This window comes from Bacteroides sp. OF03-11BH (genome assembly GCF_003604005.1).
Classification (GTDB): domain Bacteria; phylum Bacteroidota; class Bacteroidia; order Bacteroidales; family Bacteroidaceae; genus Bacteroides; species Bacteroides ovatus.
Map to the genome: position 1 here is coordinate 115,343 of NZ_QTMW01000005.1, position 115,031 is coordinate 230,373.

The 115,031-nt window shown below is 39.9% G+C and carries 120 protein-coding genes, 5 tRNA genes and 1 pseudogene (2 of these 126 running past the window's edge); 89 read left to right on the plus strand and 37 right to left on the minus strand.

Features of this window, described 5'->3' with window-relative positions; translation table 11 throughout:
* The 5 genes from DXA54_RS05410 to DXA54_RS05430 form a co-directional block, all read left to right on the plus strand.
* Window positions 1–708, plus strand: partial view of an AAA family ATPase gene (locus DXA54_RS05410; RefSeq protein ID WP_004323659.1) — the 3' portion only. Its footprint begins 366 nt before the window's first position; the window shows 708 of its 1,074 coding nt (coding positions 367–1,074); its start codon lies off the left edge, out of view; the stop codon is at window positions 706–708.
* Between the two features lie 163 nt (window positions 709–871).
* Complete coding sequence (locus DXA54_RS05415; protein WP_005944329.1) at window positions 872–1,837, plus strand: toprim domain-containing protein; 966 nt, start codon at window positions 872–874, stop codon at window positions 1,835–1,837.
* 147 nt (window positions 1,838–1,984) lie between these two features.
* Window positions 1,985–2,368: a MobC family plasmid mobilization relaxosome protein gene (locus DXA54_RS05420; RefSeq protein WP_004310825.1), complete on the plus strand. Its 384-nt coding sequence runs from the start codon at window positions 1,985–1,987 to the stop codon at window positions 2,366–2,368.
* Complete coding sequence (locus DXA54_RS05425) at window positions 2,334–3,254, plus strand: relaxase/mobilization nuclease domain-containing protein (protein WP_008642636.1); 921 nt, start codon at window positions 2,334–2,336, stop codon at window positions 3,252–3,254. The genes DXA54_RS05420 and DXA54_RS05425 overlap by 35 nt, the downstream gene beginning before the upstream one ends.
* A gap of 4 nt (window positions 3,255–3,258) precedes the next feature.
* The gene (locus DXA54_RS05430; RefSeq protein WP_005944331.1) at window positions 3,259–3,978 is read left to right on the plus strand and encodes a hypothetical protein; all 720 of its coding nucleotides are present in this window, start codon (window positions 3,259–3,261) and stop codon (window positions 3,976–3,978) included.
* A gap of 52 nt (window positions 3,979–4,030) precedes the next feature.
* Here DXA54_RS05430 and DXA54_RS05435 read toward each other — a convergent pair whose 3' ends face one another.
* From DXA54_RS05435 to DXA54_RS05525, 18 genes are all read right to left on the minus strand, one after another.
* Window positions 4,031–4,363: a helix-turn-helix domain-containing protein gene (locus tag DXA54_RS05435; RefSeq protein WP_004323655.1), complete on the minus strand. Its 333-nt coding sequence runs from the start codon at window positions 4,361–4,363 to the stop codon at window positions 4,031–4,033.
* A 129-nt stretch (window positions 4,364–4,492) separates the two neighbouring features.
* Window positions 4,493–4,912, minus strand: coding sequence for a hypothetical protein (locus DXA54_RS05440; protein ID WP_004323654.1), 420 nt, complete (start codon window positions 4,910–4,912; stop codon window positions 4,493–4,495).
* Window positions 4,866–5,105 carry a hypothetical protein gene (locus DXA54_RS05445; protein ID WP_080720260.1) on the minus strand — a complete coding sequence of 80 codons (240 nt, stop codon included), beginning with the start codon at window positions 5,103–5,105 and terminating at the stop codon, window positions 4,866–4,868. The genes DXA54_RS05440 and DXA54_RS05445 overlap by 47 nt, the downstream gene beginning before the upstream one ends.
* Before the next feature lie 98 nt (window positions 5,106–5,203).
* Window positions 5,204–5,494, minus strand: coding sequence for a hypothetical protein (locus DXA54_RS05450; protein ID WP_004323652.1), 291 nt, complete (start codon window positions 5,492–5,494; stop codon window positions 5,204–5,206).
* A gap of 14 nt (window positions 5,495–5,508) precedes the next feature.
* Window positions 5,509–5,931: a SecDF P1 head subdomain-containing protein gene (locus tag DXA54_RS05455; RefSeq protein ID WP_005944333.1), complete on the minus strand. Its 423-nt coding sequence runs from the start codon at window positions 5,929–5,931 to the stop codon at window positions 5,509–5,511.
* 16 nt (window positions 5,932–5,947) lie between these two features.
* Window positions 5,948–6,361 carry a hypothetical protein gene (locus tag DXA54_RS05460; protein WP_005944336.1) on the minus strand — a complete coding sequence of 138 codons (414 nt, stop codon included), beginning with the start codon at window positions 6,359–6,361 and terminating at the stop codon, window positions 5,948–5,950.
* Between the two features lie 30 nt (window positions 6,362–6,391).
* Window positions 6,392–6,823 carry a GNAT family N-acetyltransferase gene (locus DXA54_RS05465; protein ID WP_005944338.1) on the minus strand — a complete coding sequence of 144 codons (432 nt, stop codon included), beginning with the start codon at window positions 6,821–6,823 and terminating at the stop codon, window positions 6,392–6,394.
* 100 nt (window positions 6,824–6,923) lie between these two features.
* A complete protein-coding gene (locus DXA54_RS05470; RefSeq protein ID WP_005944341.1) occupies window positions 6,924–7,487 on the minus strand; it encodes a Crp/Fnr family transcriptional regulator in 564 nt (187 codons plus the stop codon).
* Between the two features lie 9 nt (window positions 7,488–7,496).
* A complete protein-coding gene (locus DXA54_RS05475) occupies window positions 7,497–8,069 on the minus strand; it encodes a Crp/Fnr family transcriptional regulator (RefSeq protein WP_005944344.1) in 573 nt (190 codons plus the stop codon).
* Window positions 8,070–8,302: 233 nt separating this feature from the next.
* Window positions 8,303–9,457: a YhcG family protein gene (locus DXA54_RS05480; protein ID WP_005944347.1), complete on the minus strand. Its 1,155-nt coding sequence runs from the start codon at window positions 9,455–9,457 to the stop codon at window positions 8,303–8,305.
* Between the two features lie 25 nt (window positions 9,458–9,482).
* Complete coding sequence (locus tag DXA54_RS05485) at window positions 9,483–10,706, minus strand: site-specific integrase (protein ID WP_005944350.1); 1,224 nt, start codon at window positions 10,704–10,706, stop codon at window positions 9,483–9,485.
* 731 nt (window positions 10,707–11,437) lie between these two features.
* Window positions 11,438–11,749, minus strand: a complete 312-nt coding sequence (locus tag DXA54_RS05490; RefSeq protein WP_120079081.1) for a hypothetical protein — start codon at window positions 11,747–11,749, stop codon at window positions 11,438–11,440.
* 237 nt (window positions 11,750–11,986) lie between these two features.
* Entirely contained in the window at window positions 11,987–12,541 is a 555-nt protein-coding gene (locus DXA54_RS05500) for a hypothetical protein (RefSeq protein ID WP_120079083.1), read from the minus strand.
* A gap of 361 nt (window positions 12,542–12,902) precedes the next feature.
* Window positions 12,903–13,865, minus strand: coding sequence for a hypothetical protein (locus DXA54_RS05505; protein ID WP_120079084.1), 963 nt, complete (start codon window positions 13,863–13,865; stop codon window positions 12,903–12,905).
* Between the two features lie 51 nt (window positions 13,866–13,916).
* Window positions 13,917–14,384, minus strand: a complete 468-nt coding sequence (locus tag DXA54_RS05510) for a hypothetical protein (protein ID WP_120079085.1) — start codon at window positions 14,382–14,384, stop codon at window positions 13,917–13,919.
* Window positions 14,381–14,701 carry a helix-turn-helix domain-containing protein gene (locus DXA54_RS05515; RefSeq protein ID WP_120079107.1) on the minus strand — a complete coding sequence of 107 codons (321 nt, stop codon included), beginning with the start codon at window positions 14,699–14,701 and terminating at the stop codon, window positions 14,381–14,383. The genes DXA54_RS05510 and DXA54_RS05515 overlap by 4 nt, the downstream gene beginning before the upstream one ends.
* A 169-nt stretch (window positions 14,702–14,870) precedes the next feature.
* Window positions 14,871–15,749: a hypothetical protein gene (locus DXA54_RS05520; RefSeq protein WP_120079086.1), complete on the minus strand. Its 879-nt coding sequence runs from the start codon at window positions 15,747–15,749 to the stop codon at window positions 14,871–14,873.
* Between the two features lie 31 nt (window positions 15,750–15,780).
* Window positions 15,781–17,175, minus strand: coding sequence for a site-specific integrase (locus tag DXA54_RS05525; protein ID WP_120079087.1), 1,395 nt, complete (start codon window positions 17,173–17,175; stop codon window positions 15,781–15,783).
* 333 nt (window positions 17,176–17,508) lie between these two features.
* Between DXA54_RS05525 and DXA54_RS05530 the strand changes: the two genes are divergently transcribed.
* Window positions 17,509–18,024, plus strand: coding sequence for a DUF6125 family protein (locus tag DXA54_RS05530; RefSeq protein ID WP_198139047.1), 516 nt, complete (start codon window positions 17,509–17,511; stop codon window positions 18,022–18,024).
* Here DXA54_RS05530 and DXA54_RS05535 read toward each other — a convergent pair.
* Entirely contained in the window at window positions 18,016–19,188 is a 1,173-nt protein-coding gene (locus tag DXA54_RS05535; protein WP_008646361.1) for an immunoglobulin-like domain-containing protein, read from the minus strand. The two genes, DXA54_RS05530 and DXA54_RS05535, sit on opposite strands and share 9 nt — an antisense overlap.
* Before the next feature lie 279 nt (window positions 19,189–19,467).
* Here DXA54_RS05535 and DXA54_RS05540 point away from each other — a divergent pair, with 279 nt between their 5' ends.
* Entirely contained in the window at window positions 19,468–19,812 is a 345-nt protein-coding gene (locus tag DXA54_RS05540) for a hypothetical protein (RefSeq protein ID WP_008015740.1), read from the plus strand.
* A 372-nt stretch (window positions 19,813–20,184) separates the two neighbouring features.
* On the opposite strand, the gene DXA54_RS05545 is transcribed toward DXA54_RS05540, so the two are convergent.
* On the minus strand, window positions 20,185–22,293 hold the full coding sequence (locus DXA54_RS05545; RefSeq protein WP_008646360.1) for a BT4734/BF3469 family protein: 2,109 nt from the start codon (window positions 22,291–22,293) through the stop codon (window positions 20,185–20,187).
* Between the two features lie 1,024 nt (window positions 22,294–23,317).
* Between DXA54_RS05545 and DXA54_RS05550 the strand changes: the two genes are divergently transcribed.
* The 15 genes from DXA54_RS05550 (at window position 23,318) to mobV (ending at window position 38,359) form a co-directional block, all read left to right on the plus strand.
* Window positions 23,318–24,196, plus strand: a complete 879-nt coding sequence (locus DXA54_RS05550; RefSeq protein WP_008646354.1) for a M48 family metallopeptidase — start codon at window positions 23,318–23,320, stop codon at window positions 24,194–24,196.
* A gap of 12 nt (window positions 24,197–24,208) precedes the next feature.
* Window positions 24,209–24,466, plus strand: a complete 258-nt coding sequence (locus DXA54_RS05555; protein ID WP_004302378.1) for a hypothetical protein — start codon at window positions 24,209–24,211, stop codon at window positions 24,464–24,466.
* A 10-nt stretch (window positions 24,467–24,476) separates the two neighbouring features.
* Complete coding sequence (locus DXA54_RS05560) at window positions 24,477–24,983, plus strand: zinc ribbon domain-containing protein (RefSeq protein ID WP_004302377.1); 507 nt, start codon at window positions 24,477–24,479, stop codon at window positions 24,981–24,983.
* Window positions 24,984–25,111: 128 nt separating this feature from the next.
* A complete protein-coding gene (locus tag DXA54_RS05565; RefSeq protein WP_120079088.1) occupies window positions 25,112–27,247 on the plus strand; it encodes a tetratricopeptide repeat protein in 2,136 nt (711 codons plus the stop codon).
* Between the two features lie 250 nt (window positions 27,248–27,497).
* The gene (locus tag DXA54_RS05570; RefSeq protein WP_004323776.1) at window positions 27,498–28,637 is read left to right on the plus strand and encodes a toll/interleukin-1 receptor domain-containing protein; all 1,140 of its coding nucleotides are present in this window, start codon (window positions 27,498–27,500) and stop codon (window positions 28,635–28,637) included.
* A 245-nt stretch (window positions 28,638–28,882) separates the two neighbouring features.
* Window positions 28,883–29,563: an energy transducer TonB gene (locus DXA54_RS05575; RefSeq protein ID WP_008646348.1), complete on the plus strand. Its 681-nt coding sequence runs from the start codon at window positions 28,883–28,885 to the stop codon at window positions 29,561–29,563.
* A 107-nt stretch (window positions 29,564–29,670) separates the two neighbouring features.
* Entirely contained in the window at window positions 29,671–30,294 is a 624-nt protein-coding gene (locus DXA54_RS05580; protein WP_008646346.1) for a hypothetical protein, read from the plus strand.
* 43 nt (window positions 30,295–30,337) lie between these two features.
* Window positions 30,338–30,901: a cob(I)yrinic acid a,c-diamide adenosyltransferase gene (locus tag DXA54_RS05585; protein WP_004302366.1), complete on the plus strand. Its 564-nt coding sequence runs from the start codon at window positions 30,338–30,340 to the stop codon at window positions 30,899–30,901.
* Between the two features lie 73 nt (window positions 30,902–30,974).
* On the plus strand, window positions 30,975–31,196 hold the full coding sequence (locus DXA54_RS05590; RefSeq protein WP_002558131.1) for a DUF2795 domain-containing protein: 222 nt from the start codon (window positions 30,975–30,977) through the stop codon (window positions 31,194–31,196).
* A gap of 231 nt (window positions 31,197–31,427) precedes the next feature.
* Window positions 31,428–32,786: a tyrosine-type recombinase/integrase gene (locus DXA54_RS05595; protein WP_005682099.1), complete on the plus strand. Its 1,359-nt coding sequence runs from the start codon at window positions 31,428–31,430 to the stop codon at window positions 32,784–32,786.
* Between the two features lie 34 nt (window positions 32,787–32,820).
* A complete protein-coding gene (locus DXA54_RS05600) occupies window positions 32,821–33,492 on the plus strand; it encodes a hypothetical protein (RefSeq protein ID WP_032837953.1) in 672 nt (223 codons plus the stop codon).
* Between the two features lie 228 nt (window positions 33,493–33,720).
* A complete protein-coding gene (locus DXA54_RS05605; RefSeq protein WP_005682097.1) occupies window positions 33,721–34,050 on the plus strand; it encodes a DNA-binding protein in 330 nt (109 codons plus the stop codon).
* A complete protein-coding gene (locus DXA54_RS05610) occupies window positions 34,043–35,548 on the plus strand; it encodes a DUF3987 domain-containing protein (protein ID WP_005682096.1) in 1,506 nt (501 codons plus the stop codon). Before DXA54_RS05605 ends, DXA54_RS05610 begins: the two co-directional genes overlap by 8 nt.
* Window positions 35,541–36,659, plus strand: coding sequence for a DUF6371 domain-containing protein (locus DXA54_RS05615; protein ID WP_005682094.1), 1,119 nt, complete (start codon window positions 35,541–35,543; stop codon window positions 36,657–36,659). The genes DXA54_RS05610 and DXA54_RS05615 overlap by 8 nt, the downstream gene beginning before the upstream one ends.
* A gap of 149 nt (window positions 36,660–36,808) precedes the next feature.
* The gene (mobV, locus tag DXA54_RS05620) at window positions 36,809–38,359 is read left to right on the plus strand and encodes a MobV family relaxase (RefSeq protein ID WP_005682092.1); all 1,551 of its coding nucleotides are present in this window, start codon (window positions 36,809–36,811) and stop codon (window positions 38,357–38,359) included.
* Window positions 38,360–38,456: 97 nt separating this feature from the next.
* On the opposite strand, the pseudogene DXA54_RS28780 reads toward mobV, so the two are convergent.
* Window positions 38,457–39,170: pseudogene (locus tag DXA54_RS28780) on the minus strand (restriction endonuclease subunit S); the annotation flags it as partial.
* Between the two features lie 45 nt (window positions 39,171–39,215).
* On the opposite strand from DXA54_RS28780, the gene xerA reads away from it, so the two are divergent.
* Entirely contained in the window at window positions 39,216–40,208 is a 993-nt protein-coding gene (xerA, locus tag DXA54_RS05630) for a site-specific tyrosine recombinase/integron integrase (RefSeq protein ID WP_005682088.1), read from the plus strand.
* Between the two features lie 57 nt (window positions 40,209–40,265).
* Window positions 40,266–40,868, plus strand: coding sequence for a restriction endonuclease subunit S (locus DXA54_RS05635; protein WP_005682087.1), 603 nt, complete (start codon window positions 40,266–40,268; stop codon window positions 40,866–40,868).
* On the opposite strand, the gene DXA54_RS05640 is transcribed toward DXA54_RS05635, so the two are convergent.
* The 6 genes from DXA54_RS05640 to DXA54_RS05665 are packed head-to-tail and all read right to left on the minus strand — an operon-like array spanning window position 40,792 to window position 48,729.
* The gene (locus DXA54_RS05640) at window positions 40,792–42,075 is read right to left on the minus strand and encodes a restriction endonuclease subunit S (RefSeq protein WP_005682086.1); all 1,284 of its coding nucleotides are present in this window, start codon (window positions 42,073–42,075) and stop codon (window positions 40,792–40,794) included. The genes DXA54_RS05635 and DXA54_RS05640 overlap by 77 nt on opposite strands.
* Complete coding sequence (locus DXA54_RS05645) at window positions 42,076–42,486, minus strand: hypothetical protein (RefSeq protein ID WP_005682085.1); 411 nt, start codon at window positions 42,484–42,486, stop codon at window positions 42,076–42,078.
* Window positions 42,483–43,631 (minus strand): YhcG family protein, encoded by a 1,149-nt coding sequence (locus DXA54_RS05650; RefSeq protein WP_005682084.1) that lies wholly within the window; start codon window positions 43,629–43,631, stop codon window positions 42,483–42,485. The genes DXA54_RS05645 and DXA54_RS05650 overlap by 4 nt, the downstream gene beginning before the upstream one ends.
* Complete coding sequence (locus DXA54_RS05655; protein WP_005682083.1) at window positions 43,624–45,285, minus strand: class I SAM-dependent DNA methyltransferase; 1,662 nt, start codon at window positions 45,283–45,285, stop codon at window positions 43,624–43,626. The genes DXA54_RS05650 and DXA54_RS05655 overlap by 8 nt, the downstream gene beginning before the upstream one ends.
* Before the next feature lie 5 nt (window positions 45,286–45,290).
* Window positions 45,291–48,524, minus strand: coding sequence for a type I restriction endonuclease subunit R (locus DXA54_RS05660; RefSeq protein ID WP_005682082.1), 3,234 nt, complete (start codon window positions 48,522–48,524; stop codon window positions 45,291–45,293).
* Between the two features lies 1 nt (window position 48,525).
* Window positions 48,526–48,729: a helix-turn-helix domain-containing protein gene (locus DXA54_RS05665; protein ID WP_005682081.1), complete on the minus strand. Its 204-nt coding sequence runs from the start codon at window positions 48,727–48,729 to the stop codon at window positions 48,526–48,528.
* 188 nt (window positions 48,730–48,917) lie between these two features.
* Here DXA54_RS05665 and DXA54_RS05670 point away from each other — a divergent pair, with 188 nt between their 5' ends.
* Together DXA54_RS05670 and DXA54_RS05675 are read left to right on the plus strand one after the other, a co-directional pair.
* A complete protein-coding gene (locus DXA54_RS05670; protein WP_005682080.1) occupies window positions 48,918–50,321 on the plus strand; it encodes a metallophosphoesterase family protein in 1,404 nt (467 codons plus the stop codon).
* Between the two features lie 9 nt (window positions 50,322–50,330).
* Window positions 50,331–52,646, plus strand: coding sequence for an ATP-binding protein (locus tag DXA54_RS05675; protein WP_005682079.1), 2,316 nt, complete (start codon window positions 50,331–50,333; stop codon window positions 52,644–52,646).
* A gap of 378 nt (window positions 52,647–53,024) precedes the next feature.
* On the opposite strand, the gene DXA54_RS05680 is transcribed toward DXA54_RS05675, so the two are convergent.
* From DXA54_RS05680 to DXA54_RS05690, 3 genes are read right to left on the minus strand one after another with little or no spacing between them, the layout of a single operon-like run.
* On the minus strand, window positions 53,025–54,212 hold the full coding sequence (locus DXA54_RS05680) for a porin (RefSeq protein WP_004296387.1): 1,188 nt from the start codon (window positions 54,210–54,212) through the stop codon (window positions 53,025–53,027).
* A gap of 15 nt (window positions 54,213–54,227) precedes the next feature.
* A complete protein-coding gene (gene ansB / locus DXA54_RS05685; protein ID WP_120079089.1) occupies window positions 54,228–55,286 on the minus strand; it encodes an L-asparaginase 2 in 1,059 nt (352 codons plus the stop codon).
* Window positions 55,287–55,320: 34 nt separating this feature from the next.
* Window positions 55,321–56,631 carry an anaerobic C4-dicarboxylate transporter family protein gene (locus DXA54_RS05690; protein ID WP_004302365.1) on the minus strand — a complete coding sequence of 437 codons (1,311 nt, stop codon included), beginning with the start codon at window positions 56,629–56,631 and terminating at the stop codon, window positions 55,321–55,323.
* 178 nt (window positions 56,632–56,809) lie between these two features.
* On the opposite strand from DXA54_RS05690, the gene DXA54_RS05695 reads away from it, so the two are divergent.
* Window positions 56,810–58,243 (plus strand): aspartate ammonia-lyase, encoded by a 1,434-nt coding sequence (locus DXA54_RS05695; protein WP_120079090.1) that lies wholly within the window; start codon window positions 56,810–56,812, stop codon window positions 58,241–58,243.
* A gap of 1,122 nt (window positions 58,244–59,365) precedes the next feature.
* On the opposite strand, the gene DXA54_RS28170 is transcribed toward DXA54_RS05695, so the two are convergent.
* Window positions 59,366–59,656 carry a hypothetical protein gene (locus DXA54_RS28170; RefSeq protein ID WP_032852397.1) on the minus strand — a complete coding sequence of 97 codons (291 nt, stop codon included), beginning with the start codon at window positions 59,654–59,656 and terminating at the stop codon, window positions 59,366–59,368.
* A gap of 53 nt (window positions 59,657–59,709) precedes the next feature.
* Here DXA54_RS28170 and DXA54_RS05705 point away from each other — a divergent pair, with 53 nt between their 5' ends.
* The 5 genes from DXA54_RS05705 to DXA54_RS05725 all read left to right on the plus strand — a co-directional run bounded on the left by DXA54_RS05705 (window position 59,710) and on the right by DXA54_RS05725 (window position 65,902).
* Window positions 59,710–60,141 carry a hypothetical protein gene (locus DXA54_RS05705; RefSeq protein ID WP_004310904.1) on the plus strand — a complete coding sequence of 144 codons (432 nt, stop codon included), beginning with the start codon at window positions 59,710–59,712 and terminating at the stop codon, window positions 60,139–60,141.
* 200 nt (window positions 60,142–60,341) lie between these two features.
* On the plus strand, window positions 60,342–60,917 hold the full coding sequence (locus tag DXA54_RS05710; protein ID WP_099145743.1) for a porin family protein: 576 nt from the start codon (window positions 60,342–60,344) through the stop codon (window positions 60,915–60,917).
* Between the two features lie 192 nt (window positions 60,918–61,109).
* A complete protein-coding gene (gene priA / locus DXA54_RS05715; protein ID WP_004296377.1) occupies window positions 61,110–63,566 on the plus strand; it encodes a primosomal protein N' in 2,457 nt (818 codons plus the stop codon).
* 51 nt (window positions 63,567–63,617) lie between these two features.
* Window positions 63,618–65,414, plus strand: a complete 1,797-nt coding sequence (locus DXA54_RS05720; protein ID WP_120079091.1) for a DUF4091 domain-containing protein — start codon at window positions 63,618–63,620, stop codon at window positions 65,412–65,414.
* Between the two features lie 17 nt (window positions 65,415–65,431).
* Window positions 65,432–65,902 (plus strand): low molecular weight protein-tyrosine-phosphatase, encoded by a 471-nt coding sequence (locus tag DXA54_RS05725; RefSeq protein ID WP_004296375.1) that lies wholly within the window; start codon window positions 65,432–65,434, stop codon window positions 65,900–65,902.
* Here the strand turns inward: DXA54_RS05725 and DXA54_RS05730 are convergent.
* On the minus strand, window positions 65,877–67,949 hold the full coding sequence (locus tag DXA54_RS05730; protein ID WP_004296374.1) for an HD family phosphohydrolase: 2,073 nt from the start codon (window positions 67,947–67,949) through the stop codon (window positions 65,877–65,879). The two genes, DXA54_RS05725 and DXA54_RS05730, sit on opposite strands and share 26 nt — an antisense overlap.
* Before the next feature lie 94 nt (window positions 67,950–68,043).
* On the opposite strand from DXA54_RS05730, the gene gltX reads away from it, so the two are divergent.
* Both gltX and DXA54_RS05740 read left to right on the plus strand, forming a co-directional pair.
* On the plus strand, window positions 68,044–69,561 hold the full coding sequence (gene gltX, locus DXA54_RS05735) for a glutamate--tRNA ligase (RefSeq protein ID WP_120079092.1): 1,518 nt from the start codon (window positions 68,044–68,046) through the stop codon (window positions 69,559–69,561).
* 13 nt (window positions 69,562–69,574) lie between these two features.
* Window positions 69,575–70,798 carry a 3-deoxy-D-manno-octulosonic acid transferase gene (locus DXA54_RS05740; protein WP_008646335.1) on the plus strand — a complete coding sequence of 408 codons (1,224 nt, stop codon included), beginning with the start codon at window positions 69,575–69,577 and terminating at the stop codon, window positions 70,796–70,798.
* Window positions 70,799–71,072: 274 nt separating this feature from the next.
* Here DXA54_RS05740 and DXA54_RS05750 read toward each other — a convergent pair whose 3' ends face one another.
* From DXA54_RS05750 to DXA54_RS05765, 4 genes are all read right to left on the minus strand, one after another.
* Window positions 71,073–72,707: a TlpA family protein disulfide reductase gene (locus tag DXA54_RS05750; RefSeq protein ID WP_162864666.1), complete on the minus strand. Its 1,635-nt coding sequence runs from the start codon at window positions 72,705–72,707 to the stop codon at window positions 71,073–71,075.
* Complete coding sequence (locus tag DXA54_RS05755) at window positions 72,704–73,915, minus strand: peroxiredoxin family protein (RefSeq protein ID WP_120079093.1); 1,212 nt, start codon at window positions 73,913–73,915, stop codon at window positions 72,704–72,706. Before DXA54_RS05755 ends, DXA54_RS05750 begins: the two co-directional genes overlap by 4 nt.
* Window positions 73,916–74,198: 283 nt before the next feature.
* The gene (locus tag DXA54_RS05760) at window positions 74,199–74,714 is read right to left on the minus strand and encodes a gamma carbonic anhydrase family protein (protein ID WP_004307560.1); all 516 of its coding nucleotides are present in this window, start codon (window positions 74,712–74,714) and stop codon (window positions 74,199–74,201) included.
* 148 nt (window positions 74,715–74,862) lie between these two features.
* Window positions 74,863–76,644 (minus strand): aminopeptidase P family protein, encoded by a 1,782-nt coding sequence (locus DXA54_RS05765; protein WP_120079094.1) that lies wholly within the window; start codon window positions 76,642–76,644, stop codon window positions 74,863–74,865.
* Between the two features lie 188 nt (window positions 76,645–76,832).
* Between DXA54_RS05765 and rpsU the strand changes: the two genes are divergently transcribed.
* From rpsU to DXA54_RS06035, 53 genes are all read left to right on the plus strand, one after another.
* The gene (rpsU, locus tag DXA54_RS05775; RefSeq protein ID WP_002558090.1) at window positions 76,833–77,024 is read left to right on the plus strand and encodes a 30S ribosomal protein S21; all 192 of its coding nucleotides are present in this window, start codon (window positions 76,833–76,835) and stop codon (window positions 77,022–77,024) included.
* 73 nt (window positions 77,025–77,097) lie between these two features.
* Entirely contained in the window at window positions 77,098–77,979 is an 882-nt protein-coding gene (gene xerC, locus DXA54_RS05780; RefSeq protein ID WP_004307555.1) for a tyrosine recombinase XerC, read from the plus strand.
* 16 nt (window positions 77,980–77,995) lie between these two features.
* Entirely contained in the window at window positions 77,996–78,295 is a 300-nt protein-coding gene (gene hpf, locus DXA54_RS05785) for a ribosome hibernation-promoting factor, HPF/YfiA family (RefSeq protein WP_004296365.1), read from the plus strand.
* Window positions 78,296–78,392: 97 nt separating this feature from the next.
* Window positions 78,393–78,466, plus strand: a tRNA-Thr gene (locus DXA54_RS05790).
* An 85-nt stretch (window positions 78,467–78,551) separates the two neighbouring features.
* Window positions 78,552–78,634: transfer RNA gene (locus tag DXA54_RS05795), tRNA-Tyr, on the plus strand.
* Between the two features lie 28 nt (window positions 78,635–78,662).
* Window positions 78,663–78,735 (plus strand) — tRNA-Gly (locus DXA54_RS05800).
* 10 nt (window positions 78,736–78,745) lie between these two features.
* Window positions 78,746–78,817, plus strand: a tRNA-Thr gene (locus tag DXA54_RS05805).
* A 51-nt stretch (window positions 78,818–78,868) separates the two neighbouring features.
* Complete coding sequence (tuf, locus tag DXA54_RS05810) at window positions 78,869–80,053, plus strand: elongation factor Tu (RefSeq protein WP_004296364.1); 1,185 nt, start codon at window positions 78,869–78,871, stop codon at window positions 80,051–80,053.
* 52 nt (window positions 80,054–80,105) lie between these two features.
* A tRNA-Trp gene (locus DXA54_RS05815) sits at window positions 80,106–80,178 on the plus strand.
* 14 nt (window positions 80,179–80,192) lie between these two features.
* Window positions 80,193–80,384, plus strand: coding sequence for a preprotein translocase subunit SecE (secE, locus tag DXA54_RS05820; protein WP_004296363.1), 192 nt, complete (start codon window positions 80,193–80,195; stop codon window positions 80,382–80,384).
* Window positions 80,385–80,400: 16 nt separating this feature from the next.
* Window positions 80,401–80,943: a transcription termination/antitermination protein NusG gene (nusG, locus tag DXA54_RS05825; RefSeq protein WP_004296362.1), complete on the plus strand. Its 543-nt coding sequence runs from the start codon at window positions 80,401–80,403 to the stop codon at window positions 80,941–80,943.
* A gap of 61 nt (window positions 80,944–81,004) precedes the next feature.
* Window positions 81,005–81,448 carry a 50S ribosomal protein L11 gene (gene rplK / locus DXA54_RS05830; RefSeq protein ID WP_004296361.1) on the plus strand — a complete coding sequence of 148 codons (444 nt, stop codon included), beginning with the start codon at window positions 81,005–81,007 and terminating at the stop codon, window positions 81,446–81,448.
* Between the two features lie 15 nt (window positions 81,449–81,463).
* Window positions 81,464–82,162 (plus strand): 50S ribosomal protein L1, encoded by a 699-nt coding sequence (rplA, locus tag DXA54_RS05835; protein WP_004296360.1) that lies wholly within the window; start codon window positions 81,464–81,466, stop codon window positions 82,160–82,162.
* A gap of 15 nt (window positions 82,163–82,177) precedes the next feature.
* Complete coding sequence (rplJ, locus tag DXA54_RS05840; RefSeq protein WP_004296359.1) at window positions 82,178–82,699, plus strand: 50S ribosomal protein L10; 522 nt, start codon at window positions 82,178–82,180, stop codon at window positions 82,697–82,699.
* A 90-nt stretch (window positions 82,700–82,789) separates the two neighbouring features.
* Window positions 82,790–83,164 carry a 50S ribosomal protein L7/L12 gene (gene rplL / locus DXA54_RS05845; protein ID WP_004296358.1) on the plus strand — a complete coding sequence of 125 codons (375 nt, stop codon included), beginning with the start codon at window positions 82,790–82,792 and terminating at the stop codon, window positions 83,162–83,164.
* A 104-nt stretch (window positions 83,165–83,268) separates the two neighbouring features.
* Complete coding sequence (rpoB, locus tag DXA54_RS05850; RefSeq protein WP_004296357.1) at window positions 83,269–87,081, plus strand: DNA-directed RNA polymerase subunit beta; 3,813 nt, start codon at window positions 83,269–83,271, stop codon at window positions 87,079–87,081.
* Between the two features lie 104 nt (window positions 87,082–87,185).
* Window positions 87,186–91,469, plus strand: coding sequence for a DNA-directed RNA polymerase subunit beta' (rpoC, locus tag DXA54_RS05855; RefSeq protein ID WP_008997825.1), 4,284 nt, complete (start codon window positions 87,186–87,188; stop codon window positions 91,467–91,469).
* A 146-nt stretch (window positions 91,470–91,615) separates the two neighbouring features.
* Complete coding sequence (locus DXA54_RS05860; protein WP_004296354.1) at window positions 91,616–91,924, plus strand: DUF3467 domain-containing protein; 309 nt, start codon at window positions 91,616–91,618, stop codon at window positions 91,922–91,924.
* Window positions 91,925–92,060: 136 nt separating this feature from the next.
* Window positions 92,061–92,471, plus strand: a complete 411-nt coding sequence (gene rpsL, locus DXA54_RS05865; RefSeq protein ID WP_002558078.1) for a 30S ribosomal protein S12 — start codon at window positions 92,061–92,063, stop codon at window positions 92,469–92,471.
* Window positions 92,472–92,614: 143 nt separating this feature from the next.
* Window positions 92,615–93,091 (plus strand): 30S ribosomal protein S7, encoded by a 477-nt coding sequence (rpsG, locus tag DXA54_RS05870; protein WP_004296352.1) that lies wholly within the window; start codon window positions 92,615–92,617, stop codon window positions 93,089–93,091.
* Between the two features lie 45 nt (window positions 93,092–93,136).
* Complete coding sequence (fusA, locus tag DXA54_RS05875; RefSeq protein ID WP_008646328.1) at window positions 93,137–95,254, plus strand: elongation factor G; 2,118 nt, start codon at window positions 93,137–93,139, stop codon at window positions 95,252–95,254.
* A gap of 82 nt (window positions 95,255–95,336) precedes the next feature.
* On the plus strand, window positions 95,337–95,642 hold the full coding sequence (gene rpsJ / locus DXA54_RS05880; protein ID WP_002558075.1) for a 30S ribosomal protein S10: 306 nt from the start codon (window positions 95,337–95,339) through the stop codon (window positions 95,640–95,642).
* 18 nt (window positions 95,643–95,660) lie between these two features.
* On the plus strand, window positions 95,661–96,278 hold the full coding sequence (gene rplC / locus DXA54_RS05885; RefSeq protein WP_004296349.1) for a 50S ribosomal protein L3: 618 nt from the start codon (window positions 95,661–95,663) through the stop codon (window positions 96,276–96,278).
* Window positions 96,278–96,904: a 50S ribosomal protein L4 gene (rplD, locus tag DXA54_RS05890; RefSeq protein WP_004296348.1), complete on the plus strand. Its 627-nt coding sequence runs from the start codon at window positions 96,278–96,280 to the stop codon at window positions 96,902–96,904. The genes rplC and rplD overlap by 1 nt, the downstream gene beginning before the upstream one ends.
* A 16-nt stretch (window positions 96,905–96,920) precedes the next feature.
* Complete coding sequence (gene rplW / locus DXA54_RS05895) at window positions 96,921–97,211, plus strand: 50S ribosomal protein L23 (RefSeq protein WP_004296347.1); 291 nt, start codon at window positions 96,921–96,923, stop codon at window positions 97,209–97,211.
* Between the two features lie 5 nt (window positions 97,212–97,216).
* Window positions 97,217–98,041 (plus strand): 50S ribosomal protein L2, encoded by an 825-nt coding sequence (gene rplB, locus DXA54_RS05900; RefSeq protein WP_004296346.1) that lies wholly within the window; start codon window positions 97,217–97,219, stop codon window positions 98,039–98,041.
* Between the two features lie 20 nt (window positions 98,042–98,061).
* Window positions 98,062–98,331 (plus strand): 30S ribosomal protein S19, encoded by a 270-nt coding sequence (gene rpsS / locus DXA54_RS05905; RefSeq protein ID WP_004296345.1) that lies wholly within the window; start codon window positions 98,062–98,064, stop codon window positions 98,329–98,331.
* 36 nt (window positions 98,332–98,367) lie between these two features.
* On the plus strand, window positions 98,368–98,778 hold the full coding sequence (rplV, locus tag DXA54_RS05910; RefSeq protein ID WP_004296344.1) for a 50S ribosomal protein L22: 411 nt from the start codon (window positions 98,368–98,370) through the stop codon (window positions 98,776–98,778).
* A 5-nt stretch (window positions 98,779–98,783) separates the two neighbouring features.
* Complete coding sequence (gene rpsC / locus DXA54_RS05915; RefSeq protein WP_004296343.1) at window positions 98,784–99,515, plus strand: 30S ribosomal protein S3; 732 nt, start codon at window positions 98,784–98,786, stop codon at window positions 99,513–99,515.
* Between the two features lie 23 nt (window positions 99,516–99,538).
* Entirely contained in the window at window positions 99,539–99,973 is a 435-nt protein-coding gene (gene rplP / locus DXA54_RS05920) for a 50S ribosomal protein L16 (protein ID WP_004291234.1), read from the plus strand.
* A gap of 5 nt (window positions 99,974–99,978) precedes the next feature.
* Window positions 99,979–100,176, plus strand: a complete 198-nt coding sequence (rpmC, locus tag DXA54_RS05925; protein ID WP_004296342.1) for a 50S ribosomal protein L29 — start codon at window positions 99,979–99,981, stop codon at window positions 100,174–100,176.
* The gene (rpsQ, locus tag DXA54_RS05930) at window positions 100,173–100,442 is read left to right on the plus strand and encodes a 30S ribosomal protein S17 (protein WP_120079095.1); all 270 of its coding nucleotides are present in this window, start codon (window positions 100,173–100,175) and stop codon (window positions 100,440–100,442) included. Before rpmC ends, rpsQ begins: the two co-directional genes overlap by 4 nt.
* A 2-nt stretch (window positions 100,443–100,444) precedes the next feature.
* A complete protein-coding gene (gene rplN / locus DXA54_RS05935) occupies window positions 100,445–100,810 on the plus strand; it encodes a 50S ribosomal protein L14 (RefSeq protein ID WP_004296340.1) in 366 nt (121 codons plus the stop codon).
* Between the two features lie 19 nt (window positions 100,811–100,829).
* Window positions 100,830–101,150 carry a 50S ribosomal protein L24 gene (rplX, locus tag DXA54_RS05940; protein WP_004296339.1) on the plus strand — a complete coding sequence of 107 codons (321 nt, stop codon included), beginning with the start codon at window positions 100,830–100,832 and terminating at the stop codon, window positions 101,148–101,150.
* Complete coding sequence (gene rplE, locus DXA54_RS05945; protein ID WP_004296338.1) at window positions 101,150–101,707, plus strand: 50S ribosomal protein L5; 558 nt, start codon at window positions 101,150–101,152, stop codon at window positions 101,705–101,707. The genes rplX and rplE overlap by 1 nt, the downstream gene beginning before the upstream one ends.
* Window positions 101,708–101,712: 5 nt before the next feature.
* Window positions 101,713–102,012, plus strand: a complete 300-nt coding sequence (gene rpsN, locus DXA54_RS05950; RefSeq protein ID WP_004296337.1) for a 30S ribosomal protein S14 — start codon at window positions 101,713–101,715, stop codon at window positions 102,010–102,012.
* 52 nt (window positions 102,013–102,064) lie between these two features.
* Window positions 102,065–102,460, plus strand: a complete 396-nt coding sequence (rpsH, locus tag DXA54_RS05955; RefSeq protein ID WP_004296336.1) for a 30S ribosomal protein S8 — start codon at window positions 102,065–102,067, stop codon at window positions 102,458–102,460.
* Between the two features lie 15 nt (window positions 102,461–102,475).
* Window positions 102,476–103,045: a 50S ribosomal protein L6 gene (gene rplF, locus DXA54_RS05960; protein ID WP_004296335.1), complete on the plus strand. Its 570-nt coding sequence runs from the start codon at window positions 102,476–102,478 to the stop codon at window positions 103,043–103,045.
* A 21-nt stretch (window positions 103,046–103,066) separates the two neighbouring features.
* Window positions 103,067–103,411: a 50S ribosomal protein L18 gene (gene rplR, locus DXA54_RS05965; RefSeq protein ID WP_004296334.1), complete on the plus strand. Its 345-nt coding sequence runs from the start codon at window positions 103,067–103,069 to the stop codon at window positions 103,409–103,411.
* Between the two features lie 5 nt (window positions 103,412–103,416).
* Window positions 103,417–103,935, plus strand: a complete 519-nt coding sequence (gene rpsE / locus DXA54_RS05970) for a 30S ribosomal protein S5 (RefSeq protein ID WP_004296333.1) — start codon at window positions 103,417–103,419, stop codon at window positions 103,933–103,935.
* A gap of 9 nt (window positions 103,936–103,944) precedes the next feature.
* Window positions 103,945–104,121 (plus strand): 50S ribosomal protein L30, encoded by a 177-nt coding sequence (gene rpmD / locus DXA54_RS05975; RefSeq protein WP_004296332.1) that lies wholly within the window; start codon window positions 103,945–103,947, stop codon window positions 104,119–104,121.
* A gap of 32 nt (window positions 104,122–104,153) precedes the next feature.
* Window positions 104,154–104,600, plus strand: coding sequence for a 50S ribosomal protein L15 (gene rplO, locus DXA54_RS05980; RefSeq protein ID WP_004296331.1), 447 nt, complete (start codon window positions 104,154–104,156; stop codon window positions 104,598–104,600).
* Between the two features lie 4 nt (window positions 104,601–104,604).
* Window positions 104,605–105,945: a preprotein translocase subunit SecY gene (gene secY / locus DXA54_RS05985; protein WP_004296330.1), complete on the plus strand. Its 1,341-nt coding sequence runs from the start codon at window positions 104,605–104,607 to the stop codon at window positions 105,943–105,945.
* 15 nt (window positions 105,946–105,960) lie between these two features.
* Window positions 105,961–106,758: a type I methionyl aminopeptidase gene (map, locus tag DXA54_RS05990; RefSeq protein ID WP_004296329.1), complete on the plus strand. Its 798-nt coding sequence runs from the start codon at window positions 105,961–105,963 to the stop codon at window positions 106,756–106,758.
* 1 nt (window position 106,759) lies between these two features.
* A complete protein-coding gene (infA, locus tag DXA54_RS05995; protein ID WP_002558052.1) occupies window positions 106,760–106,978 on the plus strand; it encodes a translation initiation factor IF-1 in 219 nt (72 codons plus the stop codon).
* Window positions 106,979–106,986: 8 nt separating this feature from the next.
* On the plus strand, window positions 106,987–107,103 hold the full coding sequence (gene ykgO, locus DXA54_RS06000; protein WP_002558051.1) for a type B 50S ribosomal protein L36: 117 nt from the start codon (window positions 106,987–106,989) through the stop codon (window positions 107,101–107,103).
* Window positions 107,104–107,136: 33 nt separating this feature from the next.
* Window positions 107,137–107,517 carry a 30S ribosomal protein S13 gene (rpsM, locus tag DXA54_RS06005; protein WP_004296328.1) on the plus strand — a complete coding sequence of 127 codons (381 nt, stop codon included), beginning with the start codon at window positions 107,137–107,139 and terminating at the stop codon, window positions 107,515–107,517.
* An 11-nt stretch (window positions 107,518–107,528) separates the two neighbouring features.
* On the plus strand, window positions 107,529–107,918 hold the full coding sequence (gene rpsK, locus DXA54_RS06010; protein WP_004296327.1) for a 30S ribosomal protein S11: 390 nt from the start codon (window positions 107,529–107,531) through the stop codon (window positions 107,916–107,918).
* A 118-nt stretch (window positions 107,919–108,036) separates the two neighbouring features.
* A complete protein-coding gene (gene rpsD, locus DXA54_RS06015; RefSeq protein ID WP_004296326.1) occupies window positions 108,037–108,642 on the plus strand; it encodes a 30S ribosomal protein S4 in 606 nt (201 codons plus the stop codon).
* Window positions 108,643–108,653: 11 nt separating this feature from the next.
* On the plus strand, window positions 108,654–109,646 hold the full coding sequence (locus tag DXA54_RS06020; protein WP_004296325.1) for a DNA-directed RNA polymerase subunit alpha: 993 nt from the start codon (window positions 108,654–108,656) through the stop codon (window positions 109,644–109,646).
* Window positions 109,647–109,649: 3 nt separating this feature from the next.
* Window positions 109,650–110,153: a 50S ribosomal protein L17 gene (rplQ, locus tag DXA54_RS06025; RefSeq protein WP_004307527.1), complete on the plus strand. Its 504-nt coding sequence runs from the start codon at window positions 109,650–109,652 to the stop codon at window positions 110,151–110,153.
* Window positions 110,154–110,300: 147 nt separating this feature from the next.
* On the plus strand, window positions 110,301–110,696 hold the full coding sequence (locus DXA54_RS06030; RefSeq protein ID WP_004296323.1) for a hypothetical protein: 396 nt from the start codon (window positions 110,301–110,303) through the stop codon (window positions 110,694–110,696).
* A 112-nt stretch (window positions 110,697–110,808) separates the two neighbouring features.
* Window positions 110,809–111,351 carry a hypothetical protein gene (locus DXA54_RS06035; RefSeq protein WP_120079096.1) on the plus strand — a complete coding sequence of 181 codons (543 nt, stop codon included), beginning with the start codon at window positions 110,809–110,811 and terminating at the stop codon, window positions 111,349–111,351.
* Between the two features lie 151 nt (window positions 111,352–111,502).
* On the opposite strand, the gene DXA54_RS06040 is transcribed toward DXA54_RS06035, so the two are convergent.
* A complete protein-coding gene (locus DXA54_RS06040; RefSeq protein ID WP_008646315.1) occupies window positions 111,503–113,317 on the minus strand; it encodes a MutS family DNA mismatch repair protein in 1,815 nt (604 codons plus the stop codon).
* Between the two features lie 318 nt (window positions 113,318–113,635).
* Between DXA54_RS06040 and DXA54_RS06045 the strand changes: the two genes are divergently transcribed.
* Together DXA54_RS06045 and DXA54_RS06050 are read left to right on the plus strand one after the other, a co-directional pair.
* The gene (locus DXA54_RS06045; RefSeq protein ID WP_004307524.1) at window positions 113,636–114,280 is read left to right on the plus strand and encodes a DUF6563 family protein; all 645 of its coding nucleotides are present in this window, start codon (window positions 113,636–113,638) and stop codon (window positions 114,278–114,280) included.
* 377 nt (window positions 114,281–114,657) lie between these two features.
* Window positions 114,658–115,031, plus strand: the 5' portion of a protein-coding gene (locus DXA54_RS06050; protein ID WP_120079097.1) for a urocanate hydratase. 1,624 nt of this gene lie beyond the right edge of the window; the window shows 374 of its 1,998 coding nt (coding positions 1–374); the start codon lies at window positions 114,658–114,660; its stop codon lies off the right edge, out of view.

Consider the following 115,031-nt stretch of genomic DNA (forward strand, 5'->3'; position numbering starts at 1 on the left):
CCTACCGACAAGGACAGGGACGATTTTGTTTTCATCGTGCTAAGGGAGCAGACACCCGATAAGCGGAAACAGATTATCGGTTATATGCTTGAAAATATGCCCGATGTGGGGTTGCTCATCATTGACGGAATCCGTGACTTGATGTATGACATCAACAGCCCCAGCGAATCGACTGACCTAATCAACCTCTTGATGCGCTGGTCAAGCGGATATAACCTGCATATCCATACCGTACTGCATTTGAACAAGGGGGATGACAACACAAGGGGGCATATCGGTACGGAACTGAACAATAAGGCTGAAACCGTCCTGCAAATTACCAAAAGTACGCAGGACGGCAACATAAGCGAGGTAAAGGCGATGCACATACGTGACCGGGAGTTTGACCCGTTCGCATTCCGTATCAACGACAGCGCATTGCCCGAAGCCGTGGACGGTTATGTATTCAAGCAACCCAGCCAAGACAGGGGCTTTCCACTGGCAGAACTGACGGAGCAACAGCACAGGACAGCTTTGGAAAACGGTTTTGGCAAACAGGTCATATATGGTTACGAGAATGTCCTAAAGACCTTGAAACAGGGTTATGCAAGTATCGGCTACAAGCGTGGACGCAATATCCATGTGGATTTGAACAAGTTCCTTGTGAACAAGCGCATGATTGTGAAAGAGGGCAAGGGCTACCGCTATAATCCCGATTTCCATTATTAAAAGTCAGTTTGGTTTAGTCCGGGTGTATATATAAGAGGAACGGACTTACTATTTCCCTGTATCGGAACAGGCAGGTTTAGTATGGTACGGGTATATATATAACGGACTAAACAGGACTGGCGCACTTTTCAACTATTTTTTAATCCCCAAAAAAGAAAATGTTATGAACATCGAAGATGTGAAACAAATACCCATCGCAGACTATCTGCATAGTTTAGGTTACTCTCCTGTCAAGCAGCAGGGTAACGGCTTATGGTACAAATCACCGTTAAGGGAGGAACACGAACCGTCTTTCAAGGTGAACACTGACCGCAACCTTTGGTATGACTTTGGCGCAGGCAAGGGCGGCAACATCATCGCACTGGCAAAGGAACTCTATTGCTCCGACAGCCTGCCATACCTGTTAAACCGGATAGCGGAACAGACACCGCACGTCCGCCCGGTCAGTTTTTCTTTTCCCCAGCGTAGGACAGAACCGAGTTTCCAACATTTGGAAGTCCGTGACTTGACCCATCCGGCATTGCTCCGTTACTTGGAGGGACGGGGTATCAATATCGAACTGGCAAAAAGAGAATGTAAGGAACTCCATTTTACCAATAACGGCAGACCGTTCTTTGCTATCGGTTTCCCGAACATAGCAGGAGGTTACGAGGTTCGCAATTCCTTTTTCAAAGGCTGCATCGCCCCGAAAGACATCACCCATATACGGCAGCAGGGAGAGCCGAGAGAGAAGTGTTTGGTATTCGAGGGTTTTATGGACTATCTTTCTTTCCTCACGCTCCGGATGAAGAACTGCCCGACCATGCCCGACCTTGACAGGCAGGATTATGTCATACTCAACTCTACTGTCAATGTGCCGAAAGCTATTGACGTGCTGTACCCGTATGAACGCATCCACTGTATGCTTGACAATGACAAGGCAGGATATGAAGCGACACGGGCTATCGAATTGGAATACTCCTACCGTGTGCGTGACTTCTCGGGCAATTACAGGGGGTATTCGGACTTGAACGATTACCTGTGCGGCAGGAAGCAGGAACAGAAGAACAGCACCAGCCAAGCGCAGGAGATAAAGCAGGAAACCGGACAACGTGCCGCCCCAAGACAGAAAAGGGGCAGGGGCATTTAGTCCGGCAGGATTACCAGCGACAGGCGGTTTAATTTGGAGAGCAAGGTTATGTTTCGGTAAACCGAAACTACCTTGCTTTGCTTGACAGCAAAGAAAATTTCTCCCGTTGGTCGCAATTTTTAAGATACCATTTAAATGTAAAAACCTATGACGAATATAAAGGATAAGCCGGGGGGACGTCCGGCAAAGAAACGGATAGAGAAGCAGCAACGGGTAGTCAGCACGAAGCTGACCGAGTTGCAGTATTATGCCATCAGGAAGCGAGCCGGGGAAGCCGGGTTGCGTGTCAGTGAGTATGTCCGGCAGGCGGTTGTTTCGGCAGAGGTCATACCCCGGCTGAATAGGCAGGATGCGGACACCATCCGCAAGCTGGCAGGGGAAGCCAACAACATCAACCAACTGGCGCACCGAGCGAATGCCGGAGGTTTCGCACTGGTGGCGGTGGAACTGGTGAAACTCAAAAACAGGATTGTCGAAATTATAAATCAGTTGTCGGATGATTGGAAAAATAAAAAAGGGAAGCGGGTTTAAGGGCTGTGTGAACTATGTGCTTGGTAAGGAGCAGGCGGTTTTGCTTCATGCGGACGGGGTTCTGACTGAAAGCCGGGGCGATATAATCCGCAGCTTCTGTATGCAGACCGGGATGAATCCCGATTTGAAGAAGCCTGTCGGACATATTGCGTTAAGTTATTCGGCAGTGGATGCACCCAAATTGACAGACGAGAAGATGGTACAGCTTGCGCAGGAGTATATGCGTGAAATGAAAATCACCGATACGCAGTATATCATCGTGCGCCATCAAGACCGGGAACACCCACATGTGCATATCGTGTTCAACCGCATAGACAACAACGGCAAGACCATTTCGGACAGGAACGATATGTACCGTAACGAGCAGGTATGCAAGAAGCTGAAAACCAAACACGGGCTTTATTTTGCTGGTGGAAAAGAACAGGTAAAGCAGCACCGCTTGAAAGAGCCGGACAAGTCGAAATACGAGATTTACACGGCTGTAAAGAACGAAATCGGGAAGTTCAAGAACTGGCGGCAGTTACAGGAGCGGTTAGCGGAAAAGGGTATTACTGTCCGGTTCAAGTACAAGGGGCAGACGGGCGAGATACAGGGCGTTTCCTTTTCCAAAGGCGAATACACGTTCAAGGGTTCGGAGATAGACCGCAATTTTAGTTTCTCCAAACTGGATAAATGTTTCGGGGATGCAGGACTGAATACGGTCGGAAATCAACGGCAGACAGCTTTTACACCCGTTCGGGAGCCATTGCCGACACAGGGAAAGACTGACAGTCCGTTGATAACTGGCTCACTCGGTCTGTTCACCGCTTCATCACCCCCTGCGGATGAAGAACCAAACTTGAATTTAAGAAAGAAGAAGAAAAAGAAAAAACAACTTAATTTGTAAACACATGGAGAAAAATTTGATTTTAGAGGGGCTTCTCTCAATGGTTACTGAATTGAAAGAGAAGCAGGAAGCACAGGTAACGCCAGCCAGTCGGGAGGAAACTCTTGAAAGACTGAACGCAATCGAACAGGCATTGTCGGAATTGCACAGTAACCCGGCTGTTCCCGAAAAGGATTTGCAGGCTATCCGAAGCCAGCTTGACGAGATAAGGAATAGGATGCAAGGTCAGCAGAAACATATCGAGGACACCAAGAAAATAGTATTGGAAACCTACCGTTGTTTCAAGGTAATGCTTGATGCTTTGGGCTCTTGCAAGACGGATAAAGAGGAAGCTATACCCTTACCGCTCTATCAACGGATTTGCAACAAGGTCGCTTCTTGGATTCGTCCGGGATTGTTCCTTTTTTCGGCAGTGCTGGTTATCTGTTCCGTTTCCATATTCTTGAATATCCGTTTGGCTGAACGTATGCAGCAGTTACAGGACAACGATATGAAATACCGCTATTTGCTGATGCAAGGACAGGCAGACGGGGAAACTTTTGATATACTGGAAAACAAGTTCAAATGGCAACGGGATAACGGCTTTATCCGAAGTCTGACCGATTCAGTGATGGATTTTGAATACCGCATCCAAAAGCAGGCGGAAGCACTGGAACGTGCAAGGCTGTTGAACGAGCAAGCCGAACAGCTAAAGAAAGAAGCTGATAAGCTGGGTAAGCCATAAACGGGGAAAGCCGGGATGGATGAAGCACATTCACCGTTCCGGCTTTTCAGATTCACTTCTTTTTCTTCGTACAGTGTTCTTTCTCGAACTGGCGTAGCGTGGTGACGCTGAACCTTTCCTTGATGAACTCCCGGACATCGGAAGCCTTGTAATACACTTTTCCGCTGATAGTGAAGTATGGCAACGCACCGATAGCCCGGTAGCGTTGCAGGGTTTTGATGCTTACTTTGAACAGCAGGCACAAGTCTTGATTATCCAATAGGTTATCATCTTCGGGCAGTACCCTGTCTGCATTGCGTAGTACCCGTACATCTTTGCAGAGTTCTTCCAGTTTGGCATACAGCTTCTGCATCCATCCACCAAATTCGTCATTGTCTATATACATAATTGCTTCATTTTTCAGATTATACATTTTGTTTGTCAATCGATTGATGAAGCAAAGTTCTAAAAACGGATACAAAGAAATTACAGGAGAACTAATGGAGTCCCCTATAAATAAATCATAAGTTGCTGATTATCTATATCCTTTCTTATCATGTTCATTTTTGATTAGGTTTGCCAGTCCATTAAGAAATTCGGTGAGTTTGCCCGGCTTCCGTTTTATCACGTCCTCATGTTTTTGGTGGCAGTCGCTTATCTTAATGTTAAACAACCATTCAAAACCTTTGGATAAGTCCACTAAATAGGCAGGTTTACCGTTCTGATAAACGATGTCTTTGGAGAGGAATAAGCCGCTTACCACTTCCATGATATTGATAAGGGTTGTTTTGTCGGCGAGGTAGAGAGGGGAAAGGGGCTGTTTATTGATGCGTTGCTGTAGTTGTTCCGGGTATTTGATGCGCCATTCAATAAGGCGTATTTCAGTGTTCAAAAGTCCTATCGCTTCATCAATTAAATGCAAATAGGGCATTTTTTTCTTGCTCAAACCGTACACGATACGATTTAAGACGGTGTAAACCAAAGGAAAAATAGCGAAGTAAAATACTGTAATCCTGTTCGTTGATACCAAAATCGGCTACATGCGTAGCCAATTCCTCAATAGCTTCTGTAAACTCCGATGCAGAAACTTTACGTTGTGAATATTCCGACAATAAGCGGAAAAATCGCTGTTCTAAAATTAGATTCATGTATGTATTCATATAAAAAATAAGCCTTAGCGAGACTTAGGAAAAGGCTTATTTCAATTCATAATATTGTAATCCGCAAGTTGTTGTTTTGGGGGAATTTAGAAAAATAGTTTATAGCAAAGTAATCCCAATAAAAATAGCACTAAAAGGCATATTGTAAGAAATATATATATCCTAAACATATATATTTGGTCTGATTGCTCCTTTTCTATGGTTTTTTTACGGATTTCTTCTATCTTTTCAATGGAAACATTGGATAAATCAGCATTTTTACCTTTGCCTACAAGATATTTGTGATGTTCTTTCATCCTGTCTCTATTCAACTTGCGAAGCTCACGGTTCTCTTTGTCCCGTTGTAGCATATCATTTATGCAACCTAATGTTCCCATTTTCCAGTTAACATTTAATTTCCAAACCTTGATATATCAATTTCTTTTTGTAGTTCCCTAAAGATACGTTCCAAATCATATCCATGCGGATTGGAAATTTGGAAACATCCGCTTTCTATGGGGCTATTAACCTGAGGAGCAGTTATCACCGTGTCATTGAAAACGAAAGCGATGTACTTTCCTACACTCTTTGTTGTGGCTTCTCTCCATATAGGCAATTTATCTTGGAGGAAGACACCGGTAATGACCGAGTGTCCAAAAGCATCAGTTTCCAAACGTAAAGAATCGAAATCCATAACAGTAAGGAAAGGTGTTTGTGAAAGGCTGTCTGTAGTCTGTGATGTTACGTAGTACCAGCCGTTTGTCCGGTGAAAGGATTTTGTCTGCATACAAGCTGTCATTAGTAGGCAGAAAAAGAGAATTGTTGAAATCTTCATATCCGCTATTTTTAGGTTAATACATCTTCTCCAACGTCCACACCATCTTATTGGGATTATAGGCTTCCATTACGAGATGTGTTCCTGTGTATTCCATCACTGTCCACGGACCTGCTATGTTGTCGAACGTGATGATTTTTCCATTTACTTGATAAGTAAAATCTGTGTTCCACATATATCCGTCTTCTTCGTTCGTCCTTGTATAAATGCCTTCTGATTCGTTAGTAAACTGAAGAATGGATTGTTTTGTGTAGTCTATCTCATCTTCGATATTGTACACGGTCATTTGCGCTTGCCAAGTAGTTTGCTTCAGGGCTTCGGGGGTGAAGACAGAAGTAGGGGCATCATCGTTACTACAATTTGTCAGACATAACATGGCGCAAATAATGAATGTGGAAAGCACCATACATAAAGTAATTTTCTTTTTCATCTTATCTCTATTTTAAGTGATTGACAATAATTATATATTTCTCTTCATAGGGATACTAACAATACCTTTATTAATCTCTTTTTTACCCACTTTTTTGAAGCCTAAAGATGTATAAAAAGTTTCTGCATAGGTTGAAGAATTAACTGTTATATAAGTAAAATTACAATTGCTCATCATATAGTCAAATAACGATTTTCCTATTCCTTGCCGATGATAGTGTGGCAAGACAAAGAAGAGGGATATATGTTGCCTTTCCCGATGTACACCGATTATTCCTATCAATAAATGATTGTCAAAAGCCCCATATATGTCAAGCGTATTCATCAACGATGTGTCATACACGAAACTTTTAAAGGTTTCAATCCCTTCTTCCGTAAAATCGTTAATGCCACACTCTATACATACTTGATAGGATAAGTTTATAGCATTTTTATATTCTTCTTTCATTAATTTCCGTATCATACTAATAGTTTTTAATCAATGTGTGCAAAGTAATGAAAGGTGGAGGAAAAAGGTCTTGACAATTATCAAGACCCCAATATAACAATTGTTAAAAGGTGAGTTATATCTCTAACTTGCGGCGTATGCGGCTAATGGTTTCCGGTGTAACCCCTAAGAATGAAGCGATGCTTTTCAAAGGAACTACTTCTTTCAAGTTAGGACAACGTTCCATCAAGTTCCTGTATCGTATTTCAGGCGTACAATATGAATCAAGTAATCGTTCATATACCATTTCAAATAGACTCTCTGCCACATGCCTTCCGAATCGTTGAGTTTTCATATCCGTTTCCCAATATTCAATAATGTCATGACGGGATATTTCATATACAGAACACTCTGTTATGGCTTGAATATTTACTAACGATAAGCCACTTCTCATTAAAGAAGAATAGTCACATACAAACTCGTTGGTGAAAGCGTATCCAACAATGTGTTCTTCACCCTCTCCATCAATATATGTATATTGGAATGTACCGTTTTCTACCCATTCGGCAAAACGTGATATTTCATTCTGACGAATAAAGAAATCTTTTTTGTGGTATATACGTTGCTTCCCTTTTTCATGAAATAAATCTTTTACGAGGGAATAGTCTAAATTGTCGAGGTATGAATTAAAATCTTTCATTGTCGTAAGCTATTTATTCAGTCCACGGCGTATGCGACTGATTGTTTCCGGTGTGACTTGCAAGAAAGAGGCAATCTCCTTTAACGTAATGTACTCTTGAATATCGGGGCATCTATTCAATAAGTCAAGATACAGTTCTGCCGTAGTCTTGCAGTACATATCTATTAATCTATGATACATTAATAAGTATGATTGTTCAATAAGAGTACATTTTACTTGCATGGTTTCTACATTTGTGGCAAAGAATTCCTCTACTTTTAAATAGGGTATATAACAAATCTTTGTATCGCAAACGGCTTCAATTGTTACTAATGACGGTTGATTAGGCTCTATAAGTGTGCATAAACTTCCTGTAAACTCTCCGGAGAAAGTATATCCTACTATATGTATATTCCCTTTTTCATCCACACGAGTATATCTCAATAAGCCGTGTTCGATATAAGCTCCCCGATGATTCACTTTGCCTTGAATAGTGAATTGTTCACCCTTTTTGAGTTCGATATAAGTACCATGTTCCAAAATGAACTGCTTTAGCTGTTCTAATTTCGAATGGTTGGCATATTGTGAGTTAAAATCTTCCATACTATAAACTAATTGCAATTAAAATATAGAATAACCTCGTGAGTTGTTCTCTTAAAAAGGGAAAATAGATTCCTGACTTTATCAAAACATCTTCTCTTTTTTTTAATCTACTTTATTGTGAGTTTAGTTTGTGCTTTTGTATATATATCCAAAACGTACCAAACTAACTTTTGTAGCCTGCAAAATATATGTGCTGGCGAAAGAAGAAACAATCTTTTTTCTTTTCGCCAATTTTAAAGTTTGTAACTCTCATAGTTTGAGGAAGAAATGAATACTTTTATTTCTTCTTCTGTTGGAAGTTCTATCCTATACTTTTGCACAAAAATATTTGGGTCTAACCCGGCAGTGGCATACTTAACCAAGGTATCTCCCTTTTCGGTGCAGAGCAAAATGCCGATAGGTGGGTTATCATCCGGCTGCATCACTTCCGCTTTAAAATAGTTCAGATACATATTTAGTTGCGAAGCGTACTCATGGCGGAACTTATCTATCTTCAATTCTACAATAACATGGCATTTCAAAATGCGGTGATAGAACACAAGGTCGGCAAAGAAATAATCCTCGTCTATCAAGATACGTTTTTGCCGGGCTTCAAAACAGAAGCCATGTCCCATTTCTAACAGGAAGTGTTGCAGGTTGTCAAGAATGGCTTGTTCCAAATCAGTTTCTGTCACCAATGCACGTTCATTCAACTCTAAGAACTCCAAAGTAACAGGGGTGTTGATAACATCTTTAGGTTGTAATAAGGTTGCTTGTTGCTGGACTAAAGCGGAGAGGGCTTCTTTGTTTTTGGATAGTCCGCTACGTTCGTAATATAAAGATGCGATTTGTCGCTCCAACTCCTTTACAGACCAGCAGCCACGAATGGTTTCCATTTCATAGAAAGCACGTTTTACCGGGTTCTCAATTCCCGATATAGTGTTTAAATGGGTGGAAGATAATCTATTGAATAATCTATCAGCCGGAATCATCCATGTTTCGGTTTGTGGGTATTCTGTTGATAGTTTCCAAACTCCATTTTCAGATTCGGCGGTCACCAACCGCCGAATTGGTTCAGTGAATTCGGCGGTCAATGACTGCCGAATTTGAATTTGTGATGCAATGTATTGTGTAACAGGTTCTTTTAGTTGTGGATAAACAAGGTACAACCGTCTAAATTCCCTGAATCTACGTTCATTCAGACCTTTTGTTTTCAGTCGTTGTTCCAGCTTCTTCAACAGTTGTTCACCGTAGGCGGCACGGTCTTCTCCGTTCTGCTCAAATTCTACAATATAGCAACCCATAAGCCAGTTACGGGAAGTAAGGGCAAGGTTTACAGCATGTGCGGCTTGTGCCTGCAACGTGTTCTGTATCGTGCTGATATGTTTTACTAATGCTTCAAAGTTCATAGTTACAAAGATAAGTCTTTTATGGTTAAAACTTTAGTTCGGGCAAGCTGTTTATTGCTTCCTCTTTCAATTTATCCACCGCACGGGTGTACTTCTCCGTATGCTTCAATCCGCTATGCCCTAAAAGGCTGGCTACGGTTTTGATATTTGCCCCATTGTTCAGAATGTTCACGGCAAACGAATGCCGGGCACAATGCCAGCTTATATGTTTGTCTATCCCGGCTCTCTTTACCCAACGCTTTACTGATTTACAGCAACTTTCGTAAGTAGGTAAATCGAATATCAAACAGTTTTTATCTGCCGGGGCTTCACCAATGATAGACAATAGACCATCATTCAGGGGAATAACCACACCACTACTGGCAGAATGTCCCTTTGTCTTGCTTTGTTCAAATTTCAATAACCGATTAGCGTAATCCACATTCTTATAGGTAAGGTCTTTTACATCACAGAAACGCAAACCACTGTATAAACAGAAGATAAAAGCCCGTCTGACATTCGGGTTCTCGTTGTCATAATGGCAAGCCGCCAACTTTTGTATTTCTTCGGGAGAAAGAACATCTTTTCGAAGCATTTGGCTATCCACTTTACAGGTAACACTTTTACATGGGTCTTTCAACATTACATCGTGGTCAATCGCATATCGAATAACTTTCTTGAAACGCTGGTAAATGCTTTTAGCACCTTCACCCACACTTCGGGATTGCAAATAGGCTACAAACTGCTCCATCATTTCTTTGGTGATAAGTTCCGGTTTGATACTAAACTCATTCATGGGGTATTGCTCTTTTAAGAAGTCCTTAAAACGGCTAAGCGCAATTTGTACCATGCGAATATCTTTCTTGGTATAACTGTTGATATAGGCTTGGAAATAGTCTAAGAAATTGACCGTTCTATCTTTTTTCAACCGATAGCCCAACATACTTTCTTTAAATTCCTGCTCACGCTCCGCACGTATCTTTGTGGCAAGCTCCAATGTTTCTTTGTTCTGCTGGCGTTCCGCAGGGGTACGGGGCTTATCTATCAGATACAGACTAAGGTTTTCTTTTCGCCTGTTATGCTTTACTGCAAACTTGGGCTTACCTTGCATCTTTCCACTATCATAGTACACTTGATTGCCGTTTTCATCTAATACGGGCTTTTCCTCTCTACCTAAATAATACTCTAAGTAAAGGCTGATTCTACCATCCGAGAGCTTATTTTGCTCTAACTTGGGGTTTTCTTTCGTTTTATTTTCTAACTTTGCCATTGTTTAGAGGTTTTATCCCGATTTAGGTACCATAACCGGGTGATTACGCTAAATAGTTGATTTTCTTTTGTTTTCCAATATTGCAAAGGTACAAAAGAAAATGATATTTCAAAGTGTACTAAAAGTGTACTGAATAACGGAAAATGGGCAAAATATGGCAAAAATAGAGAAAATAGGAAATATTCAAATAGTTGATAATAAGGAAGATAAATTCTTTTATTTTCCTATGATTTCTATGGCTTGTACCGGGTCTGGGTACTAATAAACCTTCATAAATAGCTAATTAAGAGGCTTTTATGAAGGTTTTTTCTTTTTCTGCTGAAACATTACTGAAACTTTTATGAGAAATAGCTGTTTGGAAGTATTTGGGGATCTATGTGAGTGAATTAAAGTACAAAATAAAAGTTGTCCTATTATGGTTGGCTGTTTAATACTTTTTGAGCTATAATATATTGGCATTTTAGCGACTTTCTCTATTTTGGTGACACATTGTATTGCTCATATATAAAATGGTCTAAAATAAGAGAAGGGGGAGTAATATAAAGGGGAGGGGGGGAGATCAGGGCGTTCTAAATATAGCAGGTAAATTGCAAATTTTATTTTTTTTCTGATTTTCAATCTGAACTAAGATATGTTCTCTACTACTAGCTTTGTTTCAGAATCTTTAGTTATAAAAAACCCTTCCTAATAGGTCATATACTAGGAAGAGTCTTTGTTATTTAAACATTTTCTTAGTTCATTTTCTTATTTATTTCATGTAGATTATTAGATATGTTGCATAACACAATTAACACTCCCCATGTTACAATAGAGGAAATTAAAATACCGAAAGCTAATGCAGTATCTTCATAAACAAAAGCAATAAATATCATAACACCTGCTATCAAAGTCAAGTAAGCAATAATAGCTAGAACGTTTTCTGCGTTTGTTGATTCTTTATTGCCACCTTTTGCTTTTTCTATTTCTTCTTTTATGCAATTAGGACAATAGCTAGGAGAATCATCTGAAAGTTCGCATCCACATTTAAGACATTTCTTACTCATGATACTTCGTCTTTGTTTTAATTTTCCAATTTATCTTGGTATAAAGTGATATAAAGAAGAATCCTATTAAGCACATTGATGCTATTTCTGCTATTTGGGATATAAATGGTGAAATATTTGTAATTAGACAAATAATCGCCATAACTGCTTTTAATAAGCACCCTACAAATGCTATTAAAGATGCTGTTTTGAAACTTGTTATTTTCATTTTATTTAATTATTAATTTATTTATAGAATTATTTCCATTTATCAAGATTTCCTTTCTGTGTTTCCTTCTCAAATAAACGATAGGCTTTCCTAGCTTTTTCTGCTGCACCTTTTTTGATTTTGTAGTCATAATACCCATCAGTAGTATATATTCTAACAGCAGTCATTATATGGTTCTTAAAAACAGATAAATCACCTAATAGTAATATACGAAGTCCCCATAAGTCCATTCCTAATGCTCCTACTGTTCCTTCTCCTCTTCCCGATGCATAGTCTGATACTGTAAATTCATGTGTATTATCTTCTTCATCAAGAAATACCACCTTGGAATTTACACTTACTAATCGCGCATCTGCTGTTAGCCATTTCATCAATATCATGTTTAAGCCATTTTCACGACCAAAACATATTGCAATATTTTTTCCTGTTTGAGTACCGATAAATGCTTCTGATGAAATCTTTTCATAAGACGTATATACTACTTTTTCTTTAGTGAATTTATCAGTCTTGTTTACTGAAATTTTTTGAGCTTGAATACTGGTGCTAAACATCAGTAATAATAGAAATAAAGAATGTTTTTCCATAACTGTTCTTTTTATTGTTAAACATAAAGTGAATAAAAGCAATACTCCCCCCACGTCTAAACATAAAAAAGCGTGAGTTGTACATTATTTGCTTTAAGAGGTACTGGCATACCCATTGATACAAATAAGCACCACCCACGCTATAGCGTAGGCGTTTTGTGTGCCTATTGTCCTTGTATCAATTTTGAAAAGTGCCAGTTTTCTTAAAGCAAGTCCAATAGCAAAACGCTATATTTCCATAAATAGTAATTCAACACGACTGTTGTATACGATGCAAAAATATGAAAAGTTTTTGATAAAAGAATAAATATACTAGATATAGTTATATATTTAATATATAATATAATAAAATGTGACCTGCCTATGTTCTTGAGTGGAATAAATTATTTGAAATTAATTCAGATAAATCCCACTCGCTTATTTCTGATTCGTTAAGTTTAGATATAATACTACTTATCTGCCTTTTTCTTGCCTTTTTATCACTTTCAGATAATACTGTATAAGTGTCTATTCTCTTATACAGTTTCTTTTTAATTTCTTTTATCGAATATCCTTGGTTTATGTAGTATTCAACACATTCTAACATTAAAATGTTAGCAGTTGAAATATCTTTCTTTTTTAGAGGTGGTTCTATAGTTCTTAATGGATTTAATCTCTGATATTGAATTAACAAATTCTCATTTAAAGTTTTTGTCCATTTGGGATTAACAAGGTCGGCTAATTTAATAGCTTTGCCTTTATTAAGTGCCAAATGAGGTTTTGTATAATGTACTTCCCATTTGAGATAATATAAGGAAGGATTCCAGCCCTCTTTTTTTATAATCTCTTTCATGGATAGTTCTTGTTTGTGTATAATGTTTTTTCCTGCATCATACATTTTGAGTTTTACATATTTGTCTTTCCACCATCTAAAACTGCCTTTATCTTTGGGCTTTTCCTCAAAAATAAGTTTTTCTTGAGATCTTTCTCTATGATGCTGGATATACTCGCTTGGCTTAGTTGGTACTTCAAATATGATTCCATATTCAAATGCATTAACAGTTGCATCCCAGAAATTGTGATTGAGTATATTATTTAAGTACTTGATGGCTTCATTAAAAGATTTATTACAAAAAATGAAATTATGACCTTGAAAGAAATATGGAATACTTCCTTTAATCCTCACTAGAGAAAGTTGTTGATTTATCCATACTTCTAAATGTGTACATCCTTTTAAGACGTATTTTTTCCAACCTGAATTATAAGTTGCTTCGAGTTGTAAGTGTGCAAAATTAATTGTAACTTTGTTCTCAAAGTGTTTGGTTATATCTATATAATCAATCATTTTAATATCTTAAGAGAGTGGAGGCTGTGAAGCTTCCACTCTTTGTTTCTTTTAAATGGTTGTTGATAGATATTCCATAACCTCGTATAAACTAGTAATCATTCCTGTAAAATAATAGATACGAATAGATTGCCAATCATCAGAAGTGTACAGTATAACCAAATCTCCTAAATCTGATTCTTTTGTAATTTTACCTTCATTATTGCTAATACCAATACTTCCATATCCAATAAAAAGGGGATATTCATTTATGCTCCATATTTGAGTTCTTATTTTGTATGGTGCATTTTGTTTTAGAGGTGATTCTTCGTTTTTTGTAAAACAGCCTAGCATTTGTCCTGCGACTGGATGCAGAAGGTTTCGACCTTTTCTTGCGATCTTAGAAAGTTCTTCCTTGCTAATAGTTAATGTCTTAGGAAGATTTTTCATTCCTGAATGCCAAAGGTAGCTAGTTTTAGTTCCCTCTTTTTTAACATAAGTGGCTTCTTGGAGGATGCATTTAATAAATTGAACATTCATACAATCCCTCCTTTCTGATCTCTGGCGCAGATATAATGCTGTTCCATGAATTTTTCTAGGTCGGATCTCTTAACATAGATTTTCCTACCAAATTGACTGAAAGGAATCCTTCTTTCATCTCGATAGGTTTGCCATGTCTTAGGGCTGACTTTTAAGAGCTTTCTCGCTTCTGTAGAATCAATCCATTGGTTGCCGACTTCATCTTGTTTCTTTTCTTTAATATAGTCTTTTAGCTCTATTAAAGTCGTGGTGACATTTTCCCATATCTCTTGTGGTAAAATGACCATTGTGAATGATGGTTCATTGTATTTAATCATGAGTAAGAATATAAACATCCCGAACAGAGCGTACTGTCTTTGTTTTATTTCCTTGTTGCAAAAGTATTGCATTATAATACAATGTAAACCTGAAAAATAGTGTCTTTATTTAGGTTTTATATTACCATGAAAACCTAATTTTATAACCTACTGAATATTAATAAATAGTTTAAACTTTAGAAAGAAAACTATTAGCTTGCTTTAGTTTAGATTTTATATATTGATATTTCTCTTGTGGTGTTTTGTCTTTAAAATATGGCTTTAAAACATTAAAATATACGAGTAAGTCAACTATAAAGCATGATTTTTCAGTATTAGCCCATGTATCATTGTATTCTTGTTTGATTTTAGGATTGAAATGGTCATCTTCATTGTTCAATATGTTATTCATAAAATCGATCTCATGTAAGAGTTTGGCTAATTTTTTTATCTCGATAGCAATTTCTCTTTCATTATCGGCATCCAACAATTCATAAGTTTCAATCATCTTTTTCTCAACTTCCACAAGCATATCTATTTCATTATCTTCTATAATATTTTTTTCTTCATTCCATTTAAGTTCACTACAATACAAATCTTTATTTTCTCGAAATAACTTTTTTAGTATTTGGTCAGATATATAATAGTTGTATTCTTTGTTTTTAGACTCTATTGTTGGATAACGTTTGGTTTTAATACTAACATTTTCTTCTCTAAAATATTTAGCTATGCGGATTGTGTTAAGTCTATTTTTGCTTTCTTTATAAGTTTTTCTATCTAATGCTTTAACTTCATTTCTCAATATTGTGTCTCTTTTATCAAAATCTTGTATTTCTGTTAAGAAAAGGTATAAATCTTCGAAAATGACGACGTTGTACTTTTGAGCTAAGGTCTTTATATACTCAATACCTATTTTATCTTGCAATTCTTTTATGTAGTATTCAATTGTTGTTTTACCTATATCTGTGGTTGGAAAGAATTGCTTCATCTCGTTTTTAATAAGTGTTAATAAGTTCAGACTTTGCATATTCTTTGCAATGATATAATTTTCTAAATATTTTGTTCTCATATTTTATTGTGTTTAAAAAGGATAATAATTTTTATCTCTTGATTTGCTTGATGAGGCTATTTATTTCTTCGGAACTCATATTGTTAAGTAGCTTAATTAGCTCGTCTTTTGAAGAATACTCTTCTTTCTGAAAAATGTGTTGTAATGCTCTATCGTTTTCAGCCGTATCAAAGCCTCCCATATACCCTTCTGTAATTTTCACTGAAGAATGAGCTAATAGGTCTTTCAGTTTAGCATTATCAGTTCCTCTTTGTTTAGCTACTTTAGCAAATGAATGTCGACTAATGTGAAAGGATAGTTTCTTTTCAATCTCTGCCATCTTTGCAAGTCTCTTTAAATATTTATTGATCAGTGCATTTTTTGATGAAATTTGATTGAATAACTTAATTTTTAGCTCTGTAGGTAACGTATCCTTTTCTTCCTGGCTAATGGCTTTTGCATAAGGTTCAGAAGCATCTAACAAAGGAAAGATATAATCTGTCGTTTTTACTTCTTCTTGGTAATAATAGGAAAGTATATTTTTAGCCTGTTCTACTAATACTAAATCTCTATCTTTATGGTTTTTCCCCATTTGATAGCGAAGTCTGCCATCGCTAGTGATATTACACCATCGTAATTGAATAAAATCTCCTGCTCGTATACCTGCACAATAGAATGAGAAAAGAAAATAATTTCTGCAATGCCATAATAAAGTCCCTGCCTCTAAGTCGAGATTTATTATTTTTTCGATTTCAGCCTCATCTAATTTGTCTTTTGTAGTATTTACTCCTTTGTATGAGTATGATAAAAAAGGATTCTTTTCAGGTTTCATAAGTCCTTCCACCTCAATAGCTCTTTTTACTAATGTTTTAAATATATTGAAGTTGACTTGTATAGTATTTGGATGAAGTTTTTTTTCGTGTTCTCTCTCATTATGCAAAGTGTGCATGTAGGCTTCAAACTTGGAAAGAAAAGCAGGAGTAAGTTCTGCAAAAGTTAGATCCTTTGCTTTTTTGCTTTTTAGAAATGATTCTAATTTGTTACAGAAGCCGTTATATTTTTTCCAATTTCTGTAACTTCCTGCATCGTATATCTCTTTTGTTCGTTGTTTAGCATATTGAAGGAATGATGACGTTCTTTCTCCTGCTATCATTTCAGCAGCAATTTTTTCAGTAGTTGCTAATCCATCTTCTTTTAATTCCTGATAGGTTTTCCTTGCTTTTTCTAGTTCTTGAGCTAAGGTTTCATTCCAAGCTTCATAGTTTGGTTCTCTTTGCCTTATCCAATTTCCCTGTTTGGCATCCTTGTTAAAGTCTGTTTTTCTACTGACTGAAATAGAGGTTTTAATTCTTTTATGCTTTTTGTTTTGGGTGATACGCAATAAGACTGCATAGGTCTTATTTTTGCTAGCTCTGTTATTGAGCTCAAAATTGAATGTTACTGCCATATCTATATCATTTTAATATCTTGATAACAAAGATACTAAAATACTGTAACTACTGAAACTTTTACTGAAACTTTTTGGTGCTATTATTATATTTAATTATATTTGTTACTCATATAAAGAATGGCAAATGATTGATTAATAGGTAGTTTAACTTTAATAGAGTATAATTAGATGAAATTTAAGTAGTTCGGGTCTGGGTACTGAAGCGGAGAAAGTAGAAATACTCTCTCCGTTTTTCTTTTCTACTCCTCGTAAATTGTTGGTCATACCGAAATTCGGATCAATATAAAATCAAAGCGGGATAAAAAATAAGGTAAAATGTAATATTAAGAAATGATGATTGATAAACTGGATTTATTATCAAAAGATGAACTAAAGGAACTGGTCAGAATATACGCAAGAAACATCTATGCACTTGATGGAGTATGGTTTCAATCCGTAGAAGGAAAGAACGGTATGGATGAAGCTATGTTGCACGATGAAAATGCATGGAGAAAATTCACCCGTACGGAAGCCCGGAGAATCAAGAAATTTCTGGAACTTCCTGAACAGGCAGGACTCGAAGGACTGGAGAAAGCATTAGCGATCAGATTTTCTGCATTGTCGAATCCTTCGGTAAGCCTTTTCAAGGAAGGAGATTCTCTTATATATCGTATCAATGAGTGCAGGGTGCAGACTGCCCGAAAGAATAAAGGCATGCCGTTTCATCCTTGTGCGTCGCCTGGTTTTACCGAGCATGATGGATTTGCACGCGTCATAGACGAAAGAATTGTTACTGAAATGATTAGCTGTTATCCGAATGTTACTGATCCGGAGTGTGCTTGTTGTTGGAAATTCACATTAAGGTAGTAATTCAAATTCTCCATAAGCCACTTTGGTGCCTCTGTTGAATGATTTGTAGATACGGTATTTCCCTGGATGGTTGGGGGATTCTGATGTATAGAGTTTAATTGTCTGTTGGTGACTGGGGTGCTCCGGTGGGAAAATCCACAGTATATCATTAACAACAGGGTCGGTCGGCAATGTTTCCCATTGCCGTTTACTTTTGTTATAGTAAGCAAGGCTGTACTTTTCTCCGCACTCGTATTCATCGTGGGAGTGGTTGGTGATGGTTATTTTTACTTCTGTAGTTGATAGCGGATAATGGTCGTGTTCTGTTTCTATAGAAAGCGAAGCGGGACTTATGTTCTCTCCAGTCGGAATGTCACGGGGAATAGGTCGCAATATGACGGAGTTCGTTTGCGATGATTGGTTGGTTTTCTTAGGTAACACTGTATAAAGCCCTTGTTCGTCTTTTATTATCTCATATTTTCCCGATTCCAGCCACGTATTCCAATCCTTAAAAAGGCCGGTGATAAATAGGTATAAATCTTCGGAAATATATATTTCTGTACCTGACTTTAAGTCGCATGCCAACTGACCATTTACGACAGACAGATGTTTCTGGGCTCTTTGTAAGGCTTTCAAATAGACAACCTGATTAAATGCGTAATCTTTATTGAAACCTCGTCCCGTGAATAAATCTATTGCAGCATACGACATCGTCCCTCTTGTCTTCAGGAAAGTAGTGTCGGTTATAGACGTCTTGTATCTATTAGCTTCTTCCCACATCTTTCTTTTTTCCTGTTCTCTGAATTTCTGCACAATCTCGCTCACTTTATCTTGTTCGCTTGTTTCTCTGTGAGATTTTAGGCTGTCATTATCTTGTAATTCGTCATAAAGAGGTAAAGCAAAAAAAGTATTATTGTCCTTTTCAAACTGTTCTATGATACATGGGATAATTTTCTTACCCATAGCTTTTAGCTCTTTGAATTGGGGTAAAATGGTGTAAGCACGGGTACTTGAACTTAATTGTGCTTTGGGATTGTTGTGTATTTCTTTTTCCCAGGCATTAAATAAACTGTCAAATTTGGCTATATCCTCTGTTGTCAAAATATCACCTTTTTCTGTATTCTGTTTAATACATCCTGTAGTGATAAAGATAAATGGCAGAATAAAGAAAAGTGTTCTCATCGTTTTAATTATTAATCGGTTTTGTAATAGGTTTGCATAAGGGTATGTCAAGCTTTTGATCTGTTTCCTGCAAATATAGAAATAATATTTCTAAACCGATAAACTGGATGCTGCTGTTTTTTTACCGGATAAGAAAATGTTTATTCGTTTTTCGATGTGATACTAGCTGCCCTTTGATAAATAATGTGAAAAAACAGTTTTTAGCCTCATTATCGAATTAACTTTCACCCATTTGTGAGGTCTAACATACATAACTTATTTAATATGAGAATTAAAATGATGAGAAAGCAAATTTTAAGTTTAGCAGTTGCGTTATTGATTGGCTCAACTGTATGTATGGCTCAAAATCGTCAGAATGGAAAGGCTGATAGAGAGAAACGTATGGAACAGATTGTTGCCGATCTGGGCTTGAATGAAAAGCAGGCCAAAGATTTCAAAGCTGCAATGAAAGAAATGAGACCTGCGAAAAATAAATCGAATGAAAGACCTACGCGGGAAGAAATGCAAAAGAAAAGGCAGGAAATAGATGCTAAAATAAAAAGCATTCTGACCGATGAACAATATAAGAAATACCAGGATATGCGTAAGAAGGATAACGCGAAGAAAAAGAAAAAAGCAAAATAAGTACTATTCGTTTAATCTAAACCTGTCAAACGGAGAATCGTAAAAGATAATCTGTTATGACGCTATACTTATTTTTGGTTCTTTCATAAATAATTTATTTAATCTACATGACCATTTTCGTTCTACTAAAGTTGAATGCAGGCTCCATTTAAATGAGTCTATTTTTTCAATTTGAGTAGAACGAAAATTTGTTAGACGATGTTTCGTCTTATATTTATACTCCCTCCACTAAAGTTTTTTTTCATGCTTTTATCTTTCAATCTTTCACCTTCTGCTGAAACTCCCTGTCTATGGTAGTTGTACGTTGGTGATAGATGTAAAATGATCTGTCACTGATCTGTCATCTTTCACTGGATATTTTTTATTGCAAACTTATCCTCTTCCCGGCTTGATTCGTATTACTTTGTAGAAATTACCGCGTTTCGTATGCAAAGAAGGTATTTTGTTCTTTTGTAATATTCTTCCGAACTGGACAATACTGCAGATAGATACATGAATCTTGCTGTCATGTTGTAGTTGTTGCAGTATTTCAATGGCAAGGAGTTGCTCGCATTCTTCTCCTTCTTTTGCTCCCCGGAAATATTCGTGAAACAACTGCTCAGCAACCGGCATGACTTGAAATTCTTGATTATTCTCCGTCATGACATTTTCATCTTCCGTGTTGAACCAATATCGTTCTCCTCTATATAAGTCGTGCATGGCTTGTGTATAAAGCTGCTCATAATCGATGGGGGAGCAATCGATGGGGCCGGTCACATTAATTACGATATAGCGTCGGCTGCCGGAAGTATCAGTCAGTAGGTCCTTGTGATTGCTTGTCCCAATGAAAGATGCGTATCGGCGCATCTCTTGAGTAGCGGTGCCATGCGGACGTCGGACGTTGACAACCGGTTTTTGAAGAATATGTTTCAGAAATGCCTGCTGGCTCACTCGGTTCTGGTCAAATTCATCCATATTGATGAGTGCGAACCTATTTAGAGACAGTTCGGCATCCCGCTTATTGCTGAAATCAATGCGGTCGGTATAATAAGCCTGTAATTCAGGTGGAAGCAGACTTCGGCAAAAAGTGGATTTTCGGTATGCCTGTGGACCGACCAGTAACGGTACAGTACAATTGGCGTATTTCCGGTCTGTCTGACGCCAGTGGGCTACCATATTCAGAAACCAGCGGTAAAACAAGTCAGGCCAGTGGGTATTGTTGCAAGGAACCCGGGTTGCCAGTTCCCGAATCCGGTCACGCCCGTCCCAACGGATGTCCAACCCGAAAAGGAAATCTTCAATAGGATTAAAAATAGGGATACGGTCGGAGTCCAGATACCGGACGACGTCTCTGTCCCATAGGTTAAGCCCTTCCAGGCGTGCGTTCATTGCGATGCTGTTCCGTATGCGGTTACTGATGGGGCGGAAACAGAAACAAAACGTGTTTCGTTCGCGGTATTCCGTAACTGTCGTCATCGTATTGTAGCGAAATTCATATCGGCGTTGCATGAATTCTTCCGTCCGAAATTCCAGTTCCTGTTCTGCTGATAAGGGAGATTTCTTTCCGAAACCTTTTTCGCACGTATATACATTCTGTATGGTTTGCCGGATCAGGAATTCTTTGTTCTTTGTATAGAAATGAGCGGTAGACCAACGGATCGTCTCTTCTTCCGGTATTCCTGCCTGAAAACAGTTCTTCGCTACCTGAACCAGCAAAGGTTTCAGGTCTTCATCGGAATGAATATGGATTCTTGGCTGTAATTCGCTTAGTGATTGATATGTCTTGTATAAAGCAGCTTCGAAGAGAGCGGATAATGTGTCGAAACTGTCATATCCCGGAATCAACCGTTTGAATGGAGATGCTTCTGTTTGCACAGCTTCCTTGTAAGTTGTTTCCGAAGGCATTTCCAATGGCTGCCGCATATAAATCACGGTAGATTCAGGGTTGTAATAAAGTTCCGGGTCATAAGTCTGTCGGCAGAACTGTTCCAGGGCAGGATTCTTCAGTTCGATAGCATAGGAAAGGGCGGGCTGGTATAGACTGACCGCTTTTCTGTAGGCATTTGCCTGAAATATTTCCGCTTCTTCCCGTTTTTGAGGAAGTGACTTGTCGGGACGTGTGAATCGTATCCATATTTTCACGGAATGTCCTCCGGAACCCATAAAGGCTGCGAATGTATGTGAAAGTTCGGCCGCTTCCTGCTTCACCCGGTTTACTTCCATCCGGTTGGCGAGATGATTCACTTCTATTTGTATAATGCCGTTATATCCGGTCATTTGTATACCATTGACTGTTTTACGAAAAGTGGCAGCCGGGACAACTTTGACCAATTTCTTGACGTCGTCCAGTTTGCTGTCCGGTGATGCGTAACGGATGCTCGTGCGTAGGTTGCTGACTGGCTGGGCTTTCGTTTCATGCTTCATCGTTTCTATTTGTATGTTTATGTCCAACGTTCGCATGGTTGTCGTTTCTCCGTTGTCCCGCATCAAAGTAAGTTTCATGATAGATGTGTTTTTGTTTATGTCTCTTTATTTAAAAGGCGAGTAAAGGTATGTTTTATTATTGGACTCTCCAAATATATCATCTTCTCTTTGTTGGACCTTCTTATGTACTGTCTCTTACATTGGCTATTAATAGAAAAGTTCCTTTCTTCCCTATGCAAAGTTTCTTTCGTCTAATAGAGAAGTTTCTTTTGGCTGTTTGCAATCTATAAATGAAAGCTTTGATTATATAAATGCAAGTTCCGTTTTTATAAATGAAACTTTCATTTATAAAAACGGAACTTGCATTTATAGTTTGAATCAGGTGAGGAATAAGTTTTCTATTAATGAAAAGGAAGTTTATATTTAATGAAAAGGAACTTATCTATTAATAGTTCAGGAAAGAAATAGCTGTTCCTTTGAATGTGATAAGTGGTGAAAGATGAAAGATTGGGTGATAGATTGAAAAAGAACTGTCAATGGTTTGAAAGTACGATGAACAAAAGGATTTGTGACTTTCGGTGAAAGATGAAAGATATAAATAATATATTTATAATGAATGCTATCTTTTTGTTGTTGTGATTTGCAAAATAAAAAATGTCATGATAGACATGTTTTTCGCATCAATAGTTCTGTTTTTGGTCTGTTTAGACATGATTGGGGCTTTTGTAATTTTTTCTTGCTATATTATTCGTTATATTTGAGACTTGTAATGATGATGCGGTGAACTAGAATATGGAGAATATGTTTGTCCAGGTCTCTGAAATCGCCAATGAAAGGACTGCACAAGGACAACATTTTAGCAGCATGATATTTGTATCTGTTAAAAGCTAATACTGATTATCGTGCTGCTTTCTTATTTTATCAGATAAATGAAGAATTTATTCGCATAATTCTTTTTATGTTTCCGGTTTATTGTATATCAGGATTTTAACCTGTGGTGCTTACGAGGAGTTTGTTGCGTATACCAGTGATATGAAAAGACTGAACTTGATATGTTTTGTAATGAAGGTCATAAAAACAATAGATATTAATATTGATAACCATGATTAAAGCAACAGATTTTATTCATCCTGAGGATGCAGCTGCATTGAGGCAGTTGGAAAGTATTCCCGGATTCCCGACCCTAGTGAAAAAGTTAATGTCAATGGGATTGGAACAACTGCAATATGGCGTTAATATGGCATCTGCAATTCGTTTATCACCGAGTCAATTGCCGAAACTGTATAATCGTCTGCCACCGATTTGTAAAAAGTTGGGTATTGAGCAACCGGAGTTCTATCTCTCTATGGATCCTAATCCTAACGCATGGACCTTTGGCGATACAAAGATTTTTATAACGATCACTTCCGGTTTGGTTGATATGATGACCGAAGAGGAGTTGGATGCAGTGATTGCCCATGAATGCGGGCATATCCTTTGTCATCATGTCTTGTATCATTCTATAGCTCATTATGTGATGGATGGTCTGGATTCGCTGGGCGTTTTGGGGAGTTTGGGAGCTCCTCTTCAATATGCGATTTTGTATTGGGAACGTAAAAGTGAGTTGTCCTGTGACAGAGCTGCCAGTATTGTGACTACTCCGGCCATAGTGGCAAGCACGATGGCTCGTCTATCCGGAGGTCCGACTTCTATAACAAAGAATATCGATATGGAGGAGTGGGCTAAACAGGCAGACCAATATGAGGCTATCCGTAATGACGGATTATGGAATAAGACATTGCAGGTAGCGGCAATAATGAATCAGAATCATCCGTTCTCGGCTGTGCGGGTTAAGGAAATCTTGAAATGGGGAAAAAGTTCTCAATATAAGACTATAGTAGATTATCTTTCGGCAGAAAAATCAGGCAAGGTATGCTCGAATTGCAAACAACCGATAGTGGATGGCTGGACCTATTGCAAACATTGTGGAAATAAACTTTAAATATAATAGCTTATGTTTTTTAATGAACAAGGAATGTTGAATTTAGACGAGGCGGTCATGAACCAGCCCACATTCAAGAAGATTATGGAAGATGGTATAGTTACTGAACAGGAGATCAAGGAACAGTCTGAAAGAATTGTTTCTATATTGAAGTCTATGGAAAAGAACTATACGGAAGAGCAACAGCGTGAAATTAAAGAATTGCTTGTTGAAGCCGGTGTGTTATTTACAACGAGCCAATATCATGCATTACAGTCATTACACTTTTAAAAATAGAATTATGGGAACATTTGCAACAAAAAAGATACTTCAGGGCAATCCTTCTTTGATTCCTGTTATTGCTGAACAAATAAAAACAGAATTTGCGGCCGAGCAGTTTGAGGTACAAATAGATAATTTATTAAGTGGTGGTGTTGATATTTCTATATCAAAGGGCGGTTTATTTAAAGCTGTACTTGGTTTGAAGTCTGCATTGAAAGTCAGCTTGATACCTAAAGATAATGCAATAGCGTTTGAGGCTGGGATAGGGATCTTTGGGCAACAAGCTATTCCTACTATCATTTCTATGCTATTCTTCTGGCCGGTACTTATCACGCAAATTTGGGGGATAGTACAACAGTCCAAACTTGATGATAAGGCGCTCGAAATAGCTGAAGAGGTGCTAAAAAATCGGGATTCTTTTACAACTCTGAATTTGGATATTAACGGTATGGTATTCTGTACGAACTGCGGATATCGGAATATCAAAGGTGCAAAATTTTGTTCGGAATGTGGACAGGCATTGTAAGGAGTTAAAAGCGATGGTTTTATTAAACCATCGCTTTTAATGAATAAAATAGTAAAGGCAAGTAGCAAGGACTATAAGAATAATAAAGGTAAGATTCTAGATAATTCTATAGTTATAATGAAAATGACATGAGTAAATTACGTTTGATAACAGTATTCCTTTTTGCCGTCTTCATGGTATTGGGAGTTACAGCACAGGTTCATACCCAGAAGGGGATAGTCCGCAAGGTTACCCGTTCGGCTTCCGATCCTTTCATTCCGGTGCAGGGTGTACAAGTTATTGTGTCGGGGGAAGCTAATAAAGCAAGTGATAAGGACGGACGATTTTCGTTGAAGGTGAAGGTCACGGATAAGGCGGGTAGTTATACACTGACAGCCGTGCGTGTGCCACAAGGTTCCAAGTATATGTTGGCTTCGCCATCGAAAGGTAAACGACTATTTATATCTGCCAATGACTTGGAAGTCTCGTTGATAACACCAGAAGAAAAGGAGATGGAGTATAAGAAGCGGTATGAGTTACTGAAAGAAAAGTATGAAGAGCAGTCGTTATCTTTACGTAAACTACGCAATGAACTGAATAAGCGTCTTGGAGAATTGAGCGAGTCGGATGTACATTATGCACGTCTGAAAGCGGAGTGTGATAGCATCCGCAAACTTTATCTTGACTACATCAACAATGAGGATAAGATAGATGAGGTTATCAAGGAACTAGCTGGAGAGCTGGCACTGACCGATTATCAGAGCTTGGACTCTTTGGAACTGAGAATCTATAAACTGAAAAAAAACGGAGAATGGAAGGCGCTTAATGACTTGATACGCGAGTCTATGCCCGGCGGAGCCGAGGAGGCCTGGAAGGTGATTGAACAACAGCAACGGAATGCGGACGCAAAAGTAGAACAAGCCAAGCTTGAATTAGCTAGAGGACTGTCAGAACAACAACGGTTGATACAACAACGCAGTCAATGGTTTGGGAAAATGGAGACTGCTATCGAATCATTCAAGATGCAGCATTTGAATGATTCGGTTTCGCATTATTATGAGATTCTCACGAAAGCTGCTCCAACAAATTGGGATTATTTGATTGCAGCGGGAAGGTTTGAAGAAGATTATATGGCTGATTACAATCGGGCTATGAATTATCAGTTGTCTGCATTGAATACAACAGACAATGATACATACAAAGCAACTAGTTACATTATAATAGGGGGAATATATGAGAAGCTAGATGACTATTCTAAAGCTTTGGAATGTTATGAAAAGTCTTTGAAGATTCGGCTATCTGTTTATGGCGAAAATGATGAAATTGTGGCTAATGATTATGAACGTATGGGACAGATATATTTCGCTCAAGATGACTGTTCTAAAGCTTTGGAATATTATGAAAAGTCTTTGAATATCTATTTGATGATTTACGGTGAGAACGCTTCATGGGGAATAGCCAATGTATCTATTGGTATGGGACGTGTATATTCAAATCAAGGAGATTACTCCAAAGCCTTGGTCTGTTTTGAAGGGGCCTTGAAAATATTTTTGTTGCTTAATGGAGATAACCACCCTGCTGTAGCTACAAGTTACAGTTATATAGGACAGATATATTTTGCTCAAAATGACTATTCTAAAGCTTTGGATTATTTTAAAAAGTCTTTGAAATTGGATTTGTCGTTTTTTGGTGAGAACCATCCTTCTGTAGCTTCCGGATATTATAATATTGGGTATGTGTATTTTGCTCAAGGGGATTACTCTAAGGCTTTGGAATATTTTGAGGAGGTTTTAAAGATTCGTTTGTCAGTTTATGGTGAAAATCATTCCCGAGTAGCTTCTGTTTACAATGATATAGGAGAAATATATTCCGTTCAAGGAGATGATTTCAAAGCTTTGGATTATTTTAAAAAGTCTTTGAAAATAGTTTTGTCAGTTTATGGTGAAAATCATTCTCAAGTATCTTCTATTTATGATCATATAGGAGAAATATATTTTGCTCAAAAAGATTATTCTAAAGCCTTATATTATTTTGAAGAGTCTTTGAAAATCCGTTTGTCTCTTTTTGGTGAGAACCATCCTGAGGTAGCTTTGAGTTATTATAGTATAGGGAGTTTGTATATAATTCAAGGTGACAAATCCAAAGCTCTGAACTATTATGAGAAGTCCTTGAAAATCCGTTTGTCTGTTTATGGTGAAAATCATCCTTTGACAAAGGAAATTATGGATTTGATTAATGTTGCTGCTAATAGTAAGGTATTACAATCCCCTGAAACAACAAAATAATTTATGAAAACTCATATTATATTAGGAACCATCACCGAAAAGATCTTTCGCTTTTGAGCGAGGAATGTCAGAAAACTATATTGTTCTTGAGTGTGCTGATGGAGGATAGAAACAAATATATTAATGTTTTTGATTTGAACAATAATATGATAGGCATGCAATTGCAGATATATCCCATGAATGTGTAGGAAAAAGAAAAAATAGTGGAATGTTATCAAATGTGGTTAATTTTAAATAGAAATCAGACGAAATGGCACACAATTTTTTTGCTTTTATTAGCTATCGTCATACGGACATTAAGGCGGCGAAGCGATTACAGTTTTTATTAGAATCGTACAATTTGCCGACAATGATTCAGAAAATGAAGCCGGAGGCACCTAAACGGTTTAAAGTCTTTCGTGATGCTGATGAACTGACGAGTGGTGTACTTAGTGACGAACTGCATCATAAATTGGATGAATCGAAATATCTGATTGTCATTTGTTCGCCGAATTCGGCACAATCGAAATATGTAGGGGAGGAGATTGCCTACTTCCGCTCGAAGGGACGCGAAAGAGAGATTATACCTTTTATCATTGACGGTATTCCTCATTCCAAAGATCGGGAATGTTTTCATGCTCAACTGACGTTAGGCGGATTGGAACTTTTGGGGATTGATGTGCAGGCGGAAAATTCAAGATTCCATGCGATACGTTTCCATCAAGCATTTATCCGTCTTGTGGCAAGAATGCTTGATGTGGACTTTGGCGTATTATGGAACCGTCGAAAGCATTTTCTCGTTAAGCTGGTCGCTTTGATGATTGTTGTTCTTTCCATTATCATCGGACTGGCAGTGAACGCAATTCATTCACGTCCTTTCGATTTAGCAGTGCAATTATCACAAACACCTTGCAAGGCTCTCCCACTTAGTGCCGATGAAACAGACAGTCTGTATCTGTTTCTAGGTGAAAATGATCTACGCACAGTGGTTCTAAAAGATTTGGATAATGCTGTTTTGTTTCCCAACATTCCGGGAAAGTATAAAGGACAGAATATGAGAATTGTTGCAAAGGCTTATGGTTGCTATGTGTTGGACACAATCGTATCTATTACTTCAAAGATGGCATTGCCTATTCAACGGAATCCTGAAACGTTTGGGCATATTCAATACTGTATTGTAGATAATGAAACGGAAAAGCAACTTATAGGTGTAACATTCGACTTTGGCTTTCTGAAAGTGAAAACGAACGATGAAGGTATACTCGATGTACTCATTCCAATAGACCGGCAGCAGGTGTCTTATCCGGTGAAAATTGATTATAACGGAATCTCTATGCATCTGACCTATTCTGGAGATTCATTGCAGGCGTCCGGTCATACTGGTCTTAGTACAATTTATGTTCAATATTGAGATATGAAAAATAGTGGTATAGAAACGTTTACTCATACTAAACTCACTAAAGCCGAATTATTCATAAATTTTATCCAAAAGAAGAGAAAAGAATAAAATAAACAAGAGACGTCGTAACAACCTATCCATAAAACGATTATATTTATTGCAGCGAGAGAGCACTTTAAGTAATGCTTAAGAGGAAAAACGAAAAGTAGTATATATACTATATATTTTCTATTATTAATTACTTAAACACATTTTTTATGGAAGCCAAGAAATCAAAAAAGGCTGCAATTGAGAATCAACGGGGTTCTTGGTTGTTGATGGGTTTGGTTGTTGCGCTAGCCTTCATGTTCGTTTCGTTCGAATGGACACAACATGACGTCAGAGTTGCAGCACTATCACCAGATGATGAATCCATCTTTGTAACAGAGCTAGTTCCAATCACATTCCCTGAAGAGAAACTGGAACCGCCTCCTCCCGAAACTAAGGTAACAGAATTGTTCGAAATAGTGGAAAACAATACGGAGGTGACGGATAACGTTTCTACAGTGTCAGAGGATATGAATGCAGTTCAAAACGTTATTTGGATACCCCCAGTGGTAGAAACAGAAACGGTAGTTGAAGACGTTATTCACGTAAGTGTTGAAGTCATGCCGGAGTTTATTGGAGGTACAGCTGCTTTAATGAAATATTTAAGTAGTAATATCAAATATCCAACGATTTCGCAGGAAACTGGTTCACAAGGAAAAGTCATTGTTCAGTTTGTTGTAGACAAAGACGGAACGATTTCCAATCCTGAAGTTGTGCGAGGGGTTGATCCTTATTTGGATAAAGAAGCTATCCGCGTGATAAGTTCTATGCCGAAATGGACTCCCGGAGTGCAAAATGGTAAGAAAGTACGAGTGAAATTTACTGTACCGGTATCATTCAGACTACAGTAGTAACTTGGAATAAATGAGTATGAGGGTCGGTTCTTTATGGGAACCGACCCTTTTTCAATAAAAAAATATATCTTTGTCGGGAGAATAAAAATACGAATGATTGTTTTATGAATCTTCTACTCTGTATAAAAAGACCTTTTATCTGGCTTTCCCGCTTTCGTTATCGTTGCGGATATGGCGTACATTCCCCTTTTGCTTTTAGCCTGATTACCGATGTGATTTATGAGAAGATGCCTTACTATGCCTATTCTTCTTTGAAAAAAGAACAAAAAAAGATGATAAGAGAGCGTGGGTGGACTAAAGGTTCTCAAAAGGTAAACCGTTTCCTGTTCCGGTTGGTGAACAAAGTGCAGCCTGCTACGATTATAGAAGTTGGGCGTCCTTCCTCCACAACCCTCTACTTACAATCCGCTAAACCATCGGCTTCCTACCTCTTTGCTTCCGACTTGTCGGAACTGTTTCTGGATGCAGACACTTCAGTCGACTTTCTGTATCTGAATGACTACCGGAATCCCGACTTACTGGAAGAAGTCTTCCGGGTCTGTGCACATCGCACCACTCCTAAAAGTGTATTTGTAGTCCATGGCATCTGCTATTCCAAAGAGATGAAAGCACTTTGGAAAAAGCTGCAGGCTGATGAAAGAGTAGGCATCACCTTTGACCTCTACGACGTCGGTTTACTATTTTTTGATAAAACGAAGATAAAACAGCAGTATATTGTCAACTTCTAAGAACCTTTGTACGTTTACCTTATAATAAGTAAAAAAGAAGATTATGAAAAAGAGCCTTGTATATACAAAGACCGGAGATAAAGGAACTACCAGTCTTGTCGGCGGAAGTCGCGTTCCAAAGACCCATATCCGTCTGGAAGCTTACGGAACTGTGGATGAACTAAATTCTCATTTAGGATGGTTGAACACCTATCTGCAGGATGAATCAGATCGTGATTTCATTTTGAGTATTCAGCATAAGCTATTTGCCATCGGTTCACATCTGGCCACCGACCAGGAAAAAACGCAACTGAAGGCTGCCAGCATCATAACTCCCGAAAACGTGGAGAATATTGAGCGGGAGATTGATAAGCTGGACGAACAACTGCCCGAACTTTGCGCTTTCATCATTCCCGGCGGGAGTCGTGGAGCAGCCGTTTGTCATGTTTGCCGTACTATTTGCAGGAGAGCCGAGAGACGTATTCTGGCTTTATCCGAAACTTGTACAATTTCTCCCGAAGTATTAGCATTTGTCAACAGATTATCAGATTATTTGTTTGTATTATCCCGAAAAATTAATTTTGATGAGCAAAATAATGAAATATTTTGGGATAATAGTTGGAAATGATAGATTTTATTATACTTTTGCCGAAAAATAGAAAACGAGACAAATTTAGTATTCATTTTAAATACTCAAGATTATGTATTGGACATTGGAACTAGCATCAAAACTTGAAGATGCTCCCTGGCCGGCAACCAAGGACGAATTGATTGATTATGCCATGCGTTCGGGTGCTCCTCTTGAAGTTATTGAGAATCTCCAAGAGATGGAAGATGAGGGCGAAATCTATGAGAGTATCGAAGATATTTGGCCGGATTATCCTAGTAAGGAGGATTTCTTCTTTAACGAGGAAGAATATTAGAGAAGAATAATCGAAAAATTTAAAATTAAATCCCTGTTAATCAATTAGATTAGCGGGGATTTAATTTGTTTGGATAACCGCGTTTGACCGCCTCAAATGGCGCGGTTTGTTTGGATAAAATGCAATTTTTGGAGGATGATTTGTGATTTGTTTGGACAAAATTCACTACCTTTACAGAGGTTTGTGAGTATTGCCGCAACCTCTGATTTTTAATTTCAAACATCCTTCAGTATGGGAAGACCGAAAAGATTATATCCGTTGGGGCGCTACCGCCTGCATGTCAGGGGTGAGATAGATCCTACCAAACAGTATCTTGTCCAACTTGAATATACCTGGAACCGCCAGGTGATACGCAAGGGTATGAATATCTTTGTCCGGCTTGGAGACTGGAACGAGAAAGCCAACAAGGGGCGTGGCGGAGTCAGGGCGAGCTATGGTCCGGAAGCCAATCGTATCAACAGTCTGTTGCTTGCAAGGGTTGACAAGATTGATTCATTACTGGCGGAATATCAGCAGAAGAATCCTAATCAAATTACAGCTCAGGTCATATCCGATTTTTTAGCTGACAAACCGATTGCACGGGATGATAAAGGAAAGGACTTTGTTGAATTTGTCATGGAAAGACTCGAATCAGATTATTCCAGGAACCGTATCGGTAAGAGCCGATATGAAAACGGCAAGAGTGGAATGAATATCTTTCAAACTTTCCTTCGGGCTACAAAGAAAGGAACTTACAAACAAGACAGTATCTATCTCGGAGAAATTTCTGTTGAACTGATTGATGAATATATCAAGTGGCGTCGGGAGATAAAGCTGAATAGCGATGCAACTATCAATCATGCCTTGACTCCTATCCTTAAAGCATGTGCTTATGCTTCGGAACTGAAAATGATTGATAGTGCTGTCAATGCAAGGATTCAGGACATGCGGATAGCATCGAAAATATCACTCACTGATGAGGAAACCGAGTTTGATGACAAGTACCTGACTAAAGAACAACTGACAGCATTATTGGATTATTATCGCAGTTGTACTGAAGAACGGCGTAAGGAGTTTCTGGAAATGTTTTTCTTTGCTTTCCACGCCTGCGGCCTCCGTGTAGTGGATGTAATGACCTTACAATGGAAACATATTGACTTTGCCCGGAAAGAGTTGCGAAAGATTATGATCAAGACAAACAAACGGCACGTGATTCCCCTTACAGAACCGGCATTACACATTCTGCAGCAATGGCAGGAAAAGCGTGAAGGGTGTAAATATGTTTTCAATCTTGTGAAGGAATCTTTGGATTTGGATGATGCGGAAGCTCTCTATAAAGCGCGCAACAATGCGACCAAATGTATCAACCAGTCGTTGGCCGTTGTCGGCGAACAAATCGGTCTGCCTTTCAGCCTGTCAATGCACGTGGCAAGACACTCTTTTGCGGTATTCGCCTTGAACAAAGGTTTGTCAATGTCCGTAGTCAGCCGTTTGCTTGGACATGGTAGTACGGATGTCACCGAAAAGGTCTATGCCAAATTCCTTCCGGAAACGCTTTCAGCAGAGGTGGCAAGATTGAAGGAAGATTTTATTTCGTTAGAGATAATATGATTATTCACAATGTAATGGATGAGTGAAAATGACAATGTTACAGATAACATTCCTGTTTATAGGATTCTTTATATTGATATTAGTGTTGGCGACTATATTCAAACGGTACCAGAGAACCATTCTTTGGACAGCTGCAATCTGTATGTTTCTTGGAGTACTATTCAGTGTCGGATTCGGATATATAGATGTCATTGATGGGGATGTTCCAAATCTGCCTGTGATTACAAGTATAGTCCTGATAATAATCGGATCGGCATTGTTGATTTTAGGTGCGGAAAAACTCTACTTAAAACAAAGGGAAAAAGAAAATCAGAGTATTCCCGTTGTAACTTCGGCTTCAAATGCGCATTCGGCCGATGATAATGCAACCGGAATCGTATTGACCGGACAACTGAAAACGGAACTTGCGGAGAAAGTCTTTGCCAAAGCAATAGAGTATGGCTATATGAAAGAAGAAGGCTCCCATTATAAATGGACAGAATCAAAAGTTCTGTTGGCGTATATGTGCGGAAGAATTTATTGCGGAGATTATCCGGAGCGTCTTAAAATGGAAACAAAGACCTATTGGAAATTCGGCATGGAACTCTTTCCTGACACCGAATTGTGTGTTCTTTTTGCCACTTCTGACATAGGACAGTCCCGTCAAAACAGAAAAGACCTGACCGTGCCGAAAAATTTTCAGAAAATCGACATCTTTTTCGAGTAGCCTTCCGGCTGCTCTTTTTATTTATAATCAGACGGTTAAGTGCGCATCCTAATATTAGCCTAACATTAGGAATAACCTGTTATATAATCTATGCTAACTTCTTAGGTTCTAAGGACTCTCTACCTTCGCCGCAGTCGTGGGACGATGTGCACAGTCGTGTCACGGCAAGATAACCCGGCTTGAAGTCCGAGTGTGCATCAGGATTGGAAAGCCATAATAAGATTTACTATGGCAAAGAAATTAAAGGTAGAGAGTATATGCGAAAGAGAATTGCTGGAAAAGATTCTCCGCATAGTGGAACGACAGGAAAAACTGCCAACCGCAAATAAGGAGGTAGCGCATTGTCTGTATGACAACAAGTCCTTGATGGCGAAATTGGGAATCAAGGAGAAGTATCTGAAGAAGTTGAGGGACAACGGTTATCTCGGCTATTCCCGTGAAGGTGACAAATATTGGTATACGCAGGAGGATGTGGACCGATTCTTACATCACTTCCATTTTGATGCTTTTGCAATCGGTATCGACTTACCGAAGCAGGAAGGAGGTGGCTATGTTTGATAATCTGCATCTGACCAATATGCTTCGCTCGGAAGTGGAACATATTCCTGAAACAGGATTCCCTTTGGATGTGTTTCCTGACAAGATACAAGACGTAATTCTAAATCTTGCCCAATATGAAAATTTCAATGTGGAATATACCGCCTCCATTATACTTTCTGCTGTGGCAACAGCTGTCGGCAATTCCTGCCAAATCCGCATCAAGGGCGAATGGAAAACAAGTCCTTCCCTTTATATGATGCTAATCGGTCGTCCAGGATTGGGAAAGACTCCGCCTTTGGGATTCATATACAAGCCAATCAACGAGCAGGATGACAGGATGTTCGAGAAGTACAATGAAGAATGGAAAGAGTATGAACGGGCAATGGCTGTTTCCGGGAACAAACGGGAAAAGGGAGCGGATGGCAGTTTGCCGAAGAAACCTCATTTGGTGACTACAGTCATTTCGGACTTTACTCCGGAAGCAATGATGAATACTCATCAGTATAATCTTCGCGGGATAGCATTGGTTGTTGATGAAATCTTGGCTCTCTTCAATTCTGTAAGAAGATACAGCAATAAAAACAATCTTATCGAGGACTTGCTGACTGCATATAGCGGGCAGCCTTTGAAAATCATCCGCAAATCGGAGGCTCGACCTATTTTAATCAAGAAGCCTTGTATCAATCTTATAGGTTCGATACAGACTAACCTGTTGCAGGAAGTTTTTCGCACAGAGTTTCTTGCCAATGGATTGCTTGACAGATTCCTGTTTGTCTATCCGAAAGACAGGACAATATCCGTATGGAAGCGGAATGCTTTAGCTTCGGCAAGACCTGATATCCTGAATCAATGGAGGACAATTCTTAATAAAATACTCGGTATTCCTTGTGATGTTAATGAAAAGGAAAATTCAGTCAATCCTGCCATACTCACAATGACAGCGGACGCTGAGGAGTATTTCTATGATTGGTACAATAGAATCATTGACTCTGTAAATGCCATTGAGAACGATGCGGAAGTGGAAAGCCGGAAAATGAAACTCAATGGTCATGCTGCGCGTTTGGCCTTGCTGTTCCAAATCATGAAATGGGCTGTTGGTGAAGCGGATATGCAATATGTGGAACTGTTTTCTGTGAAAACTGCAATCAGAATGGTTGATTACTATGAGGAGACTTACAGGAGGATTCAGGAAATTATAGTTTCAGATAGTATTGGTGAAACCAAAGAAGCATGGCTATCATTGCTTGGAGACACTTTTTCAACCGGTGATGCCATCGTTGCCGGTAAGAAGGTGGAAATGTCCCGACGGACTGTCTATTATGCCTTGGAACAGTTGTGCCGATTTCAGAATCCCCTTATAGAGAAGATTCATCATGGTGCATATCGGAAGACTACATTGGAAAATTTGAATGCATCTTGCACTATTGCACTTTCATCGGACAAGAATGACGGGCAATCTTCCCAAAGTGCAAAAGTGCAGAGTGCAACTTTAATCAATTCGGACAACCATGAGTGAATACAGGTTTCATTTGCAAAAATACAAATACGGTAGCAAGATTAGTTGTCCGAGTTGTGGAAAACCCCGATGCTTTGTCAAATATGTCGATGCAGAAGGAGAGATTGCCTTTCCTGGCAATGTCGGTAAGTGTGATCACGAGAATAGCTGTGGCTATCATTATACACCCAAAGAATATTTTAAACATCACTCCGTTCGTTTACAATCACTCTCGTCTCGGCATTGCTCATGCAAGCATGGCACTGCTCTCGACTCAGCCGTTTATTTCAAGGATAATCCTGATGTATTGACACGAGATCAAAGCGTGGGTGAATCATTCCAAGCTGCTCTATGTAAGTTCATTGAGAAGAAACCAGTTCTCATAGTTCCTTCATACATACCGTTATCTTATGTGGATAGAAGCCTGTCTCACTATGAAATCAACCCTTTGTATAGGTATCTATGCAATGTGTTTGGCGAGGAAGAAACCATACGCTTGTTCCAGTTATATCGTATTGGGGCATCTGTAAAATGGGGTGGTTCAGCGGTGTTCTGGCAGATTGATATTAATGGTTTGGTCAGAACAGGAAAGATAATGTGTTATAATCCCGAAAACGGGCATCGAATAAAAGAACCTCAAGCCTTTGTCAGTTGGGCACATTCAGAGTTGCGTATGCCGGATTTCCATTTGAAACAATGTCTATTTGGAGAGCATTTGTTGAAAGGTTCATCTGTATCTCCTGTGATGCTGGTCGAGAGTGAGAAAACAGCAGTCATAATGAGCCACTTCATTCCTGATTATATCTGGCTTGCAACCGGTGGCAAGAACGGTTGTTTTAACCGTGACGCAATGCAAGTTCTTCAAGGCAGGGATGTTACTCTTATACCGGATTTAGCTGCGACCGAACAATGGAAAGCGAAGTCCTCCCTGCTATTAGGAATATGCAAGAAAGTCTCCGTGTCCGACATCTTGGAACGGATAGCGACTAAGGAACAGCGCAATCAGGGATTGGACATCGCAGATTTCTTTCTTTTTTCGCCATCCAAACAGCAGATACTCCAGCAAATGATTCAGCGCAACCCAGCGTTACAATTACTAATTGATGAACTCGGGTTGGAACTTATTGAATAACGGAGGAACTTGTTCTGGGAGTTTACAGAAAGTCCATAACACAATAAGGACTTTTTGCCTGACGGCAATAAAATCCGGCCACTGTCACATTGCGTGAATTGGCACAGGAGCAAGCTCCAATTACTATTAACACTTATAAAGAAGACATTATGAATACTGATATAAAACAAGCGATGCACGTTGAAGCTGCCAAGTCATTCAGCTCGGCAGAAGCCAACGAAAACGAAAGACGTTGGAACGATGACAAGATTGACAGGAAAAATCAAGACTCCACAAATAATTATGACAAGACGAGAATGAAGTTGAATTTTGAAATCGGTACTGACGGGAAAATACATACGTTGGGCTATCATGAGAAATCGCTTGAAGTCCGTTTGCAGGAACGCCTGTCGGAGTTGTGCTGGAAACCATTCAAGCCGGACAGTAAGATTCAGCCGAATTGTTGCGCCAGATTCATTTTCGGTGGCAATCACGACAGGACTATTGAAATGGCTTTCGGCGATCAGACCGTCAATTTGGAAAAGGATGCAGACAACAGCCATTTGCTTCGGTGCGAGGAAATAGAACATTGGGCGAAAGATGTCTATGACTGGTGTGCCAAACGATACGGGCAGGAAAACATTGTCGGGTTTCAGGTGCATCTTGACGAGAGCAGCCCGCATATTCACGCCTTGATTGTTACAGTCGGACAACGCACCAAAAGTGGTCGTGAGTGCGTAATGTGGTCTGCCAAGTTTGGCAAGAACCGTTATGAGTATGGTCAGATTCTTCGGGAGATGCATACATCACTATATGAAGAGGTTGGCAGCAAGTATGGGCTGGAACGGGGCGACAGTATTGAAGGTCGTAATGTGCAGCACCTTCATAAACGTGATTATATCCGCAAACTTACTAAAGATGCAAAGCAGGCGGAGAAAGCAGTCAAGGGACTTCAAACAATGATACAGAAATTGGAGGCTCAGATTTATAGTTATCAAACACAGCTTGAAGAAATTGACGAGTCTTTGGCTTCCGGTCAAATTGCACTCAGAGAATACGAATCCCGAAAGTCCGAGATACTGAAACAAATTTCTGAATATCAGTCCAAACTTGAAGACAAATCTGATAAACTCCGTGCAAAAGAACAGGAATTGGAGCAGCTGACTAAAGATACCGCCAATGCCCGTTCAGTTATCCAGCCGTTCCGTAATCACAAGGTGGATTTCACGGCACCACAAATCACAGAGAAACCGCCTATGTTCGGTACGGACAAATGGGTCGAGCGTCAAAACCAACATATCGCTAAGCAGTTTACCACAATTGTCCGCAAGATAGAATCCCTGTACAGAAATGATGCGGCACGGCAAGTCGAAGCAGCCCAACGCAATGTTTTGGCGGACTACGGAGAACTATACCAATTGCAAAATGATGTCAAAACTTTAACGGAAAATAATGACAGTCTGAAATCCATATTGGAAACAATGCTTGACCAACTTGCAAATCCCTTAATACGTTCAAAGATATTCGCTATTGCCGATGCCCTTATATGCGGAACTCCAGTCGCCATCTCCTCCAGTGGTGGCGGAGGCTCCACTTCCGACCTCCGCTGGGACGGTCGCCGACCAGACGAGGAGGAAGAAGCCTATCGGAGGAGGTGCTTGATATTTGCGATGGGGACGGTAAAGAAGCAAAATGAGAAGAAAAGTTATAGGAGAAAGTGATTCTGCATTTGTATATTATCACTAATCTCCAATATTTCAATAAAGAGTTGGGATAGTTGCGAATTAATGCGACTATCCCAATTTTACTTATGCATTTCGATAAATCAGAATTTACCGATACTTGACCGTTCATCAGAAGCGGTAGAAGTCCATCACGCTGCTTAATTAGATTATCTATTTCTTCTCCTAATATCATTTGTCTATCAAACATAGGGGAACATATCTTATCAAAAGCTCTTATAACTTCATGTGAAGGAATAATAATAGGCAGACTATATAGGTCTTCTTTAGTAATAGACCCAAATGTTGTACCTGCTGCATTTCTTTGTTCAAAAGCAATTCTTAGGTCATTTAATATATAATACAAGTGCGTCGTAGATCCTAATTTTGAATTAATTGCAGATAAGCCACGACCTATACAACAATCATTATTTGCTATATTTATAGATCCAACTGGGGCACGAACACTCATTAGTATATCACCTCTTTTTGCATATCGAGAAGGTGCTGTTGTGTATTGTCTAACCGAGGGAAATCTCATACCAAAATCCGTGCTTCCTTGATAAAAAAGCATACCTTCTCCAACTTCATTATAGCTGGATCCATCAGGAGATTGCCCCATTGTTATATTTGCAATGTCGATAAGCATTCCATTATTCCATCCTTGAGGAATTTCCCGTTTCAGTTTCTCATTCCAAACCATCTTACCGCCACTTGACTTATACGGTTTGCCCTCCCCATTCGGGAAGTCAAACTGCACAAACCAGTAATCGTAGAGTTGCTTTGCCATTGCTTCTAAATTCTGATTTAGCCGTCCTTTATATTATAATTATAATAGGGACTAAATATCAGAATTATGAAAGAAAACATCATTCAGGCGATAGTCGCGAAGATGCAACGTGACTTGGATTGCCGGCAAATGGCACGGCTTAAAGCTGTGCTTGCATCAGAACTGCATAATGTAGAAATCATCGAAAAGGAGGTTTGTGTCAAACAGCAAGCACAAGAGAATGAGCATCTTTTGAACTCTTTTATATCAGCTAAAAAGATAGAGGGGTGTTCGGACAAGACACTGGTATACTACCGTAATACCATTGAACGGTTGTTAGTTACGCTCTCTTTGGCTATTTGTCACATCACCACCACAGACATTCGTACCTATCTATCCGATTATCAAGAAGAACACCAGTCTAGCAAAGTAACTATTGACAATATGAGGCGTATCTTTTCTAGTTTCTTTGCATGGCTGGAAGATGAAGACTATATCGCCAAAAGTCCCGTCAGACGCATACATAAAGTAAAGACGGATTCACTCGTAAAAGAAGTTCTATCCGACGAACAATTAGAGCAACTTCGGGACAGTTGTAGTAACAAGCGAGACCTTGCCCTTATAGACATTCTTTCTTCAACAGGCATCCGTGTGGGCGAATTGGCAAAACTCAACCGTGAAGATATTGACTTCCATGAACGTCAGTGTATCGTATTTGGTAAAGGCAACAAAGAACGTGTCGTTTATTTCAATGCCCGAACAAAACTACATCTACAACAATATCTTAATGAACGCGCGGATGATAATCCAGCCTTATTTGTTTCCATAAACTCGCCTCATACACGACTAACAATTAGTGGCATAGAAGTGAGGATTAGAAAGTTGGGACAATCCCTTTCTATGCCAAAGGTTCACCCACATAAGTTCCGTCGTACTCTTGCAACTATGGCTATTGACAAGGGGATGCCCATCGAACAGGTACAGCGATTACTTGGTCATGTACGCATTGACACCACGCTACACTATGCTATTGTGAATCAAAACAATGTAAAGTTGGCTCATAAGAAATATTTAGGATAATTGACACACAAAAATCTGTCTAAAAATGTGTAACTTTGCATCTAAATTTGGATGCAAATGAGAAAATATAAATTGGGAGACATTGCCACTGTTGAAATCAGTGGAGTAGATAAGAAAATCAAAGACGGAGAAAAAGAGATTCGTCTTTGCAACTTTGTTGATGTATATTACAACTGGGCTATTACCACAGCTCAGCATGATGGTTTTATGCTTGCTACAGCCAGTCCCAATGAAATTTCCAAATTCCAATTGAAGAAAGGCCAAGTTGCCTTAACTAAGGACAGTGAAACCCGTGACGACATTGGCATTCCTACTTATATTGCAGATGATTTTGATGATGCCATATTGGGCTATCATTGCGCTATGGTTACTCCAAATAAGGATATTTTAGATGGACGTTATCTGAACGCTCTTCTGCATACAGACTATGCAAAGAAATATTTCGCTTGCAATGCCTCTGGAAGCGGACAACGCTATGCGTTATCCGTTGAAGCACTCAATTCGTTTCCAGTTCCTATGATTCCATTACGTGATCAAGAGCGAATTGGCGAAATATTCTCTGCATTAGACAAGAAAATTGAACTCAATCGTCGGATAAATCAGAATTTACTGACACTTGGCCGTTCATCAAGAGTGGAAGAAGTTCGTCGCGCTGCTTAGTTAACGGAGATATTTCTTGATTATTTTGCACAATAACCTTACGAATAGCATTTGCTTTTCTATTATATGACAGTAGTATGTCTATGGGCGGAATAAAATAGTCTGTTTTACATAGTTCAACAGGACTGAGATTTGCTTGTGCCGCACCATTTGCAAGATTATCAATCACTGTTCGCATCGTACTACTATTAAGGAAATTGTAAAAGTATTCCAAATATATTGCATCACAACACAATAATCCTACACGTTGATTTAATAATAGATTTTCCTCACATACAACACATAACCTTCCACAATTTCCAGTTAGCGAAATCAGTCTATCTCCAATTTGGAGAGAAATATAATCTTTTGCACGGCTTGGAATTTCGTTAACATAATCACAGCCAGATGTTACAAGCTCCCCATCTTGAACATTCTTAATGGTTATTATCTTGTATCGTCCAATAGGTTTATATGTTTCCGATTTGAATGGAAATCCCGACTTAATTTCAAGCCAATTACTAAGAGATTTTACTTCCCAATATTCTGGTATATCTTTTCTCAGCTTCTCATTCCAAACCATTTCACCACCGCTTGACTTGTAAGGTTTGCCTTCCTCGTTGGGAAAATCAAATTGCACAAACCAATAATCGTAGAGCTGTTTTGCCATCGCCTCTAAATTCTGATTTATCGCTCGGTTAAGTTCTATCTTGCGGTCAATGGAGCACAATAGCTTACCGATGCGTTTTTGCTCTGATAATTCGGGAATCCATACTGTACAATCCTTGATTTTATCAGGTGAGGTATGGCGAATCTTAGTCTGTTGGGCAGCAGCACTTAGCTGTTGCTTAACGAGGGCTGAAGATATGAGATAAAATGCGAAATCCTTATCTAACAAGTCTTCCTTGCAGATAATTTTTGCCACATCTTGGCTTTGTATGTATTTGCTGCTTTCCGGAATAATGGCAGTAGAGCCAAGCAAACCTATAGCCTGTTCTGTCAAAGGAGTGATGATGTCTCCCTTTTCCATTAGAAACTCAGGCTTGAAGTCTCCGACATAATATATGTTGTCTTTGGATTTATTCTCTTTAAAGCAGTTGTTCTGATAGTCAAAGTTACCACAAGTCAGACGAATATATTTACCCTCAGTGGCATAAAACTCACCACTGAGACTCGCACCTCTTGTAACATCAAGGATTTCACCCAATTTATATTTTTTCAATTCCATTTATAGCGTTGCCTTATTAATATAATCCTGTATGAGTAACAGATTTGTCTCTATCTCTTTGCGCTTTACAAAAAGGTGTTCAAGATACTCTTTTTGTTTTGCTTTTTCCTGTTTTGCAATTTCTTGTTCTATTCTTACAGCACTTCTAAAAGGATATATAGTTTCATAATCCATTCGTGCTTGTTCAATTTGTTTATCCAAGTCTACGAGCTGTTGCTGATATTTTCTTTGGGCTTCCACAATATCCAAATTATTGGCTGCTACGAAGACATCGAGAAGATTGCGGATAGCTTTAACCTGTTCCATCGCATCTTTTGATGAATCGTGAGCAACTTTCAGAGCAACAATTATTGCAATTACACTAATTATTGGGCTTAATAAGGTGACCCATTGAACCAAGTTTTCGCTCATAATTCACTCTGTTCCCCATTTAGATTTTCACCTAATCTTGCCTCAATTTCTTCAATAGTAGGTATCGTACCTTCCACCTTTTCCGGGTATAGTTTTTCGAGGTCATATTCGGATATGCCTAATGGAAGATTGCTGCCCTCTAATGCGTATTGGGCAAGCATTGAATCCTTTTGGCGGCAAATTAGCAGACCTATTGTAGGATTATCTCTTCCCTCTTTTCTCAGGATATGATTACATGCTACCACATAACCACTTAACTGTCCTAAGTCTTGAAAATCAAACTCGCCTATTTTAACTTCAATTACCACATAACATGATAAATTCAAATTGTAGAAAAGCAGGTCAATAAATTTTTCCTTTTGTCCAATTTGAAGGCGGTATTCTTTACCAATGTATGCGAATCCCGTACCGAGTTCCAATAGAAATTGCGATATATTGGCCAGCAAAGCATCTTTAAGAATTTGCTCGTTGTAGGGTTTCGTGATTCCTGTAAAAGCAAAATTGTAAGGGTCTTTCGTCAGTTCTTGTGCGAGATCGCTTGTCTCGTCTGGCAATGTACGGGTAAAGTTTGTCAAGGCCTTTCCTTCTCGTTCGTATAGGCCGGAGTCCATAAAGTTGAGAAGTACATCACGGCTCCAGCCCTCTTGCATTGTCTTTTTAACATAGAAAAAGGCCTTTGCAGGTTCAGTCCCATATCTGTCTATCAAATAACGGTGGTGCCCCCAAGGTATGGAAAATAGCATTTCTTCCAATTGTCCCACAGGCTGTGGGACAATCTCTGGAGAATCTTTTACGGCTTGTTGTGCTTTCCCGTTCTCTAATTGTCCCACAACTTGTGGGACAACTTTTAGGTATTGAGAATAAAGCAAATAGAATTTCTTTGCATAGTAGATATTTGTACGTGATAGGCCTGTTGAGTTTGGATTCTTGAGTTGCAAATCCACAGAAAGGTTTTTAATGACACTCTGTCCCCAACGCTCTTCAACGTGCATTTCTTCTATGTCTCGACCGAGTTCCCAATAATACTTGAGCAATTCTTGGTTTACTCTTACGGCTGCTTTGATTTGACTTTGCCGATAACGCACACTAAGATCTTCTACCCACCGGGTATAGTCCTTGTCTATGATGGTCAATCCTTTACTCATTGTTACCTACATTTGCGTTGAATTGCAAAGCATCCAATTGTTTCATGATTTCTTCTTCCAAACGATGGCTTTCTACAAATTGTTCGGCAAGCGTTTGCTTGTAATTCGCCATACGAGCATTAAACTCATCTTCGGTTATATCCATATAATCAATCTTGATGTCGAAATATTGCCCGGCAGAAAGAGAATATCCCTTCTCTTTGATTTCTTTATAGCTAACTGCCACAGAGAAATCCTCTACGGCTTCCTTGCGTTGGAATGTACCGACAATCTTTTCTATCTCTTCATCATTTAGACGTACCTTCTTCAATCCGTTGGCATCCTTGTATTCCTCACCCAATTTGCTTGCATCAATCAAAATTACCCTGTCTGTGCTTGCCGACTTGTCAAAGAATAACACGCTGACATTAGTGCCCGTATTGGCAAACACATTGCTTGGCATAGAAACACAACCATATATCCATCGTTCATCAACGATCTTCTGAAGTATTTTATTTTCAATGCCGCTTTTTGCTGTTATGAAACCTGTCGGAATGACAATGGCTCCCTTTCCCGTCTTTTTTAATGAATTGATAACGTGCTGGATGAAACAAGTGTAGATTGCCATTGATTCTTTTTTCTTGGCAGGAACATTGGGTACTCCTGCCCAAAAACGAGCAGGCATTGCCGCTATTTTCTCTCTAGTGTCGGAGAAATCCATTTTGAAAGGTGGATTACTAACGACAAAATCAAACTGGCGCAACTGTTTTCCATCATCGCTCTTGTGATATGGGCTTACAAGCGTATCGCCTTGAATGGCATTATCAAGCGAAGAAACTAATCCGTTAAGTAAAAGGTTTAGTTTCAACATCTTGTTGCTTCGCTGAGAAATATCCTGAGAGAAGATGGTACAACGGCATTCGCCTATCTGATGGCTGAGTGCCATCAGTAATGTACCTGTTCCAGCAGATGGATCATAACATTCCATATTATGCAAATCCGTATGGTCGCCAACGAGTAAGCGCGCCATAATAGTAGCAATGGCATGCGGGGTGTAATACTCAGCATACTTACCACCTCCGGCAGTATTGTAGTCTTTAATCAGGTACTCAAAAATACTGGAGAAGAAATCGTAATTTTGAGCAAACGCTTCTTCAAAAGAGAAGTTTACGAGTTTGTCCACCAATGCACGAGCAAATGGCGCACGTTGTGCTGTATCGGTTACAAATGGTGTCAATGCCTCAAATAACGGAATCCTTGTGTTGGCTGTAGTCTGAGTAGAAAATATATCTGCATTTTTCTCTGCAATATCTGTCATTGTGGAATCAAAAATGGTATCAAAATCACCTTTGCTTTGTTGATTCCATAGGTTGGCAATCAAGTGATAAGGTTCGAGCATTGGAACATCAGGTGAAATTGCACTCTGAATAAGCATACGTTCATCACCTGAAAGATTCTCATATGCAGTTTCCCATTTTACATCACCAGTCAGTTTCTTGGCTATGTCACTTTTGGCATTCTTAAGTTCATAGCCAAACTTATCATTCAGAAATTTATAGAGAAATACCTGAGTGATTATTTTATATTCGTTACCGTCGTTGCCCATACCGTAGGACTGGCATGTGGCTTTTAGCCCGTCAATGAGCTTTAATGTTTTTTCTTTGATGTCAGACATATTCTTTATGATATTGCACCGTATGTGGCGTTATATTGGTTTATATATTGCTGTGAAATACGTGTTTGGATAAACTTATAATCATCCATTTCCGGTTTTATCTGCGGAAATTGATACAAGCACCCATTGACAAGAGTCATAACCGTACGATTGAAATAGGCATCTTTTTTCAAAATGTCATTACGGTCATATACTTTAGCATCTACATCCTTTTTTATGATATTGAGAATAGATGCTATTTCATCATCCAAGAATGAGAACATAGGCTTTTGACCTTTCTCTTCCCTTTGTTTGTTAGCCTCACGAATACGCTTATGAACACGAACGAATTTTTCGTCTCCGTTATATTTTCTGAGCAATACATTGTTGCGCTTTTGCAGCTCTTGTAAGCGTACTATGATTTCATCAAGTGCCTGCGTCTCTTCGTTGAACTTGGCTATACTGTCAATCACAAAACCATGTTCTTTAAATCGTTCCATAAAAGCATCACGTAATGACATGAATTCAGGATCATCTTGGTCAAAGTTTTGCGTAAATGAGGAGATTGTGCGTTGCCATTTATCTTTCAATTCCATTCCTCCTGAAATAAGGCGCATTTCTTCCTGCCCGATTTTAGAGAAAGTGAATTCTATATCCATCATTGCCTCATTGATTAGCGTTTTTGTTTCGTCGCTTGTGCTAAACGCCTCTTTCTGATTGATGATACCGATTCGTCTTTGTACCTCTGATAATAGTTGTGGCAATTTGGTTATTTCAAGCTTTGAGAATTGTTCTTTCATATCCTCATCACCGAACGTACGTACAATATTTGCCATGTTTTTTGCTGATTCCAATGCCTGTTTCAGGTCAAGGAGAACGGACTTATCTTCTTCCGTCGAGATTTCAGCAGAAAACTCCTCAGCATTATCAAAAGGATAATTGAAAAGTGTTTGGCGCACTTGTTTCATCTGGTTTAAGATTTCATCCTTGTCCTCAATAACTTGGGTAAACGTATCTGTGGCAGCTGCCATTCCTGTCTCATCCACATCGTTAAAGCGGTTAAGCTCTTGTAGATATGCTTCATTCGTTTCTTTGAAGTTGCGTTTAATGTCGGCAAAATCGATTACAAAACCATAGCGCATACCAGGATAAGGACGGTTTACACGGGTAATAGCCTGAAGCAAATTGTGATCTTTCAATTTGCGACCAAAATATAGACGCTTCAAGCGAGGCGCATCAAAGCCTGTCAAGAGCATGTTGAAGACAATAAGTATGTCCACAGTCATATTCTTTTTAAAGTCTTTGATTATCTGCTTTCTTGTTTCTTTATCATCTGTATCATGAAGGATGAGACCAGCTTTCAACGGCCGATATTTAGATTTATATTCGACCATTGGCTCACCAAGTACACATGAACCATCAGGAAGTTTGATTTTGATAGGCTTGGGCTGAAATTCTTCCCATTTTTCTTGAAAAACATCATAAAGCCGTCGTGCCTGTTCGCTCGTTTCACAGATGACCATTCCACCTAATGTGTCATCACCTTGTATTTTGCGAAACTCTTTCAAGTCCCTCATAATGTAATGAGCCAATTCTTCAACATAACTCGGATGCTCAATAATTTCCGATTTACGGATGTCTTTCTTCTGTACTAAGGTATCCAATTTATCGTACACATCTGAAAGACGCTCTTTATATGAGGTCTCAATGTCTTCACGTATGATTTTCAGTGTATAGCCATCTGCAATGGATTTGTCGTAGTAATATGTGTGCAAATAATTTCCGAAGACTTTGCAGCTCGCGCGTTCTTCCTTTAATAGCGGAGTACCAGTGAGGGCAATTTTTATAGAATCCGTATCCGCATCAAAAAGGTTGGCAAGGAAACATCCTCCTGGCTTATAACCACGATGTGCTTCGTCAAGTATAAAAATACGCTGAAGATTCGTAGCATAATCACTAATACGTACTTTTTCTTTATCCTCTGCAAAACGTTGTATGTTCACAACGGTAATTTCAGCCTGACCACTTACGCCTTGTTGTGCTTGGTTACTGCGGAACTGTTCCATCAGTTCAGTTCTTGTATTGGCGGTTGAAACCACCAGCCCACGTGCTTCAAACTCTTGTGTGGCCTGTTCTAGCAAATCAAGACGGTCAACGATGAAATAGAATTTGGCGACCTTGTTCTGCTTGGAATAGAAGTCGTTGAGAATATAGGTCAGATAATAAGACAAGGCTGTCTTTCCACTACCTTGTGTATGCCAAACTACGCCTGATTTCACACCTTCGGCAAGTTTCTTACGAATTGCCAGCGATGCAAACAATTGCTGATAACGCATGATGTGTTTTTGGTCGGTAGATTCAATTTTACCGTCCACCTCTCGCTCCATGCGGACGTAAGCGATACCATATCTAATGATATACAGTAAGCGTTCTGGCGAACACATTGAAGTCAATATGCGGTTTGTGGGCGTATTGAAATCGAGGTTCGTTTGATATTCAGGGCTTGTATGGATTACCTGACAGTTGTAATCAGCCAGAATCTGTTTTTCTATAACCTCGTCAATCTCTTTGTATGGATAATCCCTATTGAAAGGTGCAATTTTCTGATTGCTCGGATTTTCTTCACGGAAACAATTAAATGGAGCATAAGAACGTGCTCCAGTACAATAGAAAGCCCCCTGTATAGGAACAATGCCGCCAAGTGAATCATATTCCATATTATTGCTGAATATCATCAGCTGCGTGATGTTGATGAAACGGCGAAACTTTTTGTTTGGGAAGCGTTCTTTGTTCATCCTTGCGCTCTCTGCTAACATTCCACCGTGATTGTTCGGCTTCTTCACTTCAACGAAACAGAGTGGCATACCGTTTACAAACAAAGTGATGTCAGGTCTGAACTCATCCTGACCGTTTTTGCAGGTAAATTCGGCAGTAAAATGGAATGCATTGTTTTCGATATTATCGAAGTCTATTAGTTTTATAGGAGATACCGCTTTGAGGCGATTGTAAAAACCACGACCTAGATCATCATCATTCAACTCTTTACGGATGTCTTTCAACACTTGAAGATATTCTCCTTCGTGTCCGGGATTCAGCTTTTTGAACTGCTGCTCAAAAATTGGCAAAAGAATATTCGTGTCACCGTCATAGACTGTGCCATTTTTATCTTCACTCAACTTGCCAAAATATGTATATCCTATTCGGGTGAGATGAACCATTGCCGGCATCTGTACCCGTGTCGCTTCCGAGAACTGCTTCATGTCACCTATCCTTCTTGTCGGTTATCAAATCTTTTAAATCCACTTGTAGTATCTCCGCTATCTGCTGCAAGGTATCCAAATTGGGCTGGATCCGATTACAAGCATAGGCATTAACCATACTGAAACTCTTGCCGAGTTGTTTGGCTAACCATGTTTGAGAAATACCTTTCTCAGATAAGGCGGCTTTAATCCTATTTAGTTTCATATTATTTCTCAATTGAATAGTGCAAATATAGGGAATTATATTCGATAATTCGGTTTTCTTTTTATACTTTTGTAATTTGATTGGCTTTTTGAAGCCAAATAAATTGCAAATGAAATGAGGAAACTGATTATATAGCCTGAACTATTGTTCAATACCCTATGTAATTGGTTAACTAAAATAGGTTTAGTATGAATAAGCACTATTCGATTTTACATATATCTGATTTGCATAAAGGAGAAAACAACGACTTTGATCATTTGTTTGCTTCTTTGTGCAATGATGCAGACTCATATGATCAAGATATACCTAAGCCAGAATTTATTGTAGTTTGTGGTGATTTAGCTGAGGGCGCGAATGGGGAAGATGCTGAAGAAAAGATAGTGAAACAGTATCAAGAAGTTGAATCTTTCCTAGATAAATTGGTAAGACATTTTCTTAATGGGGATAAATCTAGAATAATTATTGTTCCTGGAAATCATGATTTATATAGGGGAGCAACAATCAGAAGTATGGAGGCTATACCTGATGATATACGAGAAAGTGCTAAAGAGAGGTATTTAAAAGGTGACCCTCAATATCGTTGGAGCTGGAAAGATTTTTGTTTTTATCTAATTAATAAGGAAGAAGAATACGCATCTAGATTCAAATTTTTCGTTGAATTTTATAATAGGTTTTATGAAGGCATTCGCACGATAGATGATTGTGATATGCTGAATAAAATTATAGACTTTCCGGAGTATAACATTGCATTTGCTACATTTAATAGTTGCTACAGAATAGATCATCTAAACCAGATTGGAGCAATAAATAGTAAGGCGATTGCAGAATCCCAATCTGAATTGTCGAAAGTCTTCAAATATGGTAGGTTCATTGTTGGTGTATGGCACCATAATATCTCAGGAATACCAACTCAGACGAATTACCTTGACCCAAGAGTACTTCATAGTCTTATGGATTTCCACATACAGTTAGGTTTATATGGGCATCAACATCATACAGAAGCCTTATATGAGTATCATGATATTTTTAAACAAGGACGAATGACTTTAATAAGCTCTGGTTGTTTATATGGACGTGGCAAAACTATGCCAGAAGGCACACATTGCCAATACAATATTTTAGAGATAGTACAAAGCGAAGAAAAGGTGAATGTAATATTGCATGTTAGAGAAGATGAAACAGCATGGGATATACCTTCATGGAGAAGGAAGCTAATTGAAGGAAAAGATTCATATTCAATGGCATTTAATCTACCTGCAATTGATTATAGCAGGGTGCTAGCAGATTGTTTAAATCAGGCAAAGGTTGAAAATAATTATAAGGAGGCCATTGAAAATCTTATATCTATCCGTAATAATGAAGCTACAGCAAATAAGTTCATTGATGAATTTCTTCAAAAGATAAGTAATCACGATATTTGCACATTAGAATTTGAGCCTATGACGATTGCACAAGTTATAGCAGTTATGGGTGCTTCTATAGAGACGCATAATTGGGATACCTTTGATAAAGCGGTAATGTCCGCAGATAAACATGGATTACGAAATTGGCAAACGAATGTGCTGATTGAAGACGCTAATAAAATAAGATGACATACCAGTATGAGCGATATACCTTTTAATGTACAAATTGATCGGGTGTTAGACCTGTTGTGTTCACAAATATATGATTCACCCCTCTCCCTTCTTCGAGAGAATGTTCAGAATGCTTATGATGCTATTCTGCAAAGGAGTCACATAGATACTGATTTTATTAATCCAGAAATTCGTATCACTATAGATAATCATACATTGTCAATATATGACAATGGTATTGGAATGGATGCAGATGGACTTAAGACTCATTATTGGACTGCTGGGTCAAGTGGCAAAAATAATCCAGAAGCACGAGCAGCAGGTGTTGTTGGTACATTTGGAGTTGGAGCTATGGCTAATTTTGGAGTATGTACTGAACTGAATGTTGAATCAAAATTATACGGAACAGATATAACTTGGTTATCTGGTGTCAAGAAGAGTGAATTATCACTTAGCGATAATTGTATTTATATATCGGAAAGCAAACATAATCGCTCTGATTTTGGCACAACTATAAAAGTAACTATATCGTCCGATTTTATGCTAAATAAGGACAATGCATTGGCTTACCTTAAGCCTTATGTGCGTTATCTGTCTGTTCCCGTATACTTAAATGATGTTCTAATCAGTCAAGAATCATACGATATAACACTAAGCACCAACTACATAGATAGTGGTATACAACATTATAAAGATTCTCTCTACGAATTTGATTATAGAGTTATACTCAATAACGGTGTCCCTGTATTGCCGCAATGCAAGATAACAGCTATAACATATAACCATGTCGGTATAAAAGGTGATATATGTTTGAAAGCATCTGATTCTGTTTTATTCGGTTTAAGAAACTCTTTTGGATTAGCTCCAATTGCAGTTAATTCAGTATTCCATTTGAACGGCATCGTAAACCTCCTTACTTTAATACCAACGGCAGGTAGAGAGGCTGTTAGCCGTGAAAGTACTTCTTTTGTTTCTAGATTGATTAGTATTGTTGATGGTATAGTTGCCCAAGAGATTGCGAAATATCCAATAGCAAATAATTCTCGTGAATTCCATGCTTACATTAGGAATACAAGAAGATATGATTTAGCAGGATTTATTGAGATTCCTGTGGAAAAAACAGATGTTAGTATTAGACTTAAGGATGTTAAAAAGGTAATAGATGGTAAAAATGTCTATTACTTTAAAGGAAATAATAAAGAGACAATAGAATCCTTGAAAGATAATTCTAATCTAATATTGACATTTAGTAATGACTATAATCGTGCAAATATTCAACAGCAGGTGTTAATGCAAAAATCAATCCCTGAAATCAAAGATGACATACGAATTATTAAAGTATATGATGATATTGATTTGGCATCCGAGGAAATTTCTATCTTGATGAGAACACGTATGGTTATAGAGGATGATTATTCACTAAGTAACTTTAAATTATCATATGCAGATATTAGCCATAATTTATCTATATACGTACAAGATGAAGCTGGAGTTATTCATATTTTCTTTTCACGTTCTTCAACCGAGCTGGATTATTTAAAGGCTGTCTACAAGGATAACTATGCTCTTTTTGAGCAATTTATAAAGGATATGGTAAGAACTAGATTATATCCTAAATTTTCAAATTACCTACCATCAGTTACAAAGGAAGGTGCAGATGCTTTATTTGCATATCTACAGAAAAAACGCGAACTTTTTACCATTGAAAATGGAGATCTTGGAGATGTTGGAGATATGATGAACGACTATCTTGCAGGTAAAAAGAGCATGGAAGATATTATCAATGTTGCTCGAGCCAATAAACAAAAGCAAAAACAAGAGGTTAATGCAAGAAATGTAGGTAGTGTATCGGACGTCCTTGGCGGTACCCCTGATTCAAAAATAAGTACTCTAAGTAATGATGCAGATCCTTGTATGCCTATGCCGCCTATCATGCGACTAGATAAAAAAATTGATTTCAAGGTATTGAGAACAGATGCTATCAATCACGATTTGAATAATATCAAGTTGTTCTTATCCTTATCAGATAAGTTATATAGAGATTATGCAGAATTCTTTTATCAACCACATACAACTAATGTGATTTGGAGTATGCATCGCGTAATATTCTTCTTTACGCATGCGTCAAACAATCTAACTCTTTATTATCAACTAGATTTGGATAAACCTCTTGGCAACAATGTAAAGGGCGCAAAAACTATTCCAACAACAACGATTATAACTAAGAATAAAATTTTTATTCCCATAGTTGATGAGATGGTCGACTATTTCAACGTGACACAAGGTGTCCTGAAATTCATGGTAAAATATGACTCCGTAAGGAATACTGACAATGAGAAGTAATATAGTATTAGATATTCTGGCTGGTAATAATTGCGGGACACATATAGTGATATTATCGGTATTATGAAAAATAAATGTAATAGAGTGTGTACCCTTCCCCATTAGGGGAAGGGCATATGTGAGTAGATGACAATTTATGGCATCAAAGAATTGTTTGTCCACCCATTCCTCCCATCGCCTCAGACCGTCTCAGACGGTGCGGTTTGTTTGCGCAAATTTCATTGAATGTTGAATAATATATTGATAATCAATATAGATAAATTTCTTTAACGAGGAAGAGTATTGATTTAAAAAGACCGAACATATAAGAATACCCGATAACTGTTGTAAGAAGCTATCGGGTATTTTTTATTGTCAGCTCGGTTTCTTGCTTTAGGATTAGAATACAGGCATCTGCCAGATAAATCCTACAGAAATACGGTTAGTACTATAATTCTCCTGTCCCAGCACCTTGGCGCGGGAAGTGAAATCATACGAACGTCCCACGTAGGTAACAAAGAAGTGCAGATTGGTTTCCATCGGGTAATATTCGATACCGCCCAGATATCCCCAGGAAGTACGGTAATTTCCCTTCTCTATTCCCTCGGACGCCTTGCCTACGGAAGCCGTCTCATACATACCCTTCACAAAAACATTCCATTTCGGAAGAAAGCGGTAATTACATTTGGCAACAACCGAAAGATAGTTAGCATCAAAAGCGTTATGCCCGCCCGGACGACCTACGATACTGGTAATGATTCCTTTGCGGTCAATATCCTCTTTTGAATACATGAAATCGACAAAAGCATTCCATTTTCCAAGATTTAACTCGTTACCTAAAGCATAATAATACATATTGTGACTTTTGGCCTCGTTCATAACAGAAGCCGACCAACGGGTTTTAAATACATTATTGAAATTACCGTTCCAGTTCAATGTATAAACCAGTGGCATTTTGCCCGATTTCAGATCGGGGAGATTACCTTCGGCATCCTCTGTGATTCCGTAAGTATTATCGAAAGAACTGTTACGGCTGTTCAATATCTGCAAGTTAAGCTGCTGTTCGGGAGTAATGTTATAACCCACATTCAATCCGGTCATGAAATTACTCATGTAATCAATCATATCACTGTATTGATAGATGTCAATCGGATTCAGGTCGAACTCGATACCACCGTATGCGGCACATTGCTTTCCTGCAAAAAGACTAAACTGGTCATTCAGCTTGATACCGATTCCGGCATAGTCGATAGAAGTCGGGAGGTTATCAATCATGCCGTTTGCATCGTTCGAGCGGTTGAGGCGCTGACGATAGCGGTAAGACAGCCAGTTGTTGATATTTCCTTTGGCTTCGATACGAAGCTGGTGCATATTAAAGTCACCCTCCTGAAAACCATTCTGGAAATGAGCGTCAAAGCTCCCTTGCATATTCAGATAAAGATTGAATTTATCTGTTTTCTTTTTCACGTCTGTCAGCTCTTCAAACAGGGGAGTGTTCGGATTGAATTTCTCCTTTTTCTCTGTTTTTTGAGCATATATTCCCTGTATGCTACCCGCGAGGAGCAGCATGAATATCCATTTTTTCATAAGTAAGTCAGGTTTTTAGTATTCGTTGAAATATTGCTGAATCTGTTTCCAGTCTGTAGTTTTTGTTAGTGCAAGCATTAACAAAACACGAGATTTCTGCGGGTTCAGTTCCTGCGAAGCCACAAACTGATATTTGGCGTCGTCCACCTCTGCATCCAGTGTGGTAGGTCCGGTCGGGACACGGGAAGAACGAACGACAAGAATACCTTTTTGGCGGGCATCCGTCAGTACCGGGAAGATGTTCTGGTGAATATTTCCGTTTCCTACTCCTGCGTGGATGATGCCTTTGTACCCGTTGCTAAGCATCGGAGTTACCATATCGGCCTCAATGTTGGAATAGCTGTACACGATACCTACTTTAGGAAGCGCGTTCAGATGAGTGACATCAAAAACGGACTGGGTAGTATGTTTCTTTAGCATTACTTGGTTGTAGAACACTTTTCCGTTCAGTACATAACCCAGTGCGCCGGAGTTGGGAGCCTGGAAAGTTTGTACATCGACCGTATTCATTTTAACCGTGCTCTGCGCTCCGAGGATCAGGCCGTTCATGGCAACCAATACCCCTTTGTCTTTCGATTCTTTTGCGGCTGCGGTAACAACGGCATTGTAAAGGTTCAACGGGCCGTCGGCACTTAGAGCGGTAGACGGACGCATGGCGCCTACTAATACCACCGGTTTGTCACTCTTGACAGTCAGATTCAGGAAGTAAGCAGTTTCCTCCATGGTGTCTGTTCCGTGAGTAATCACGATGCCGTCAATGTCCGGGCGTTTCAGTAGTTCATTGATTTTCTTGGCAAGCGTCAACCAAACCTGGTCGTTCATGTCCTGCGAACCGATTTTGACAATCTGTTCTCCGGTTACGTTGGCGATGTCTTTAATTTCAGGCACAGCATCGAGCAGTGCGCCGATGGCAACTTGTCCTGCCGTATAACTGGTTCCGGTAGCCGAGCTTCCCGTACCTGCGATGGTTCCTCCCGTAGCAAGAATATGAATATTCGGTTTTGCGGCGAATGCCATAGTTACGGAAAACAGTAGTGTGACTACTACCAGTCCAAAGCTTTTGAATTGTTTCATAACTGAATGATGTTTAGGTTAATAATATGATCTATTAGAATATTTGTATAAAAAGCAAACCTAGTGCAATAGCCACAACGGTCGATACCAGACCGGGCATCATGAACGAATGATTCAACACATATTTGCCGATTTTTGTTGTCCCGGTACGGTCGAAATTAATCGCAGCCACCACGGTAGGATAATTCGGAATAAAGAAATATCCGTTCACGGCCGGGAATAAAGCGATCAGCATATAAGGAGAAATCCCTAACGCAATGCCCAGAGGGACGAGTGCCCGTACAGTGGCAGCCTGGCTATATAGCAGGATAGACATCACAAACAGGGCGACACCGAACAACCACGGCATTTGTTGCACAATTCCCTGGATAGAGAGAGTCAGCTGTCCCATATTTCCCTGAAGAAAGGTATCTCCCATCCAGGCAATACCGAAGATGGCAATCACCGCCTGCATACCTGCCGGAAATACAGAACCTTGCGTTGCTTTGATCCCGTCTGTCTTCGTTACTAGCAGGATAATTGCGGCAGCCGACAACATCACGATTTCGATGATAGAAGACATTCCCAAGGTGACAATTTCCCCATCAATCAGGAAACTGGGGCGCATTCCTTCAAAAGAACCGAAAAGCACGATAAAAGCAGTTGCCAATATAAAGATGATAACGGAAATCATTGCCGAACGTTTGTTCTTGACACTTTTAATCTCCACCTTTTTATTGTTGAATAAACCTTCTTTCAATCTTTTCTGATATTCGGGATCTTCCACCAGTTCCTTACCGATTCTCATGGAAAACAAGGCGCCTACCAACACTCCAATGATGGTGGCGGGAATCGTAATTTTGAGAATGTCGAACAGGGTAATGTCGAATCCGGCTAAAAGTCCGAGAAGTGCCACGGTAGCGGCAGAGATCGGACTTGCCGTAATGGCCTGCTGGGAAGCGATGACGGCAATACCTAACGGACGTTCCGGACGGATTTTTGTTTCGGTGGCAACCTCTGCAATTACCGGCAGTACGGAATAAGCCACGTGTCCGGTTCCGGCTACAAAAGTAAAGAGGTAAGTCACCAGCGGACTAAGCAGAGTGACGTGTGAAGGATTTTTACGAAGCAAATGTTCTGCCAGTTTCACCATATAGTCCAAACCTCCGGCTGCCTGCATGCAGGAAGCGGCAGAGATTACGGCGGCAATCATTAACATAACGTCGATGGGAGGCGCAGTGGGCTGTAAACCAAAAACGAACGTGAGTATTGCCAACCCTACGCCTCCCATTACGCCAAGTCCGATACCTCCCAGGCGTGCGCCAATAATAATGGCTGTCAGAACAAATGCTAATTGTAATATCATAGATTGCTGTTTTAAATTCAAAAACAAAGATAAGCGATTCTTCTCTTTGTATTTTCTTTTTCTTCTATTTACAACAAAAAAGTCTTTGAATAGTTTTTGCATATTTATTAAAACAATAACATCGCTGGTTGGTTATTATAAGAACTAACGAAAACGTTATTACTATAAAACAACCGATATGGAACAAAATTTATCAAAAAAAACTCGTACAGAGAGTGACCTGATAGGTAGTCGTGAAGTGCCGGAAAGTGCACTCTATGGAGTACAGACACTCCGTGGCATTGAAAACTTTCGCATCAGCAAGTTTCATTTGAATGAATATCCTTTATTCATTCAGGCATTGGCCATTACGAAGATGGGAGCCACCATTGCCAACCGTGAACTGGACTTATTGACTGAAGAACAAGCGGATGCTATCTTGAGAGCCTGTAAAGAAATACTCGAAGGAAAGCATCACGAGCAGTTCCCCGTAGATATGATTCAGGGAGGAGCCGGTACGACCACCAACATGAATGCCAATGAAGTGATTGCCAACCGGGCATTGGAACTGATGGGGCATCAGCGGGGAGAATATCAATTCTGTTCGCCTAACGATCACGTCAACCGTTCACAATCTACCAACGATGCTTATCCTACAGCCATTCACATTGGACTGTATTATACTCATTTGAAATTGGTTAAGCATTTGGAGGTTCTGATCGAGTCTTTCCGGAAGAAAGCGAATGAGTTTGCACATGTCATCAAAATGGGGCGTACCCAATTGGAAGATGCCGTACCGATGACTCTTGGGCAAACTTTTAATGGCTTTGCAAGTATTTTGTCACATGAAATAAAGAACCTTGATTTTGCTGCACAGGATTTTCTGGCAGTCAATATGGGAGCAACAGCCATTGGAACAGGAATCACTGCCGAACCGGAATATGCGGAGAAGTGCATTGCCGCTTTGCGCAAGATTACGGGATTGGATATCAAACTAGCAGACGATTTGGTGGGAGCTACTTCGGACACTTCCTGCATGGTAGGTTATTCGGGAGTGATGAGGCGTATTGCTGTTAAAATGAATAAGATATGTAACGACTTGCGGTTGCTGGCTTCCGGTCCGCGTTGTGGATTGGGAGAAATCAATCTGCCGGCAATGCAGCCGGGCTCATCCATCATGCCCGGAAAAGTGAATCCGGTGATTCCTGAAGTGATGAACCAGGTGGCCTACAAGGTAATAGGAAATGACCTTTGTGTGGCCATGAGCGGTGAAGCAGCTCAAATGGAACTGAATGCAATGGAGCCGGTGATGGCACAATGCTGTTTCGAGTCTGCCGATTTGTTGATGAATGGTTTTGACACTTTGCGCACCTTATGCATCGACGGCATTACGGCTAATGAAGAAAAATGCCGGAGAGATGTGCATAACAGCATTGGAGTAGTGACAGCCCTGAATCCGGTGATCGGATATAAGAACTCTACTAAAATAGCCAAAGAAGCATTGGAAACAGGGAAGGGAGTTTATGAACTAGTTTTGGAACATAACATTCTTTCTAAGGAAGACCTAGATACTATCTTAAAACCGGGAAATATGATTAAACCGGTGAAGTTGGACATTCACCCGAATCGTTGATTGATATATAGTAAGTGGAGATTGGTTTAAGATGAGATGGAGGTGTGTCATAATGAATAATAAAACGCAGATTAACGCGAATTATCGCAGATATAATTTTACAATTAGTTGATTAATGTATCAATATAATTGAAATAATCTGCGATAATTTGCGTTAATCTGCGTTTTGACACACTCTGTTTTGATTATTTATTACTTTGACCTTATACGGGAATAATTGCTAATTTATTCGGCGAAATGGTTATTGTTTATTACTTCGAAAGCGACGAACTTTGCAATATCATTCGTTGTTAACCTAATAAGCAAGTCTTGAACCTGCAGGCTTGAAACTAAAGTTTCCCCTATGGGGGAACAATGGTTTCCCTACGGGGAAAATGTAGTTTCCTTACGGGGAAAATGTAGTTTCCTTACGGGGAAACTATAGTCTCTCACCGGGAAACTGTTAGTATCATTACATGAGACTGTCATTCGTCCTATTGAAAACTGGAACTTTCCTACTGGATAAGCCATTTGCAATCTTATATGGTATGATGCTTTCATCTGTATCTATACGCTCGTTTCACCTGTTGTTTCAGATGATATTAAACCATTGATCAGGTATTATCACTCCATTTCCCATGTGTTAATACCTGATTTTTCAACTATTAATGGCTGAAGTCTAAAGTGTTAATACTTGAGGTGATAGCTGTTAATACTTCTTGCGGAAATAATTAATGTTCAGTACATCAGATGATAACAGTTTGTTGTAGGTGCAGATTAGTGGAAGCGCTTACGTGATGGCAGGGTGAGGGTAACTTTTCCCCTCCCCCTGCCATCATCTTTACCCTCACACCTGTAATGCCGATGAATAAAGGGATTGAACCAATGGGGGAGGGTGTGAGGGTAAAAACTGCTACAACTTTTATTTGTGAGAAATATTTCAGTAATCAAGAATGAGAAGTAGAGCCATCTTTTGTCAGATTCATTTTAATACATAACTTCCAGTATTTATTTCCATATTTCGACTGCGTTTCAAAAAAAACATATATCTTTGCCGTACGCTTTCAGCCCATCAGCGTGATGGAATAGGCAGAAGGTGGTTTTTATTTCCATTATGGAGTAAAAGCGTATTATCTCTCGATCTTAGAAATAGCCAATCCAAACAAAGAGAGATGATACGGTAGATACTCCACGTGAACGGATGTATATCAACATATTCGTAAGAGATGTGTTATATATAAACGATTGACGTGGGTGTCTGCTGTTATCATTATCTTTTGTGCGGGTGTAGCTAGCCTTAAGATCGGATAATGGTACAGCAGCATCTGCGTCTTTCTTGTATTCGGCCGGTAATAAATTGCCCCAATTTAACCTAGCCAATCCCCACCCGGCAGACTGCAAAAAAGCGTGGATGCCCGTTGTGCTAATATACATGAATAAAATATTATTCATCCCTTATTTGTATCACACATGAAAAAACAAACGCTATGGCACAATGGATTAGTATAGAAGAGGCAGCCGCAAAGTACGGATTCGAGACAGAATATATCTGGGTCTTGATAGAGATGCGAGAAATCACTGTGGACTACGAAAGGTCGGGCATCGACATCATCAGTGATGACAGTGTTCAGGAGTTTATGAGTCGAAATGAAAAAGGGGCTACCTTGATGTATATCGAAAAACTGGAACGATATTGCATAGATAAATCAAAACTTTGTTCAATATACCTATCACTTTTAGGAAAACAGGACAAAGAAATCACAAGATATAAAGCAGCCGGAATCCTCTATGATACCTTACAAATCAAATGGCTGAAACAATGTGACCGGTTGCGGAAGTTGGAAAAAGAACTCGTCTTGGGGCAGACTACTTGCTGTACCTGTTGGCTGAAAAGAATCTGTATGAAAATCAGGAAGTAAAATCGGATTAATTCAATACTTATTTGCTAAAATATCAATTGCTTCATAACCGTACCAATTAGATAAAATCGAACTTATAAGAAATTCTTATTAGTTCGTCAGGAGGGACAACGACGTCTTTAAATGAACAAACAACCAATAATTTGTGTTTATTTAATCTAAATATATATCTTTGTCCCGAATTATAAACACGTAAATTTATGAAAAAGATTTTTGGTGCTTTAATGATTGCTATATGTATAGCTATGGCAATGCCTGCTCAGGCGCAGATACACTTTGGTGTAAAGGGAGGTTTGAACTTGTCAAAGGCGAGTTTCTCTAATGTGAGCGAAAACTTTAAAAAGGATAATTTTACAGGTTTCTTTATCGGTCCGATGGCCGAGTTTAATATTCCAATCGTAGGGTTGGGAGTAGATGCATCTTTGCTTTTTGCTCAACGGGGTATCAAAGTTTCAGAAGGGAATGATGATATTACTGTTAAACAAAACGGTATTGATATTCCTGTAAACCTGAAATATACCATTGGCTTGGGAAGTCTGGCTGGTATTTATCTGGCTGCAGGTCCTGACTTTTATTTCGATTTTGAAAAGAAATCGGGAATTGATAAGAAGAAAGCTGAAGTAGGTATCAATGTGGGTGCCGGTTTGAAGTTGCTGAACCATTTGCAGGTGGGTGCTAATTACAATATCCCATTGGGTAATACTGCTGATATTGAAGGAACAGATGCTTCTTATAAGACTAAGACTTGGCAAGTGTCTGTAGCCTATATTTTTTAAGTAGTCTATCACTTTACATAGTATTTGAAAAAGAGTTTCCGATAACCGGAAACTCTTTTTTGTTTGGGGGTGTCCTGTTGCGCTCTCAAATATATTTTCTCCAATTCTCGTATGAAGTAGAGTTTTTCTTTTTAAGTGTTCTCTCTCCCTTCTTTTAAATCCCCGTTTTTTTATTGTATTTTTGTAGCTGCAATGAAAAAGTACGTAGATGTCATATTACCGCTTCCGCTTCCGAAGAGTTTTACTTACTCTTTGCCGGATGAATGTGCGGAAGATGTGAAGATAGGTTGCCGTGTGGTAGTCCCTTTCGGGCGGAAGAAGTTTTATACGGCTATCGTCCTTAACGTTCATTATTGTGCTCCAACGGAGTACGAAGTGAAAGATATATCTGCATTGCTGGATGCTTCTCCCATTCTGTTACCCGCTCAATTCAAATTTTGGGAGTGGATAGCTGATTATTATCTCTGTACACAAGGCGATGTCTATAAAGCGGCACTTCCCTCCGGCCTGAAACTGGAGAGTGAAACGATTGTTGAATATAATCCTGATTTTGAAGCGGATGCGCCATTGCCGGAACGTGAGCAACGTATTTTGGATTTACTTGCCGTAGATTCGCAACAGTGCGTCACTAAACTGGAGAAGGACAGTGGTATCAAAAATATTCTTACGGTCATCAAGTCTCTGCTCGATAAAGAAGCGATTTTCGTAAAGGAGGAGTTGAGGCGTACTTATAAACCTAAAACAGAGGCACGGGTTCGGCTTGCGGGTACAGCGGATGAAAAGCGGCTTCATATCCTGTTTGATATTCTGTCTCGTGCTCCGAAGCAGTTGGCATTACTCATGAAGTATGTGGAGTGTTCCGGCGTTTTAGGAGCGGGAACTCCGAAAGAAGTCTCCAAGAAAGAACTGTTGCAGCGGACTAATGTGGCTCCTTCTGTATTGAATGGATTGGTGGATAAGAAGATTTTTGAAATCTACTACCATGAAATCGGGCGGTTGGATAAGCAGGAGAAGGAGATTGTCGAATTAAATCCTTTGAATGAGTTTCAACAGCGTGCATTTGATGAAGTCGTGCAGTCTTTTCAGGAGAAAAATGTCTGTCTGCTTCATGGGGTAACGTCCAGTGGTAAGACTGAAATTTATATCCATCTGATAGAAGAAGCGATTCGTCAGGGAAAGCAGGTGTTATATTTGTTGCCGGAGATTGCATTGACCACTCAAATCACGGAGCGTTTGCAACGGGTCTTCGGTGCTCGTCTGGGTATCTATCATTCTAAGTTCCCTGATGCCGAACGGGTTGAAATATGGCGGAAGCAACTGGGAGAGAACGGGTATGATATTATTCTGGGTGTTCGTTCTTCTATTTTCCTGCCTTTCCGAAATCTGGGATTGGTGATTGTGGACGAAGAGCACGAAAATACGTATAAGCAACAAGATCCCGCTCCCCGCTATCATGCGCGTAGCGCGGCTATTGTACTGGCTGCCATGTACGGAGCTAAAACCCTGTTGGGTACGGCCACTCCCTCTATCGAGTCATGGCAGAATGCAAGAGAGGGAAAATATGGTTTCGTACAACTGAAAGAACGATATAAAGAAATCCAGTTGCCGGAGATTATTCCGGTGGATATCAAGGAACTGCATCGCAAAAAGCGGATGGTCGGACAATTCTCGCCACTTCTGATACAATATATGAAAGAGGCTTTGGAACAGAAAGAACAAGTGATTCTCTTTCAGAACCGTCGTGGGTTTGCTCCGATGGTGGAGTGTCGTACCTGCGGTTGGGTGCCTAAGTGTAAGAATTGCGACGTAAGCCTTACCTATCATAAAGGAATCAATCAATTAACCTGTCACTACTGCGGTTATACGTATCAACTGCCGAAATCCTGTCCTGCCTGCGAGGGAACAGAACTGGTGAACCGTGGTTTCGGTACGGAAAAGATTGAAGATGACATCAAAATCCTTTTCCCGGAAGCTGCCGTTGCCCGGATGGATTTGGATACTACACGTACCCGTTCCGCCTATGAGAAGATTATTGCAGACTTTGAGCAGGGAAAGACGGACATATTGATCGGTACGCAAATGGTATCAAAAGGGTTGGATTTCGATCATGTCAGTATAGTAGGTATATTGAATGCCGATACCATGTTGAATTATCCCGATTTCCGTTCCTATGAGCGTGCTTTTCAGTTGATGGCACAAGTAGCGGGACGTGCCGGGCGTAAGAATAAACGCGGACGGGTGGTATTGCAAACCAAGAGCATCGATCATCCTATCATTCATCAGGTCATTGCCAATGATTATGAAGATATGGTAGGCGGACAATTGGTGGAACGTCAGATGTTCCATTATCCTCCTTATTACCGGCTGGTATATGTTTATCTGAAAAATCATAATGAAGCGTTGCTGGATCAGATGGCGGCAGTGATGGCGGATAAGTTGCGGGCTGTATTTGGCAATCGGGTATTAGGCCCGGATAAACCTCCTGTTGCCCGTATCCAGACTTTGTTTATCAAGAAGATTGTTGTCAAGATTGAGCAGAATGCCCCGATGGGACGTGCACGGGAATTGTTGCTACGCATTCAGCGCGAGATGTTGGCGGACGAACGCTATAAATCTTTGATTGTTTATTATGATGTAGACCCTATGTGATTTAATAATTTTCCCCCATATAATAACCTTTAATCATTTAATTAACTAACCATGAAACGACTTACTATTTTTTCTCTGACTTGTCTCTTTAGCATGGGTGCAGTTTTTGCCCAGCGGGGAGTAACTCAATGTGGTGTTCCGACAGGACAACCGAAGTTCCCTTTACTGACTTATCAGGAGTTGCCTGATCCTACTGCACCTTCTGATAAAGAGTGGGTAGCGGTGACTTCCACCCAAGTTTCTTGGGGTACAACAGATGTACGGTATGCAAAACATCAACTCCCGCAGTTGAAGAAACAACAGACTGTTTCCCTGAAAGGCTGGCGTGGCGAACGTGTGAACGCGCAAGCTGTTGTGTGGACAGGCGTAGAACTGAAAGACCTGAATTTCAGCTTTGGTGATTTTAAAGACAAAAAGGGAAATGTTCTTCCCAAAGATGCATTTACAGGTGGTTTTGTCCGTTATGTGATGACGGATGAATTGAATAAGGATGGGAGAGGTGCCTGTGGACATCGGAAGTCTATAGATTATGATTCATTATTGGTGGCCGATCCTATTGATACCAACCTGAAAACGATGGCTTTGCCCGCTCGTACTGTTCAACCGGTTTGGGTGCAGTGTTGGATTCCTCAATCGGCTACTCCCGGAACTTATCAAGGGGAGTTATTAATTAATGATGGCTCGCGTTTATTGCAACGCCTGAATCTCGAAATTACCGTTTCTTCCCGTGAACTTCCTCAACCTTCGGAATGGGCTTATCACTTGGATTTATGGCAAAGTCCTTATGCAGTGGCACGTTATTATCAGGTTCCTTTATGGAGTCAGGAGCATTTTGACGCCATGCGTCCTTTAATGAAAATGTTGGCAGATGCCGGACAGAAGATTATTACGGCTACTTTGACGCACAAGCCTTGGAATGGTCAGACAGAAGATTATTTTGATACAATGGTCACCTGGATGAAACGGGCGGATGGAACATGGGCTTTTGATTATACAATCTTCGACCGTTGGGTGGAATTTATGATGAGTGTAGGCATTGATAAACAGATTAATTGTTACTCAATGGTTCCCTGGGAGTTGTCATTCCAATACTACGATCAGGCAACCAACTCTTTGCAATTCGTGAAAACTGCACCGGGTGAAGCGGCTTATGAAGAAATGTGGGGAGCGATGCTTGCCTCTTTCTCCAAGCATCTGAAAGAAAAAGGATGGTTTGATATTTGTGCTATTGCAATGGACGAACGTCCGATGGAAGTAATGCAGAAGACGTTGAAAGTGATTCGTAAAGCTGATCCGGATTTTAAAGTATCGTTGGCTGGAAACTATCATGAGGAGATTGAGCCCGATCTATATGATTACTGTATTGTCATCGGACAGAACTTCCCGGAAGAAGTGCGTCTGCGTCGTGTTGCCGAGAACAAGCGTACTAATTATTATACTTGCTGTACGGAAGCCCATCCCAACACGTTTACTTTCTCTGATCCTGCGGAAGCAGCCTGGATGAGTTATTATTCATCTAAGAAACATCTGGATGGTTATCTGCGTTGGGCATATAACAGCTGGCCATTGGAACCGCTGCTCGATTCCCGTTTCCGTAGTTGGGCAGGCGGAGATACTTACCTTGTATATCCGGGAGCTCGTAGCTGTATTCGTTTCGAGCGTTTGATTGAAGGAATACAGGCGCATGAGAAGATCAATATCCTTCGTCAGGAATTTGAGAAAAAAGGAAATAAGGCCGGATTAAAGAAGATAGAAAAAATGCTTGCTCCGTTCAATTTGGGTAGTATGCCGGAAATCCCGGCCGCAATAACCGTGAACCGGGCTAATCAGATACTGAACTCTTTTTGAGAAACAATCATGTATATATGAAGAAAATATTATTTGTCTGTTTAGGAAATATCTGCCGTAGCTCTACGGCTGAAGGCGTAATGCTTCATTTAATAGAAGAAGCGGGACTGGAAAAAGAATTTGTGATAGATTCTGCCGGAATCCTGTCTTATCATCAGGGGGAATTGCCGGATAGCCGGATGCGTGCTCATGCAGCCCGTCGCGGTTATCAATTGGTGCATCGTTCTCGCCCCGTCCGTACGGAAGATTTTTATAATTTTGATCTGATTATCGGTATGGACGACCGGAACATAGATGACTTGAAAGACAAAGCTCCTTCTCCCGAAGAATGGAAGAAGATTCATCGCATGACGGAGTATTGCACCCGTATTCCTGCAGATCATGTACCCGACCCCTATTATGGAGGGGCCGAGGGGTTTGAATATGTACTTGATGTTCTTGAAGATGCTTGCGCAGGTTTGCTTACTTCTTTAACTCAGGATAACTGATCCGGGTGTGATAAGCAATCTTTAGTTTTTCTTTGAACACAGCTTTCACTGTTGCTATATCCTTGAAAGTGATAGGACATTCTTTAAAGTAACCTTCAGTGACCTGGGAATCGATAATCTTATCGACCAGGTTGCTGATTGTTTCTTCTGTATATTCCGGAAGACTGCGTGAGGCAGCTTCTACGGCATCCGCCATCATCAGGATAGCCTGTTCTTTGGTGAACGGATTCGGGCCGGGATAGGTGAACAGTTCTTCATTCGGCTCTTCGTCCGGATGCTCGTTCTTCCAGGAAATATAGAAATATTTTGTTTTTCCCCGTCCATGATGCGTGCTGATAAAGTCCTTGATGGCTTTAGGCAGATTGTGTTTATCGGCTAACTTCAATCCATCCGTCACATGACTGATGACGACCTGCGCACTTTGTTCGTAATTCAGGTTCTTATGCGGGTTAACTCCTCCTGACTGATTTTCTGTGAAAAAAGCAGGGTTTTCCATCTTACCAATATCATGATACAAAGCTCCTGTACGTACTAACTGGCTTTTGGCTCCAATGCGGATGGCTGCTTCTGCAGCAAGATTGGCCACTTGCATGGAATGTTGGAATGTTCCCGGAACCGTCTCGGACATTTGCCGCAAAAGGTCATTATTGATATTCGAAAGTTCTACCAACGTTACATTGGAAGTAAATCCGAAAGTTTTTTCCAATAAAAAGAGTAAAGGATAGGTGAATAATAACAGAATTCCATTGATGATGAAGTAAGTGTACATTCGTATGTTCAACTTCGAAAAGTCGGTGGAAAGACCGTTCTCTGTCATCAACTCGAAGGCGAAATAAATGGCTGCATAAGTCAGTATAACCAATAAAGCCGTTCGGAAAAGTTGGGACCTTTGCGATAGCTCTCTTAGACTGAATATCGCCACTAATCCTGCAGCCAACTGTGTCAGAATGAATTCATGCGGAAAGCGTAAGGATATGGAGCATATCAATATAGTGATGACATGCGTCAGGAAAGCAGTCCTCGAATCAAGAAAAACACGGATGATAATGGGTAGCATCGCGTACGGGATGATATACACATTAAATAGATTATGTGTTACCATGAAAGCGGTTATGACACTGTAAAATACAATCAACGTGAATAGCAATGACAGACTGCCTTTCCGTTGATAGTAGTCTTTTCGGAACAGGTCGAGATAAAGCATAAAACAAAGCATCAGCATTCCTACAAACAGAATCTGTCCGCCGAGAATCAGGCGGTTTTGTCCCATGGACTCATTCCGTTTGATGGATTCTTTGCGTAATGACTCCAGGATATTATAGGTATGCGGGCTGACGATTTCCCCCCGGTCGATAATCTTTTGCCCGCTGACTACTAATCCGTTTGCCCAGGAATAGTTGTTCAGGATTTCTTCTTTGGCAGCCTGGGTACGTTCCTCGTCAAAGGTAAGGTTGGGGGTGATATATTCGTTCAGGGAGCATTGCCTTAAAATTTCCCGGTTGAAATGAGTAGAGTCTGCTGACAGCAAGTGCTCATAGGCTTTTTTTACCGTGTAAAGATTCTCGGTAGCCTGTGGATTAGCCAGTTTGTCATCAATCACCATGACAGATGAAGTGCTGTCTTTGTGAAGCAGCTGTATATTCTCTGTCGAAACGATGCCTGCCTGATAGATTTCTTTTAAAGTGCGCTCAATGTACCGCAAATAATCGATGGAAGGGAGAATACCTTTCAGATTCGTATGGTAATTCTCTTTCAGCTTGGCGATTGCGTCTTTTTCTATATTTTTATCCAGTTGATAATAAGGTTGGAAGAAAGCCATCAGGCTATCTTGTTCCCTTTTTACCACTGCATCCTCTTTATAAATAGGAAAGTCGAAAGTAGCGATCAACTGTCCGTATTTCCAGGGCTTGTTGATGTCGAACTGGTAATTGAATTTTCCGTCACGTGGCAGGAAATAAACAATCAGCGCCACAGTGCCTACAAATAGCAGTGATTTATATAGTAAATCTCTCCATGAAAATCTTTTTTTCTTCTTCAAATGTTCCATATCCACTGAAATTTTTGCGAAAAGTACAAAAAAAAACAATAGTGTGGAAAAAAAGGTTTAATTTTGCCACGATTTACCTATACTAACCCAAATTATGGCAGAAAGAAAAGTAAGAGTTCGTTTTGCTCCAAGTCCTACGGGAGCATTGCACATCGGTGGTGTGCGTACAGCTTTGTATAATTATCTATTTGCACGTCAACACGGCGGAGACTTGATATTTCGTATTGAAGACACTGACTCTAACCGGTTCGTTCCGGGAGCGGAAGAGTATATACTCGAATCTTTTAAGTGGTTAGGTATCCACTTTGACGAGGGAGTGAGCTTCGGTGGTGAACAGGGTCCATACCGTCAGTCGGAGCGCCGCGAAATCTACAAGAAATATGTGCAGATTTTGCTGGAAAATGGAAAAGCATACATCGCTTTTGATACTCCGGAGGAACTGGACGCTAAGCGTGCTGAAATTGCTAACTTCCAATATGATGCATCTACCCGTGGTATGATGCGCAATTCATTAACTATGCCGAAAGAAGAAGTGGATGCACTGATTGCTGAAGGCAAACAATATGTTGTTCGTTTCAAAATCGAACCGAATGAAGATATACATGTAAATGACCTGATTCGTGGCGAAGTAGTAATCAACTCATCTATTCTGGATGACAAAGTGCTTTATAAATCGGCTGACGAACTGCCTACTTACCATTTGGCAAATATCGTGGATGACCATTTGATGGAAGTTTCCCACGTGATTCGTGGTGAAGAATGGTTGCCTTCCGCTCCTTTGCATGTGTTGCTGTACCGTGCTTTCGGTTGGGAAGATACGATGCCGGAATTTGCTCACCTGCCTTTGTTATTGAAACCGGAAGGTAATGGAAAATTAAGCAAGCGTGACGGTGACCGTCTCGGATTCCCTGTATTTCCATTGGAATGGCACGATCCGAAATCCGGAGAAATCTCTTCTGGTTATCGCGAATCCGGTTATTTACCCGAAGCTGTGATTAATTTCCTGGCTTTATTGGGATGGAATCCGGGTAATGATCTGGAAGTGATGTCGATGGATGAATTGATTAAATTGTTTGATCTTCACCGTTGCAGCAAGTCGGGAGCTAAGTTCGACTATAAAAAAGGAATATGGTTCAATCATCAATATATACAGCAGAAACCTAACGAAGAAATTGCGGAACTGTTCTTGCCTTTCTTGAAAGAACATGGTGTTGAAGCGCCTTTCGAAAAGGTAGTGACTGTGGTTGGCATGATGAAAGACCGGGTAAGTTTCATTAAAGAACTGTGGGACGTATGTAGCTTCTTCTTTGTGGCTCCTACCGAATATGATGAAAAGACGGTGAAGAAACGCTGGAAAGAAGATTCTGCAAAATGTATGACCGAATTGGCAGAAGTGATTGCCGGTATTGAAGATTTTAGCATTGAAGGACAGGAAAAAGTCGTTATGGACTGGATTGCAGAGAAAGGTTACCATACCGGTAATATCATGAATGCTTTCCGTCTGACATTGGTGGGTGAAGGAAAAGGCCCGCACATGTTCGATATTTCCTGGGTATTGGGCAAAGAGGAGACGATAGCTCGTATGAAACGAGCGGTAGAGGTTTTGAAGTAATCGACACAGTACTATGCTTTACGACCTGGCAATAGTCATTTATGACTTTATCGTCCATTTGGCTGCTCCGTTTAGCCGTAAGCCACGGAAGATGATGAAGGGGCATTGGGTGGTGTATGAACTCTTACGCCAACAAGTGGAAAAAGGGGAACAGTATATTTGGTTTCACGCTGCTTCACTGGGGGAGTTTGAACAAGGACGCCCTCTGATAGAAATGATTCGTGAGAAATATCCTAACTATAAGATATTGCTGACATTTTTTTCTCCTTCCGGTTATGAAGTGCGCAAGCATTACCGGGGGGCGGATATTGTCTGCTATCTGCCGTTTGATAAGCCGAGGAATGTGAAGAAGTTCCTGGATATTGCAAATCCTTGCATGGCGTTCTTTATCAAATATGAGTTTTGGAAGAATTATCTGGATGAGCTTCACAAGCGCCGTATTCCGGTATATAGTGTGTCGTCTATTTTCCGTCGCGAACAAATATTCTTTAAATGGTACGGTGGCACTTATCGCAATGTCTTGAAAGATTTCGATCATCTGTTTGTTCAGAATGAGGCATCCAAACGTTATTTGTCGAAAATCGGCATCAGTCGTGTGACAGTAGTGGGGGATACCCGTTTTGACCGTGTACTGCAAATCCGCGAAGAGGCTAAAGAGCTCCCGTTGGTGGAGAAGTTTAAAGGAAACAATTCTTTTACTTTTGTTGCCGGAAGTTCATGGGGACCTGATGAGGATTTATTCCTCGAATATTTCAATAATCATCCGGAAATGAAATTGATTATTGCTCCGCATGTGATCGATGAGAATCACCTGGTTGAGATCATCGGTAAACTGAAGCGTCCGTATGTGCGCTATACCCGTGCCGATGAGAGGAATGTATTGAAAGCGGATTGTCTTATTATAGACTGCTTCGGACTGCTGTCCTCTATTTACCGCTATGGTGAAATAGCTTATATAGGCGGTGGTTTCGGGGTAGGAATCCATAACACCTTGGAAGCGGCTGTATACGGTATTCCGGTGATTTTCGGACCGAAGTATCAGAAATTTATGGAAGCCGTTCAATTGCTCGAAGCAAAAGGTGCCTATTCTATCAAAGACTATGATGAGCTGAAAACTTTGCTGGATCGTTTCCTGACAGATGAGGCGTTTTTGCGGGAAACCGGAACGAATGCCGGTTATTATGTGACTAGCAATGCCGGTGCGACGGAGAAGATTATGCACATGATTAATTTCTAAATATGTAGTGTAGATCAATGTGAATTCGATATAAGAGGGCAATACAAAACCTTAATAAACAAAGAATCACCTTTATCACAATTATCTGTGGTAAAGGTGATTCTTTGTTTATTAAGGAGCTTTGGCACACTTCTCATTGCTTTCGGCTCTTTGTCAAATTGGGTGGTAAATCCTTTAGAAAAACAGGCATCTACTGAATTATATAAATGAATAGAGGACAACTTTTCACCAGATTTGACGAAGAACCTGTTTCCTGCATTTGTAGCTAGCCACCTTATCTGTTGACTTCTAACTCTAGCAACTCTTTCAACTCTTTGGCTGTTACGTGGGTGAATTGTTTTGCGATATTTCCTTTTTTATCTATTATCAGGTACATCGGTAATCCCGTCATCTGAAAATGATTCCAAAGATAACCCCACTGTTCTTTGTTCAACCAGTAATGTTCTCCGGCAATGTCTTGTATTAGTATATCCCAAGTCTTTTTTATAGAACTGGGGCCTGTGAGGTAAATGAAAGCAACTTTGTCTTCACCTATTTCTTTCTTTAGTGGTTCATATTCCTTGATGATTTGCCGGCAGCCACCGCACCAGGTAGCCCAAAAGTCGATAAACTGTACCTTCCCTTTGTGGCGGGCAATGAGAGCAGTCAACAGTTCCTTTTCCGGAACTTGTGGTGCTTCGCAAATAGTGAATTTCTTTGTTATCGTTTTCTGTCGGGGTTGCATCTGGCGGTTCATGTCTTGAATGATACCTAAGAAAATAGGATTGGTAATTTCCGAAGCCATGAGCTCTTGTCGGGGTGTCAGAGGTTGTAAATTGTAAAAACTGGAACGCATATAGATTGCTCGTATGTAGTCAACTATTAAACTTGTGCTGTCTTGTATGATATTACTAAGACGTTCTTTTGCTTTGGAGAATGACTCCCATCTGAATAGGTCATTTTCTTTGAAGTATTTTGCACTAAGTGCCATTAGCTCGCTTTCTTGCTGAAAGGAGATACCTGCTTTGAAAGCCGTTTCATATTGATGGATAAGTGTCTGTTCCTCTTTAGTGAGTGGTGCATTTTTCAATAGATTTTTTTCGTAAGCGAGTGGGTCTTTGTGGGTATCATATAAATCCATGACTACATTGCGGTAATTATAACAATAGAGTGCTAAAGGGTGATTGACTGGGAAATCCTTCAAATAATTGTGGAAATCATCGGGCAAATATACATCAAGAAAAGCAGCAAAAGCTTGTTCCCGCGTAATGTTTTCCTTCTTTTGATAAGCAGTTTGCAGGCAATAGTGGGTGGCCTGTAGATTTTCCAGGCAATCAAATGCGCATGAGAGATTGGCGAGTGTGCGAGTGTCTTCGCTGAATTGTAACTGTGCGTTGTTGTGCGTTACATATCGTTTGTATTGGTTGATACATCGTTTTTTGAATTCATTGGCACTAATGCCTACAATGGAATCCAATAGGTCGCCATCACTATAAACAGGTGGTATCTTTGTTATTAGTTCCGGCTGGCACCATTCATTGTTAATGGTAGCATATTGACCGCTAAATACAAACTGTTTTCCTGGTGGATTACTTAGATTGATAGCTACATTTGTTTCTTTTTCGGGACTTAGCAGAATGACTAAATCAGCATTTCCTATCATCATCCGTACTTGTGTATGATGGTAGAGAGGAATATTAATAGTAAAGCTTCCGTCTGACTCAACAGTCGGATAAAGAGTTTCGGCTGTTCCCATCACGATATTGGGAGCTCCGATCTTGAATATCAGATTATCATTCGGATGGTAATTGGCGATTGTACCACTTAAAATGGCCTTTCCTTTCTGATATTCGGGGATGGGTAATTGTGCTTGTGCCAGGTTGAATAACAAGGACAAACAAAGACAAGTAAATAGTCTGTTCATGTTCATAGTAGTTCTTTTATTGCATTTATTATTTCTTTATCTGTATTCTCATTACTATAACCTCTGATTACTTTTCGTATGATTCGTTCTTGGTCTACTATGAAAAAGTAAGGTGCGGCACCACCGGTCTGATATTGTTTTATAACCTCATTTGTTGCATTCAGAATGGTATAATTCAATTCCTTTCGGTTTGCATAATTTCGGATGGCAGATACTTTACGGCTCCAGGATTCTATTGCAATCAACTCAAACTCTTCACTGGTGAATAATTCTTTTAACTGTTTCAGAAAAGGAACAGCCGCCTGACAGGCACCACAACCAATGCCTGTGAAGTTGATTAGTATGATTTTGCTTTTACAGTCGGCTAATGATACCGGCTGTGCTTCTATATTTTCTAATATCCAGTCGGGAGCTTTTTTTCCTATAAGACTGGATGCTGTTGGTTCTTCATTTTTCTTGTAGAGGTCGCTGTATTTTACTATTTCATAATCTTTTGGGAAATAATCAGCCGCATTAAAGTCGTTGATTGTTAGTTTATTGATTTCAAGATTCGAACAGGTTGAAACGGAAATATCATGCGACATCTCTCTCCGTTTTTTATAAGGTAGGTCATTCGATTTGTTGATCCATAACTCATAAATAGAAGCTGTACTGCCGATATTGAATGGAGGAAGTGGCATGTGATAAGCTTTTCCAAAGAATTCAACTTGTTGATTCTCATCAATTACTAATTTAAAATAATAATTATCACCCTCGTCTTTCAACTCTGTTGCAATATGATCCTTAGTGGTAAGTGCATATCTGATGATATTCTTTGCGTGATTGAAGAATGGAGGACTTACTAGCCTGAAAGGAAGTGGTCTGAATGTGAAATCATCAATTGCTAATTTCTTATTTTCGTGATAAGGTAATACTCTTATGTTGCCGTCATAACAAAATTCTAGTTTTGTTGTATCATTGGCATCTAGTGAAACATAGCTTGCACCTATGGTTGAGTCCATTGGATTATCGTACTCTTTAACGAAGCCATGCAAGGTAGATAATGCGGTTGAATCACCAGGTTGCCAGCTTTCGTTAGTGACATAGTAGGTTGCAGATTCAATCTTTTCTAAATTGGTAAGTACTTTCTTTAAATATTCTTTTTCTGCGTTTTGTGCATTGGCGGTTATTATTTCTGCCAATAAGAGAATTGTAAGTAGTAGTTTTATTTTCATAATGAATAAGTGCTTGTTGGTTCATTGCTCAGATTTAATGTCTTACAAATCTACGAATAATTCGTAATAAAAATATATTCAGAGGGTTAAATAATATAAATATGGACTTTGGAAATCAATGATGATTAGTTTTAGTAGTGTGGATTTTATGGTATGTGTTTGTAAATGGCTTATTTATGTGGCTATTGAAGTGTCAATGGTGTTCTGAAAAAAAACGTTCCCCCTTTTCTTAAAAATATAAGAGTAAGGAGGAACGAAGTTTTGTTTTAGGTTTTATTTAAAGCTATTCTTTATACCATTGTGAGTACATCAGATAGTTGTGAGCAATTTTTTGATTCAGTTCTTTGGCTTGTTCAGGATCTACCTTTTTAATGAATTTCGCGGGTACTCCTCCCCAAATGCTTCCCGGTTCAATGATGGTATTGCTTAATACCAGAGAGCCGGCGGCAACGATTGCTCCTTCACCGACTACAACGTGATCCAGTACGGTTGACCCCATCCCGACCAATGCGTAATCTTTGATGGTCGCCCCATGAATGGTGACATTATGTCCTACGGATACGTGATCGCCAATTTCAATAGTCGATTTCTGGTATAATGTATGCAAGACACTTCCATCTTGAATATTGACACCGTTGCCGATTCGTATGGAGTTGACGTCACCTCTTAATACCGTATTAAACCAAATGCTACAATCATTTCCTATTTTTACATCTCCTATAATAGTTGCATTATCTGCGAGGAAGCAGTTTTCTCCGATCTCGGGAGTAAAACCCCGTACTGATTTAATTAAAGCCATATAATATTTGTTTCTAATAAAGTTTTTTATTTAATGCAGTTCTATGTTGTACGACACCCGGGTGTCGTGATGTATGAGACCCGGGTCTTGAGCAGTCTGACACCCGGGTGCTGGTATGCTTGACACCCGGGTGTCAGGCAAGTTCTTTTTAAAGGGAAGCAGTCGCCTCTTGTAACCAAACTTTTTCTTCTTCGTTAAGATCCGGTGATAGTTTCTCGTAGACAGTCTGATGGTAATTGTTTAACCATTCAATTTCTTCATTTGTCAGCATCTCCTTGATGATCCCTTTTTTGCAGATGGGGCATAAAGTGATAGTCTCAAACTTAAGATATTCTCCAAACATTCCCTCTCCATCTTTGCAAACTAACGTCAGGTTCTCCGTACGTATCCCGTGACTGCCTGTCTTATAAACACCAGGTTCGTTGGATGTAACCATACCGGGCTGGAGAATTGCAGGGTTTTCATTCATACGAATGCTTTGTGGACCTTCGTGTACACTCAAGAAATGCCCGACGCCGTGCCCTGTGCCATGGAGAAAGTTCATTCTGTGATTCCAGATAGGTATACGCGCCAGTACATCGAGTTGCGCACCACGGGTTCCGGCTGGGAATTTGGCCATAGCCAATGCTATGTGTCCCTTTAATATTAAGGTATAATCCGTCTTTTCCTCTTCCGTCAGTTCGCCTAATGCGATGGTACGAGTGATGTCAGTGGTTCCGTCCAAGTATTGTGCCCCTGAATCTAAGAGTAGGAATCCTTTAGGCTGAAGAGTTACATCGCTTTCTGGCGTTGCCGAATAATGCACGATTGCTCCGTGCTCTTTATATCCTGCAATGGTGTCGAAACTTTCTCCCATGTAGAGGGGCTGTGCTGCTCTGAATTCATGCAGCTTTTTATCTATACTTAATTCAGTTTCTTTTCCGGTGGATACAGATTCTTCCAGCCACTTGAGGAATCTGACAAGTGCCACTCCATCCCGTTGCATGGCAGCATGGATGCCGGCTATTTCCTGTTTATTGCGAATGGCTTTCAATAATGTGACGGGAGACTCACCACGAATAATGGAACATTTCGGATTAATGGCCGAGTAAATCGCATAATTCGTTTTCCGTGGATCAATAAGAATATTTTTTCCGGAGAAAGAATTCAGGAATGTCTCTACCTCATCATATTTCTGTATTCCTATTTGTTGTTTCTTCAGATAAGTCTCGACCTCCGACGTCACTTTTTCCGGTGAAATGAAGTAAGTCACCTCGTCCTGCGTAATTAACAGGTAGCTCACTATAACTGGATTGCAATGTACATCGTTTCCTCGTAGATTGAGAGTCCATGCTATTTCGTCCAGTGCAGATATGAATAAGGCATAGACACCTTTCTTCTTCAACTCCGCACGGATGGCGGATATTTTTTCTTCGCAGCTTTTTCCTGCATATTTGATATCATAAATAAAGGCTGGAGAGTCAGGTATGGAGGGACGGTCTTTCCAGATGTTCTTTAATGGATCTCCAAATATATCTACCTGTAACTGATGTGCCGCTAGTTCTTCTTTCATTTGTTCTACCTGTTGCACGGAGAACATTTTCCCGTCAATGCTTACAGATTCTCCGGGTTTTAAGTGCTGGCAGAGAAACTCTGTTATGCTTGGAGTTTCCGGCAGCATCTCTTTGTAGAGTGTGATGCCACTCCCTTCCAGTTCTTTCGCTGCCTGAAGGAAGTAACGTGAGTCGGTCCATAATCCCGCTTTGTCCATCAGGATGACCGCTGTTCCTGCAGAACCCGTAAAACCGGAAATCCATTCACGTGACATCCAGTGGGGAGCCACATACTCACTAAGATGGGGGTCGGTGCTGGGGATAATGAATGCTTTGATGTAATTGGGATGGAATGTCATGCGCAAAGCATGTACTCGTTCTTTTATGTTCTGTTTCATACCTTATTATATTATTATAGACATGTAAGTGTTTCAAAGGTACTAACTTTCCGCATTTAATGACTTGTTTATGAATAGTTTTTGAGAAATATTTGCCGAAAGTTTTGTGAATAAAGAAAGTATGTGTAATTTTGCGGCGCAATTTGACTGCGGAATTTTTTTAATCATAACATATTAATAATAACAAAATGATTGTAGTACCTGTAAAAGAAGGCGAAAACATTGAAAAAGCGCTGAAGAAGTTCAAAAGAAAATTTGAGAAAACTGGCATCGTAAAGGAATTGAGAAGCAGACAGCAGTTTGATAAACCGTCTGTAACTAAAAGACTTAAGAAAGAACGCGCAGTTTACGTACAACAACTTCAGCAAGTAGAAGATTAATAATTCGTAATTTCCTTTGAATTATTGAATTCTTTTCATACATTCGTTGCACGATTTTAGATGTAGCGATATTATGTTGATAGAATCTTTTCTTGATTATCTCCAGTATGAGCGGAACTATTCTGAAAAAACCGTTCTTGCGTACGGTGAAGATATAAAGCAACTGCAGGAGTTTGCTCAGGAAGAGTATGGAAAGTTTAATCCGTTAGAGGTCGAGGCGGAACTGATTCGTGAATGGATTGTTTCATTGATGGATAAAGGGTATACCTCAACTTCTGTAAATCGTAAGCTAAGTTCGCTCCGAACGTTTTACAAGTATCTCATAAGACAGGGGAAGACGACTATAGATCCTTTGCGTAAAATAAAAGGACCTAAAAACAAAAAGCCGTTGCCTGTGTTCTTAAAAGAGAACGAAATGAATCGGTTATTGGATGATACGGATTTTGGCGAAGGATTTAAAGGTTGTCGGGACCGGTTGGTGATTGAAGTGTTTTATGCTACTGGCATGAGACTTTCGGAATTAATAGGTTTGGATGATAAGGATGTGGATTTTTCGGCTTCTCTTCTGAAAGTGACCGGGAAAAGAAATAAGCAACGACTGATACCGTTCGGTGATGAACTGCGGGAGTTGATGCTTGAATATATTAATGTAAGAAACGAAACGATTCCGGAAAGGTCGGAGGCTTTCTTTATTAGAGAGAATGGCGAACGACTTTATAAGAATCTGGTCTATAATTTAGTGAAACGGAACCTGTCAAAGGTGGCAACGCTGAAGAAAAGGAGTCCTCACGTGTTGAGGCATACTTTTGCTACCACAATGCTGAATAATGAAGCAGAGCTGGGCGCGGTAAAAGAACTTTTGGGTCACGAGAGCATTACGACTACCGAGATCTATACGCATGCCACATTTGAAGAACTTAAAAAAGTGTATAAACAAGCTCATCCAAGAGCTTAAAAAAAAGGAGGTAAGTATGGATGTTAGAATTCAATCAATTCACTTTGATGCGTCAGAGCAATTGCAGGCATTTATTCAGAAGAAAGTGTCCAAGTTGGAAAAATATTACGAAGATATAAAGAAAGTAGAGGTGTCATTAAAGGTAGTAAAACCAGAAGTTGCTGAAAATAAAGAAGCAGGCATTAAAATATTAATCCCCAATGGGGAGTTTTATGCAAGCAAAGTGTGTGATACATTTGAAGAGGCAATTGATTTAGATGTGGAAGCGCTCGTAAAACAACTGGTTAAATACAAGGAAAAGCAACGTAGCAAATAAAAAAATCCCAAATATTTTGCGGGAAAGAAATAAATAACTAAATTTGCAGCCGTTTCGCTCGCGTTAGAACGTGACGGTTGCATTTTTTAGTAAGTTTGCCTCTTTAGCTCAGTTGGCCAGAGCACGTGATTTGTAATCTCGGGGTCGTTGGTTCGAATCCGACAAGAGGCTCAAAAAGAAACCGAAGAACAAAGATAGAACATCTGTCTTTATCATATTGTTTGAAAATAGTTCTTTTATTTCTTGATTTTGAAAAGGGCAAATACCAGAGTGGCCAAATGGGGCAGACTGTAAATCTGCTGGCTTACGCCTTCGGTGGTTCGAATCCATCTTTGCCCACAATCAGAGTGACAACTTTGGCAAGAATGCGGAAGTAGCTCAGTTGATAGAGCATTAGCCTTCCAAGCTGAGGGTCGCGGGTTTGAGCCCCGTCTTCCGCTCTCTTTTCTTGCTGTTATAGCTCAGTGGTAGAGCACTTCCTTGGTAAGGAAGAGGTCCCGGGTTCAAGTCCCGGTAACAGCTCATAAAGGATGTAAATGCTGATTATTAATCAAATAAATAACAAGTAAAGCTATGGCTAAAGAGAAATTTGAACGTACCAAACCGCATGTAAACATTGGTACAATCGGTCACGTAGACCACGGTAAGACAACGTTGACAGCTGCTATCACTACAGTGTTGGCAAAAAAAGGTCTTTCAGAATTGCGTTCTTTCGATTCTATCGACAACGCTCCTGAAGAAAAAGAAAGAGGTATTACTATCAATACTTCTCACGTTGAATATCAAACAGCTAACCGTCACTATGCACACGTAGACTGCCCGGGTCACGCCGACTACGTAAAGAACATGGTTACTGGTGCTGCTCAGATGGACGGTGCTATCATCGTTTGTGCTGCAACTGATGGTCCGATGCCTCAAACTCGCGAACACATTCTGTTGGCTCGTCAGGTAAACGTACCTCGTCTGGTTGTATTCTTGAACAAATGCGATATGGTAGACGACGAAGAAATGTTGGAACTCGTTGAAATGGAAATGAGAGAACTCCTTTCATTCTATGATTTCGATGGTGACAATACTCCTATCATCCGTGGTTCTGCTCTTGGCGCATTGAACGGTGTTGAAAAATGGGAAGACAAAGTTATGGAACTGATGGATGCAGTTGATAACTGGATTCCACTGCCTCCGCGCGATGTTGATAAACCATTCTTGATGCCGGTTGAAGACGTGTTCTCTATCACAGGTCGTGGTACTGTAGCAACAGGTCGTATCGAAACAGGTGTCATCCACGTTGGTGATGAAGTCGAAATTCTTGGTTTAGGTGAAGATAAGAAATCAGTTGTAACTGGTGTTGAAATGTTCCGTAAACTGTTGGATCAAGGTGAAGCTGGTGACAACGTAGGTCTTTTGCTTCGTGGTATTGACAAGAACGAAATCAAACGTGGTATGGTTCTTTGTAAACCAGGTCAGATTAAACCGCACTCTAAATTCAAAGCTGAGGTTTATATCTTGAAGAAAGAAGAAGGTGGTCGTCACACTCCGTTCCACAACAAATACCGTCCTCAGTTCTACTTGCGTACTATGGACTGTACAGGTGAAATCACTTTGCCGGAAGGAACAGAAATGGTAATGCCGGGTGATAACGTAACTATTACAGTTGAGTTGATTTACCCAGTAGCATTGAACCCGGGTCTTCGTTTCGCTATCCGCGAAGGTGGACGCACGGTAGGTGCTGGTCAGATTACTGAAATTATCGACTAATACACAATAATTAATCAGTTCCCGGTTTTCATCGGGAACTGATTATGTACACACGGGAGTAGCTCAGTTGGTAGAGCACCGGTCTCCAAAACCGGGTGTCGGGAGTTCGAGCCTCTCCTCCCGTGCTAATATTATTGAAATGAAAAAGGTAATAGCTTATATTAAAGAATCTTACGACGAACTTGTACATAAAGTATCGTGGCCTACGTATTCTGAACTTGCTAACAGTGCAGTAGTTGTTTTATATGCTTCCCTGCTTATTGCATTGGTAGTATGGGGTATGGATGTCTGTTTCCAGAACTTCATGGAAAAAATCGTTTATCCACATTAAAAATTAGGAATTGAAAATGGCTGAGATTGAAAAGAAATGGTACGTTCTGCGTGCTATTAGTGGAAAAGAAGCTAAGGTAAAGGAATATCTTGAAGCTGATCTTAAGAACAGTGACCTTGGTGAATATGTATCTCAGGTATTGATTCCTACTGAAAAAGTTTACCAGGTTCGCAATGGTAAAAAAATTGTGAAGGAAAGAAGTTATCTTCCTGGTTACGTTTTGGTGGAGGCTGCTTTGGTTGGTGAGGTCGCTCATCACTTGCGCAACACTCCGAATGTGATAGGCTTTTTAGGTGGCTCCGAAAAACCGGTGCCTCTCAGACAATCAGAAGTGAATCGTATACTTGGTACAGTGGACGAACTGCAGGAAACGGGTGAAGAACTCAATATTCCGTACGTGGTGGGTGAAACTGTAAAAGTTACTTTTGGACCTTTTAGCGGATTCAGTGGTATCATTGAAGAAGTGAATAGCGAAAAAAAGAAACTAAAGGTCATGGTAAAGATATTCGGGCGCAAAACGCCGCTTGAATTGGGCTTTATGCAAGTGGAAAAGGAATAACACGGAATTGTTACGCTGTTGTTGTTCTTCGTTTAATGTTTATATATAAATCAATAAAAAAATGGCTAAAGAAGTTGCTGGACTAATCAAGTTACAGATTAAAGGAGGCGCTGCAAATCCATCACCTCCCGTTGGACCTGCTTTGGGTTCTAAGGGTATCAATATCATGGAATTTTGCAAGCAATTCAATGCCAGAACCCAAGACAAAGCAGGTAAAATTTTACCTGTTATCATTACTTACTACGCAGATAAGTCTTTCGATTTTGTAATCAAGACTCCTCCCGTTGCTATTCAATTACTTGAAGTAGCTAAGGTAAAGAGTGGTTCTGCTGAGCCTAACCGTAAGAAAGTTGCCGAGCTTACTTGGGAACAAGTTCGTACGATCGCTCAGGACAAAATGGTTGACTTGAACTGTTTTACTGTGGAAGCTGCCATGAGAATGGTTGCAGGTACAGCTAGAAGTATGGGTATCGCTGTAAAAGGGGAGTTCCCGGTTAATAACTAATAAACTTCAATTGTAATGGGTAAACTGACAAAAAATCAAAAGTTAGCTGCAGAAAAAATTGAAGCAGGGAAAGCATACTCACTGAAAGAAGCTGCATCTTTGGTAAAAGAAATCACTTTTTCCAAATTCGATGCTTCACTGGATATTGATGTACGTTTAGGGGTTGACCCGCGTAAAGCTAACCAGATGGTGAGAGGTGTTGTCTCACTTCCTCATGGTACTGGTAAAGAAGTGCGTGTGTTGGTACTTTGTACACCGGATGCTGAAGCTGCTGCAAAAGAAGCTGGTGCTGACTATGTTGGTCTTGACGAATATATTGAAAAGATCAAAGGTGGATGGACTGATATTGATGTAATCATCACTATGCCATCTATCATGGGTAAAATTGGTGCACTCGGTCGTGTACTCGGTCCTCGTGGATTGATGCCGAACCCTAAGAGTGGTACTGTAACTATGGATGTTGCTAAGGCTGTAAAAGAAGTAAAACAAGGTAAGATTGACTTTAAAGTTGATAAGAGCGGTATCGTTCACACTTCTATCGGTAAGGTATCATTCAGTCCTGATCAGATTCGCGACAACGCGAAAGAGTTCATCTCTACTCTGAACAAGCTGAAACCGACCGCAGCAAAGGGTACATATATTAAGAGTATTTATCTTTCTAGTACAATGAGTGCGGGTATTAAAATCGACCCGAAATCAGTGGATGAAATCTAATAAAACAGAGAAATAATGAGAAAGGAAGATAAAAGTACGATTATAGAGCAAATTGCTGCTACAGTAAAGGAATATGGTCACTTCTACTTGGTAGACGTTACAGCGATGAACGCTGCTGCTACCAGCGCATTGAGAAGAGATTGCTTTAAATCAGACATCAAATTGATGGTGGTTAAAAACACTCTGCTTCACAAAGCACTTGAAAGCCTGGAAGAAGACTTTTCACCTCTTTACGGTTCTTTGAAAGGTACTACTGCTGTTATGTTTACTAACACTGCAAACGTACCTGCTAAGTTAATCAAAGACAAAGCGAAAGACGGTATTCCCGGACTGAAAGCTGCGTATGCAGAAGAAAGCTTCTATGTTGGTGCAGACCAATTGGATGCTCTCGTTGCAATCAAGAGTAAGAATGAAGTTATCGCTGATATCGTTGCACTGTTGCAATCTCCGGCCAAGAATGTTATTTCTGCTCTTCAATCAGGTGGTAACACCCTTCACGGAGTTCTCAAGACTCTTGGTGAACGTACCGAAGCGTAAAAATGGAAAAAGGCGTCACAGCCTTGGGAATAACATCCCGAATAATTTTCAAAAATCAACAAGTATTTAAACATTAAAATCATACAAAAAATGGCAGATTTGAAAGCTTTTGCAGAACAATTAGTTAACTTGACAGTAAAAGAAGTTAATGAACTTGCAACTATCCTTAAAGAAGAATACGGTATTGAACCTGCTGCTGCAGCTGTAGCTGTTGCTGCTGGTCCTGCAGCTGGTGCTGCTGCCGCAGAAGAAAAAACTTCTTTCGACGTAGTATTGAAGAGCGCTGGTGCAGCTAAACTTCAGGTAGTTAAGGCCGTTAAGGAAGCTTGTGGTCTTGGTTTGAAAGAAGCTAAAGACTTGGTAGACGGTGCTCCTAGCACAGTAAAAGAAGGTTTGGCTAAAGACGAAGCAGAATCATTGAAGAAAACATTGGAAGAAGCTGGAGCTGAAGTTGAACTTAAATAACATTGGCCTGGTAATCAGGTAATTCGGTTAGGAATCCTTCACAAGAGGATTCTTAACCTTTTTGTGTATATATTTCAAATTAAGTTCTCCAAATTCATTGACAGATGTCTTCAAATACTGTAAATCAAAGAGTTAATTTTGCTTCGACTAAGAATCCGCTCGAATACCCGGATTTCCTGGAAGTACAATTGAAGTCATTCCAAGACTTTCTACAATTAGATACCCCACCTGAAAAGCGCAAGAATGAGGGATTGTATAAAGTATTTGCTGAAAACTTCCCTATTGCCGATACAAGAAACAATTTTGTTCTTGAGTTTCTGGACTATTATATTGATCCGCCGCGTTATACCATCGATGATTGTATAGAGCGTGGGCTTACTTATAGTGTTCCCTTAAAAGCGAAACTTAAGCTTTACTGTACGGACCCCGATCATGAGGATTTTGATACAGTGATTCAGGACGTATTCCTCGGCCCGATTCCTTATATGACTGATAAGGCTACTTTCGTCATTAACGGTGCCGAACGCGTAGTTGTGTCACAGCTTCACCGTTCTCCGGGTGTGTTCTTCGGTCAGAGTGTACATGCCAATGGTACGAAACTTTATTCGGCTCGTATTATTCCGTTTAAGGGTTCGTGGATTGAGTTTGCTACTGACATCAATAATGTGATGTACGCATACATCGACCGTAAGAAGAAATTGCCGGTAACGACTTTGTTGCGTGCAATTGGCTTCGAGAATGACAAAGATATTCTTGAGATTTTCAACCTTGCAGAAGATGTAAAGGTGAACAAGACAAATCTGAAGAAAGTGCTAGGTCGTAAATTGGCTGCACGTGTCTTGAAAACATGGATTGAAGATTTCGTTGATGAAGATACCGGTGAAGTGGTTTCTATCGAGCGTAACGAAGTTATTATCGATCGTGAAACCGTACTGGAAGAGGTGCATATTGATGAAATTTTGGAGTCGGGAGTTCAAAACATCCTTTTACATAAAGATGAACCGAACCAGTCCGATTTCTCTATCATATATAATACGTTGCAGAAGGACCCGAGTAACTCGGAAAAAGAAGCTGTGTTGTATATCTACCGTCAGTTGCGTAACGCCGATCCGGCTGATGACGCAAGTGCAAGGGAGGTTATCAACAACTTGTTCTTCTCTGAAAAACGATATGACCTTGGTGATGTAGGTCGTTACCGAATCAATAAAAAGTTGAATCTGACGACTGATATGGACGTGCGTGTCCTCACGAAGGAAGATATCATTGAAATCATCAAATATCTGATTGAGTTGATTAACTCAAAAGCAGATGTGGATGATATTGACCACTTGAGTAACCGTCGTGTACGTACAGTAGGTGAGCAGCTTTCTAATCAGTTTGCAGTTGGTCTGGCTCGTATGTCTCGTACGATTCGCGAACGTATGAACGTTCGTGACAATGAGGTGTTTACTCCGATTGATTTGATTAACGCGAAGACTATCTCTTCTGTAATCAACTCATTCTTCGGAACGAACGCATTGTCGCAGTTCATGGACCAGACAAACCCCTTGGCTGAAATCACGCACAAGCGTCGTATGTCTGCCCTTGGTCCTGGTGGTCTTTCCCGTGAACGTGCCGGATTTGAGGTTCGTGACGTTCACTACACACACTATGGTCGTCTTTGTCCGATTGAGACTCCTGAAGGTCCGAACATCGGTTTGATTTCTTCATTGTGTGTATTTGCTAAGATTAATGATCTGGGATTCATCGAAACTCCGTACCGTAAGGTGGAAAACGGAAAAGTGGATCTTTCTGATAACGGTCTGATTTATCTGACTGCTGAAGAAGAGGAAGAAAAGGTTATTGCACAGGGAAATGCTCCGTTGAATGATGACGGTACATTTGTGCGTAACAAAGTTAAATCTCGTCAGGATGCTGACTTCCCGGTTGTTGAACCGACAGAGGTTGATTTGATGGACGTTTCTCCTCAGCAGATTGCATCAATCGCGGCTTCATTGATTCCGTTCCTGGAACATGATGATGCTAACCGTGCATTGATGGGATCAAACATGATGCGCCAGGCGGTTCCTTTGTTGAGGAGTGAAGCACCGATCGTAGGTACAGGTATCGAACGTCAGTTGGTAAGAGACTCTCGTACGCAGATTACTGCGGAAGGAGATGGTGTTGTTGACTACGTTGATGCTACTACTATCCGTATTTTGTATGACCGTACAGAAGACGAAGAGTTCGTAAGTTTTGAACCTGCTTTGAAAGAATATAGAATACCTAAGTTCCGTAAGACTAACCAGAACATGACGATTGACTTGCGTCCGATTTGCGACAGAGGCCAGCGTGTGAAGAAAGGTGACATCTTGACTGAAGGTTATTCTACTGAAAAGGGTGAATTGGCATTGGGTAAGAACCTGTTGGTTGCTTACATGCCTTGGAAAGGTTACAACTATGAGGATGCTATCGTATTGAACGAACGTGTGGTACGCGAAGACTTGTTGACTTCGGTTCACGTAGAGGAATATTCTCTGGAAGTTCGTGAAACAAAACGTGGTATGGAAGAGTTGACTTCTGATATCCCGAATGTAAGTGAAGAAGCTACTAAAGACCTGGATGAAAATGGTATCGTAAGAATCGGTGCTCGTATCGAGCCGGGTGATATCATGATCGGTAAGATTACACCGAAGGGTGAATCTGATCCTTCTCCGGAAGAAAAATTGCTTCGTGCCATCTTTGGTGATAAGGCAGGTGATGTGAAAGATGCTTCATTGAAAGCTTCTCCTTCTTTGAAAGGTGTTGTGATCGATAAGAAACTTTTCTCACGTGTGATTAAGAATCGTAGCTCAAAACTGGCCGATAAAGCATTGTTGCCTAAGATCGATGATGAATTTGAATCTAAGGTAGCTGATCTGAAACGTATCCTGGTTAAGAAACTGATGACTTTGACTGAAGGTAAGGTTTCTCAAGGTGTGAAGGATTATCTGGGTGCGGAAGTAATTGCGAAAGGTTCTAAGTTCAGTGCTTCTGATTTTGATTCACTCGACTTTACTTCTATTCAGTTAAGCAACTGGACTAGTGATGACCATATTAATGGTATGATTCGTGATCTGGTGATGAATTTCATTAAGAAATACAAAGAGCTGGATGCTGAATTGAAACGTAAGAAGTTTGCTATTACAATTGGTGATGAACTTCCAGCTGGTATTATCCAGATGGCAAAAGTATATATTGCTAAGAAGCGTAAGATTGGTGTGGGTGATAAGATGGCAGGTCGCCACGGTAACAAGGGTATTGTATCCCGCGTTGTTCGTCAGGAAGATATGCCGTTCTTGGCTGATGGTACTCCGGTTGACATTGTGTTGAATCCGTTGGGTGTGCCTTCTCGTATGAACATTGGTCAGATTTTTGAAGCTGTACTCGGACGTGCCGGAAAAACGTTGGGCGTGAAATTCGCGACTCCTATTTTCGACGGTGCTACCATGGAAGATCTGGATCAGTGGACAGACAAGGCAGGATTGCCTCGCTACTGTAAGACTTATCTTTGTGATGGTGGTACAGGTGAGCAATTTGACCAGGCAGCTACTGTGGGTGTGACTTACATGTTGAAGTTGGGTCACATGGTTGAAGACAAGATGCATGCTCGTTCTATCGGTCCGTACTCATTGATTACTCAGCAACCTCTTGGTGGTAAAGCACAGTTCGGTGGTCAGCGTTTCGGAGAAATGGAGGTTTGGGCACTCGAAGGTTTTGGTGCTGCTCATATCCTGCAGGAAATCCTTACTATCAAGTCTGATGACGTGGTAGGACGTTCGAAAGCTTATGAAGCAATTGTGAAAGGTGAACCGATGCCGCAACCAGGTATTCCGGAATCCTTGAACGTATTGTTACACGAGTTGAGAGGATTAGGTTTGAGTATCAACCTAGAATAAAATAATAAAGAATACGTGGTGTCAACAAGCCGATGACGGTCTGTTGACATCCGTGTCTTTTCAATTTCCAATGATTCAATTATCAAATCTCAATTATATAGAGTATGGCTTTTAGAAAAGAAAATAAGACGAAAAGTAATTTCTCGAAGATCTCAATTGGTCTGGCTTCTCCGGAAGAAATCCTTGAGAATTCGAGTGGTGAAGTTTTGAAGCCTGAAACCATTAATTACCGTACGTACAAACCCGAACGTGATGGTTTGTTCTGCGAGCGCATTTTTGGTCCTATCAAGGATTATGAATGTCATTGCGGTAAATACAAGCGTATCCGTTATAAAGGTATCGTCTGCGACCGTTGTGGTGTGGAAGTTACTGAAAAGAAAGTACGCCGTGAACGTATGGGACATATCCAGCTGGTTGTGCCGGTGGCTCACATCTGGTATTTCCGTTCGCTCCCTAATAAAATCGGTTATTTGCTCGGACTGCCGACGAAGAAACTGGATTCGATTATATACTACGAACGTTATGTTGTTATTCAGCCGGGTGTAAAAGCAGAGGACGGTGTAGCTGAATATGATTTGCTTTCGGAAGAAGAATATCTGGATATCCTGGATACGCTTCCAAAAGATAATCAATATCTTGAAGATAATGATCCGAACAAGTTTGTTGCAAAGATGGGTGCTGAAGCTATCTATGATTTGCTGGCTCGTTTGGATCTGGATGCTTTGTCTTACGAATTGCGTCACCGTGCAGGTAACGATGCTTCACAGCAACGTAAGAATGAGGCTTTGAAACGTCTTCAGGTAGTAGAATCGTTCCGTGCATCACGTGGACGCAACAAACCGGAATGGATGATTGTACGTATCGTACCGGTTATCCCACCCGAACTTCGTCCGTTGGTTCCGTTGGATGGTGGTCGTTTTGCTACATCTGACTTGAACGACCTTTATCGTCGTGTGATTATCCGTAATAACCGTCTGAAACGACTGATTGAAATCAAGGCTCCGGAAGTGATTTTGCGTAATGAAAAACGTATGCTTCAGGAATCTGTCGATTCTTTGTTTGATAACTCACGTAAGTCAAGTGCTGTGAAGACAGATGCCAACCGCCCGTTGAAGTCATTGTCTGACAGCTTGAAGGGTAAACAAGGACGTTTCCGTCAGAACTTGCTGGGTAAACGTGTTGACTACTCTGCTCGTTCGGTAATCGTCGTAGGTCCGGAATTGAGAATGGGTGAATGCGGTATTCCTAAATTGATGGCTGCCGAATTGTACAAGCCGTTTATTATTCGTAAGCTCATCGAACGTGGTATCGTTAAGACTGTTAAGTCTGCCAAGAAGATCGTTGACCGCAAGGAACCGGTGATCTGGGATATTCTGGAACATGTAATGAAAGGACATCCGGTACTGTTGAACCGTGCTCCGACATTGCACCGTCTGGGTATTCAGGCTTTCCAGCCTAAGATGATCGAAGGTAAAGCTATTCAGTTGCACCCGTTGGCATGTACGGCATTCAATGCCGACTTTGACGGTGACCAGATGGCTGTTCACTTGCCTTTGAGTAATGAAGCAATTCTGGAAGCACAAATGTTGATGCTTCAATCACATAATATCTTGAATCCGGCAAACGGTGCGCCTATTACTGTGCCTGCACAGGATATGGTTCTTGGTTTGTACTATATTACTAAGTTGCGTGCTGGTGCGAAAGGTGAAGGTCTGACATTCTACGGACCGGAAGAGGCGTTGATCGCTTACAATGAAGGTAAGGTAGATATTCATGCTCCGGTGAAAGTTATCGTGAAAGACGTTGATGAAAATGGTAACATTGTAGACGTAATGCGCGAAACTTCGGTAGGACGTGTGATTGTTAATGAAATTGTTCCGCCTGAAGCAGGTTATATCAATACAATTATCTCTAAGAAATCTCTTCGTGATATTATTAGTGATGTAATTAAGGTATGTGGTGTGGCTAAGGCTGCCGACTTCCTGGACGGAATCAAGAACTTAGGTTATCAGATGGCGTTCAAGGGTGGTTTATCATTCAACTTGGGTGATATTATCATTCCGAAGGAAAAAGAAACGTTGGTACAGAAAGGTTACGACGAAGTAGAACAAGTCGTAAACAACTATAACATGGGTTTCATTACCAACAACGAACGTTACAACCAGGTGATCGATATCTGGACACATGTAAACTCTGAGTTGTCTAATATCCTGATGAAGACAATTTCTTCGGATGATCAGGGATTCAACTCTGTATATATGATGCTTGACTCTGGTGCTCGTGGTTCTAAAGAACAGATTCGTCAGTTGTCAGGTATGCGTGGTTTGATGGCAAAACCGCAGAAAGCAGGTGCTGAAGGTGGTCAGATCATCGAGAACCCGATTTTGTCAAACTTTAAAGAAGGACTTTCGGTGTTGGAGTACTTTATCTCTACCCACGGTGCTCGTAAAGGTTTGGCGGATACCGCTTTGAAGACTGCCGATGCTGGTTATTTGACTCGTCGTCTGGTGGACGTATCACACGATGTGATTATTACAGAAGAAGACTGCGGTACACTCCGCGGATTGGTTTGTACGGACCTTAAGAATAACGATGAGGTTATTGCTACTCTGTACGAACGTATCTTAGGTCGTGTTTCCGTACATGATATTATTCATCCTACCACAGGTGAATTGCTTGTTGCCGGTGGTGAAGAAATCACAGAAGAAGTAGCCAAGAAGATTCAGGAGTCTCCGATCGAGAGTGTTGAAATCCGTTCGGTATTGACTTGTGAAGCTAAGAAGGGTGTTTGTGCTAAATGTTACGGACGTAACTTGGCAACGAGCCGCATGGTTCAGAAGGGTGAAGCTGTCGGTGTAATCGCTGCTCAGTCTATTGGTGAGCCGGGTACACAGTTGACATTGCGTACATTCCACGCCGGTGGTACTGCTGCAAATATTGCAGCTAACGCCAGTATCGTTGCTAAAAATAATGCACGTCTTGAATTTGAAGAGTTGCGTACAGTAGATATCGTTGACGAGATGGGTGAATCTGCAAAAGTGGTAGTAGGTCGTTTGGCCGAAGTACGTTTTGTGGATGTAAATACCGGTATTGTTCTTTCTACTCATAACGTACCTTATGGTTCAACACTGTATGTAAGTGACGGCGACTTGGTAGAAAAAGGCAAACTGATCGCTAGGTGGGACCCGTTCAATGCTGTTATTATTACAGAAGCAACCGGTAAGATCGAATTTGAGGGCGTAATTGAAAACGTTACTTATAAGGTTGAATCGGATGAAGCAACAGGTCTTCGTGAAATTATTATTATTGAATCCAAGGATAAAACCAAAGTTCCTACAGCTCATATTTTGACAGAGGACGGTGATTTGATCCGTACTTATAACTTACCGGTAGGTGGTCACGTAATCATCGAGAATGGTCAGAAGGTAAAAGCTGGTGAAGTAATCGTGAAGATTCCGCGTGCCGTAGGTAAAGCGGGTGATATCACGGGTGGTCTTCCTCGTGTTACTGAATTGTTTGAAGCTCGTAACCCGTCAAATCCGGCTGTCGTTTCTGAAATCGACGGTGAGGTAACAATGGGTAAGATCAAGCGTGGTAACCGTGAGATCATTGTAACTTCCAAGACTGGTGAGGTTAAAAAATATTTGGTTGCACTGTCTAAGCAGATTCTGGTACAGGAAAATGACTATGTACGTGCAGGTACTCCGTTGTCTGACGGTGCTACTACTCCAGCAGACATCTTGGCAATTAAAGGTCCTACAGCTGTACAAGAATATATCGTGAATGAAGTTCAGGATGTATACCGCTTGCAGGGTGTGAAGATCAATGATAAGCACTTCGAGATTATCGTTCGTCAGATGATGCGCAAGGTTCAGATTGATGAACCGGGAGATACTCGTTTCCTCGAACAGCAAGTCGTAGACAAACTGGAATTCATGGAAGAAAATGATCGTATCTGGGGTAAGAAAGTCGTAGTGGATGCTGGTGATTCTCAAAATATGCAAGCTGGTCAGATTGTAACTGCCCGCAAGTTGCGTGATGAGAACAGTATGTTGAAACGTCGTGACTTGAAACCGGTTGAGGTTCGTGATGCTGTTGCTGCTACCTCTACTCAGATCCTTCAGGGTATTACACGTGCTGCTTTGCAGACTTCAAGCTTTATGTCGGCTGCTTCCTTCCAGGAAACAACGAAAGTCTTGAATGAGGCTGCTATCAACGGTAAGATCGATAAGTTGGAAGGTATGAAGGAAAATGTGATCTGTGGTCACTTGATTCCTGCCGGTACCGGACAGCGCGAGTTCGAAAAGCTCATCGTTGGATCAAAAGAAGAGTATGACCGTATCTTGGCTAACAAGAAAACAGTACTTGACTACAATGAAGTAGAATAAATACAATTCAATTGACTATATGAGAAGGAGCGATTGCCAGATTGGGTAATTGCTCCTTTTTTTATTTCTTTTTTACTCGCGTGTATTACCATTAGTTTCAGGAAAAATGTGTTATTTTGCAGGATAACTTTTTAATCATATTAAATATGGAAGAACAAAATAACAACGGACAATTACAGATTGAATTGAGAGAAGAGGTTGCACAGGGAACTTATGCAAATCTTGCTATTATTACTCATTCGAGTTCTGAATTCATCCTTGACTTCGTGCGCGTAATGCCGGGCATACCGAAGGCTGGTGTGCAATCTCGTATTATTGTGGCTCCAGAGCACGCAAAACGCCTGCTGCGGGCATTAGAAGATAATATAGCAAAGTATGAGCGCGTATTCGGTCCGATTCGTACTTCGGATGAACCCCCTATTTCTCCTTTGACGGGTGTAAAAGGCGAAGCGTGAGGATGATATAAAAACATTAAAAAAGAAAAAAAAGTTGTAGCGCATTGAATATTCAAATATTATTCGTATTTTTGCAGCCCAAAATGTATAGTTACGAAATTAATATAACAATAATATAAATCAAAAAACAATTAAAATGCCTACAATTCAGCAATTAGTAAGAAAAGGACGCGAAGTGCTGGTGGAGAAAAGTAAATCTCCAGCCTTGGATTCATGTCCTCAAAGACGTGGCGTTTGCGTGAGAGTATACACTACTACTCCGAAGAAGCCGAACTCTGCAATGCGTAAAGTAGCTCGTGTACGTTTGACTAACCAAAAAGAGGTGAACTCATACATTCCGGGAGAAGGACACAACTTGCAGGAACACTCAATCGTTTTGGTACGTGGTGGTCGTGTAAAAGACCTTCCGGGTGTGCGTTATCACATTGTACGTGGTACACTTGATACAGCAGGTGTTGCTGGTCGTACTCAAAGACGTTCAAAGTATGGTGCTAAGCGTCCGAAACCAGGACAAGCTGCTGCTCCTGCTAAGGGTAAGAAAAAATAAGGATTAAGACCTAATTAAAATTAAAGTAATAACTTACGTTTTAGTTTGTTGGAAATGCTAAAGGTTGAGTAAATTCTCCGGAGGGAGAGTTGAAGAAGTCAAGAAGTAGACAACCAAGAACAAAAACATTATTTTTCAAACAAATGAGAAAAGCAAAACCAAAAAAACGCCTGATTCTTCCGGATCCCGTGTTTAATGACCAAAAGGTTTCCAAGTTCGTGAACCACTTGATGTATGATGGAAAGAAAAATACATCTTATGAAATCTTTTATGCCGCTTTGGAAACAGTGAAAGCAAAACTTCCTAACGAAGAAAAATCAGCTCTCGAAATCTGGAAAAAGGCTTTGGATAATGTAACTCCGCAAGTGGAAGTAAAGTCTCGCCGTGTAGGTGGTGCAACTTTCCAAGTTCCTACTGAAATCCGTCCGGATCGTAAAGAATCAATCTCTATGAAGAATCTGATTCTGTTTGCTCGCAAAAGAGGTGGTAAATCAATGGCTGACAAGTTGGCTGCTGAAATTATGGATGCCTTCAATGAACAAGGCGGTGCATACAAGCGTAAAGAAGATATGCACAGAATGGCAGAAGCTAACCGTGCATTTGCTCATTTTAGATTCTAATACTGTAAGAAACCAAATATAAACTTAAAGTAAAGGAATTAGAAGATGGCTAAACATGATTTACATTTAACTCGTAATATCGGTATCATGGCTCACATCGATGCCGGAAAAACAACGACTTCTGAACGTATCCTGTTCTACACTGGATTGACTCACAAAATAGGTGAAGTTCATGATGGTGCTGCTACTATGGACTGGATGGAACAGGAGCAAGAACGTGGTATCACTATTACATCTGCTGCTACAACAACAAGATGGAAATATGCTGGTGATACTTATAAAATTAACTTGATTGACACTCCGGGGCACGTTGATTTTACTGCAGAGGTAGAACGTTCATTGCGTATCCTTGATGGAGCTGTGGCTGCTTATTGTGCTGTTGGTGGTGTTGAGCCCCAATCAGAAACTGTATGGCGTCAAGCTGATAAATATAACGTTCCTCGTATTGCTTATGTTAATAAGATGGACCGTTCTGGTGCAGACTTCTTTGAAGTAGTTCGCCAGATGAAGGATGTGCTTGGAGCTAATCCGTGTCCGATTGTTGTTCCTATTGGTGCTGAAGAATCTTTTAAAGGTCTTGTTGATCTTATCAAAATGAAAGCTATTTATTGGCACGATGAAACAATGGGTGCTGACTACAGTGTTGAGGAAATTCCGGCAGAACTTGTCGATGAAGCTAACGAGTGGAGAGACAAGATGCTTGAAAAAGTAGCTGAATTTGATGATGCTTTGATGGAGAAATATTTCGATGATCCTTCTACTATTACTGAAGAAGAAGTGTTGAGAGCTCTTCGCAATGCAACAGTTCAGATGGCCGTAGTCCCCATGCTTTGTGGGTCTTCTTTCAAGAACAAAGGTGTTCAGACATTGCTTGACTATGTTTGTGCTTTTTTGCCTTCTCCGCTTGATACAGAGAATGTAATAGGTACAAATCCTAATACTGGAGCTGAAGAAGATCGTAAACCAAGTGATGATGAAAAAACATCAGCTTTAGCATTTAAGATCGCAACTGACCCATATGTAGGTCGTTTGACTTTCTTCCGTGTTTATTCAGGTAAAATTGAAGCAGGTTCTTATATCTACAACTCTCGCTCTGGTAAGAAAGAACGCGTTTCTCGTCTGTTCCAGATGCACTCTAACAAACAGAATCCGGTTGAAGTAATCGGTGCTGGTGATATCGGCGCAGGTGTAGGCTTTAAGGATATTCACACTGGTGATACTTTGTGTGATGAAAACGCTCCGATCGTACTTGAATCTATGGACTTCCCGGAACCAGTTATCGGTATCGCTGTAGAACCTAAGACGCAGAAGGATATGGATAAGCTGTCTAACGGTTTGGCTAAATTGGCTGAAGAAGATCCGACGTTTACTGTGAAGACAGACGAACAGACAGGTCAGACGGTTATTTCTGGTATGGGTGAGCTTCACTTGGATATCATTATTGATCGTTTGAAACGTGAGTTCAAGGTAGAATGTAACCAGGGTAAGCCGCAGGTTAACTACAAAGAAGCTATCACGAAGACAGTTAATTTGCGTGAAGTATATAAGAAGCAATCTGGTGGGCGTGGTAAGTTTGCTGATATCATCGTGAATATTGGTCCGGCTGATGCAGATTTCACTTTGGGTGGTTTGCAGTTTGTTGACGAAGTGAAAGGTGGTAACATTCCTAAGGAATTTATTCCTGCTGTTCAGAAAGGCTTTACGAATGCTATGAAGAGTGGTGTTTTGGCAGGTTATCCGCTGGATTCATTGAAAGTTACTTTGGTTGATGGTTCATTCCATCCGGTTGACTCTGATCAGTTGTCATTCGAAATCTGTGCAATGCAGGCTTATAAAAATGCATGTGCTAAGGCAGGTCCTGTTTTGATGGAACCTATCATGAAGCTGGAAGTTGTAACTCCGGAAGAGAATATGGGTGATGTTATCGGTGACTTGAACAAACGTCGTGGACAGGTTGAAGGTATGGAATCTAGTCGTTCTGGTGCCCGTATCGTGAAAGCGATGGTTCCGCTGGCAGAAATGTTTGGTTATGTAACAGCTTTACGTACTATCACTTCTGGTCGTGCAACTTCATCAATGACTTACTCTCATCACGCTCAGGTTTCTTCTTCTATTGCCAAGGCTGTATTGGAAGAAGTAAAAGGACGTGCTGATTTACTCTAAAATATCTAAAGCAGCAGGCTAGCGAATGACTCTTAGCCTGCCGCTTTATCTTATTATAAATGTATTAATTAAAAAAAAAATAATGAGTCAGAAAATTAGAATTAAATTGAAATCTTACGACCACAACTTGGTTGACAAGTCAGCTGAGAAAATTGTAAGAACTGTAAAAGCTACAGGTGCTATTGTTAGCGGTCCGATACCTCTGCCTACGCACAAGCGTATCTTTACTGTGAACCGTTCGACTTTCGTAAACAAAAAGTCTCGTGAGCAATTTGAACTCTCTTCTTATAAGAGATTGATCGACATCTATAGCTCAACAGCTAAGACAGTAGATGCTCTGATGAAGTTGGAATTGCCAAGTGGTGTGGAAGTAGAAATTAAAGTTTGATAATTAAAAATTAGTGAAATGCCAGGATTATTAGGAAAAAAAATCGGAATGACATCCGTTTTCAGTGCCGATGGTAAAAATGTACCATGCACTGTTATCGAAGCAGGTCCTTGTGTTGTTACTCAAGTTAAAACTGTAGAAAAAGATGGCTATGCAGCTGTTCAGTTGGGTTTCCAGGACAAAAAGGAAAAACATACAACTAAACCGTTGATGGGACATTTTAAAAGAGCAGGAGTAACACCGAAGAGACACTTGGCTGAGTTCAAAGAATTTGGAACAGATTTGAATCTGGGTGATACTATTACCGTAGAGATGTTTAACGATGCTAACTTTGTTGACGTTGTTGGAACTTCTAAAGGTAAAGGTTTCCAGGGTGTAGTAAAAAGACATGGTTTTGGTGGTGTGGGTCAGGCTACTCACGGACAGCACAACCGCGCTCGTAAACCGGGTTCTATTGGTGCTTGTTCTTACCCTGCAAAAGTATTCAAGGGAATGCGCATGGGTGGACAACTTGGTGGTGACAGAGTCACTGTACAAAACTTGCAGGTATTAAAAGTAATCGCGGATCATAACCTTCTTTTGATTAAAGGTTCTATCCCGGGTTGCAAAGGTTCAATCGTATTAATTGAGAAATAATGGAAGTTAACGTATATAACATTAAAGGTGAAGACACTGGGAGAAAGGTTACGTTAAACGAATCTATCTTCGGAATTGAGCCCAACGACCACGCTATCTATTTGGACGTAAAACAATTTATGGCTAATCAGCGTCAGGGTACTCATAAGTCAAAAGAAAGAAGTGAAATCAGTGGTTCAACTCGTAAGATCGGCCGCCAGAAAGGTGGTGGTGGAGCTCGTCGTGGTGATATGAACTCACCGGTTCTTGTAGGTGGTGCCCGCGTTTTTGGTCCGAAGCCAAGAGACTACTTTTTCAAGTTGAATAAAAAAGTTAAGACATTGGCTCGTAAGTCAGCTTTGTCTTATAAAGCTCAAAACGATGCAATCGTTGTCGTTGAGGATTTCACATTTGAAGCTCCTAAGACAAAAGATTTCGTTGCAATGACAAAAAATCTTAAAGTTTCCGATAAAAAGCTACTTGTAATTTTACCGGAAGCAAATAAAAACGTATATTTGTCAGCTCGTAACATTGAGGGTGCTAATGTGCAGACTATCTCGGGATTAAATACTTACAGAGTATTGAATGCTGGGGTTGTTGTGCTTACTGAAAACTCTCTGAAGGCTATTGACAATATCTTAATTTAAAAAGGAGGCTTAAATAATGGGAATTATTATTAAACCGTTGGTAACAGAAAAGATGACTGCAATCACAGATAAGCTGAATCGTTTCGGCTTTGTTGTACGTCCTGAAGCTAACAAACTGGAAATTAAGAAGGAAATTGAAGCTCTTTATAATGTTACAGTAGTTGATGTGAATACTGTGAAGTATGCTGGCAAAAATAAGAGCCGTTATACCAAAGCAGGTATCATCAATGGTCGTACGAATGCTTTCAAAAAAGCAATCGTGACATTGAAAGAAGGAGATACTATTGATTTTTATAGCAATATTTAATAAAAATGGCAGTACGTAAATTTAAGCCCACAACACCGGGGCAAAGACATAAAATTATTGGTACTTTCGAAGAAATTACTGCATCAGTACCAGAAAAGTCTCTTGTATATGGTAAGAAATCATCTGGAGGTCGTAACAGCGAAGGTAAGATGACTATGCGCTACATTGGTGGCGGTCATAGAAAGGTGATTAGAATTGTTGATTTCAAGAGAAATAAGGACGGTGTTCCAGCAGTAGTTAAAACAATTGAATACGATCCGAATCGTTCGGCTCGTATCGCTCTGTTATTTTACGCTGATGGAGAAAAAAGATATATTATTGCTCCCAATGGATTGCAAGTTGGTGCGACTCTGATGTCAGGTGAAACAGCAGCGCCAGAGATTGGTAATGCTCTTCCTCTTCAAAACATTCCGGTGGGTACTGTGATTCACAATATCGAATTACGTCCGGGACAGGGTGCTGCTCTGGTTCGTTCAGCTGGTAACTTTGCTCAGTTGACTTCTCGTGAGGGTAAGTATTGTGTAATTAAGTTGCCTTCAGGTGAAGTTAGACAGATTCTTAGCACTTGTAAAGCTACTATCGGTAGTGTAGGTAACTCTGATCATGGATTGGAAAGTTCAGGTAAAGCTGGACGTTCTCGTTGGCAAGGACGTCGTCCTCGTAACCGTGGTGTTGTAATGAACCCGGTTGATCACCCGATGGGTGGTGGTGAAGGACGTGCTTCTGGAGGTCACCCAAGATCACGTAAGGGATTGTACGCTAAGGGACTTAAGACTAGAGCTCCTAAGAAACAGTCGTCTAAGTACATTATTGAGAGAAGAAAAAAGTAATCTGATTAATTGAGTAAACTATGAGTCGTTCATTAAAAAAAGGTCCATATATTAACGTTAAGCTTGAAAAGAGAATTCTTGCCATGAATGAATCAGGTAAGAAAGTCGTAGTAAAGACTTGGGCCAGAGCTTCAATGATTTCGCCTGATTTTGTAGGCCATACAGTTGCAGTTCACAATGGAAATAAATTTATTCCTGTTTATGTTACCGAGAATATGGTAGGACACAAGTTGGGCGAATTTGCTCCAACTCGTACATTCAGAGGACACGCTGGTAACAAGAAAAGATAACAGGATTTATTTGAAATAATAAAGTAATAAATAATAATGGGAGCAAGAAAAAAAATATCGGCTGAAAAGAGAAAAGAAGCCCTTAAGACCATGTATTTTGCAAAATTGCAAAATGTTCCTACTTCTCCGCGTAAGATGCGTCTGGTTGCAGACATGATCCGTGGTATGGAAGTGAACAGAGCACTTGGTGTTTTGAAATTTTCTTCAAAAGAAGCTGCTGCAAGAGTGGAAAAATTGCTTCGCTCTGCAATTGCTAACTGGGAACAGAAAAACGAACGTAAAGCGGAAAGTGGCGAGTTGTTCGTAACACAGATTTTTGTTGATGGTGGAGCTACACTCAAAAGAATGAGACCGGCACCACAGGGTAGAGGTTATAGAATTCGCAAACGTTCAAATCACGTAACATTGTTCGTTGGTGCTAAAAGTAATAACGAAGATCAAAATTAAGGTAGATGGGACAAAAAGTTAATCCAATAAGCAACCGTTTAGGAATTATCAGAGGATGGGATTCTAACTGGTATGGTGGAAATGATTACGGTGATTCTTTGCTGGAAGATAGCAAAATCCGTAAATATCTTAATGCAAGACTTGCAAAAGCAAGTGTATCAAGAATCGTAATTGAACGTACGCTGAAGCTCGTTACTATTACTGTTTGCACTGCTCGCCCGGGTATTATTATCGGTAAAGGTGGCCAAGAAGTTGATAAGTTAAAAGAGGAGTTGAAGAAGGTTACCGACAAAGATATTCAAATCAATATCTTTGAAGTGAAGAGACCGGAACTGGATGCTGTGATTGTTGCTAACAACATCGCTCGTCAGGTTGAAGGTAAAATTGCCTATCGCCGTGCCATCAAAATGGCTATCGCAAACACAATGCGTATGGGTGCTGAAGGTATCAAAATTCAGATTTCAGGACGTTTGAATGGAGCTGAAATGGCCCGTTCTGAAATGTATAAAGAAGGAAGAACTCCGTTGCACACTTTCAGAGCTGATATCGACTACTGTCATGCAGAAGCATTGACTAAAGTAGGTCTTTTAGGTATCAAAGTTTGGATTTGTAGAGGTGAAGTGTTTGGTAAGAAAGAATTGGCTCCGAACTTTACACAAAGCAAAGAAAGTGGTCGTGGAAACAATAGTGGAAACAACGGCGGAAAGAACTTCAAAAGAAAGAAAAATAATCGCTAAACGAATTTGAATTTTAGGAAACTATGTTACAACCGAAAAAGACAAAATTCAGAAGACAACAAAAAGGTCGTCAGAAAGGTAATGCCCAGAGAGGCAACCAGCTGGCCTTTGGTTCTTTTGGCATAAAGGCTTTGGAGACTAAGTGGATTACAGGCCGTCAGATCGAAGCTGCTCGTATTGCAGTAACAAGATATATGCAACGTCAAGGACAGATCTGGATCCGTATATTCCCGGATAAACCGATCACTAGAAAACCTGCCGATGTACGTATGGGTAAAGGTAAAGGTGCTCCAGAGGGATTTGTGGCTCCTGTGACTCCAGGTAGAATCATTATTGAAGCTGAAGGAGTATCTTACGAAATCGCGAAAGAAGCATTGCGCTTAGCTGCTCAAAAGCTTCCTATTACAACGAAGTTTGTCGTAAGACGTGATTATGATATTCAAAATCAAAATGCGTAAGTGTTATGAAAATTGCAGAAATAAAAGAAATGACTACTAATGATTTAGTAGAAAGAGTAGAGGCGGAAACAGCTAATTATAACCAAATGGTTATTAATCATTCTATTTCTCCTTTGGAAAATCCTGCTCAAATCAAACAATTACGCAGGACTATTGCGCGTATGAAAACAGAATTGCGCGAAAGAGAACTTAACAATAAATGATCAGCTTGATGGAAGCAAGAAATTTAAGAAAAGAAAGAACAGGGGTTGTGTTGAGCAATAAGATGGATAAGACCATCACAGTTGCTGCCAAATTTAAGGAAAAACACCCTATATATGGTAAGTTCGTTAGTAAAACGAAGAAGTACCATGCTCACGATGAAAAGAATGAATGCAATATCGGTGATACTGTAAGCGTCATGGAAACTCGTCCTTTGAGCAAGACTAAAAGATGGAGATTAGTAGAAATAATTGAAAGAGCTAAGTAATTATGATACAAGTAGAATCCAGACTTACAGTATGTGATAACAGTGGAGCGAAAGAGGCGTTGTGTATCCGCGTTTTGGGTGGTACAGGTCGTCGTTATGCTTCAGTGGGGGATGTCATTGTAGTTTCAGTGAAGAGTGTTATCCCTTCTAGTGATGTTAAAAAAGGTGCAGTATCAAAGGCTTTGATTGTACGTACAAAGAAAGAAATCCGTCGTCCTGATGGTTCTTATATACGTTTTGATGATAATGCTTGCGTGTTGTTGAATAATGCAGGTGAAATTAGAGGTAGTCGTATTTTCGGTCCTGTAGCAAGAGAACTTCGTGCTACAAACATGAAAGTTGTGTCACTTGCGCCTGAGGTACTTTAATTTGTAAAAGATTTAAGTAATGAGTAAATTACATATTAAAAAAGGCGATACAGTTTACGTAAATGCTGGCGAAGATAAGGGCAAAACTGGTCGTGTATTGAAGGTTCTTGTTAAAGAAGGACGTGCATTTGTAGAAGGTATCAATATGGTATCTAAAAGCACAAAACCGAATGCTAAGAATCCGCAAGGTGGTATCGTGAAGCAGGAAGCTTCTATCCACATTTCAAACTTGAACCCGGTTGATCCAAAAACTGGTAAAGCAACGCGTATTGGGAGAAAAAAGAGTTCGGAAGGAACTTTAGTGCGTTATTCTAAAAAATCAGGAGAGGAGATTAAGTAATGAGTAATACTGCTAGTCTTAAGAAAGAATATGCAGAGCGTATAGCACCTGCATTGAAATCACAGTTCCAGTATTCTTCTACAATGCAGGTACCCGTACTTAAGAAGATTGTTATCAATCAAGGGTTAGGTATGGCTGTTGCTGATAAGAAGATTATCGAAGTTGCAATCAATGAAATGACAGCTATCACAGGTCAGAAAGCTGTAGCTACCATTTCTCGTAAAGATATCGCAAACTTTAAGTTGCGTAAAAAAATGCCGATTGGTGTTATGGTAACTTTACGTCGTGAAAGAATGTACGAATTCCTTGAAAAATTGGTTCGTGTAGCTCTTCCTCGTATTCGTGACTTCAAAGGTATCGAAAGTAAGTTTGATGGTAAAGGTAACTATACCCTTGGTATTCAGGAACAAATCATTTTCCCTGAAATAAATATCGATAGTATTACAAGAATTCTCGGAATGAATATTACCTTTGTAACCTCTGCGGAAACAGATGAAGAAGGTTATGCTTTGCTGAAGGAATTCGGTTTACCTTTTAAAAACGCTAAAAAAGACTAATAGATATGGCAAAGGAATCAATGAAAGCACGTGAAGTAAAACGTGCTAAATTAGTAGCCAAATACGCCGAAAGAAGAGCTGCTTTGAAGCAAATCGTAAGAACAGGTGATCCTGCTGATGCTTTTGAAGCTGCACAGAAGTTGCAAGAGTTGCCAAAGAATTCTAATCCGATTCGTATGCACAACCGTTGCAAACTGACTGGACGTCCTAAAGGTTATATTCGTCAATTCGGAATTTCGAGAATTCAATTCCGTGAGATGGCATCTAACGGACTGATCCCAGGCGTAAAAAAAGCAAGCTGGTAATTATTGTTTAAATATTGTCAGGGTAGTCCTGATTAATTTAATTTATTTTTATATGACTGATCCAATAGCAGATTATTTAACGAGGTTGCGGAACGCGATTGGTGCAAAGCACAGAGTTGTTGAAGTTCCCGCTTCGAATTTGAAAAAAGAAATCACTAAGATTCTTTTTGAAAAAGGCTACATTCTTAATTATAAGTTTGTAGAAGATGGTCCTCAAGGAACTATTAAGGTTGCCTTGAAGTATGATTCTGTTAACAAAGTTAACGCAATCAAAAAGTTAGAAAGAATATCTTCTCCGGGTATGCGTAAGTATACTGGTTACAAAGATATGCCGCGTGTTATTAATGGGTTGGGTATTGCTATAATATCTACTTCCAAAGGTGTAATGACTAACAAAGAGGCTGCAGAACTGAAGATCGGTGGTGAAGTCTTGTGTTATGTATATTAATTAGGAGGAATTAGAATGTCAAGAATAGGAAAATTACCCATTAGTATCCCTGCTGGAGTGACAGTCACTCTGAAGGATAATGTGGTTACCGTAAAGGGACCCAAAGGCGAAATGAGCCAATATGTGAATCCTGCTATCAATGTTGCCATTGAAGACGGACACGTAACTTTAACAGAAAACGATAAAGAAATGCTTGATAACCCAAAGCAAAAACATGCTTTCCACGGTTTGTATCGTTCTTTGGTTCACAACATGGTTGTGGGCGTATCTGAAGGATACAAGAAGGAACTGGAACTTGTTGGTGTAGGTTATCGTGCTTCTAACCAAGGTAACATCATTGAGCTTGCTTTAGGTTATACACACAATATTTTCATTCAATTACCTGCTGAGGTAAAAGTTGAAACTAAGTCTGAAAGAAATAAGAATCCTCTTATTATATTGGAATCGTGTGACAAACAATTGCTTGGTCAAGTTTGCTCTAAAATACGTTCTTTCCGTAAGCCTGAACCATACAAGGGTAAAGGTATTAAGTTTGTTGGCGAAGTAATTCGTAGAAAGTCTGGTAAATCAGCCGGCGCTAAGTAATTCATATAAAATTAGATTATTATGACAACAAAAATAGAAAGACGAGTTAAGATCAAATATAGAGTACGCAACAAAATTTCAGGTACTACTGAATGTCCGCGTATGAGTGTATTTAGAAGTAACAAGCAAATTTATGTCCAGATTATCGATGATCTTTCTGGTAAGACACTGGCTGCCGCTTCTTCTTTAGGTTTGACTGATAAAGTTGCTAAAAAAGAACAAGCTGCTAAAGTGGGTGAAATGATTGCTAAAAAGGCTCAGGAAGCAGGTATAACTACTGTTGTTTTCGACCGTAATGGTTACTTGTATCATGGGAGAGTAAAAGAAGTAGCTGATGCTGCTCGTAACGGTGGACTTAAATTTTAATCATTATGGCAGGAGTTAATAATAGAGTTAAGATTACTAACGATATAGAACTGAAAGATAGATTAGTTGCTATTAATCGTGTTACTAAAGTTACCAAAGGTGGTAGAACTTTTAGTTTCTCTGCAATCGTTGTTGTAGGTAACGAAGAAGGTATCATTGGTTGGGGACTTGGTAAAGCAGGTGAAGTAACAGCTGCTATCGCTAAAGGTGTTGAATCAGCTAAAAAGAACCTGGTGAAAGTGCCTATTTTGAAAGGTACTGTTCCTCATGAACAATCAGCTAGATTTGGTGGTGCTGAAGTATTCATCAAACCTGCATCTCACGGAACTGGTGTTGTAGCTGGTGGTGCTATGCGTGCTGTATTGGAGAGTGTTGGTGTTACTGACGTTTTGGCTAAATCTAAAGGTTCTTCAAATCCGCACAACCTTGTTAAAGCTACAATCGAAGCTTTAAGTGAAATGCGTGATGCAAGAATGGTTGCTCAGAACAGAGGTATTAGTGTTGAAAAAGTATTTAGAGGATAAGGAGGAGATATGTCAACTATAAAGATTAAACAAGTTAAAAGTAGAATTGGTGCTCCAGCTGATCAGAAAAGAACTCTCGATGCACTGGGACTTCGTAAACTGAACCGTGTGGTTGAACACGAAAGCACTCCTTCAATTCTTGGGATGGTAGATAAAGTAAAACACTTGGTTGCCATTGTTAAGTAATTATTTGTTGAATAATAAAACGAAATTACAATATGAACTTAAGTAATTTAAAACCTGCAGAGGGATCTACTAAGACAAGAAAAAGAATTGGACGTGGAACTGGTTCTGGCTTAGGCGGTACTTCTACAAGAGGTCATAAGGGAGCTAAATCAAGATCTGGATACTCTAAGAAGATCGGTTTTGAAGGTGGTCAGATGCCTCTTCAACGTCGAGTTCCTAAATTTGGTTTCAAGAATATCAATCGTGTAGAATATAAAGCCATCAATCTGGATACTATCCAGAAACTTGCTGAAGCTAAGAGCTTGGCAAAAATTGGTGTAAACGACTTTATCGAAGCAGGATTTATATCTTCAAATCAGTTGGTAAAAGTATTGGGTAACGGAACTCTGACTAACAAGCTGGAAGTAGAAGCTCATGCATTCTCTAAGACTGCAACTGCTGCTATTGAAGCTGCTGGTGGAACTGTAGTAAAACTCTGATTCAATGAGAAAAGCTATTGAAACATTAAAGAATATATGGAAGATTGAGGATCTGAGACAGCGGATCCTCATCACCATATTGTTTGTGGCAATTTACCGTTTCGGATCATATGTCGTATTACCAGGTATCAATCCGGCAATGCTGGCAAAATTGCACGAACAAACAAGTGAAGGCCTTTTAGCCTTGTTAAATATGTTCTCTGGAGGAGCATTTTCTAATGCCTCTATTTTTGCATTAGGAATCATGCCTTATATCTCTGCATCTATCGTAATCCAGTTGTTGGGAATCGCTGTGCCGTATTTCCAGAAGCTGCAACGCGAAGGTGAGAGCGGCAGAAGAAAAATGAATCAATATACTCGTTATTTGACGATTGCTATATTGTTAGTTCAGGCCCCTTCTTATTTGCTCAATCTTAAAATGCAGGCTGGCCCTTCCTTAAATGCTTCATTAGATTGGACTCTGTTTATGGTTACCTCTACCATTATTTTGGCAGCAGGTAGTATGTTTATTTTGTGGCTTGGTGAAAGAATTACTGATAAAGGTATTGGTAACGGTATTTCATTTATCATCTTGATTGGTATTATCGCTCGTTTCCCTGATGCTTTGTTGCAAGAAGTTGTATCCAGAGTAGCAAATAAGAGTGGTGGTTTGATCATGTTTATAATTGAAATCGTATTCTTGTTATTAGTGATTGGTGCTGCTATTCTTTTGGTACAAGGTACAAGAAAGATTCCTGTACAGTATGCAAAAAGAATTGTTGGTAACAAGCAATATGGTGGTGCTAGACAATACATTCCTTTGAAAGTGAATGCTGCTGGTGTTATGCCTATCATTTTTGCTCAGGCAATCATGTTTATTCCAATTACGTTTATCGGTTTTTCAAATGTAAATGATGCGGGCGGTTTCTTGCATGCGTTTACAGATCATACAAGTTTCTGGTATAATTTTGTTTTTGCGGTAATGATTATATTATTTACATATTTCTATACTGCAATTACAATTAATCCGACTCAGATGGCTGAGGATATGAAGAGAAATAATGGTTTCATCCCTGGTATTAAACCGGGAAAGAAAACAGCAGAGTATATTGATGATATAATGTCTCGTATTACTTTGCCGGGTTCTTTCTTCTTGGCTTTAGTTGCTATTATGCCTGCTTTTGCCGGTATATTCGGAGTGCAAGCAGGATTTGCTCAATTCTTCGGCGGTACATCTTTGTTAATTCTTGTAGGTGTTGTTCTTGATACACTGCAACAGGTTGAAAGTCATTTGTTGATGAGACACTATGATGGTCTGTTGAAGTCTGGTCGTATTAAAGGACGCGCTGGTGTAGCGGCATATTAATTCTTTAGATTAGAAATGATATTTCTTAAAACAGAAGATGAAATAGAATTGCTCCGTCAGAGTAACCTGCTTGTTGGTAAAACTCTTGCAGAGGTTGCCAAACTGGTGAAGCCTGGTGTAACTACACGTGAGTTGGATAAAGTTGCTGAAGAGTTCATTAGAGATCATGGGGCAACTCCAACTTTCAAAGGATTTCCGAATCAATATGGAGAACCATTTCCCGCATCTCTTTGTACTTCTGTTAATGAACAGGTTGTACATGGAATCCCAGGGGATATTGTACTGAAAGATGGCGATATCGTATCAGTGGATTGCGGAACTTACATGAATGGTTTTTGTGGTGATTCTGCTTATACTTTTTGTGTAGGAGAGGTGGACGAAGAAATTCGTAACTTGTTGAAGGTAACTAAAGAAGCGTTATATATTGGCATTCAGAACGCAGTGCAAGGCAAAAGAATCGGAGACATCGGGTATGCTATTCAGCAATATTGTGAGTCTCACTCTTATGGTGTAGTGCGTGAGTTTGTTGGTCATGGCATTGGTAAAGAGATGCACGAAGATCCTCAAGTGCCTAATTATGGTAAAAGAGGATATGGACCTTTGATGAAAAGAGGCCTTTGCATAGCGATAGAGCCGATGATAACATTGGGAGATCGACAAGTGATTATGGAACGTGATGGATGGACTGTGAGGACCAGAGATCGTAAATGTGCTGCACATTTTGAACATACGATAGCTGTTGGAGCTGGTGAAGCTGATATTTTGTCTTCATTCAAATTCATAGAAGAAGTTTTAGGAGATAAAGCAATATAATATGGCAAAGCAATCTGCAATAGAACAAGATGGAGTTATAGTTGAAGCATTGTCAAATGCAATGTTTCGTGTTGAATTAGAAAACGGACATGAGATTACTGCACATATTTCAGGTAAGATGCGGATGCATTACATCAAGATTTTGCCGGGAGATAAAGTGAGAGTCGAAATGTCTCCTTACGACTTATCGAAAGGAAGAATTGTGTTTAGATATAAATAAAATAAGATATGAAAGTAAGAGCATCATTAAAGAAACGCACGCCAGAATGTAAGATCGTTAGACGTAATGGCCGTTTGTATGTTATTAACAAGAAAAATCCTAAGTATAAACAACGTCAAGGATAATTTGTTATTTTTGCAAAAAAAATAATTAAGTATATGGCTATAAGAATAGTTGGTGTAGATTTACCTCAGAACAAAAGAGGTGAAATTGCGTTGACCTATGTATATGGAATAGGTCGCAGTAGTTCAGCAAAAATTTTAGATAAAGCTGGTGTAGATAAAGATCTGAAGGTTAAAGACTGGACAGATGATCAAGCTGCTAAGATTCGTGAGATTATCGGTGCAGAGTATAAAGTGGAAGGTGATCTTCGTTCTGAAATCCAATTGAACATTAAGCGATTAATGGATATTGGTTGCTATCGTGGTGTACGTCACCGTATTGGTCTGCCTGTTAGAGGTCAGAGCACTAAGAACAATGCACGTACTCGTAAAGGTAGAAAGAAAACCGTTGCTAATAAGAAAAAAGCTACTAAATAATAATTGTTGATATGGCAAAAAAAACAGTTGCAGCTAAAAAGAGAAATGTGAAAGTAGACGCTAATGGACAGTTGCATGTTCATTCATCTTTCAACAATATTATTGTTTCTCTTGCAAACAGTGAAGGGCAGATTATCTCTTGGTCATCTGCTGGTAAAATGGGATTTAGAGGTTCTAAAAAGAATACTCCTTATGCAGCGCAGATGGCTGCCCAGGATTGTGCAAAGATTGCATTCGATCTTGGCCTGAGAAAGGTAAAAGCATATGTGAAGGGTCCAGGTAACGGACGTGAGTCTGCTATTAGAACTATCCACGGTGCTGGTATCGAAGTTACTGAAATCATTGACGTGACTCCGCTTCCACATAATGGTTGTCGTCCTCCGAAAAGACGTAGAGTTTAATTTACCTTTAACTTACACAATGATCTTGATTTTGTTTTTGGATTACATTTAATTTCTCTCTGTAATCGCGGCTGCAACAAATTAAGTTCATGAATAAACAATTAAATATTTAAAAGAAATGGCTAGATATACTGGACCAAAATCGAGAATCGCCCGTAAATTCGGTGAAGGAATCTTTGGAGCTGACAAAGTTTTGTCAAAGAAGAACTATCCTCCCGGACAACATGGTAATTCAAGAAAAAGAAAAACTTCTGAATATGGTGTGCAACTTCGTGAAAAGCAGAAAGCTAAATACACCTATGGAGTTTTAGAAAAACAATTCCGCAATTTGTTTGAAAAAGCAGCTACTGCTAAAGGTATTACCGGTGAGGTACTCCTTCAATTGCTGGAAGGCCGTCTTGACAACGTAGTATTCCGTTTGGGAATTGCTCCTACACGTGCTGCTGCTCGTCAGTTGGTTAGTCACAAGCACATTACTGTAGATGGTGAAGTGGTAAACATCCCTTCATTTGCAGTAAAACCAGGACAATTGATTGGTGTTCGTGAAAGATCTAAATCTTTGGAAGTAATTGCTAATTCTCTTGCAGGTTTCAATCATAGCAAGTATGCTTGGTTGGAATGGGACGAAGCTTCTAAGGTTGGTAAAATGTTGCACATACCTGAAAGAGCAGACATTCCTGAGAACATTAAAGAACATTTGATCGTTGAATTGTATTCTAAATAATAATTAATTTCATGGCGATATTAGCATTTCAAAAACCTGATAAAGTATTAATGTTGGAGGCGGACTCCAGATTCGGTAAATTCGAATTCCGTCCGTTGGAACCGGGTTTTGGTATTACTGTAGGTAATGCATTACGCCGAATCCTTCTTTCTTCATTAGAGGGTTTTGCTATCACTACTATCAGAATCGATGGTGTGGAGCATGAATTTTCTAGTGTACCTGGAGTAAAAGAGGATGTTACCAACATTATCTTGAATCTGAAACAAGTGAGATTCAAGCAAGTAGTTGAAGAGTTCGAGAGCGAAAAAGTGAGCATCACTGTCGAGAATTCCAGTGAATTTAAAGCAGGTGACATAGGTAAGTATTTGACTGGATTTGAAGTGTTAAATCCGGAATTAGTTATTTGTCATTTAGATTCTAAGTCAACTATGCAGATTGATATTACAATTAACAAAGGCCGTGGTTATGTACCTGCTGATGAGAATCGCGAGTATTGCACGGATGTTAATGTAATTCCAATCGACTCTATTTATACACCGATACGTAATGTCAAGTATGCTGTAGAAAACTTCCGTGTAGAACAGAAGACTGACTACGAAAAGCTAGTACTTGAAATTAGTACCGACGGTTCTATACATCCGAAAGAAGCGCTGAAAGAAGCTGCAAAAATTCTGATTTATCACTTCATGTTGTTCTCTGACGAGAAGATCACGCTTGAAAGTAATGATACTGATGGCAATGAAGAGTTTGATGAAGAAGTATTGCACATGCGTCAGCTGTTGAAAACTAAACTCGTTGATATGGACTTGTCAGTTCGTGCCCTCAATTGCTTGAAGGCTGCTGACGTAGAAACTCTCGGCGACTTGGTACAATTCAACAAAACTGACCTGCTAAAATTCAGAAACTTCGGAAAGAAATCGCTTACCGAGCTTGATGATTTGCTGGAAAGTCTGAATCTGTCGTTTGGAACCGACATTTCTAAATATAAATTAGATAAAGAATAAAAAATGAGACATAATAAAAAATTCAATCATTTAGGTCGTACTGCTTCTCATAGAAGCGCTATGTTATCTAACATGGCTTGCTCTTTGATCAAGCACAAAAGAATCACTACGACTGTTGCAAAGGCGAAAGCTTTGAAAAAGTTTGTTGAGCCTTTGATTACTAAGTCTAAAGAAGATACTACGAACTCTCGTCGTGTTGTATTTAGCAACTTGCAAGATAAGATTGCAGTAACAGAGCTGTTCAAAGAAATCTCTGTTAAGATTGCTGATCGTCCGGGTGGTTATACTCGTATTATCAAGACTGGTAACCGTTTGGGTGACAATGCAGAAATGTGCTTCATCGAGTTGGTTGACTACAATGAAAACATGGCTAAAGAAAAAGTTGCTAAGAAAGCTACTCGTACTCGTCGTTCGAAGAAAGCTGCTGAAGCTGCTCCTGCTGCTGTTGAAGTTCCTGCAACTGAAGCTCCTAAGGCTGAAGAACCAAAAGCTGAATCAGCTGAATAATTTTACAGTTATTCTTATAGATATAAAAAAGGCTACCTGTGAGGGTAGCCTTTTTTGTTTGTCTGCCGTTTACTAATACTAAGATACATTAAAATATATCTTAATAGAACTTTTCATAGAGAGAATCTGTTATATTTGCAGGTGAATATGGCAAAATTTGTAAAGGTAATATTGTTTCTGTTGCTGACTGTTGCTTTTCATAGCATAGCAGGCAATGTTTCTACTGCGAAAGTGGTGGATGAACAAGAGCGTGCTATTACATATGCAATGAGACAGCATGGGGAAATCAGCGCACCGGATCTTCCTGGTAAGCCAGTGGCTGAATTGAACAACTTGCAAAGCCATCAGATATCTGTAACACGTATTCAACGTGTGCAACTTGGAGAATATTTCTTTTCTTTAAAAAATGCGCTACAATGTTGTGCTGATCGTGATAACTCACTTTCACAACACTGGGGGCGGATTTATGGTACAACAACTTCCTATTATTGCCAGCCATCAAGTGAATACTATGTATATACTTTGAGGCGTATAATTATTTAGTAGTCTATTTATTGGTATTGTTTATTTTGTGGTTACTGGTATCTTCTGTAATACCGGTGACTATATCCTTTTTATCTTTATATTTTTACTAATAATTTAAACTTTAAATATTATGGCAACTACTCAAACGATTGATGCTACTATCTTCGCATCTTCACACCCCGATATCGCAAAACGTACAAGTGTTTCAGGAGTTTTAATTTCTTCTGTAATGTTATTGGTCGGTATTTTAGCTTTTGTTTCCACTTTCGAATTGGATGATAAGTCTTCTACGGTTAGTATGGCTTTGATGGTTCTGGGAACAGGTTTATTCCTTATGGGGATTTTCCGTCTCTTCTGGAAATCAAAAGAAGTTATTTATTTGCCAACCAAAAGTGTGGCTAAAGAGCATAGTATATTCTTTGATTTGAAACACATGGATGCTTTGAGGAATCTTGTGAATTCGGGTTCATTCTCAGCAGGTTCGCATATAAAGAGTGAGGCTAGTGGTAATATACGTATGGATGTGATACTTTCTGCTGATAAAAAGTTTGCAGCTGTACAGTTATTCCAGTTTATACCTTATACATATCAGCCAATAACATCAGTGCAGTATTTCACTGATGAACAAGCTTCAGCGGTAATAGCATTTCTGGCAAAAAGTAAAATGCAGTAAAAGTATATCTACAAAACCTGTTTAACTTTGTTTTTTCCGACACATTAAAACAGGTAGCTTGAAATTTTATATTCAGTTTGCTGCTACTAAATAAAGCCGGTTTTGGATGTTACTGCAATAGAAAACTTTGATTTTCATACAAGGATGGGGATTAGTCGTTAATGACGGCGATCCCCATTTTCTTCATTAAAAAGCAGGCATTCATATTTTGCGCAACTCCGTTTCTCATTTGGTAAGAGAAGGTGAGTTCGTTGTTCGTGATGTCAGCTTCGAAACAGTAATTCCGGATATTTTGTGGGAAAGAGTCCACTAAAGTTCCTAGCAACAAGTCATGAGTGGCGATGATGCCATTGGTGTTCATGTGCATGAATTGTTTGATGAGGGCGAAAGAACCTTTCTGTTTATCCATAGAGTTTGTACCTTTCAATATTTCATCAAGGATGATGAAAAGTTCTTCTCCTGCTTCAAGCTTGTCTATGATTAATTTAAGTCGCTTGAGTTCGGCAAAGAAATAAGATTCGTTGTCGGCTAAGGAGTCACTGGTCCGAAGGCTGGTGACGAGGCGAGCCGGATATATTTCCATCCGCTTTGCCCAAACGGGAGCCCCTATACATGCTAGTAGATAGTTCACTCCTACAGTACGTAAATACGTGCTTTTTCCTGCCATATTGGCTCCTGTGATAATAATAAAGAAAGGACGTCTTTCAATGTCTATTCCGTTGCGTACACATTTGTTGCGATCCATTAAAGGATGCCCCAAAGCTTCAGCCTGCAGATGGAAAGATTGAGCAGCAATGGTAGGATAGATGTAATCCGGATGATTATATGCGAATGTTGCCAGAGAACAATAAGCGTCAATTTCTCCGATGGTTTCTATCCAGCGGGGAAGGTCAGATGCGTGGATTTCTTTCCACTTCTCGATTCGCATCACTTGGCGCAGCTCCCAGAATATCAGTCCATTGAGTATCGTGCTTATTAGCAGATTGCTTCGTTGATCGAGTGCGTTCATCAGTTTTGAAAGCTGGCGTACTGCTTGAGAAGCGGTTTGATTCTGACTTGTAAGTTCCGTTTTTAACTTTTGCAGTATATGACTTTGCATTTCTTTCTGTTCAGTGAGAAGAATCTGGTCAGCGTATGTCGAAAGAATTTGTAGCTTTTCTCCGTAGGTCGTTTGTAGTTTAGTGATTCCTTTAGAAAAAATAGTGCTGAATAATACAAAGCCAACAAACACTCCTCCTGCAATACTGGCCGAGATAATACCTAAAATGGCTAGACCTATACATAAGAAATTAATGATCGTTACCGCTGTCGGGAGGATGCGTAGAAGTGTACGCTTCCGATAATAACTTGGACTGTTTGCCCATTCTTTGATTTCGGTGGTATCGGCAGGTTTTCCTTTATAGAGTAAGCCGAGTAAGCGGATTTGTTGGCGATATTCTAAGTCTGTGGACAATTCATGTATAGCTTCCTGGCGATGTTCAATAGCTTCTTTGTTTTCCAGATGTGCATTGAACCAGTTTGCAAGATGCAGTTTGCCAATAGGCGTTGCAGTGCGGTTGATGTATTGGAAAAGAGAATGTTCGCCAAATACGTCTAAATCAAGAGTGTAGAGATGAGATGGATTAACAAATTCTTTTCCATCATCAAAATCAGAAAAGTCATATTGCATGGCACGTAGCTCCTGCTCATTGATTTCTATTTTCTTTTTCAGAAAGTCTTTTCGGTAGAACCAGAAATTATGGCGTTTTACCAGCCAGATGAATAAGATAAAAGGTAAGATAGCGAAAGCAGAGAGACATAGCCACCCATCAGACCAAAAGATAATGACATTTGCTACAGCTCCTACGAATAAGATCAGGCGGAGAAGACTGATATAATAGATACGTTTCCGTGCATTCTGTAACTCCAGTTCTGTTTTCTGAATGATTTGCTGATATGTAGTAATGATCTGTTCTTGTTTTTCCATGACAAATTTAATTCTTTTCCACAAAGGTAATATAATTCATGACGGTCGGGATAAGAGCTTGTTTTTGTCGAGAGCAGATTTACTGTTTATTAACGGAAGATAGAAAGGAATAACAAGCTCATATTATGACTTGTCTGGATAATGCCTTTACTAGCTGTAAGGAATGGGGTATATAAGTTCTGTTTCCGTTTAATAAGAGTAGGGGGCATTTCCTGGTAGCAGCTTTTTTTCAATATTTCTTTCCTCATTCTTGCATTTATCCGCTAAAATTTATAACTTTCCACTCGAAAAGGCGTTAGACAGGAAAGGAGGATGCTTATGAAGAAAGGATGTATCTTATGTTTGCTGATAAGCGTGATTAGCCTTCCGTTAATTGCGCAGAATATTATTTATTCCAACCTGAAAGAGTTGCTGGCTCAACATGGTGATACAACAGCCGTGTTGCGTGTAGAAAAACGTTCCAGAAATCAGATTGTATTGACAGGAGGGGCTGATTACCGGATAACGGCCGGTGATGACGAGTCGATGTGTCGACGCTTGAAGAAGCGTTGTTTTGCCGTGCGTGACGAAAAAGGAGATTTATATTTGAATTGTCGTAAGTTGCGCTATAAAAAGTTACGCTTTGGAGCATGGTATGCCCCTGCCGTTCAATTGGGTAAAAATATCTATTTTTGTGCCATGCCTCTAGGTTCGGTTATCGGAGGAAACTTTGTAGAAGAGGATGACGTAAAACTGGGAGGGAATATTGGCGATGCTCTTGCCGCTTCAAGTTTGGTTACGAAACGCGTCTGTTATGAGCTAAATGGTGAAACAGGAAAAGTCGATTTTCTAGGAAAAGATAAAATGCTTCAATTATTGAAGAATTATCCGGAACTGAAACAGGCATATTTGAAAGATGATAGTCAGGAGGCGAAGCATACCTTTAAATATTTGTTGGAGTTGCGGAATAAACAAAAAAAGTAATTTTGTCGATCTCTGTTGGTATAGCAGAGAAAGAGTATGTTCATAATACAATCATGGTCATAGTGATATGATTAGGGTGCGGATTATGCAAATAACACAGAACTCATAGCTTTGATTTAATGGAAAAATCCGCTATCCATTTTAATAAAAGCCCTATTAATCCGTTTGGATAAAAGACCTGCATTTGTATCTGTATAAAAGCATAAGAGACTCCTGACATTGCCTGTATCTTACCATTCTATTAAGCAGTAAATGTAATAATGCCTTTCTGATAATAAATCTGTTATTTCTCTTGTCTTTTATCTTCTTTTTTTCTATATTGCGAAGAGTTATAAGACTGTATTGCTTACAGTTTGTAATCCTTAATTCTGTTTATTATGAGAATAACTCTTGGCAACACGCTACCTCCTTATCCGGATTTTGTAGAAGGTATCCGGAGAGCTCCCGACCGTGGTTATACACTTACCCCGGCGCAGACCATCACAGCTTTAAAAAACGCTTTGCGTTATATTCCCTCCGAGTGGCACGAACAACTGGCTCCTGAATTTATGGAAGAACTACGCACTCGCGGGCGGATTTACGGATACCGTTTCCGTCCTGCCGGAGACTTGAAAGCAAAGCCGATTGATGAATATCAGGGGCAATGTATTGAAGGCAAAGCCTTTCAGGTAATGATTGACAATAACCTTTGCTTCGATATAGCCTTATATCCCTACGAACTTGTTACTTATGGTGAAACCGGGCAAGTTTG

Excerpts from the sequence above, each read along its gene's own strand:
- rplC (WP_004296349.1), top strand. The coding sequence starts at position 95,661 with ATGCCAGGATTATTAGGAAAAAAAATCGGAATGACATCCGTTTTCAGT.
- rplE (WP_004296338.1), top strand. The coding sequence starts at position 101,150 with ATGAGTAATACTGCTAGTCTTAAGAAAGAATATGCAGAGCGTATAGCA.
- DXA54_RS05480 (WP_005944347.1), bottom strand. The coding sequence starts at position 9,457 with ATGAACTTTGAAGCATTAGTAAAACATATCAGCACGATACAGAACACG.
- tuf (WP_004296364.1), top strand. The coding sequence starts at position 78,869 with ATGGCTAAAGAGAAATTTGAACGTACCAAACCGCATGTAAACATTGGT.
- DXA54_RS05535 (WP_008646361.1), bottom strand. The coding sequence starts at position 19,188 with ATGAGAACACTTTTCTTTATTCTGCCATTTATCTTTATCACTACAGGA.
- DXA54_RS05485 (WP_005944350.1), bottom strand. The coding sequence starts at position 10,706 with ATGGCAAAGTTAGAAAATAAAACGAAAGAAAACCCCAAGTTAGAGCAA.
- DXA54_RS05730 (WP_004296374.1), bottom strand. The coding sequence starts at position 67,949 with ATGGAACATTTGAAGAAGAAAAAAAGATTTTCATGGAGAGATTTACTA.
- rplF (WP_004296335.1), top strand. The coding sequence starts at position 102,476 with ATGTCAAGAATAGGAAAATTACCCATTAGTATCCCTGCTGGAGTGACA.
- DXA54_RS06020 (WP_004296325.1), top strand. The coding sequence starts at position 108,654 with ATGGCGATATTAGCATTTCAAAAACCTGATAAAGTATTAATGTTGGAG.
- DXA54_RS05705 (WP_004310904.1), top strand. The coding sequence starts at position 59,710 with ATGGCACAATGGATTAGTATAGAAGAGGCAGCCGCAAAGTACGGATTC.
- rpoC (WP_008997825.1), top strand. The coding sequence starts at position 87,186 with ATGGCTTTTAGAAAAGAAAATAAGACGAAAAGTAATTTCTCGAAGATC.
- DXA54_RS28170 (WP_032852397.1), bottom strand. The coding sequence starts at position 59,656 with ATGTATATTAGCACAACGGGCATCCACGCTTTTTTGCAGTCTGCCGGG.
- DXA54_RS06030 (WP_004296323.1), top strand. The coding sequence starts at position 110,301 with ATGGCAAAATTTGTAAAGGTAATATTGTTTCTGTTGCTGACTGTTGCT.
- DXA54_RS05650 (WP_005682084.1), bottom strand. The coding sequence starts at position 43,631 with ATGAGTAAAGGATTGACCATCATAGACAAGGACTATACCCGGTGGGTA.
- DXA54_RS05470 (WP_005944341.1), bottom strand. The coding sequence starts at position 7,487 with ATGAAAGATTTTAATTCATACCTCGACAATTTAGACTATTCCCTCGTA.
- DXA54_RS05760 (WP_004307560.1), bottom strand. The coding sequence starts at position 74,714 with ATGGCTTTAATTAAATCAGTACGGGGTTTTACTCCCGAGATCGGAGAA.
- rplX (WP_004296339.1), top strand. The coding sequence starts at position 100,830 with ATGAGTAAATTACATATTAAAAAAGGCGATACAGTTTACGTAAATGCT.
- rplW (WP_004296347.1), top strand. The coding sequence starts at position 96,921 with ATGGGAATTATTATTAAACCGTTGGTAACAGAAAAGATGACTGCAATC.
- rplA (WP_004296360.1), top strand. The coding sequence starts at position 81,464 with ATGGGTAAACTGACAAAAAATCAAAAGTTAGCTGCAGAAAAAATTGAA.
- map (WP_004296329.1), top strand. The coding sequence starts at position 105,961 with ATGATATTTCTTAAAACAGAAGATGAAATAGAATTGCTCCGTCAGAGT.
- DXA54_RS05765 (WP_120079094.1), bottom strand. The coding sequence starts at position 76,644 with ATGAAACAGAACATAAAAGAACGAGTACATGCTTTGCGCATGACATTC.
- DXA54_RS05610 (WP_005682096.1), top strand. The coding sequence starts at position 34,043 with ATGTTTGATAATCTGCATCTGACCAATATGCTTCGCTCGGAAGTGGAA.
- rpsE (WP_004296333.1), top strand. The coding sequence starts at position 103,417 with ATGGCAGGAGTTAATAATAGAGTTAAGATTACTAACGATATAGAACTG.
- DXA54_RS06035 (WP_120079096.1), top strand. The coding sequence starts at position 110,809 with ATGGCAACTACTCAAACGATTGATGCTACTATCTTCGCATCTTCACAC.
- DXA54_RS05460 (WP_005944336.1), bottom strand. The coding sequence starts at position 6,361 with ATGAAAAAGAAAATTACTTTATGTATGGTGCTTTCCACATTCATTATT.
- ykgO (WP_002558051.1), top strand. The coding sequence starts at position 106,987 with ATGAAAGTAAGAGCATCATTAAAGAAACGCACGCCAGAATGTAAGATC.
- rpsN (WP_004296337.1), top strand. The coding sequence starts at position 101,713 with ATGGCAAAGGAATCAATGAAAGCACGTGAAGTAAAACGTGCTAAATTA.
- rpsQ (WP_120079095.1), top strand. The coding sequence starts at position 100,173 with ATGATCAGCTTGATGGAAGCAAGAAATTTAAGAAAAGAAAGAACAGGG.
- gltX (WP_120079092.1), top strand. The coding sequence starts at position 68,044 with ATGGCAGAAAGAAAAGTAAGAGTTCGTTTTGCTCCAAGTCCTACGGGA.
- DXA54_RS05615 (WP_005682094.1), top strand. The coding sequence starts at position 35,541 with ATGAGTGAATACAGGTTTCATTTGCAAAAATACAAATACGGTAGCAAG.
- DXA54_RS05660 (WP_005682082.1), bottom strand. The coding sequence starts at position 48,524 with ATGAAGCAGTTCTCGGAAGCGACACGGGTACAGATGCCGGCAATGGTT.
- DXA54_RS05525 (WP_120079087.1), bottom strand. The coding sequence starts at position 17,175 with ATGGCAGTAACATTCAATTTTGAGCTCAATAACAGAGCTAGCAAAAAT.
- DXA54_RS05490 (WP_120079081.1), bottom strand. The coding sequence starts at position 11,749 with ATGAGTAAGAAATGTCTTAAATGTGGATGCGAACTTTCAGATGATTCT.
- DXA54_RS05655 (WP_005682083.1), bottom strand. The coding sequence starts at position 45,285 with ATGTCTGACATCAAAGAAAAAACATTAAAGCTCATTGACGGGCTAAAA.
- infA (WP_002558052.1), top strand. The coding sequence starts at position 106,760 with ATGGCAAAGCAATCTGCAATAGAACAAGATGGAGTTATAGTTGAAGCA.
- rpsG (WP_004296352.1), top strand. The coding sequence starts at position 92,615 with ATGAGAAAAGCAAAACCAAAAAAACGCCTGATTCTTCCGGATCCCGTG.
- rplK (WP_004296361.1), top strand. The coding sequence starts at position 81,005 with ATGGCTAAAGAAGTTGCTGGACTAATCAAGTTACAGATTAAAGGAGGC.
- rplN (WP_004296340.1), top strand. The coding sequence starts at position 100,445 with ATGATACAAGTAGAATCCAGACTTACAGTATGTGATAACAGTGGAGCG.
- xerC (WP_004307555.1), top strand. The coding sequence starts at position 77,098 with ATGTTGATAGAATCTTTTCTTGATTATCTCCAGTATGAGCGGAACTAT.
- nusG (WP_004296362.1), top strand. The coding sequence starts at position 80,401 with ATGGCTGAGATTGAAAAGAAATGGTACGTTCTGCGTGCTATTAGTGGA.
- DXA54_RS05585 (WP_004302366.1), top strand. The coding sequence starts at position 30,338 with ATGAAAAAGAGCCTTGTATATACAAAGACCGGAGATAAAGGAACTACC.
- DXA54_RS05560 (WP_004302377.1), top strand. The coding sequence starts at position 24,477 with ATGGGAACATTTGCAACAAAAAAGATACTTCAGGGCAATCCTTCTTTG.
- rpsH (WP_004296336.1), top strand. The coding sequence starts at position 102,065 with ATGACTGATCCAATAGCAGATTATTTAACGAGGTTGCGGAACGCGATT.
- DXA54_RS05555 (WP_004302378.1), top strand. The coding sequence starts at position 24,209 with ATGTTTTTTAATGAACAAGGAATGTTGAATTTAGACGAGGCGGTCATG.
- xerA (WP_005682088.1), top strand. The coding sequence starts at position 39,216 with ATGAAAGAAAACATCATTCAGGCGATAGTCGCGAAGATGCAACGTGAC.
- DXA54_RS05720 (WP_120079091.1), top strand. The coding sequence starts at position 63,618 with ATGAAACGACTTACTATTTTTTCTCTGACTTGTCTCTTTAGCATGGGT.
- rplB (WP_004296346.1), top strand. The coding sequence starts at position 97,217 with ATGGCAGTACGTAAATTTAAGCCCACAACACCGGGGCAAAGACATAAA.
- ansB (WP_120079089.1), bottom strand. The coding sequence starts at position 55,286 with ATGAAACAATTCAAAAGCTTTGGACTGGTAGTAGTCACACTACTGTTT.
- DXA54_RS05420 (WP_004310825.1), top strand. The coding sequence starts at position 1,985 with ATGACGAATATAAAGGATAAGCCGGGGGGACGTCCGGCAAAGAAACGG.
- rpmD (WP_004296332.1), top strand. The coding sequence starts at position 103,945 with ATGTCAACTATAAAGATTAAACAAGTTAAAAGTAGAATTGGTGCTCCA.
- DXA54_RS05670 (WP_005682080.1), top strand. The coding sequence starts at position 48,918 with ATGAATAAGCACTATTCGATTTTACATATATCTGATTTGCATAAAGGA.
- DXA54_RS05640 (WP_005682086.1), bottom strand. The coding sequence starts at position 42,075 with ATGGAATTGAAAAAATATAAATTGGGTGAAATCCTTGATGTTACAAGA.
- DXA54_RS05430 (WP_005944331.1), top strand. The coding sequence starts at position 3,259 with ATGGAGAAAAATTTGATTTTAGAGGGGCTTCTCTCAATGGTTACTGAA.
- DXA54_RS05465 (WP_005944338.1), bottom strand. The coding sequence starts at position 6,823 with ATGATACGGAAATTAATGAAAGAAGAATATAAAAATGCTATAAACTTA.
- hpf (WP_004296365.1), top strand. The coding sequence starts at position 77,996 with ATGGATGTTAGAATTCAATCAATTCACTTTGATGCGTCAGAGCAATTG.
- rpsM (WP_004296328.1), top strand. The coding sequence starts at position 107,137 with ATGGCTATAAGAATAGTTGGTGTAGATTTACCTCAGAACAAAAGAGGT.
- rpmC (WP_004296342.1), top strand. The coding sequence starts at position 99,979 with ATGAAAATTGCAGAAATAAAAGAAATGACTACTAATGATTTAGTAGAA.
- DXA54_RS05505 (WP_120079084.1), bottom strand. The coding sequence starts at position 13,865 with ATGATTGATTATATAGATATAACCAAACACTTTGAGAACAAAGTTACA.
- DXA54_RS05530 (WP_198139047.1), top strand. The coding sequence starts at position 17,509 with ATGATGATTGATAAACTGGATTTATTATCAAAAGATGAACTAAAGGAA.
- secE (WP_004296363.1), top strand. The coding sequence starts at position 80,193 with ATGAAAAAGGTAATAGCTTATATTAAAGAATCTTACGACGAACTTGTA.
- rpsK (WP_004296327.1), top strand. The coding sequence starts at position 107,529 with ATGGCAAAAAAAACAGTTGCAGCTAAAAAGAGAAATGTGAAAGTAGAC.
- rpsL (WP_002558078.1), top strand. The coding sequence starts at position 92,061 with ATGCCTACAATTCAGCAATTAGTAAGAAAAGGACGCGAAGTGCTGGTG.
- DXA54_RS05710 (WP_099145743.1), top strand. The coding sequence starts at position 60,342 with ATGAAAAAGATTTTTGGTGCTTTAATGATTGCTATATGTATAGCTATG.
- rpsU (WP_002558090.1), top strand. The coding sequence starts at position 76,833 with ATGATTGTAGTACCTGTAAAAGAAGGCGAAAACATTGAAAAAGCGCTG.
- DXA54_RS05425 (WP_008642636.1), top strand. The coding sequence starts at position 2,334 with ATGATTGGAAAAATAAAAAAGGGAAGCGGGTTTAAGGGCTGTGTGAAC.
- rpoB (WP_004296357.1), top strand. The coding sequence starts at position 83,269 with ATGTCTTCAAATACTGTAAATCAAAGAGTTAATTTTGCTTCGACTAAG.
- DXA54_RS05755 (WP_120079093.1), bottom strand. The coding sequence starts at position 73,915 with ATGAAAATAAAACTACTACTTACAATTCTCTTATTGGCAGAAATAATA.
- DXA54_RS05580 (WP_008646346.1), top strand. The coding sequence starts at position 29,671 with ATGAATCTTCTACTCTGTATAAAAAGACCTTTTATCTGGCTTTCCCGC.
- rplD (WP_004296348.1), top strand. The coding sequence starts at position 96,278 with ATGGAAGTTAACGTATATAACATTAAAGGTGAAGACACTGGGAGAAAG.
- rpsJ (WP_002558075.1), top strand. The coding sequence starts at position 95,337 with ATGAGTCAGAAAATTAGAATTAAATTGAAATCTTACGACCACAACTTG.
- DXA54_RS05570 (WP_004323776.1), top strand. The coding sequence starts at position 27,498 with ATGGCACACAATTTTTTTGCTTTTATTAGCTATCGTCATACGGACATT.
- rplJ (WP_004296359.1), top strand. The coding sequence starts at position 82,178 with ATGAGAAAGGAAGATAAAAGTACGATTATAGAGCAAATTGCTGCTACA.
- DXA54_RS05605 (WP_005682097.1), top strand. The coding sequence starts at position 33,721 with ATGGCAAAGAAATTAAAGGTAGAGAGTATATGCGAAAGAGAATTGCTG.
- DXA54_RS05415 (WP_005944329.1), top strand. The coding sequence starts at position 872 with ATGAACATCGAAGATGTGAAACAAATACCCATCGCAGACTATCTGCAT.
- DXA54_RS05680 (WP_004296387.1), bottom strand. The coding sequence starts at position 54,212 with ATGAAAAAATGGATATTCATGCTGCTCCTCGCGGGTAGCATACAGGGA.
- DXA54_RS05435 (WP_004323655.1), bottom strand. The coding sequence starts at position 4,363 with ATGTATATAGACAATGACGAATTTGGTGGATGGATGCAGAAGCTGTAT.
- rplP (WP_004291234.1), top strand. The coding sequence starts at position 99,539 with ATGTTACAACCGAAAAAGACAAAATTCAGAAGACAACAAAAAGGTCGT.
- DXA54_RS05665 (WP_005682081.1), bottom strand. The coding sequence starts at position 48,729 with ATGAAACTAAATAGGATTAAAGCCGCCTTATCTGAGAAAGGTATTTCT.
- DXA54_RS05645 (WP_005682085.1), bottom strand. The coding sequence starts at position 42,486 with ATGAGCGAAAACTTGGTTCAATGGGTCACCTTATTAAGCCCAATAATT.
- DXA54_RS06040 (WP_008646315.1), bottom strand. The coding sequence starts at position 113,317 with ATGGAAAAACAAGAACAGATCATTACTACATATCAGCAAATCATTCAG.
- DXA54_RS05450 (WP_004323652.1), bottom strand. The coding sequence starts at position 5,494 with ATGGGAACATTAGGTTGCATAAATGATATGCTACAACGGGACAAAGAG.
- DXA54_RS05575 (WP_008646348.1), top strand. The coding sequence starts at position 28,883 with ATGGAAGCCAAGAAATCAAAAAAGGCTGCAATTGAGAATCAACGGGGT.
- DXA54_RS05515 (WP_120079107.1), bottom strand. The coding sequence starts at position 14,701 with ATGATTAAATACAATGAACCATCATTCACAATGGTCATTTTACCACAA.
- rplL (WP_004296358.1), top strand. The coding sequence starts at position 82,790 with ATGGCAGATTTGAAAGCTTTTGCAGAACAATTAGTTAACTTGACAGTA.
- DXA54_RS05725 (WP_004296375.1), top strand. The coding sequence starts at position 65,432 with ATGAAGAAAATATTATTTGTCTGTTTAGGAAATATCTGCCGTAGCTCT.
- DXA54_RS05455 (WP_005944333.1), bottom strand. The coding sequence starts at position 5,931 with ATGAAGATTTCAACAATTCTCTTTTTCTGCCTACTAATGACAGCTTGT.
- rpsS (WP_004296345.1), top strand. The coding sequence starts at position 98,062 with ATGAGTCGTTCATTAAAAAAAGGTCCATATATTAACGTTAAGCTTGAA.
- rplR (WP_004296334.1), top strand. The coding sequence starts at position 103,067 with ATGACAACAAAAATAGAAAGACGAGTTAAGATCAAATATAGAGTACGC.
- DXA54_RS05750 (WP_162864666.1), bottom strand. The coding sequence starts at position 72,707 with ATGAACATGAACAGACTATTTACTTGTCTTTGTTTGTCCTTGTTATTC.
- DXA54_RS05595 (WP_005682099.1), top strand. The coding sequence starts at position 31,428 with ATGGGAAGACCGAAAAGATTATATCCGTTGGGGCGCTACCGCCTGCAT.
- rpsD (WP_004296326.1), top strand. The coding sequence starts at position 108,037 with ATGGCTAGATATACTGGACCAAAATCGAGAATCGCCCGTAAATTCGGT.
- DXA54_RS05520 (WP_120079086.1), bottom strand. The coding sequence starts at position 15,749 with ATGAGAACAAAATATTTAGAAAATTATATCATTGCAAAGAATATGCAA.
- DXA54_RS05600 (WP_032837953.1), top strand. The coding sequence starts at position 32,821 with ATGTTACAGATAACATTCCTGTTTATAGGATTCTTTATATTGATATTA.
- rplQ (WP_004307527.1), top strand. The coding sequence starts at position 109,650 with ATGAGACATAATAAAAAATTCAATCATTTAGGTCGTACTGCTTCTCAT.
- fusA (WP_008646328.1), top strand. The coding sequence starts at position 93,137 with ATGGCTAAACATGATTTACATTTAACTCGTAATATCGGTATCATGGCT.
- secY (WP_004296330.1), top strand. The coding sequence starts at position 104,605 with ATGAGAAAAGCTATTGAAACATTAAAGAATATATGGAAGATTGAGGAT.
- rplO (WP_004296331.1), top strand. The coding sequence starts at position 104,154 with ATGAACTTAAGTAATTTAAAACCTGCAGAGGGATCTACTAAGACAAGA.
- DXA54_RS05860 (WP_004296354.1), top strand. The coding sequence starts at position 91,616 with ATGGAAGAACAAAATAACAACGGACAATTACAGATTGAATTGAGAGAA.
- DXA54_RS05565 (WP_120079088.1), top strand. The coding sequence starts at position 25,112 with ATGAGTAAATTACGTTTGATAACAGTATTCCTTTTTGCCGTCTTCATG.
- DXA54_RS05635 (WP_005682087.1), top strand. The coding sequence starts at position 40,266 with ATGAGAAAATATAAATTGGGAGACATTGCCACTGTTGAAATCAGTGGA.
- DXA54_RS05690 (WP_004302365.1), bottom strand. The coding sequence starts at position 56,631 with ATGATATTACAATTAGCATTTGTTCTGACAGCCATTATTATTGGCGCA.
- DXA54_RS05500 (WP_120079083.1), bottom strand. The coding sequence starts at position 12,541 with ATGGAAAAACATTCTTTATTTCTATTATTACTGATGTTTAGCACCAGT.
- DXA54_RS05545 (WP_008646360.1), bottom strand. The coding sequence starts at position 22,293 with ATGAAACTTACTTTGATGCGGGACAACGGAGAAACGACAACCATGCGA.
- priA (WP_004296377.1), top strand. The coding sequence starts at position 61,110 with ATGAAAAAGTACGTAGATGTCATATTACCGCTTCCGCTTCCGAAGAGT.
- mobV (WP_005682092.1), top strand. The coding sequence starts at position 36,809 with ATGAATACTGATATAAAACAAGCGATGCACGTTGAAGCTGCCAAGTCA.
- DXA54_RS05475 (WP_005944344.1), bottom strand. The coding sequence starts at position 8,069 with ATGGAAGATTTTAACTCACAATATGCCAACCATTCGAAATTAGAACAG.
- DXA54_RS05540 (WP_008015740.1), top strand. The coding sequence starts at position 19,468 with ATGAGAAAGCAAATTTTAAGTTTAGCAGTTGCGTTATTGATTGGCTCA.
- DXA54_RS05695 (WP_120079090.1), top strand. The coding sequence starts at position 56,810 with ATGGAACAAAATTTATCAAAAAAAACTCGTACAGAGAGTGACCTGATA.
- DXA54_RS05550 (WP_008646354.1), top strand. The coding sequence starts at position 23,318 with ATGATTAAAGCAACAGATTTTATTCATCCTGAGGATGCAGCTGCATTG.
- DXA54_RS05445 (WP_080720260.1), bottom strand. The coding sequence starts at position 5,105 with ATGAATCTAATTTTAGAACAGCGATTTTTCCGCTTATTGTCGGAATAT.
- DXA54_RS05510 (WP_120079085.1), bottom strand. The coding sequence starts at position 14,384 with ATGAATGTTCAATTTATTAAATGCATCCTCCAAGAAGCCACTTATGTT.
- rpsC (WP_004296343.1), top strand. The coding sequence starts at position 98,784 with ATGGGACAAAAAGTTAATCCAATAAGCAACCGTTTAGGAATTATCAGA.
- rplV (WP_004296344.1), top strand. The coding sequence starts at position 98,368 with ATGGGAGCAAGAAAAAAAATATCGGCTGAAAAGAGAAAAGAAGCCCTT.
- DXA54_RS05590 (WP_002558131.1), top strand. The coding sequence starts at position 30,975 with ATGTATTGGACATTGGAACTAGCATCAAAACTTGAAGATGCTCCCTGG.
- DXA54_RS05740 (WP_008646335.1), top strand. The coding sequence starts at position 69,575 with ATGCTTTACGACCTGGCAATAGTCATTTATGACTTTATCGTCCATTTG.
- DXA54_RS05675 (WP_005682079.1), top strand. The coding sequence starts at position 50,331 with ATGAGCGATATACCTTTTAATGTACAAATTGATCGGGTGTTAGACCTG.
- DXA54_RS06045 (WP_004307524.1), top strand. The coding sequence starts at position 113,636 with ATGAAGAAAGGATGTATCTTATGTTTGCTGATAAGCGTGATTAGCCTT.